The following is a 112991-nucleotide window of genomic DNA, read 5'->3' as shown; positions in this document are numbered from 1 at the left end:
AGAATCACACCGTTGAGCGTCAAGAACACGGCCGCCACCAGCGGGGTGGCGAACAGCGTGCGCAGCGGATGCTCGAAGGCCAGCCCGAGCAACCCGGTCGGGATGGTCGCGAGGACCAGCAGCCAGGCCAGCCGCTGCGCGGACGTCTCGATCCTGCGGGTCCGCACCGAGGTCACGAACGCGCCGATGATGCGCACCCAGTCCCGCCGGTAGAACACCAGCAGGGCCAGTGCCGTCGCGACGTGCAGCCCGACCACAAAGGCCAGGTAAGGGGTGTGGCCGTGGGAATTGCCCTGCGTCACAAGCTGACTCCAGGACCCGCCGAGCCAGGCCGGGACAAGCACCGAATGGCCCAGGCTGGAGATCGGGAACAGTTCGGTGACACCCTGGAGCGCACCGATGACGACGGCCTGCAGATAGGTCAGCATGTACGCCTATTCGGTTGTCCGGCGGTGGAAGCGGTCACGCAGCTGCGGATCGGCCTCCCACCACAGTGCGGGTGGGGCCTGTTCATCGGACGCGTCGTCGGCCGCATCGAGTTCGGCGTCGAGCACGGCCGCGTGCGCCTTCTCGTCGGAAGACATCGCGCGCATCAGCACCATCAGGAACGGCACACCGAGCACGTCACCCAGAATCCACAGCACGCCCGCGCCGATCGACTGGTCCACCCGCATGCTGGGGCCCCAGGTGCGGTTCAGGGTCAGGTAGTAGTCGGTGGCGACCAGCGGTCCCAGCCACAACACGAGGCCCAGCAGACCGTCGCCCAGTGTCTCGGCGATGCTGATCGTGACCGAGATCATCTGCGGGTACCGCCGCGGCACCGGGTCGGCCTGGATGCGTGCATAGAAGTAGCAGAATCCGATCAGTACCAAGACTATTCGGGTGAGTGACTCGATGGCCGGGTTGGTCAGGGCCGCCACGTACCAGGGTGTCAGGTACAGCAGCCACGGCGTGGCCAACATGAGCACCGAGGTGGTGGCCGGATGGGTGAGCGCGCGGGCGACCTTGCCGGCGAGCACCTTGTCGACCAGTGCGGCGCCGCCCGCCTCGCGTAGCGCGGTCAGCGGGGTGCCCAGTGCCAACAACATCGGCACCACGAACAGCAGCAGCAGAACTTGGAGAGCGCGCACCCAGAACAACACCGGGGCGTACACGCCGATCATGCTCATGGTGGCCAGCGCCCAGACCGCGATGCCGCTCCAGAACCCGGCCCGTCTGGGGGCGGGCAGCGGCGCACCGGCAGCGTGGGCGCGCTGGCAGCACCACGCGTAGGCGCCGCCTGCCAGCACAAGCAGCGCCGTCGAAGCCGCATCGACGGTCCACGACGTCACCGCGGTGGACAGCGTCAGCGGTGCCACCGCCAAAGACATGGCGGCCAGTATGCGTGCGATTGCTGTGCACCACCTGCGCGTTCTCGGGCAGTACGATGACTGCCCGATATGAGGTGGACCTGGTGACGACCGAAGCTGCTGCGCCCGACTTCCGTCAGCGACTGCTCACGGCGTTCGAAGAGTCGATCGCCGAGACTGGCTATGCCAAGACGACGATCGCCGATATCGTGCGGCGGGCCCGGACGTCGCGTCGCACGTTCTATGAGCATTTCGCCAGCAAGGAGGAGTGCTTTGTGCGGTTGTTGGCCGAGGCCAACGCCGAACAGGTGCAGCAGATCGCCGCGGCCGTCGATCCCGGGGCGCCCTGGCAGCAGCAGGCCCGCCAGGCCATCGAAGCCTGGATCGCCTCGGCAGAATCCCGGCCCGGCCTGACGCTGAGTTGGATACGCGACGGCCCCTCGCTGGGGGTGGCGGGCCGTCAGCTCGTCCGTGACGCCATGGAGCAGTTCGTCGGCATGGTGAACCAGTTGGTGGACCGGTCCGAGTTCCGCGAGGCGGGGATCGGCCCGATCTCACGGCAGCGGCTGATCATGCTGCTGGGAGGGCTGCGCGAGCTCACCGCGGTCACGGTGGAGAACGGCGGCCGGATGAGCGATTTCACCGAGGAGGCGGTCGAGGCGACCATCGCGCTCATCACGCCGATGTCTTGACACGTTCTTGTGCACCCCGGTACTTGCACGTACCGTAGTCGGTACATCGCAGTACCAACTTGATGAGTGGGTGGACATGGCCGAAGCGACGACCGACCCGATCCGGCTGCCCCCCGGTCCGCGGCTGCCTCCACTGGTGCAGGGCCTGCTGTTCCTCGGTGCGCGGCAGCGGGTGCTCGACGCCGCGGCGCGGCGGTACGGCAGGGCCTTCACCGTGAAAGTGCCCATCTTCGGCACCGCCGTCGTCATCAGCGACCGCGCGCTGATCAAAGAGCTGTTCACCACCGGACCGGACCTGATCAGCAGGCCGGCGAATCTGGGCTCGGTGCTGGGCCCCGGATCCACCTTCAGCCTCAACGGTGACGAACACCGGGAACGACGCAAGTTGCTGGTGCCGCCGTTCCACGGCAAGCGGATGTCCTCCTATGAAGCCATCATCGAGGAAGAGGTGCGTCGGGAGACGGCGACGTGGCCCGAGGGGGTCGAGTTCGCGACGCTCGAGCCGATGATGCGCATCACGTTGAGTGCCATCCTGCGCACCGTCTTCGGCGCACAGGGCCCCGCGCTGGACGAGTTGCGCGACCTGTTGCCGCCGATGGTCCCGCTGGCATCGAAGATGGCGATCCTGCCGCGGGCGCTGCGGCGGGATCTCGGGCCGTGGAGTCCATGGGGCCGGGTGCAGCGGGCGCGGCACCGCTACAACGAGATCATCGCCGGGCTGATCGCCGAGGCCCGCGCCGATCCCCGGTTCGAAGACCGCGGTGACGTGCTGGCGCTGCTGTTGAGCGCACGCTACGAGGACGGTTCGCCGATCGCCGACGATCATGTCGCAGACGAACTGCTCACCCTGCTCGCGGCCGGACACGAGACCACCGCGACGACACTGTCGTGGGTGATCGAACGACTGCGCCGGCATCCTTCGGTGCTGCAGCGCCTCGAGCATGACGACGGCGAGTTACGCCAGGCCGTCATCTGGGAGGTGCAGCGCACGCGGCCGGTGGTGGAGTTCACCGCACGCATCGTCGGCACCCGAATCAGGTTGGGCGACTGGGTACTTCCCGAAGGTGCCGCCGTCATCGCGAGCTTCGGCCTGGCGCACCGCTGCGAGTCCAACTTCCGCGATGCCATGGCCTTCGACCCCGATCGGTTCCTCGGATCCAATCCCGACAACTACACCTGGATTCCCTACGGCGGTGGCATCCGGCGCTGTATCGGCGCGGCGTTCGCCAATATGGAGATGACGGTGACACTGCGTACCCTGTTGCGGGACTTCACTTTCGGCACCACCACCGCGGCTGGGGAGCCGCAGCATTCGCGCGGCGTCGCGATGGCCCCCGGCGCCGGCGGGCGCGCCGTGGTCTTCCGGCGTCGCACGCCGGCCGAGACACCACATGAGGAGCAACGTGAGCAAGTCCACGCGTAGGACCATCAGTGGCCGCACCGCGGTCATCAGCGGTGCCGCGTCCGGGATCGGGCGTGCACTGGCACAGCGGCTTTCGGCGCACAGCTGTCCGGTGGCGATCTCCGATATCGACGAGGCGGGACTCAAGGAGACCGAGGCCGCACTGTCCGGTCCGGTGCTGCGCAAGGTGCTCGACGTCGCTGACGCACAAGCTCAGCGCGACTTCGCGGCCGAGGTCGCCGAGTGGGCGCCGGCACCGATCGGCGCGGTGTTCAACAATGCCGGCGTGGCCGTCTCGTCCAGTGTGCTCGACGCGAACACCGACGATGACAACTGGTTGTGGGATATCAACTTCCACGGTGTGGTCAACGGCACGCGGGCCTTCCTGCCCATCCTGGTACAGCAGGATCGCGGGGTCATCGTCAACACCTCCAGCGTGTTCGGTCTGGCCGGCATGCCCAACCAGAGTGCTTATTGCGCTGCGAAATTCGCGGTGCGCGGTTTCACCGACGCGTTGCGCCAGGAGTTACGCGGCACCGGGGTGTCGGCGGTCAACGTGCATCCGGGTGGGATCAACACCAATATCGTGCGCAATGCGCGGGTCCGCAAAGACCCCGACGGCCGGGGGCGCACGCACGATCAGATGGTGGCGGAGTTCGCCGCGCTCACCATGACCGAACCCGACAAGGCGGCCGCGATCATCCACCGCGGCGTGGAGGCCGGGAAGGCTCGCGTCCTGGTGGGGCCCGACGCGTACGTGTTCGATGCGCTCACGCGGATCACGCCGACGTACTACTACGACGTCATGAGCCGGATGGAATCGGTGCTCCGCCGGCGTGCCCGTCGCTGACCCGGGTGGCCCCGGCCAGCATGTCAAACGGTCCGCTTTGTCAGCCTCGGGGTGTGACGTGGGCGCTGCGGTACGTTGAAATGATGGTCCGGCCAGCCCAAACGGCGCGAAGTGAGCGCACCCGCGAAGCGCTGCGGCAGGCGGCCATGGTGCGATTTCTCGCCCAGGGGGTGGAGGAGACCTCGGCCGAGCAGATCGCCGCCGATGCCGGGGTGTCGCTGCGGACGTTCTATCGCCACTTCTCCTCCAAGCACGATCTGCTCTTCGTCGACTACGACGCCGGCCTGGAGTGGTTCCGCGCGGCCCTGGCCGAACGGAACTCGGGCGAGTCGATCGTGGAGTCGGTGCACTCGGCGATCCTGGCGTCGCCGTACGACGTGGAGGCGGTGACCAAGATCGCCGCCCTGCGCGCCGAGGAACTGGAGCCCGGCCGGATCGTGCGCCACATCCGGCAGGTCGAGGCCGATTTCGCCGAAGTCGTCGAAGAACATCTGCGTCGCGATTACCCGCCCCGGCCTGGTACCGACGCCCGGCTGCGGGTGACGGTGGCGGCCCGGTGTATCGCCGCGGCGGTGTTCGGTGCCATGGAGGTGTGGATGCTCGGTGAGCGGTCGCTTCCCGAACTGGCCCGGCTGACCCGCAGCGCGCTGAACTCGCTGGAGACGGGCCTCCTCCCGTCCTAGTTTTGTCAATATTGACAAAACATTCCTCGGCTGCCAGCCTCGGTTGATGCCGGATTCCACGGATTTCGATGCCATCGTGATCGGCGCGGGCCACAACGGCCTGGCCGCCGCCGCCTTGCTGCAGCGCGCCGGACTGCACACCCTCTGTCTGGATTCCAAGCTCTATGCCGGTGGCATGGCCTCGACCGTCGAACTCTTCGACGGCTACAAATTCGAGATCGCGGGTTCACTGCAGTTCCCGACCTCCGCGGTGGTCAGCGCGGAACTCGGTCTCGACGAACTGCCATGTGTCGACGTCGACGTGATGTCGGTGTCACTGCGCGGCGTCGGCGACGAGCCGGTGATCTATTACACCGACCCGATGAAGCTGCTCACCCACCTCAACGAGGTGCACGGCGCCGAGGCGGTCAACGGTATGGCCGGCCTGATGGCCTGGAGCCAGGCGCCCACCCGCGCGCTCGGGCGCTTCGACGCCGGGAAACCGCCCCGCACACTGGACGAGATGTACGGCTGTGCCACAAACGAATTCGAGCGTGCGGCGATCAGCGACATGTTGTTCGGCTCGGTCACCGACGTGCTGGACCGCTATCTGCCCGACGGGGAGAAGCACGGCGCACTGCGCGGCATGTTGTCCTTCCTGGCCGTCAACACCACCTACCGCGGACCCGCCACCCCGGGCAGCGCCGCGGCGCTGGCGTTCGGGCTGGCGGTGCCCGACGAGAATGCCGTGCTGATGAAGAAGCTGCGCGGCGGCATCGGGACGCTGACCGATCACCTGGTGCGCCGGCTCACCGCGGCCGGCGGCGAAGTGCGCCTGCGAGCCAAGGTCGACGAGATCCTGGTCAACGGCGGGCGGGTCACCGGAGTGCGATTGGCCGACGGGACCGTGGTGAGTGCGCCGGTCGTCGTCTCCGGCATCGCACCCGATCTCACCGTCAACGGATTGATCGACCCCGGCGCCGTTCCCGCCGACATCCGGGAACGCTTCGCCCGCATCGATCACCGCGGCAGCTACCTGCAGATGCACTTCGCGCTGGACGGACTCCCCACCTTCGCCGAGCCCTACGGCATGCTCAACAACCCCGAGATGCAGGCGGCCATCGGGCTTTTCAGCACTCCCGAGGAACTGCAACAGCAGTGGGAGGACAGTCGGCGCGGCATCGTGCCCGCCGATCCCGCCGTCGCCATGCAGATGCCCTCCGTGCACGACCCCGACCTGGCGCCACCGGGCAAGCACGCGGTGTCGGCGTTCGCGCTGTGGTTTCCGATCGAAGCGGGTTCGGCGTCCTACGGGGAATCGAAGGCCGAGATGGGCCGCCGCGTCATCGAGAAGATCACCCGCATCGCACCGGATTTCGAGCAGCTCATCACCCGGCACACCACCTTCACCCCGCGGCATATGGGCACCATGTTCGGCGCGCCCGGGGGTGACTACTGCCACGGGCTGATCCACCCCGAGCAGATGGGCCCCAACCGGCCCGGCGCATGCGGCTATGTCGACCAACCGATTCCGATCGAGGGTCTGTACCTCGGCAGTGCCGGCTGCCACGGCGGGCCCGGCATCACGTTCATTCCGGGCTATAACGCCGCGCAGGCAGTGCTGGGTTAACCCCTGGCCTGGAGCTGGGCCATCCAGTCCCTGGGCACCCGCTCGCGCGGCCCCGGAACCGTCTGATCCAGCGGGTGGCATTGCGGCTCGGCCAGTTCCGGGCCGTCGTAATATTCGTTCGTGTCGTAGTTCCAGAACCAGTCCTCGTCCGGTTCGAAGCTGCGGATGACGGGATGCCCGGTGCTACGCCAATGCGCTTGCGCGTGGCGGGACAGCGAGTCGTCACAACAGCCGATATGCCCGCAGGCGGCGCAGCGGCGCAGGTGTACCCACCAGCCGCCCGCCGCATCGCATTCCAGGCAACCGGTACCGCTGGGTGTCGCGTTCGGGTCGACGTCCGGCTGGGCTTCCGGCTCGGCAGGTGTCATAGGACGAGCTTACTGCGCGGCAAGCGTTCGCATTGATGAGATGAGATCACGCTGAGCAGAACTATGCTCGTCGTGCTCCGATGGTGGGGATTACTCGGGCTTTTCGCGCCAGGCTCGCTCGAACGGCAGCCGCCAGGCGTTCGGCGCGATGAGCTGGTGGATGGCGTTCGGGCCCCACGTTCCGGGCTGGTAGACCTTGGCCGGGGGCGGGTCCTCCAGGAGCTGTGTCGAACGCTCCCACAGCGATTCGATACCTTCGGCGGTGGTGAACAGGGTGTGGTCGCCGCGCATGGCGTCCAGGATCAGCCGTTCATAGGCCTCCAGCACGTCGCCGTTCGTCGCGATCTCCGTCGTCGAGAACTGCATCGACATCTTGTCCAGTTTCATCCCGGGCCCCGGGCGCTTGCCGTAGAACGACAGTGACACCTTGGAGTTGTCCGCCAGATCGAAGGTCAAGTGGTCCGGTCCTTGTGAGCCGACACCGGAGCCGGCCGGGAACATCGTCCGCGGGGCTTCCTTGAAGGCGATCGAGATGATGCGCATACCTTCGGCCATCTTCTTGCCGGTGCGCAGGTAGATGGGCACACCGGCCCACCGCCAGTTGTCGATTCCGACCTTCAGTGCGATGAACGTCTCGGTGTCCGAATCCCTTGCCACACCGGTGAGTTCGCGGTAGCCGGCGAACTGACCGCGCACCACGTCGCTGCATTTGATCGGCAGCATGGAACGGAAGACCTTGTTCTTCTCCTCGCTGATCGCCCGGGGCTCCAGCGCGGTCGGAGGCTCCATAACCACGAAGGCCATCACCTGGAACAGGTGGGTGACCACCATGTCCTTGTACGCGCCGGTGCTCTCGTAGAAGTTGGCCCGCTCGTCCAGGCCGAGCATCTCCGGGATGTCGATCTGGATATGGTCGATGAAGTTGCGGTTCCAGATCGGTTCGAAGAGGCCGTTGGCGAACCGGAACGCCAGGATGTTCTGTGCCGCTTCCTTGCCCAGGAAGTGGTCGATGCGGAAGACCTGGCGTTCCTTGAAGGTTTCGTGCACGAAATCGTTGAGCGCGACCGCGCTCGCCAGGTCGGTGCCGAACGGCTTTTCCATCACCACCCGCGAGCGTTCCACCAGATTGGCCTCGCGCAACATGGTGATCACCGCACGCGCGGCCTTGGGCGGTACCGAAAGGTAGTGCAGCCGTTGAGCATTGCCGCCCAGCCTGGTCTCGGCGTCGGCGACCGCCGCGGCCAGTGCCTCCGGGCCCGCGCCTTGGGGCACATAGGTCACGATCTTGGCGAAGTTGGCCCACTGCTCATCGGTCAGCTTGTGCGTGCCGAACTTCTCGATGGCCTCTTTGGCCAGCGCGCGGAACTCGTCGTCGGTGAGGTCCTCCAGGGAGGTCCCGACCACCTGGATATTGGGCGCGAGCTCGGACTGATCGAGGTACGCCATCCCGGGGAGCAGCTTGCGCTTGGCGAGATCGCCGGTAGCCCCGAACAGGACGATGACGTGCGGCTCGAGCGGATCGCCGTCACGGCGATGCGGGCGGGCGCCCGGCGCGGGATAGGCGATGGTCTGCGGGTTGTCTGGCAAGGTGGCGGCCACTCGGCCGATGCTTCCATCAGATTGTGAACTCTGCACGACATCGAGGCGCTGATTTGTGACCGCCGGCCGGTGGCGGGTGGCTATGGTCACCCCATGGCAACCAGTGACTCCCGTGAAGTGGTCATCGAAGCGACACCCGAAGAGATCTTCGCCGTCGTCGCCGACGTCGAGTCGACCCCCACATGGTCACCGCAGTATCAGAAGGCGGAGGTCATCGACACCGACGACGAGGGCCGCCCCCGCGTGGTGAAGCAGACCATCAAGACGGTCGGCATCACCGACGTACTGACCGTCGAGTACACCTGGGAGCCGGACAAAGTCAGCTGGGAGCTGGTCAAGGCGAGCCAGCTGAAATCGCAGAAATGCAGTTACACCCTGGCCCCGCAGGGTCAGGCGACGAAGGTGCGGTTCGACATCACCGTCGAACTCGCCATCCCGCTGCCCGGCTTCATCCTCAAGAAGGTGATGAAGGGCGCCCTCGACGTCGCCACCGACGGGCTGCGCAAGGAAGTGCTGCGAAGGCAGAAGGCCGGATAAGTCATTTTGCATACTGTTTAGAAGGCTCAGACTGAGCGAGTGGCTCCTGAGCTGCTGTGAAACTCAAACGTCACTGTCTCTAACATGCCTGAAACGGCAAACGGTATACCGTCTTCGGTGTGAGCTTTCCTGTCGGTGAGACGGCGGTGACCCGCCAGACGCTGTTCACCGATGTCTACCTCTGGATCGGTGCCGGGCCGACTCGGGCACCCACCGATCTCCTCGTGGACGCGCCGCTCATCGCGGCGATCGGATCGGACGCTCGTGCACTCGCTGCGCCGGACGCACGCGTGGTTGCCGGCGCGGGCCGGCACCTGGTGATCCCGGGCCTGATCAACGCGCATTTCCACTCGCCGGCCAACCACCTCAAGGGCTCGCTGCCCAGCCTGCCGCTGGAGCTCTTCATGCTGTTCGAGTCGCCTGCCGACGAGGCGCTGCGACCCACGCCGCGTGAGATCTACCTGCGCACCATGCTGGGCGCCATCGAGATGCTGAACCACGGCACCACCTCGGTGCAGGACGACGCGTTCCTGATGCCGGGCCCGGAGCCGGACGCGATCGATGCCGTGCTCGCGGCATACGCCGACAGCGGGATCCGGGCGACGGTGGCTCTGGACCAACCCGAACTGCCCGACGCCGACAAACTGCCCTTTCTGGGCGAGATTGCGGCCGCCACATCGTGGCGTGACGCCGTGCACGCCCCCGCCCCGATGGCGGCCGCTGACCTGCTGAACTGCTACGAGTATCTGTTCAGCCGCTGGCACGGCGCGGCGGACGGGCGGCTGCGCGCCGCGGTGTCCATCTCGGCACCGCAGCGGGTTTCGGTGCCGTACTTCGAGGCCCTGGTCCAGTTGAGCCACCGGCACCACACCCCGTTGTTCGCGCACATGCTCGAGACCAAGACCCAACGGGTGCTGAGTCAGCACCAGGCCCGCTTCGCAGGTCGCTCATTGGTGCGCTACACCGCCGATCTCGGCCTGCTCGACGAGCACACCAATGTCATCCACGCCGTGTGGGTCGACGATGCCGATCTTGATCTCATTGCGGCGGCCGGGTCGACGGTGCTGCACAACCCGGTGAGCAATCTGCGGCTGGGCAGCGGGGTGATGCCGTTGCGCGCCATGCTCGATCGCGGTATTCCAGTCGGGCTGGGTGTTGATGAGGCGATCTGCAACGACGCCGTCGATATGTGGAGCGTCGTGCGGATGGCCGGCCTGATCCACAACATCACCGATCCTGACAGCGACCGCTGGCCCCGGGCCACCGAGGTGCTCGACTGTCTCTGGGCGGGCGGCGCCCAGGCGATGGGACTGCCGGACACCTTGGGCGCCATCGCGCCCGGCCGGCTCGCCGATCTCGCGATGCTGGACCTGCACACGCCTACCTTCACCCCGCGCAACGATGTCGCGGGCCAACTTGTGTACTGCGAGAACGGTTCCGATGTGGTCGCGACCATGGTCGACGGCGTGCTGGTGGCCGGGGCCGGCCGGCTCACAAGGGTCGATCAGGAGGCCCTCCTGGACGAGGCACGTGAACTGTTCGCGGCCCGCCGGCCGGACCTGATCGAGGCGCAGACCGCGGCCAGGGAGGTGCTGCCGCTCTACCGGGAGGTCGTCGATCGAGCCGCCGCCGCCGATGTCGGAATCAACAGATGGGTGAAGTGATGCGGGTGCAGGGGCGCTGGCCGGGAGGCGCGCCGCTGGCCGTCTATGTGGCAGTCGGTGTCGAGGACTACCGGCCTGACGAGGGCTACGCAGAGAATCTGCTGCCCGACATACCAGCCCCCGACGCGGTCAACCGGGCCTGGCGCGAGTACGGCAACAACGTGGGCGTGTACCGACTGCTGCAGCGACTCGGCGATCTCGGTATCCCGGCCACCACATTGCTGAACACCATGCTCTACGGCACGGTACCTGCGGTGCCCGACGCCCTGCGCGCTGCCGGCGCGGAATTCGTCGGACACGGGGTGTCGAACTCCGATTCGCTGCACGGACTGCAGGAGAACGAGGAACTGGCCTACCTGACCTCGGTTGCCCAGGCCATCGACAACCACGAGGGCGCACCGCCGGGCGGATGGTCCACACCCTGGCTGATCCATACCCCCAGTACGGTGGACAACCTGATCCGGGCCGGTTACCGGTATCTACTCGACTTGCGCCGCGATGATCAGCCGGAGTGGCTGACCTCGTCAGCTGGTGCGCTGCTGTCGATTCCGTACGCGCTGGAACTCAACGACTCGACCTCGATGATCGGCAGGCATGTCGGCGCCGCCGAGTTCGCCGACATGATCGTCGACGAGTTCGAAGAGCTACGGGAATCCGACGAGGGCAGACCAATCGTGATGAGCATCGTGCTCCACTCGTTCATCTCGGGCGCCCCATTTCGGCTGCGCCACATCACCCGTGCGCTGGACCATATTGCCGCACAGCGTGATTCAGTATGGATCGCCCAGCCTCGGCAGATCTACGAGGCGTTCGCCCGGATGTGCCCGCCGCCCGCGGTCCGGACATGACCGCGGTCACCGTGCAACGCCGACGGTTCTCCCCGTTGCCGATCGAGATGCCCGGCGTGCGCGGCAGGTGCAACCAGGCGATGGTGGCCGTACTCGTGGTCGTCACCGCGTCGGTGGTGGTCGTCCCATGGCTCGCGCCGTTCGACCCGGTGCAACCCGTCGGTGAGCTGAACCTGCCGCCGTTCACGCCGGCACATCTGCTCGGAACCGACGGGGTGGGTCGAGATGTGCTCAGCCGGACCCTGATCGGCATGCGTACCAGCTGGCTGTCGGCGCTCGTCATCGTCGCTGTCGGTCTGATCGTGGGCGGGACCATCGGACTCGTCGCCGGCGCGGCTGGGCGGTGGGTGGACGGCATCCTGATGCGGATCACCGACCTGTTCTTGTCCCTGCCCGGAACTCTGGTCGCCATCGCCATCGTGGCGGCCCGTGGACCCGGCCTGACCAACACGCTGATCGCCATCTCGATCGTGTGGTGGCCGTATTACGCCCGCGTGGTGCGCGGGGAGGTCCGCGCGCTGGCCGCCAGGCCGCACGTCGAAGCCGCGCGGCTGGCCGGGGCGGGTCGGCCGCGCCTGGTGTTGCGGCACCTGCTGCCCGGCGTGGTCCCCACCTCGGTGGTGGCGGCCAGCCTGGATATCGGCAACGCGGTCCTGCTGCTGGCCGGGCTGTCCTTTCTCGGACTGGGGCAACGTGAGCCCGCGCCCGAACTCGGCTCCGACACGGCGGCTGCGCTACCGCAACTGCTCAGCGAGTGGTGGGTGCCGGTGATCCCGGCGGTCACCATTCTGCTGCTCAGCCTGGTGGCCAACCTCGGTGGCGATGCCCTGGGCAAGGTACTGGGTGAGAACTCATGACCAGGTTCATCATTCGCCGCTCGTGCTGGGCCGTGTTGCTGCTGGCCGTGCTCTCCGCGGCGGTGTTCGTCCTCCAGATGATGAGCCCGGGTGATGGGGTCAAGGCCTATCTTGGCGCCAACGCCACACCGGATGCCGTCGCCGAGGCCCGCCACCGGCTGGGATTGGACCGCCCACTCACCGCGCAGTATCTCAGCTATGTGTGGCGCGCCCTGCACGGCGATTTCGGCATCTCGATGCGCAGCCGCGATCCGGTATGGGCCGATCTCGCGACGTTCGCGCCGGCCACCGGTGAACTGGTGCTGTGCGCGTTCGGCATCGCGCTGTGCCTGGCGGCGCTCTTCGCGCTGTCCGGGGCGATCCGGATTCCCGGCACCTCCTGGTACCGCGGGGCGCTGCTGATCGCCGGGTGCGCACCGCCGTTCCTGATTGCGATGGGCGCCCTGATCGTGTTCTACCGCAACCTGAACTGGCTGCCCGGAGGTGGGCGCGGGCCGACCACCGGACCCACCAATCTGGTTCTGCTGGACAGCATCCTGGGCGCCGACCCCGCGCAGTGGTGGACCGGATTGCAGCATCTCATCCTGCCGGCGGCCACCCTGGCGATCGCGCCTGCACTCGCCATCGGCCGGATACTGCGCTCCAGTCTGGAGTCGACGATGAAGGCCGACTACATACGCAGTGCGCAGATGAAAGGTCTGGGCGCGGGTGCGATGGTGGTGCGCCACGTCCTGCGTAACGCCATCAACCCGGCCCTGTCGATGGCCGGTCTGCAACTCGGTTTCATGTTCGCCAGTGTCGTTGTGGTGGAACAGATCTTCAACTGGCCGGGCATCGGGAACTATCTCGCCGCCAGCATCCCGGTCGATGACTTCCCCGCTATCGCGGGGGTCACCCTACTGCTGGGAGCCATGTACATCGTCGCCAACGCCGCCGTCGACATCCTGCAAGCCATGGCAGATCCCCGGATCGCACTGTGAAGCGCGGTCCGCGAGTGCCAATCGCCACCATCCCAAGGAGATTCGCGTGACATCAACGAACACCCGCGTCGCCAGCGCGGCATTCTGCGCGGCAACAGTCCTCGTCGCGGTGACCGCATGCGGCGGTAAGACCTCCTCTTCCGGCGGCGATGCCAAGCCGCCGACCGACGGTGTCCTGGTCCTGGGGCTCAACGGAGACATCGGCCAGCCGCCCGACCCCGACATCTACTACGCCAACAACGGTGTGGCGATCATTCAGAACGTGTACGAGGGCCTGGTGAAATACCAGGACGGCGTTGACCGGCCCGATATCGCCCCTGCGCTGGCCACCTCGTGGACCGTCAACCCGCAGAACACGGTCTTCACCTTCACCCTGCGTGACGGCGTCACATTCCACGACGGCACCCCGTTCGACTCGTCGGCGGTCAAGGCATCCTTCGACCGGCGCACGGCGGTCAACGGCGGTCCGGCGTACATGGTGGCAGGCGTGCAGGGCGTCGCCACACCGGACGCCCGCACCGCCGTCGTGACACTCAAAGAGCCGAACTCGGCCTTCCTGGACTATCTGGCGTCACCCTTCGGGCCCAAGATGGAATCGCCTGCGGGACTGGTGAAAAACGCCGGCGCCGACCATGCGCAGGATTTCCTGAGCAAGCACGACCTGGGTACCGGGCCGTACGAACTGAGCAAGGCCGAGACGGGCCGGGAATACGACCTGACCGCCTATCCCGGGTACTGGGGTCAGAAGTCGCCGTTCACGACAGTGCGGCTGACCGTGTACAACGACGTCTCCGCGCTGCAACTCGCCCTGGACAACGGTGACGTCGCCGGCGCGGTGAACGCGTTGCCGTCGTCCAACCTCAAGCGTTACCAGTCGCTTTCGTCGGTGACAAACCACTTCCTGCCGACCCTCGGGGCAGCCCTGCTCACGCTGAACCCCAGCAAGGACTTCTTCCGCACCCAACCGGCGCGGGCGGCTTTCCTGCAGATGATCGACCAGAAGAAGTTGGTCAGCGACGTGATGGGGGACACCTCCGAGGTGGCCACCACCATGTACGGCAAGGGCATGATCCCCGGCGGGGCCGACCAACAGCACATCACCTATGACCCCACGGTCATGGCGGCGTACGCCAAGACACTGCCCCCGAACACGGAGATGACGCTGGGCTACGCGACCGGTAACGAGAACGCCCAGAAGATGGCCAACATCGTTGTCGCGCAGCTCCAGACGATGGGTATCCGGGCATCGGCGCAGGCCTACCCGACAGCAACGGTATTCTCCTGGCCCAATGACCCCACCAAGGGGCCCGACGCGTTCGTCGACGGCAGCAACGGTCCCGACGGCGGTAACCCGTACATGTGGGGACACGTCTTCTGGGACAAGTCCGGCGGGATCAACTACTTCCTCTGTGACAGCCCGGCCGTGGACGGCATGCTCGACGACGCGGTCAAGACCGGTGACATCGCCACCTACGTGAAGGCCGGTGACGCCTACGGCGCCACCGGGTGCTACATGACCCTGGCCTACAACAAGGACTGGGTCGTCGCGCAGAAATGGCTCGGCAACGTCGAGAACGCGCACAACATCGGCTCTTTCGAGTTGAACTTCAACCAGCTCACCATCGACGCACCGAAGTGACGATCACGCTGCCATCCTCAGGAGGAGACGACATGGCCGACAACGCCGTTCCGAAGATCACCCCGAGCGCGGAGTACATGACCACCGCCCGCATCGGCGACGAAGCCAGCAGCGGTACCGTCGACGTCGACACCGTGGACCTGACGGGCTCGGTGGGCCCCGGTGCGACCGAAGCCCGTGCCGCCGAGGTTGCGGCGGAATTGGTGGCCTCCTTCCGGCACACCGGATTCGCGGTGGTGACCGGGCACGGCATCCCGCAGCGGGTGTTCGATGACTACTGCGCGACATCGCGGGAGTTCTTCGCGCTGCCGGTGGACGAGAAGATGGCGGTGTCGTTCCCATCCCCGGAGATCATCCGGGGATACGAGCCGCTGCCGGACATCACCGGCGCGGTCCGTGCGCCCAACGCCATGGAGTCGCTCTTGATCAATCGGCTCGACACCGTCGACGACTACCGGCCCGGCAGCCCACAGGCCCGGCTATGGCGCTGGCCGAACCTGTGGCCGGACCGCCCCGCCGATCTGCGGCCGGTGTGGGAACGCTACTACCGGGAGATGGAGTCGCTCGGGGACCGGCTGCTGGAGTTGATCGCGGTGGGTCTGGGGCTGCGGCAGGACTGGTTTGCCGACAAGTTCGATCGCCACTTCAACAACCTGGCGTCGAACTACTACCCGCCCCGCCACGACGTCGGCGACGGGTTCATGATCCCCAACGGCACGCACACCGACCACGGTGCCCTGACCCTGCTGTACCGGCCCAGCGAACCCGGCGGTCTGGAGGTCTTCGCTCAGGACAAGTGGTGGAACGTGCCCTACATCGAGGGCTCGCTGGTGCTCAATGTCGGTGATGTGCTCGAACATTGGACCGGCGGGATCCTCCCGGCGACACCGCACCGGGTGGTGTGGGCGCAGGGCCCGGCCGCGGCGCTGGGCAGGCAGTCCGTCGCCTACTTCCAGCAGCCCAACCCGGACGCCTCACTGGCCGCCGCGCCGGGGATGCCCGCCGGCGAGGCGCCCGGTACCGCCGCGGGGCCACACATCTCACGCAAGGAACTGGGCCAGGCCACCCTCGACATGCTGGGCATCTGATCATCGAGCCGGACTGTCGACGGGTAGCGTCACCAGTCGGCCCGCCGGCCGACCGCGGTGCGCCATGCCAGACAGGAGGGGCCATGTCGAGCGTGAACACGGACGGCGCGCGGTCGTTGTCGTCCCGGATGGTCTATGAATCGTTGCGGGAAGGCATCATTCGCGGCACCTATCCACAGGGCACGCGGTTGGCCGAACAACGGCTGGCCACCGAGTTCAACATCAGCCGGGTGCCGTTGCGCGAAGCCGTACCCCGGCTGGAGGTGGACGGGTTCGTGCGCACCCTGCCCCGGCGCAGCGCGGTGGTGAATTCGTGGACGGCCCAGACCGTACACGAGCTGTTCGACGTGCGGCTCTGCCTGGAGGTCGGTGCCGCGAGATACGCCGCGCGACAGGTCGCGGCAGGTGCTCGTACCGACCGCCTGCATCAGGCGCTGGACGACGCCACTCGCGGACTGCAGACCCGCGACGTCTACGTGGTGGCCGAGCAGAGCACGGAGTTCCATGAGGTGATCGCCGACCTGACCGGCAACGAGCTGATGCGTTCGATGATGCGGTCACTGGCAGGCCGGATGATGTGGCTGTTCTACATGACCTCCGACCTCGACAACGTCGCAGCACACCAGGATCACGCCGATATCGTCACCGCCATCGAGACCGGCAATGAACGCCTCGCTGAGAGCGTCGCCTACGCCCACATCGAACGGGACCGGCACGAGTCGGTGGAGGTGCTCAGGCGCCACGGCCTGTTGCTCGACTGACTCTGTCGATCTCAGCAACGGGTGCGGCACGGTCGGTGACGGCGCTGACGGGGTGTGCCTGCGGCGCGCGTGCACCGCACGCGAACCAGTCCGTGCGCGGGACGCGAAGATCGCCACCCCGATCGACCAGATCGATTGGGGACGATGTGTTTACGTCTGAGACAAAATTAGCCTTCAGAATCGTTGCGCGAGGCTGAATGGGTAATTACATTTGCCCATATGGCTGTCACGGCAACGCGGGAGATCGTCTTCGACGCCCTGCCCGAGGAGATACTGGACGCTATCGCCGATATCGACGCGGTGCCGTCGTGGTCGTCGCTGCACCGGGAGACCGAGGTGCTCGACCGTCATCCGGACGGTCGCCCGCATCACGTGCGGGCAACGCTCAAGATCATGGGATTCACCGACCGGGAACTGCTGGAATATCACTGGGGCGTGAACTGGGTGGTGTGGGACGCCGCCGACACCGGCACCCAGCGCGGCCAGCACGGTGAATACAACCTCACCCGTGAGGGTGACCGGACCCGGGTGCGTTTCGACCTCATCATCGACCTCGCCGCGCCGATCCCCGATTTCCTCGTCCGGCGGGCGAAGAAGCTGGTGCTCGACACCGCCGTGGACAGCCTGCATCGACAGGTGAGGGACAAGTACTCAGCCTGAGCAGAACGGAATTCCCGGTGCAGCGCTGCGGCGCTATCTCGACGCCGGAGCCACCGATGTCGTGCTGAGCCCGTTGGTCCGCACCGGTATTGCCTCGCTGGAGCCCATCTGGGAGGTGGGCGCCGCGCTGTAAGCGGCCTGAAACAGGGCTGCAACACCGGTGTCCTACTCTGCGGGCATGCGGCCTCAACGGCGATCGGCCCTGCTCGAACATCTGGTGGCCGATCATGCGGGCTCCTCGCAGCAGGCCGTGCTCGGCGAATTGCGTCGCGCCATCCTGGACGGCGGTGTGCCCCCCGGCACCCCCATCCCGCTCGCCGAGGTGGCCGAGGTGTTCGGTGTCAGTCAGATCCCGGTGCGGGAGGCACTGAAAACACTGGTCGGCGAGGGCCTGGTGGCGCAGCGGCGCAACGGCGGCTACAGCGTCGCGCAGTTGACCGCCGAGGAACTACGCGAGATGTACATCGTGCGTGAGACTTTGGAGTCCGCATCGCTGGCCGCCGCAGTCGCCAACGCCACCGAGGAGGACAGGCTCGCGGTGATCGCGGTCAACGATCTCCTGGAACAAGCGGTGCGGGACGGCGACGGCGTCGCCTACCACCGGGGCAGCCGGGAGTTCCACGCCGCTCTGACCCGGCCCTCACGCATGCACCGACTGCTGCACATGCTCGAGGCGGCGTGGAATGTCACCGAACCCGTGCAGTCGATGGTCCATGTCGGCCCCGAGGATCGCGCGCACCTGCACGCCGATCATCGCGAGATGCTGGAGGCGTTCCTGGCCGGTGACGCGCCGCGGCTGCTGGCCGCTTCCGACGTCCACGCAGCGCGGCTCAACGCCGTGATCGCGACGCTGCCGACCGACACCGGCCTACTTGCCTAGCTGGCAATATATTTTCTTCGCAATCAGTCCATAGTCGCGGTGAAACAGCAGGGAAACACCCGGTTTCTAGCGTCACCGACTATGACCGATACCGTCATCCCCAAGAACGACCTGCCTCCCGGCGCCGTCATCGGCGCCGGTGACATCGTGGAAGCGGCCGGTCACCCGGTCGGCGGTGGTGAGATCAAGCCGGGGTACGACCCGCGGCTGACCAACGAAGACCTGGCCCCGCTGCGCAACCAGACCTGGGGTTCCTACAACATCTTCGCGTTCTGGATGTCCGATGTGCACAGCGTCGGTGGCTATGTCACCGCGGGCAGCCTCTTCGCGCTCGGCCTGGCCAGCTGGCAGGTGCTGGTGGCGCTGCTGGTCGGCATCAGCATCGTCTACTTCCTGTGCAACCTGGTGGCCAAACCCAGTCAGCTGGCGGGTGTGCCGTACCCGGTCATCTGCCGCACCGTGTTCGGCGTGCTGGGCGCCAATATCCCGGCCATCATCCGGGGGTTGATCGCGGTGGCCTGGTACGGCATCCAGACCTTCCTGGCCTCGGCAGCCCTGGATATCGTGCTGGTCAAGCTCTTCCCGGGGCTGGCACCGTACGCGGTGGTGGACGACTACGGGTTCGCCGGGCTGTCGCTGCTGGGCTGGGGCAGCTTCCTGCTGCTGTGGGTTTTGCAGGCGTGCGTGTTCTGGCGCGGGATGGAATCGATCCGCAAGTTCATCGACTTCTGTGGGCCCGCGGTGTACGTCGTCATGTTCATCCTGTGTGGCTACCTGATCCACAAGGCCGGTTGGAGCGCCATCGATCTCAACCTCGGCGATGTCACCTACACGGGCTGGTCCTCGGTTCCGGTGATGCTCGGTGCCATTGCCCTGGTGGTGTCCTACTTCTCGGGCCCGATGCTCAACTTCGGCGACTTCTCCCGTTACGGCAAGTCGTTCGCGGCGGTGAAGAAGGGCAACTTCCTCGGTCTGCCGGTGAACTTCCTGGTGTTCTCGGTGCTGGTGGTGGTGACGGCGTCGCTGACGCTTCCGGTGTTCGGCGAGTTGATCACCGATCCGGTCACCACGGTGGCCAGGATCGACAGCACCTTCGCCATCGTGCTGGGCGCGTTGACCTTCACCATCGCCACGATCGGTATCAACATCGTCGCCAACTTCATCTCGCCGGCGTTCGACTTCTCCAATGTCAGCCCGCAGCGCATCAGCTGGCGTGCCGGCGGCATGATCGCGGCGGTCGGTTCGGTGCTCATCACCCCGTGGAACCTGTACAACAACCCCGAGGTCATCCACTACACGCTGGAAACCCTGGGCGCGTTCATCGGCCCGCTGTTCGGGGTGCTGCTGGCCGACTTCTACCTGATCCGCAAGCAGAAGGTGGTGGTGGACGACCTGTTCACCATGGAGGAGTCCGGAAAGTACTGGTACACCAAGGGTTACAACAAGTGCGCGGTGATCGCCACGGTGGTCGGGGCGGTGCTGGCCGTGCTCCCGGTATTGCTCGGCGGTAGCGTCTACGGCATGCACACCGCCGCCCAGTACAGCTGGTTCATCGGTTGCGGTGTGGCGCTGGGCCTGTACTACCTGCTGGCCAAGCGCGACACGCTGGTGGCAGCATCGGTGGCATGAGCCGAATCTGGGTGATCAACCCGAACACCACCCGGGCCATGACCTCGAGCATCGAGGCGTGCGCCCGGGCGGTGGCCGGTCCGGGAACCGAAATCGTCGGGGTCACCTCAGAATTCGGCCCACCCTCGATCGAGAGTCACTACGACGAGGCGATGAGCGTGCCCGGCTTGCTCGACGCCGTCACGCGTGGTGAGGCCCACGGCGTGGACGGCTACGTCATCGCCTGCTTCGGCGACCCCGGCTTGGACGCGGCCCGCGAGGTGGCCCGCGGACCGGTGATCGGCATCGCCGAGGCGGCCATGCACACCGCCAGTCATCTGGGCCGCGGCTTCAGCGTGGTCACCACCCTGGCACGCACCATGGGGCGGGCTGCCGATCTGGCCGAACACTATGGCATGCAACGGTTCTGCCGAGGAATACATGCGTGCGAGATCGCGGTGCTGGACCTGGAGACCGATCCCGATGCCCGCAAGATCATCACCGAGGCCTGCCGGGAGGCGCTGGAGACCGACGACTCCGATGCCATCGTGCTGGGTTGTGCGGGGATGGCCGATATGTGCGCCGCCATCTCGGCCGATCTCGGTGTGCCGGTGATCGACGGGGTGACAGCGGCGACGCTGACGGTGCAGTCGCTGGTCACCCTGGGGCTGCGGACATCCAAGCGGGGCGAGTTCGCGGCACCGCCGGAGAAGCAATACACCGCGCTCTGACACGTTCGGCGAATCAGGAGTGCGTGCGGGCCTTCAATGCGCGCAGGGTCGCGAGGTCCGCGCCCGGAGCCTGGGCCAGTACCTCGTCGACACCGAAGGCGCCGCAGTCGAGTCCACGCAGCACCACGGCGGCCAGCGCCTCGGCGGTGGCCGGCTCGTCGACCACCGCCCCGCCGCGCCGGTCCAGATAGGCCTGCAGACGCGGGGCCGCGGCGACCAGTGCAGTCCGGAAGAAGGTGAACGTCGCCAGCCAGCGCGTCACCAGGTGGCCCGGGTGCATATCCCAGCCCTGGTAGAAACCGCGTTCCAGGGAACGGGTCACCAGTCTGTGGTGTCGTCGGATCGCTTGTTCCACTTGGGTATCGGTGCCCACCGGATTCACCTGGGTGGAACCGTCGGCCACCCACACCCCGGTCTGGGCCGCCGCGGCCAGCATGACGGCCTTGGCGTGATCGGCCACCGGATGCTCCAGCGATTGGTTCTGCGGGGTGATGCCGCACGCGGCGCTGTAATCGTAGGTGCCGTAATGCAGTCCGGTGCAACGACCTTCGGCCATGTGCAGGGCCCGGGCCAAGGTGGCGGTGCCGTCGGCACCGAGTACCGCCTGCGGACTCTCGATCTGCAACTCGAACCGCAATGCGCGGGCGGGTAACCCATGCGCATGCTCGAGCGCCTCGCACAGCCATACTGTCGCGGTGATCTGCTCGGCCGCGCGCAGTTTCGGCACGGTGAACACGAAGCCCTCCGGTAGCCCGCCGTCGAGCACCAGTTCCAGGGTGCGTACCGCACGCGGGCGGTCGGCCAGGGTCAGCCCTTTGAAACGGATACCGCAGCTGCCCAGGCCGAGCGCGCGCAGGGTGTGTCCGGCGCGGACGGCGTCGTCATCTTCGACGGTATCGCCGCGCCGGCCGTAGCCGTCCTCGAAGTCCAGCCGCAGATCGGCGATCGGCGCGGTGGACAGCCGGCGCCGCACCAACTCCAGGACGGCGGGGTCGCCCAGTTCGAGCAGTACCGAGGCGTGCCGATCCAGCAGCTCGAGCGCCGCCGTCCCCCAGATCGCGGGGGTGTCCGCGGAGGCGTCGGCCGCGCTGACGTACACGGTGTGCGCCGGCTGCGCCTCGGGGCGGTCGCCTGGATAGTGCGCGGCCAGGTCGGCGTCGATATCTGCCAGCAGCGCATCGATACGGGCCAGCGTGGGTTCCGGGATGGCGTTCACCGCAGCACCTCCAATCGGCGGATCGCTTCGTCGAGGGTGTCATCGCGTTTGCAGAACGCGAAGCGCACCAGATGATTCCATGTGTTGTCGGGGCCCGCGCAGAACGCCGACATCGGGATGGCCGCCACACCTGCCTTGTGCGGCAACTCGGCACAGAACTGTGTGCTGTCGTGATATCCCAGGGGACGGGGGTCCGCGCACAGGAAATAGGTGCCCTGGCTGTCATGCACCTCGAAACCGAGGTCGGTCAGCGCCGCGGACAGCCGATCCCGTTTGCTTTCCAGACTGTCCCGCAGCTCCCGGACCCACACGTCCTCGTGGTCCAGTGCGTACGCCACCGCGGGCTGGAACGGCGCGCCCCCGACATAGGTCAGGAATTGTTTGGCCGCGCGCACACCGGCGATGAGTTCCGGTGCGCCGCAGGCCCATCCAATCTTCCAACCGGTCACGTTGAACATCTTGGCCGCACTGGAGATGGTCACGGTGCGTTCGGCCATGCCCGGGAAGCGGGCCAGGGGCAGGTGTCTGCGGTAGTCGGAGTCGGTGTACACCAGCGCCTCATAGACCTCGTCGGTGATGACCAGCAGATCCGCGGCCACCGCGAGATCGGCGATCGCGCTCAGCTCGGCATCGCTGAGCACCATCCCGGTCGGATTGTGCGGTGAGTTGATGATCATCGCCCGGGTCTGCGGCCCGACGGCGGCGCGCAGGGCCTCGATATCGAGGGCGAAACCGCGGCCGTCGGGAACCAGCGGCACGACCTTCCGCACGCACCCGGCCATGGCGATGACGGGGGAGTAGGAATCGTAGAACGGTTCGAGAACCAGGACTTCCGAGCCGGGCTCCACCAGTCCGATCACGGCGGCGGCGATGGCCTCGGTGGCGCCGACCGTCACCAGCACCTCGGAGTCGGGGTCGTAGTCGACGTCGTAGTGCCTGGCGCGCTGGGCGGCGATGGCTTGACGCAGTGCCGGGATACCCGGGCCGGGCGGGTACTGGTTGACGCCCTCGGCGATCGCGTCCTGGGCCACCTTGAGCATGCCGGCCGGGCCGTCCTCGTCGGGGAAGCCCTGACCGAGGTTCACCGCACCGATCCGGGCCGCCAGCGCGGACATCTCGGCGAAGATCGTCACCGCGTAGGGCTGGAGCCACGAAACCGTCATATACCGAGCGTAGTGACGGGCGAGCCTCAGGTCGCGAACAGCCGGGAGGTGCGTGTTTCGTGCCTCATGCCGGCGATGTCCAGCGCCGGTGCCGTGCTGGACAGGTCGGTCAGTGCGCGGGCGCAGGCCTCGTGCGCGAGGGTCACCAGTGCGGGCACCTGCCGCATCTGGATCCGTTGGTGGCCGCCGCGGGGTGAGTTGATCAGGCCTCCGTCCTGCGTGCCGAGTCGACCAGCGCCCTGATGGCCCAGTGTCTGACCTGGCGGGCGTCGCTAGCATCTAGTCGCAGAACATCTTTGGTGACCACCATCGATTCGGTGCCGATGATGAGCGACAGCGATTTGGCCAACGTGGACAGGGCTGCCGGGGTGAACTCCCCACGGGCGGGCTCCAGGGCCGCCTCGATGAGTGCGGTGCGGCGGTTCTGCCGCACGGGTATCTCCTGGTCGTCGTGATGGTCATCGCACGCCCGCTGCACGGTCTGGGACAGCATGAGCCGCAGTGCCGGTTCGTTGTCGGCGATCATGTCGTGCAGCGCGGTGTCCACCAACAGCAATCGCTCCACCGGATCGGTGGACGCCACGGTCTCGAAGAGGTCTGCCGGGCTCGGCGTAACCCCGTCGAGCGGTGCCTCGACCATGAGCGCCTCCACGCTGGAGAAGTACCGATAGGCGGTGGCTCGCGACACCATCGCGTCCGCGGCGACATCCTCGAGGGTGAACTTGTGGCCCGCCTTCATCAGCCGGGCCGCGGCACGCAGCAGATCCCTGCGGGTCCGCGAGGTCTGGTTGGGGCGTGCCATCAGTCCTGGGGCAACTGGTTGATGACGGCGGCCAGGTCGATCCACACGTTCTCGCGACCGATGGCACCGTCGGCGAATTGGATGACGTGCAGTAACCGGAACTCCAGCGGGCGGTTGCGGCCGTCCAGGCCGAACGGCCGGCCGGGTGCGCGTCCGCGCCACAGCGATTCGTCGACGACGAAATCGTCGCCGTACAGCCGGTGCACGGTCTCAACACTGCCCTCGGACAGATCTGCGAACAGAGTCTCGTAGAAGGCCCGCGCGCCGTCGCGCCCGTGGGCCACCCCGGTGGGCCAGCCGACCACGTCGTGTTCGACATCGAGGGTGAGGGTGGACAGCACGCCGTCGATATCATCGCGCGCCTCGAAACCGAAGTGCTCGTCGAGCAGGTCGTTCATCTGGGTGGGGGTCAGGGCCATGGCGCAGAACCGTAATGAGATTGCGGTCTCATGTCAAGAATGGCATCTCGTGTGCAACGCCGCACAGTGCGGAATGAATCGACTGCCAGGTGCGCTTACCAGCACATGGCTTTCACCCTCGCGCCCGACGCCACACTGCTCAAGCCGATCCGCGTCGGTGACACCGACGCGCGGAACCGGATCTTCATGGCACCACTGACCCGGTCCCGGGCGCAGGCCGACGGCACGCCGTCGGATCTGGCCGCGGAGTACTACTCACAGCGCGCGGGCGCGGGACTGATCATCACGGAGGCCACCGCCGTCTCCGAGGTGGCCAACGGCGCCTATATGAACACCCCCGGCAACTACACCGACCGGCATCAGGAGAAGTGGGCCGAGATCGCCGGTGCCGTGCACGACGCGGGCGGCCGAATCTTCATGCAGCTCTGGCACGTTGGCCGGATGGGTCATCCGGAGGTGAACGGCGGGATCGAGCCCGTCGCGCCGTCGGCGATCGCGGCGGACATGACCACCCACACCCCGTCGGGTAAGAAGGCGCTCGTGGTGCCGCGCGCGCTGCGTACCGACGAGATCCCCGGCATCATCGCCGATTTCCGGGCCGCCGCCCGGCGTGCCGTCGACGCCGGGCTGGACGGCGTCGAGATCCACGGCGCCAACGGCTATCTGCTGCACCAGTTCTCATCGGATGTGACCAACCAGCGGACCGACGCCTACGGCGGTTCGCCGGAGAATCGGGCCCGGCTGACCGCCGAGGTGGTCGAGGCCGTGGTGGACGAGATCGGCGCGGGGCGGGTCGGCCTGCGTATCTCGCCCGGGAACTCCGCCGGCGACATGCGCGAGGAGAACACCGTCGCCGTGTACGAGGCGCTGCTCAACCGCATCGCCCCGCTGGGACTGGCCTACCTGCACGTCCTGATCGACCCGAGCGCCCGGGAGTTCGGCGTGCTGCGCGCGGTGTGGTCGGGCACCTTGGTGCTCAACACCGGTAGGGAGACGGGCACCGACTTCTGCCAGCTGGAGAGCTACGCCGAATGGGGCGCCGCCAGCGCTGTCGCGGTGGGCCGGACGTTCCTGGCCAACCCCGACCTGATCGATCGCCTTTTGCTGGGCGCGGAACTGAACGAGCCGGATGTGGCCACCTTCTACGCCCCAGGCGCCGAGGGCTATATCGACTACCCGACCCTGGCTGAGCTGGAGGAACCACGCACGGCATGAGTGTGTAGTGGGTGTTCGGGGCGCTGAGCATACGCCCAACCAACAGGTTGGTTTGCGGTTTTGTTAGGCTTCGCGACCAGTGGACTCGCGTCCCGACCGACGATCCCGTCACCCACCCGAAAGGGAACTACACATGTCCGAAGAAGCCTTCATCTACGAGGCCATTCGCACGCCGCGCGGTAAGCAGCGCGGCGGAGCCCTCAACGAGGTCAAGCCCGTCAACCTGGTTGTGGGTCTGATCAACGAACTGCGTACCCGCTTCCCCGACCTCGACGAGAAGCTGATCAGCGACGTCATCCTGGGTGTCGTGTCCCCGGTCGGCGATCAGGGTGGCGATATCGCCCGTACCGCGGTCCTGGCCGCTGCCATGCCCGACACCACCGGTGGTTTCCAGCTCAACCGGTTCTGCGCCTCCGGCCTGGAGGCCGTCAACCTGGCCGCCCAGAAGGTGCGCTCGGGCTGGGACGACCTGGTGCTCGCCGGTGGCGTCGAGTCGATGAGCCGCGTCCCGATGGGCTCCGACGGCGGCGCCTGGGCGCTGGACCCGGAGACCAACTACCGCGTGGGCTTCGTGCCCCAGGGCATCGGTGCCGATCTGATCGCCACCATCGAAGGCTTCTCCCGCGAGGATGTGGACGCGTATGCGGCCCGCTCGCAGGAACTCGCGGCGGCGGCGTGGACGGGCGGCTACTTCGCCAAGTCCGTGGTGCCGGTCAAGGATCAGAACGGACTGGTCATCCTCGATCAGGACGAGCACATGCGCCCCGGTTCCACCGTGGAAAGCCTGGGCAAGCTCAAGACCGCGTTCGACGGTATCGGCGCGATGGGCGGCTTCGACGATGTGGCGCTGCAGAAGTACCACTTCGTCGAGAAGATCAACCACGTCCACACCGGCGGTAACAGCTCGGGCATCGTCGACGGTGCCGCGCTGGTCATGGTGGGCTCCGAGGCTGCGGGTGCCGCGCAGGGGCTGACCCCGCGTGCTCGCATCGTGGCCACCGCCACCAGCGGTGCCGATCCGGTGATCATGCTGACCGGCCCGACCCCGGCCACCAAGAAGGTGCTCGACCGGGCCGGCCTGACGGTCGACGATATCGACCTGTTCGAGATCAACGAGGCGTTCGCCTCGGTCGTCCTGAAGTTCCAGAAGGACCTGAACATCCCGGACGAGAAGCTCAACGTCAACGGTGGCGCCATCGCCATGGGCCACCCGCTGGGCGCGACCGGCGCCATGATCATCGGCACCATGGTCGACGAGCTGGAGCGCCGCGGCGCCCGGCGTGCCCTGCTGACGTTGTGTGTCGGCGGCGGCATGGGCGTGGCCACCATCATCGAGCGCGTCTAGGGAGATAGAAGAAGATGACCGAGAACACCATCCACTGGGACAAGGATGCCGACGGCATCGTCACCCTGACCCTGGACGACCCGACCGGCTCCGCCAACGTGATGAACGAGCACTACAAGGAGTCGATGCACCTCGCCGTGGAGCGGCTCTTCGCGGAGCAGGAGGAGATCACCGGTGTGGTGATCGCCAGTGCCAAGAAGACGTTCTTCGCCGGCGGTGACCTCAAGGCCATGATCAACATCGGCCCCGACAACGCCGCTGAGGCGTTCAACGAGGTCGAGACCATCAAGCGTGACCTGCGCACGCTGGAGACCTTCGGCAAGCCCGTCGTCGCGGCGATCAACGGCGCGGCGCTCGGCGGCGGCCTGGAGATCGCGCTGGCCACCCACCACCGCATCGCCGCCGACGTCAAGGGCGTGCAGATCGGTCTGCCCGAGGTCACCCTGGGCCTGCTGCCCGGCGGCGGCGGCGTGGCCCGCACCGTGCGGATGTTCGGTATCCAGAAGGCCTTCATGGAGATCCTGAGCCAGGGCACCCGGTTCACCGCGACCAAGGCCAAGGAGGTCGGCCTGGTCGACGAGCTCGTCGGCTCGGTCGAGGAACTGATCCCGGCCGCCAAGGCCTGGATCAAGGCGAACCCGGATGCCCATGTGCAGCCGTGGGATGTCAAGGGCTACAAGATCCCCGGCGGCACCCCGGCCACCCCGGCGCTCGCGGCCATCCTGCCGTCGTTCCCGGCGCTGCTGCGCAAGCAGCTCAAGGGCGCCCCGATGCCCGCACCGCGGGCCATCCTGGATGCCGCCGTCGAGGGTGCGCAGGTCGACTTCGACACCGCGGCGCGGATCGAGAGCCGGTACTTCACCCAGCTGGTGACCGGTCAGGTCGCCAAGAACATGATCCAGGCGTTCTTCCTGGACCTGCAGGCCATCAACGGCGGCGCCTCGCGGCCCGAGGGCATCGCACCGGTGCCGATCACCAAGATCGGTGTGCTGGGTGCGGGCATGATGGGCGCCGGTATCGCCTACGTGTCGGCCAAGGCCGGTTTCGACGTGGTGCTCAAGGACGTCACCATCGAGGCCGCCCAGAAGGGCAAGGCGTACTCGGAGGGGCTGGAGGCCAAGGCGCTCAAGCGTGGCAAGACCACCGAGGAGAAGTCCGCGGCGCTGCTGGCCAAGATCACCCCGACCGCTGACCCGGCGGACCTGGCGGGTGTCGACTTCGTGATCGAGGCCGTGTTCGAGAACCAGGAACTCAAGCACAAGGTGTTCCAGGAGATCGAGGACATCGTCGAGCCCAACGCGCTGCTCGGCTCCAACACCTCCACGCTGCCGATCACCGGTCTGGCGACCGGCGTGAAGCGCCAGGAGGACTTCGTCGGCATCCACTTCTTCTCGCCGGTCGACAAGATGCCGCTGGTGGAGATCATCCGCGGGGAGAAGACCTCCGACGAGGCGCTGGCCCGGGTGTTCGACTACACGCTGGCCATCAAGAAGACCCCGATCGTCGTCAACGACAGCCGCGGCTTCTTCACCTCGCGCGTGATCGGCACCTTCGTCAACGAGGCGCTGGCCATGCTGGGCGAGGGTGTCGAGCCCGCGTCGATCGAGCAGGCCGGGTCGCAGGCCGGTTACCCGGCGGCGCCGCTGCAGCTCTCCGACGAGCTGAACCTGGAGCTCATGCACAAGATCGCCGTCGCCTCCCGCAAGGGCGTCGAAGACGCCGGTGGCACCTACGTGGCGCATCCGGCCGAGGCCGTCGTCGAGAAGATGATCGAGATCGGCCGTCCCTCACGGCTGGCCGGTGCGGGCTTCTACGAGTACGCCGACGGCAAGCGGGTCGGGTTGTGGCCCGGACTGCGCGAGACGTTCACCGCCGCGGTTGATGGGCAGGGGTCGGCGCAGATCCCGCTGCAGGACGCCATCGACCGGATGCTGTTCGCCGAGGCGCTGGAAACCCAGAAGTGCATCGACGAGGGCGTGCTGACCTCCACCGCAGATGCCAACATCGGCTCCATCATGGGTATCGGCTTCCCGCCGTACACCGGTGGCTCGGCCCAGTTCATCGTCGGCTACGAGGGACCGCTCGGCGTCGGCAAGGCGGCCTTCGTGGCCCGCGCCAAGGAACTGGCCGCCCGCTACGGTGACCGCTTCCTGCCCCCGGCGTCGCTGGAGAGCTAGTCGTCTGACGCGAATCCCCCGGAACCACTGCGGTTCCGGGGGATTCGTGCGTTCAGGCCGGCAGCGGCATGGTGTCGTAAAGCCGCACACCCCTGCGATTGAACCGCGCCAGCGCCTGCGTCACACCCAGCGGGAGCACCGAGATCACGCGCCCCGCGGCGACGAGTGCGTCCACGCCGAGGCGACTTCCGGGCACTATCGTCTTCGCCGTGGTGGCCGCGAAGGCACGCGCGCCGACCACCGACGGCATCATGATCGCCTCGTACGCCGCGAACGCCGTGCTTATCTGCTCTTCGCGCAGGCGCTCATCGGAGGCCAAGATGTCCTTGGCCCGCGCGAGCTCACCGGCCAGCACGTAGGCGCCGTAGACGGCCAGGCTGGTGCTGCCGCCAACGGCCGGACCGGGACAGTAGCCGGCGTCCCCGACCAGGGTCACGCGGCCTTTCGACCAGGTGGTCATCTCCAGTTGGGTGATGGCGTCGAAGTAGAACGCCGGCGTGCGCCCCACCTCGGCCAGCCAGGTGTCGACCTCACCGGATACGCCGGTGAAGGCGTCGCACAGTTGCCTCTTCTGCCGGGATACGTCGCGGTGGTCGAATGCCAGCGGCGTCACCGGCCGGAAGACGAACACCGCGCGGGCGTCGTCCAGATGATCGGCGGTGTAGACCATCGCCACCCGGTTGGGCTCGTAGTAGCCGGTCATCTCACCTTCGCGGGCAAACGATTTCGGTACCGAAACCACCGACAGGTAGCCACCGAGGAAGCGTTCGGGCACGTCGCCGAACATGATCTGACGGACTCCCGAGTGCAACCCGTCGGCCCCCACCACCACGTCGAACCGCCGTGACCCGCCGTGCGCGAATGTCACCCGGCCGTCATCGGCGATCGCGGTGATCTGGTCGCCGAAGAGGTACTCGGCATCGTCACGGCTTGCGTCGTAGTAGATCTCGCTGAGATCGTCCCGCATGATCTCGACGTGCCGGTCGGACATGGTGCCGGCCAGCTTCACGTAGTCGATATGCGCCGGACGGGAAGCCCAGGGCCTGCGCACGTCGAGCAGTGTCGTCCCGGTGGCATGCGCCATGACCTGGGGGAGGACGCCCATCCGTTCGGAGATCTCCATCGCGGGCCGGAACAGGTCGATGGCGTGGCCCCCGGTCTTGCGCAGTGCGGGTGCGCGTTCCACGACGGTGACGTCGATCCCGTGCTGTGCCAGCCAATATGCCAGCACCGGCCCGGCGATGCTGGCGCCGGAGATGAGTACGTTCACGGCCCTCTCCTTACTTAACGATCGGTAAGCTTACGCCGACGAGCTTACCGATCGTTAAGTCAGCTATGGTGGCTACGTGCCCAGGCCCGCGTCGGATACCAAGAACCGCATCCAAGAGGTGGCCCGGGAGCTGTTCACCGAGAAGGGCGTGCAGCGCACCAGCCTGCAGGACATCGCCGACCGCCTGGGCATCACCAAACCCGCGCTGTACTACCACTTCAGTTCCCGTGAGGACCTGGTGCGCAGCATCCTCACGCCGTTGATGGACGAAGGCGAAGAGCTGGTCACCGGCTATGAGCGGCGGCGGGGCGCGGCCCGCGCCACCCCGCGGGAACTCCTGGAAGGCTGGTTCGACTTCCACTACCGGTACCGCGCCGACCTGGTACTCGTGGTCGCCGAACTCACGACGCTGGCCGACCTCGGCCTGATCGACACACTGCTGGCGTGGCGGGAGCGCTACACCCGACTGGTGTTCGGCGCCAGGGCATCGCTGGCGAAGTCGACGCGGGCCGTCATCGCGTTCGGCGGGCTGCAGGACTGTTGCCTGCAGTTCCCCGACGCCCCGCACGATGAACTGCGCACCGCCGCGGTCGACGGTGCGATGGCGGCGTTGGGACTCTGAGGCGTCCCGGCCGCCGGTGGCTAGTCTGCGACGTCGAACCCGGCGTGCACCTTGGTCGGCCGCACCCGCACCACCAGTTCGCCGGGGACGCCGTTGCGCTCGCCGAACTCCCGCGCGCGCTCAGCGCCCATGTACCGGCCACCGAGGCGGGTCGCCGTGTCGAGCAGTTCGGCGGGGTCCTCGCTGAGGGTGGCCACTCCCTGAACCTGGACGAAGGAGTACGGAGGCTGCGAATCATCAACGCACAGCACGGCTCTCGGATCGCGAAGCAACGCCTTTCCCTTGGCGGTGTCCTTGCCGGTGTTGAAGACCAACTCGTCGCCGTCGACGAAAAACCATACGGGTGCCGCCAGCGGCCGGCCGTCGGAGGCCACCCATCCGAATACGGCGGTGCGGGTGCCCTCCGAGAGGAAGGTGACGACCTTGTCGGAAAGCATGGTCACAGTGCACCCAGGTCCGAGGAGATCCAGTGCTGGGGCTTGAGGAACACCGCGACACTCTCCCCGTGCTCGCGGCGGGCGAACTCCAGGTACGGATCCACCTTTTCCGGTGCCAGATAGCGCTTGGTCATTTCGACCAGCTGATCGTCGGTACCCGGTTCGATGCGGTCGACCGCACCGTCCACCGCGACATACCGCACGGACGGTTCGAGGCGCTCGACCATGAGCGAGAGGTGACCGGCGGCCTCGATCAGCGTGTGCTTGCGGGAGCCTTTCCCGGTGAGCAGCCAGGGCTGTCCGCCGGGGGAGTACTGGTACCAGATCGGCACCGTGAGGGGTCCGCGGTGGTCGCCCGCATAGACCGACAGTGCGGCGATATGCGGCTCGGCGAGGAACTGTTCGCGTTCTTCCTTGGAAAGGGCCATGCCGCCAGCCTAACCACTGCTCTGAACTTATTGGTGGGCAGTCGTTTTCAGGCGGCGATGGTCTGATCCTGCGGGGCCTCATTGGCCGCCGGGTTCGCCGCCAGCGCACCGAGCACTGCGTCCCAGGTCGGCGCGGCGAAGACGATGCCCAGGTGTCCGGCGTTGAAGTTGGGGTAGCGGTCTTGCAGGATGATGTTGGTGACGTTGGGCCCGTCCAGCGCCTGATTGGTGTAGGGCGTGACGATCCAGTCGTCCTTCGTGGTGATGGTCGTGTACAGCACGCCGGGGCGGGTGTCGCCGTTGCCGTAGATCTCGTCCAGCAACGGAGAGCCGATGGCCTGCTGCAGCCAAGCCGGGCCCAGCAGGTTCATCAGGTTGAAGATCGGGCGGCCGATCACCGGGATGTTCTGGATGTAGGCCAGCCCGCTCAGATCGGCGCCGTGATTGCCCGGCGCGATCCCGATGAACTGCGACACCTTGGCCGCCCCGTCGAGATTGTTCAGGTAGTACTCCGGAGTCATTCCGCCGCCCTGCGAGTGCCCGATCAGGATGACCTTGTCCGCACCGGTCTCGGCGAGCACCCGGTCCACCTCGTCGGCGAGTTCCTGCGCGGATTCGCGGATATCGCCAGTGCCGCGCACCGGCCATTTCGGATTGTTCGTGACGTTGCCGTAGTTGAAGGTGAACACCTTGTAGCCGGCGTTGGCCAGCACCGGTGCACCGACGCTCCAGTTGAAGGGCGCGTTGGCGGCGGTCCCGGCGATCAGGATGATCGGCAGCGGATGCTGCTCAGTGAGCTTGATCGACGGATCGTTGGCGCCGGCCGGCGGCTTGTCCGCGTTGAAGTAGTTCAGTAGGTCACCTACCCCGTAGGTGACCTTGAACGGCCCCTTGGCGGTGGAGTCGGCGTTCAGCGGTGTCCCGGTCAGCAGCTTGCCCGCGGTGGCCGCCGTTCCGGCGATGGCACTGGCCACGTGGTAGGGCACCCCGAAGAACGGTTTCGGGCCGATGGTGGCGGCCGCCGCGGCGGCGAGGTTGTTCACCACGGTGACGGCGAGCAGGCCGATGTCGTTGGCCAGTCCCGTCATCTGCCGGACGAATTGGACCGCGTGCGCGATCGGGTTGGGCGCCTTGACGGTGGTCGACGGCAGGACCGCCGGGGAGGCCAGCTTCAGGGCTGCGGCGGCAGTGGCGGCAGCGGCGCCGTCAGCGGGCGCGGCCGTCGCGGTGGTGCCCGACTTCTTCGCGGTGGTGGTGAGTGGCGTGGTATCCGGTTCCGGCGCGGCCTTGGTTTTCGGCTTGATCCCGGCCTTCGCGTCGGAATCAGACCCGCGCTTGGCGTCCGGCTTGGCCTCCGGTGTGGTCTCGGTGGCCTGCTTGGCGGTGCCGTGCTTACGCGCGCCGCGCGGCTTGCCGATCCGCGTGGGGGTGTCGGTCTTCTCCTCCGACGCAGTCGGTTTGGCTGCAGAAGCAGTCGTTTTGTCTGCCGACGCGGCGCTCTGGTCACCCGATTGGGAGGTGCCCGGCGTCGAATCGTGCGACGTGGTGCCATCGGCATACGCCACGCCGCCGGCCAGCCAGAGCGCGGCGAACAACCAGGCGATCACCACGAGCCCGGCCGGAAAGCGGCAGGTGCGCATGCGGACACGACTCGACGACACTGTGGCCTCCCCCGACCCCCATGGGCAATACCCTTGGGTATGGGTATAGCCGACGGTCCGGTGTACGCGAGCGACTTTCGGCCATCTCGTGGCCGCTGATGTCAATTTTTCGGCCGTCGGGTCAGGCTGCGAGCGCCGTCGTGGGCGCGACGTTCGCCGCCGGGTTCGCGGCCAATGCACCCAACACGGCGGTCCACGTCGGGGCGGAGAACACGATGCCCAGGTGCCCGGCGTTGTAGTTGGGGTACAGATCCTGAAGCACGATGTTGGTGACGTTCGGGCCGGCGGCCAGCGCCTGCTGCGTATACGGCGTCACCACCCAGTCGAACTTCGACGCGATCGTCGTGTACAGCACGCCCGGCCGGGTGTCACCGGCGCCGTAGGTTTCCTGCTGCAGCGGCGAACCGACGACCTGCTGGGTCCAGGCGGCACCGAACAGATCGACGATGCGGTAGATCAGCGGCGCGAGTGCCGGCCCCAGGATGGGGATGTTCTTCAGATCGACGAGCCCGTCCACATTGGTGCCGTGATTGCTCGGCGCGATCCCGATGAACTGCGAGACCTTCTCGTCCCCGTGCAGATTGTTGATGTAGTACGACGGCATGATGCCGCCGCCCTGTGAGTGACCGATCAGGATGACCTTGTCCGCACCGGTCTCGTTGAGTACCCGGTCCACCTCGTCGGAGAGTTCCTGCGCGGACTTGCGGATATCGGTGGTGGCCTGCACCGGGAAGTACGGATTGGTCGTGGTGTTGCCGTAGTTGAAGGTGTAGACCGTGTAGCCGGCGTTGGCCAGCGCCGGGGCGCCCACGCTCCAGTTCACCCCCTGGGTGGCGCTGGTGCCGTTGAGCAGGATGATCGGCAGCGGATGGTCGGCTGACATCCCGGTGAACGGAAGATTGGCTCCCGCAGGTGATTTCACCGGATTGAGCCAGGCCAGCAGATCGGGCACACCGTAGTTCACCTTGTACGGTCCCTCGCTGACGGCATCCAAAGGCGTGCCGTCCAGCAGTTTGGCCGCGATCGCGGTGGTGCCGGCGACGGTCTTGGCGATGTTGTACGGCAGGCCGAAGAACGGTTTGGGGCCGATGGTGCTGGCCGCCGCCGCGGCCAGGTTGTTCACCAGCGACACCGCGATCAAGGCCAGGTCATTGGCCAGCCCGGTCATCTGGCGGGCGAACTGGGCGATCTGCTTGATCGGATTGGGCACCGATGCGGTGGCCGACGGTGTGACCGATGCGGTGGCGACCTTCGCGGCCGTGGGTGCCGCCGCGAGAGTGGCTGCCGCGGCACTGACCGTGACGGTCTTGGCCTTCGTCGTCCTCGGCGCCGCGTCGCCATCGGCCGGCGTTGTCGCGGCCGGTGTGGCATCCGCCTTGGTGTCGGGCTTGGTGTCGGACTTGGGACTTGACGTGGTGTCCGTCGTCGCCGCCGCGGTCTTGGGTTTACCCGCCGGGCGTGAGGTGCCGTGCTTGTGGGTGCCGCGGGTTGTGGGCGGATCGGTGGCGGTGGCTTTCCCGGTGTCGGAATTCTCGGTGCCGGATTTCTCGGTGTCGGATTTCTCGGTGTTGGACTTTTCGGTGTTGGACTTCTGGGTGTTCGATTCCCCGGTGGCGGCGCCCTCCCCGGCGGCCGTGGGATCGGCCGTCGGCTTGTCGTGCTTGGCAGGCTTCGGCGTGGACGAACCACCCTCCGACGCGCTGCTGTGTGTGGAGTCCTTCGTCGATGTCCCGTCGGCGTGGGCGACGCCGCCCGCCATCCACATGGTCGCCAACGCCCACAACACCGCACACAACATCGCGACCGACCGCCGCACCCGTGTGCCGCCATGGTTCATCGACATCAGACCCCCCAACCCGATAGGTGATACCAGCGGTCCTGTGTATACCGAACGTGTCGGTGTCGGCGTGGGGTTTTCGCGGGACCGCTACCGTGGCCATGTGACCGAAAGCTTTACCGAAACCTTTGCGGCAAGGGTGACCGGCTACGCTGACCGGCCCTGTATCGAATTCGGCGGGCACTGGTACACCGGCACCGAAGTCACCGCCATGGCCGCCGCGGTCGAGGCCGCGCTGGGCTCTGCCGGTGTGTCGGCCGGTGCGCCGATCGGGCTGGTGGTGCGCAACCGCTGGCCGCATGCCGCCGCGATCATCGGCCTGCTGGCGGCGCGCCGCTGGGTGTCGATGATCTACTCGTTCCAATCCCCGGCCGCCATCGCCGCCGATATCGCGAAACTCCGGTTGCCCGCGGTGCTGGCCGACGACGAGGACTGGACCGCGCCGGTGGTGGCCGCCGCGGCGGCAGCAGGCAGCGCCGGCGTGCGGATCTCGGTGAGCGGCGCGCAGCTCGTGGAAGGCGTGGCGCGCAGTCACGTCGACACCGTTGCGGGCCGCAGCGGCGTGCACGTCCTCACCAGCGGCACCACCGGGCCGCCCACGCGGCAGGCCATTGCGGCCCGTGTGCTGGAACGCGCGGTGTACAGCGTGACCGGCGGGCAGGCCAGAGCCGACGATCCGCCTGAGCTGGTGTACTGGCCGCTGGGTGGGATCGGCGGGGTGTGCCAATTGGTCACCGGCGCCTATATCGGCAAGCGCATGGTGCTGCTGGAGAAATTCAGTGTCCAGGAGTGGGTGCGGGTGGTGAAAACCTATCGGCTGCAACGGGCCGGGGTGCAACCCACCGTGGTGCGGATGCTGCTGGACGCCGACCTCGACCCCGCGGATCTGGCCTCGTTGCAGTTCATCGTCAGCGCTTCCGGTCCGCTGGATCCGCAGGTGCGCGATGCATTCGAGGGGCGCTACCGCATTCCGGTGCTGTTGGCCTACGGTGCAACGGAATTCGCCGGATCGGTGTGCGCGTGGACGCCCGAGCTGTATCGGGAGTTCGGTGCCGCCAAACGATTGAGTTCAGGAAAAGCGTTGCCCGACACAGAAGTACGGATCATAGACGCGGATACCGGAGAACAACTGCAGGCGGGGCGCCAGGGCCTGCTGGAAGCGCGGATCGCGTCGATCAACCCGGACTGGATCCGCACCACCGATATCGCATCCATGGACTCCGACGGTTTCATCACCCTGCACGGCCGCGCCGACGGTGCGATCAACCGCGGGGGATTCAAGATCCTGCCCGAGACGGTGCGCCGGGTGCTGGTGGACCATCCCGGTGTGCGCGACGCCTGCGTGGTCGGGGTCCCCGATGCCCGGCTGGGCCAGGTGCCGTTCGCCGCCGTGGAAGTCATCCCGGGTGCCCCCGCGCCGGATCCGGCGGCGCTGCTGGACCTGGTGCGTGAGACGCTGCCGCACCACAGTGTCCCGGTGCGGGTGGTGGTCGTCGACGCGCTGCCCCGCAATCCGGCGCTCAAGGTCAGTCTGCGCGACGTCGCCGCCCTGTACCGACCGTGAAAAGACGACTGGCCGGAAACCCTGAGGTTTCCGGCCAGTCGAAAAGAGTGTGGGATCAGATGCAGGGCCGGAAGAACACGAACTTCACCGGCAGGCAGGCCGAGAACAGCTTCGGCATCCCGATCTTGGGCAGCCCCACCTTGGGCAGGCCGACCTTGGGCAGCCCGATCTTCGGGGACGGCAGCGCCTGCGCGGCGTCGGCGATGGCGCCCATCGCGCTGACCGGAGCGGCTGCGCTCTTGGCAGTGGCCCCGAGCAGGTTGCCCGCCCCGCCGCCGATCTGGCTGAACAGCAAACCGGTGTACGCGAGATCGTTCACGCCGCCGATGACGCTGGTCGGTACGTCGATCGCGGAGTTCACCACGCTGAACACGTCCTTGGTGGCCTTGACACCCGACGGCAGGACGTTGGCTTGCTGTGCCACGTGGTAGGCGTTGTTCCACTGTTCGGGGCTGACCTGCGCGACCTGGCGGGGCTGGGCCTTACCGAGTGCCGCCGAGAGGGCGCTGCGGCATTCACCGGTGCCGGAGTCGCGGACCTCGGTCTTCTTGCAGTTCGACGAGACACAGTTGCCGTTGAACTCGGACTGATCGGCCCCGCACTCGGCGGAGCTCGGTGCGGCAGTGATCACGGAAACGACAGCCAGTGGTGCGAAGGCCGCCGCCACGGCCGCCGCGTAGCGGCGCGTCGAGTTGGTCATGGCCAGTCCTCACCCATTGATGTAGCGAACAATTTCCCTAGAGTGTAGACGAGATAACAAAGCGGTGGGCCTACAGTTTCTATGCATGCGCTTCGGACTCTTCATTCCGCAAGGTTGGCGGCTCGATCTCGTCGACATCCCCACCGCACAACACTGGCCGCTGATGAGCGAATTGGCTGCTCATGCCGATGCGAGCTGCTGGGATTCGGTGTGGGTGTACGACCATTTCCACACCGTCCCGGTGCCCACCGACGAGGCCACCCATGAGGCGTGGTCGTTGATGGCGGCGCTGGCCGCGACCACCAGCCGGGTCAAGCTCGGCCAGATGTGCACCGCCATGAGCTACCGCAACCCTGCCTACCTGGCAAAAGTTGCGGCCACCGTCGACGTGATCTCCGGCGGGCGCACCCAGATGGGTATCGGCGGCGGCTGGTACGAGCATGAGTGGCGGGCCTACGGTTACGGTTTCCCGTCCGCAGGCGAACGGCTGGGCCGGCTCGACGAGGGCGTGCAGATCATGCGGGACGCCTGGCGTGACGGCCGCGCCACCCTGGACGGCAAGTACTACCAGGTGAACGACGCCATCGTGGCGCCGAAGCCGCTGCAGGACGGTGGTCCGCCGCTGTGGATCGCCGGCGGCGGCGAGAAGGTCACGTTGAAGATCGCGGCCAAGTACGCGCGGTACACCAACTTCAGCTCGGCCCCTGAGGAGTTCGCCCGCAAATCCCAGATCATGGCCGACCACTGCCGCGATGTCGGCACCGACTACGGCGCCATCGTGCGCTCGGCCAATTTCAACGCCGTGATCGGGCAGTCCGAAGCCGAGGTCAAGGACCGGCTGGCCCGGATCCGGGCCCGTCAGGTCAGCAAGGCCGATGCGACCGCCGTCGACGCGATGCTGGCCAATGTCGCCTCACCCGACTCGGCGACCGGCACCCCCGAACAGGTCATCGAGCGGCTCACGCGGTTGCGCGACCTCGGGTGCGAGTACGCCATCCTCTACTTCCCCGAGGCCGCGTATGACCGGTCCGGTATCGAGTTGTTCGAGCGCGAGGTCATCCCGGCGCTCGGCTAAGCGGGTACGGCGCTGACCTGATACTGCGCGATCCGCCAGTCGCCCCCGTCGCGCGTGAGTGCCACCCCCAGCATCAGGGCCAGCACGGTGCCGTCGGGGCGGGTGAAATCGGCGTGCCCGTAGCCGAGCTTGCGGTAGCCGGCGACCAGTGCCTCTCCGATGCCCTGGGAGGCGCCGGTGACGATCGCTACGCGGGTGGTGGGAGTGTTCATGATCCTGCCTTTCTGAGCGGGTCTGTCACCGAGCTCAACGCGAGGATCGCGCCCACGATGCCGTCTCGGCAGGACGGCAATCCTCCCTGGTGCAAGGTGGTGCCTACTAGGCTTTCTCCGGTGGAGCTGCGCCAATTGCGGTACTTCGTCACCGTGGCCGAGGAGCTGAATTTCGGCCGCGCCGCCGAACGGCTGCGCATCGCGGGTCCGTCGTTGTCGCAGCAGATCAAGGTGCTCGAACGTGAGCTCAAGATCCAGTTGTTCGACCGGGATCGGCGTTCGGTTGCGCTCACCGCGGCAGGGGCCGCGCTGTTGCCCGGTGCGCGGGCACTGATCGAGCAGGCTGACGAATTACGCAGGAGTGCAGCGGGATTGGTGGTCTCCGATCCCGTGCGCATCGGCTACGTCAACTGGTGCCCGGTCGACTGGGCCGAACGGGCCGCGGGGGTGGCGCGGCTTCGGGTGGACACCTGGGTGATGCCGTCGCACACCCAGGCGGCCCGGGTGGCCGAAGGTAGCCTGGATCTGGCGATCTGCTGGGTGCAGGGCGCCGACCTGGATGCGCTGGCGCTGGAGGCCAGACTGGTGGGCGTCGATCGGCTCTACGCCCTGTGTCCGGGCAGCGATGAATCGCCGGTAGCGGCCAAGGAGACCGTCGCGCTGGTCGATACGGACACCGCGAGTTGGTCGTCCTGGAACCGCTACGCCGAGCAGTTCGCCGCCGATACGGGGGCCCGGGTGATGCGCACCGATGACGGCGGAGTCACCGGGCCGACGTTCTTCGAGCATGTGCGCAACCTGGGCAGGCCCGTGCTGAACAATCCCAAAGGGCAGAACGACGTGCTGCCGCGCGATCTGGTGCGCCGGCCGGTGGTGGGACCCACCCCGGTGTGGACGTGGTCACTGGTGTGGCGCCGGGGTGAATCCAATCCGATCGTCCATGCCGTCATCGACGAATTCACACGTGATACAGGCGATTTGGGAGTGCTCGACGCTGATGCGTGGCTTCCGGCCGATGATCCATACCGCAGCGGTCGCCAGCCCGGCCAGTGACACGATGAGCGCCGATGCAAACAGTGCGGGCCGGTAGCCGCCGTCGAGCAGCGGGGCCACCAGCAGCGGCCCCAGGATTTGACCGACGGAGTAGCCGACGGTCAGGACGGCCACCGCGCCGCGGACGCCGAGCAACCTGCCTTCGGCCATCGCCAGTGTGCTCACCCCGATGAAGGTGCCCCCGAACAGCAGAGCGCCGGTCAGACTGGCGGCCACGCTGCCCTGACCGGCCAGCGCGATCCCGGCGGCCTGCAGCCCCAGTGCCACGCTGAGCATGGCCGGCTGCCCGTGCCGCTTGCCGAGCCGCGCCCACAGGGCGGCCGACGGGATGACGGCCAGCCCCACCACCAGCCAGACACTGTTACCCAGGGCGCCGGGGGAGTGCTGTGCCACCGCCGCCACCAGGAAGGTGCCGGCAATGATGTAGCCGATGCCTTCCAGGGCGTAGCCGGTGAACAGGAGCAGGAAGCGAGTACTGCCGGCCCTGCTGGTGGGCAGCAGCGAAGCGACCGGGGAGTCGGCGGAGCCCCGATGCGTCCGCGCCCGCGCGGTGGCGGCCGTCGTGGTCACTGGTTGCGGGTGGACCAGCACGCCGAGCGCACCGAGTATCGCGGCCAGCGCGGCCGCCGACCACCACGCCGTACGCCAGCCCGTGTGCGCGGGTAGGGCGAGCACCAGCACCGCCGACAGCGCGATCCCCGCGCCCACCCCGCCGAACCCCCAGCCGGCTTTCTCCGGGAGCCGTTCCAGCAGGGTGTTGACCGCGATGACGAACACCACCGCACTGGCGAAGCCGGCCAGGGTGCGCAGGGTCAGCCAAGCAAAAAGGTTGAGCGTCAACGGCATTGCTGTCATGCTTGCGACGATCGCCACCAGTGCGGCCCGGCACGCCGGCCCGGAACGGGCCAACCGCGGGGACAACATCGTCGCGACGGCCCCACCCAGGTAGCCGAGGTAGTTGGCGGTCGCCAGATGCCCGCCGGAGTGGGCGGTCAGCCCGGTCTGGGCGGTCATCATCGGCAGGATCGGGGTGTAGACGAACCGGCCGACCCCCATGGCCGCCGCCAGGGCCGCGGCGGTGGGCAGTACCGACGTGTGCAGATGTCGTCGCATGGTTTCATCCTCGGCACGGAGCATGCCCCCGGCCAGGATCGGTGTGCTCGCAGCTGGAAGGCGATTCCTCACAACGGTCAGGTACCGAACCCGGCGGTGCGGGCGTTGTGCGCGCTATGACTGAGAAGATCACGGCGCTGGTCACCGGCGCCAACCGCGGGCTCGGTAAACAGCTCGCCATCGAACTGGTCGCACGAGGCGCGAAGGTGTACGCCGCGGCGCGGCGGCCCGAGACCGTCGACCTGCCCGGCGTCATCCCGATCCAGCTGGATATCACCGACCCGGCGTCGGTACGCCGAGCCGCCCGGATAGCCGCCGATGTCACGGTGCTGGTGAACAACGCCGGGGTGTCCACCCGGGCCAATCTGCTCATCGGGCCGATCGAGGATGTGCGGCTGGAAATGGAGACGCACTATTTCGGCACGCTCAACGTGATCCGTGCGTTCGCTCCGATCATCGAAGGCAACGGCGGTGGCGCCATCTTGAATGTGTTGTCGGTGCTGTCCTGGCTGCACCCGCACACCTCGGGTGCCTACGCCTCGGCGAAGGCGGCGGCCTGGGCGCTCACCGACGCGGTACGCGAAGAGCTGGCCCCGCGCGGGGTGAGCGTGTCGGCCCTGCACGTCGGCTATATGGACACCGATATGGTCACCTACATCCCGGCCGACCAGAAGACCGATCCCGCGGTGGTCGCCCGGCTGGCCGTGGACGGAGTGCTCGACGGGGCACCGGAGATCATCGCCGACGACATCTCGCGCCACGCCAAAGCGGCGCTGTCCGACACGAGAGGCGGCGAAGGCGCGGCACCGTCATCTCGCGCCTGAGTTCGGTCCAACTGCGGCTTCTCGGATTGCGGAGGCCCCGGAAGTGGAAGCATCGGGTCTCATGGAGAAGATCTCATTGACGGCCCTTGCCCGCCAAGAACTGGCCTCAGCCCGCTCCGCCGGCAGCGGTCGCAGTGCACACACCGTCTACGGCGGCCACGAGCACGCCCTGCGGCAGACCCTCATCGCGCTGATCGAGGGGCACGGTCTCGATGAGCACGAGAGCCCGGGGGAGGCCACCCTGCACGTGATCGAAGGCCGGGTCCGGCTCAGTAATGCCGAGGCGAGCTGGGAGGGGTCGCCCGGCGATCACCTCGTCATCCCGCGGACCCGGCACCGCCTGGACGCGCTGGCGGACTCGGCGGTGCTGCTGACCGTCGTCAAGCCCGTCGGGCCGCACGTCTGAGAATCAGAACGGACTTGAGTTGGACTGCCACTTCGCCGATTCGGGACGGGGGCCGAAGCGGCGGGCGTAGTCCTCGTGCAGGCGGGCGTTGCGCTCGCGGTTGGCCAAGTCGACCAGGTTGGGGTCGAGGCCGTGCTGAGCGAGGCGGTGTCTGCGCCAGATCTTGTTGAGTACGAATGCCATCACCACGGCCCAGAAATAGATGGGCACCGTCATCTCCAGATGCACATACAGCGACGCCGGCAGCAGCCACAGGGGGGCCAGGATGAACAGCGGCGGAATCGAGTACCGGATCATGTGCCGCCGGATCGCACCCGGGCCGGCCAGGTCGTTGGCCACCCACTCACGCATCGAGTCGGGCAGGCGCCGTCCATAGGCGTACGCGAGGTACTGCAACGTGGTGGGCTGGGACGCGGTCATGGTGGCTCCTACGGTCGGTGCCGGGTTCTACTTAGATAGTACACTAATGGTTAGTGTACTAATCAAGTAGTACACTGTGGCCATGCCCACCACGACCCAAGATGTCGATCCCCTCGCCCTGGAGCGTCAGGTGTGCTTCGCGCTGGCGGTGACCAACCGTGCCGTGCTCGCGGTCTACCGTCCCCTGCTCGAACCGCTCGGCCTCACCCATCCCCAGTACCTGGTGATGCTGGCGCTCTGGGACAACGCCAACGCCGACGGAGTTCCCTTGTCGGTCAAGCAGGTCGCCGCTCTTCTGCAGCTGGAACCGGCCACCATCTCACCCATGCTCAAGCGGCTCGAGGCGCTGGGGCTGATTACCCGCACCCGCAGCAGTGCCGATGAGCGCACCACCCACGTCGAGCTCACGGCGGAGGGCCGTGCGTTACGGCGCCGGGCGCTGGACATCCCGCCCGCCGTGGTCGCCCGCCTCGGTGTCGATCTCGCCGAACTGGAGCACCTGCACAAGGTGCTCACCCGGATCAATGCGGCAGCGGTGGCCGCGGGTGCGCTGGACGCCTAGATCGCCGGTCCCAACAGGTCGTCGGCGTCCTTGATGATGTAGCCGTAGCCCTGCTCGGCCAGGAAGCGCTGCCGGTGCGCGGCGTACTCGGCATCCAGGCTGTCGCGGGAGACCACCGAGTAGAACACCGCGCCGCCGCCGTCGGCCTTCGGCCGCAGCAACCGGCCCAGTCGCTGCGCCTCCTCCTGTCGGGACCCGAAGGTGCCCGAAACCTGAACGGCCACAGATGCTTCCGGTAGATCGATGGAGAAGTTCGCCACCTTGCTGACCACCAATGTCCGTATCTCGCCCCGGCGGAACTGGTCGAACAATGCCTCGCGCTCGGCGTTCTTGGTCGAACCCTGGATCACCGGGGCGTTCAGTTCCGCACCGAGCTCGTCGAGCTGGTCCAGGTAGGCGCCGATGACCAGGGTGGGTTCTTTCGGGTGGCGTTCCAGGATCGACTTCACGACGGCGATCTTGGTGTGCGCCGTGGAACAGAGTTTGTACCGCTCCTCGGGTTCGGCCGTCGCATAGAGCATCCGCTCGTTGTCGGTCATGGTGACCCGCACCTCGATGCACTCCGCGGGCGCGATCCAGCCCTGGGCCTCGATATCCTTCCACGGTGCGTCATAACGTTTCGGGCCGATCAGGCTGAACACATCGCCCTCGCGGCCGTCCTCGCGAATCAGCGTGGCGGTCAGTCCCAGTCGGCGGCGCGACTGCAGGTCCGCGGTCATCCGGAAGACCGGCGCGGGCAGCAGGTGCACCTCGTCGTAGATGATCAAGCCCCAGTCACGGCTGTCGAACAGCTCGAGGTGCTTGTACTCGCCCTTGGTGCGGCGGGTGATCACCTGATACGTCGCGATGGTGACCGGCCGGATCTCCTTGCGTTCGCCCGAGTATTCGCCGATCTCGTTCTCTGTCAACGAGGTTCGTGCGATCAGCTCGCGCTTCCACTGCCGCCCGGCGACGGTGTTGGTGACCAGGATCAACGTCGTCGCCCCGGCCTTGGCCATCGCCGCGGCACCCACCAGCGTCTTACCGGCACCACATGGCAACACCACCACACCGGAGCCGCCGGCCCAGAACGAGTCCGCGGCCATCTCCTGATAGTCGCGCAGCTCCCAGCCGTCCTGCTCCAGGGTGATGGGGTGCGCCTCGCCGTCGACGTAACCAGCGAGATCCTCGGCCGGCCAACCGATCTTGAGCAGCATCTGCTTGACCCGGCCGCGTTCGCTGCCGTGCACGACGACGGTGTCGTCATCGAGGCGTGCGCCCAGCATCGGGGCGATCTTCTTGTGCCGCAGTACCTCTTCGAGCACTGCGCGGTCGAAACTGACCAGGGTCAGGCCGTGCGCCGGATGCTTGACCAGCTGCAGCCGGCCGTACCGGGCCATGGTGTCGACGATGTCCACCAACAGTGGTTGCGGTACGGCGTACCGGGAGAAGCTCACCAGCGCGTCGACCACCTGCTCGGCGTCATGTCCGGCCGCGCGCGCATTCCACAGCGCGAGCGGGGTGATGCGGTAGGTGTGGATGTGTTCAGGGGCACGTTCGAGCTCGGCGAACGGCGCGATGGCCGCGCGGGCGGCGCCGGCGAGCTCGTGGTCGACTTCGAGCAGCACCGTTTTGTCGGACTGCACGATCAAGGGGCCGTCAGTCATGAGCGGCCTTCATGCGCGGAGATCATCCCGTCCATTATCCAGGGTCCGCCGACACCACGGACGTCACGCGATGGATCGCGAACTCGCGGACCCGTCCGGCGGCCGGATCGAAGGCGGTCAGCTGGCCGCCGCGGATGTTGATCGGCTCGACCACCCGCTGGGTCGCCACCCCGGCCGGGTCGACGTAACCCATCACCACCGGCTGCTGGTTGAGTGCGGCCTGCTGCAGCTGCGCGATCAACCCGGCGGGGTCCAGACGCTGCCCTGCGGCAGGCGCGGTGGACACCTTGCGCAGCACGGCGACGATCGCGGCGAGTGTCTGCGCCGCGGGTGCGCTCAGCGGTCGGTACGTCCGGCGCCGGCCCTGCACGGGCACCCTGGCCCCGCGGACGCTGATATCGACGACGGCACCGGAGGAATCCTCGGCCGCCGGGACGAAGCCGGCGGCGCGCAGGACCGCCAGCACATCGCCGATCTGTGCCTGCGAGACCGCCACCGTCGGTGCCAGCACACGCAGTTCCAGTGACTCGGTGGCCGGGCTGGCCACCGCCTGGGCCAGCAGGGCGGGATCCTCACACCGCACGAAGGATGCGGCCATCCCGACCCGAAGCTGACCGTGCCGGCGGGCCACATCGTCGATCAGGTAGGTCAACCCCTGGGGCACAGGCGTTTTCGAATGTCGTTCGAAGAACGCGTGCAGCTCGCTGGCGGTACGCCCGGAGTCCAGGGCGTGCCGGATGGACGCCTCGCTGATCCGGTAGACCATCGCCGCGCCCGCCGATTCGACGGTGGCCACCGCGCCCAGTTGTTCGGCCAGGTCCCGTTGCAACGGGCCGGGCACCACCACCGTGAGATCAGCCTGCAGCAGGAAATGGTCGAGCGGTGCGGGCAACGCCTTGTCCATCGCGGCGACGACCTCGTCGTCGGTACCGCCGGCGAGCAGCACCCGCGCCGGGGTGGCGATGGCACCGCGCCCCACCACGCCCACCGCGTGCGCCTCGCGCAGCAGGTCGGTGACCGGCTCGAGCTGCAGCCGGGCACCCCAGCGCGGACGGTGCCAGATCATGGCGCCGGCCGCCGAGGCGGCGTCCACCCCGGCTCCCGGCTTCAACTCGGCCAGGGTGGCCAGGAGCAGCCGTCGATCCAGCGGTGCCGCGGTGGAGTACAAGGCATCGGAGAGCGCACCGTAGGGTTTGCCGTCCGGACCGCGGGTGCCCACCAGTCCCGGCCGCGACGGCAGGTCCAGCCAGGTGGCGGCGATCAACTGCCAGCGGGCGGCGGTGGTGGCCTCCACGAAGCGGTCGGCGGCCACCGTCGGGGCCCAGTACGGGGCGCTGCCGTCCGGCGGAAGTGGATCGGGGACACCGGAGGCGATCAGGCCCGCCCCGGCCGCGATGTCGAGGATCAGCCCCAGTCGCTGTTCGTCGATACCCGTCAGCTTGGTCAGCCGTTTGACGTCGCGCACCCCGAGGCCGCCGGCCCGCAGTTCGGAAATCGGTGTGGCCGAGAGCGTTTCGAGTACCAGGTCGATCTCGCGGAGCAGATCGATCGCCGCGCCGGCGGCCACCGAGTCGGCGTCGGCCTGCTTGGTCTTGTGCACGGTGGGATCCGGGCGGTGCAGCCCGACCGGACCTGGCAGTTCGCCGCGCAGCACCTGGGCGACCAGCCGCGGCAGGATCACCGTGTCGGTGTCGATGCGGTGCAGCAGCCCGGCGGTGAGTAACCGCTGCACCGGCCGGTCGGCGGGCGTGCCGGGCGCCGCGTCGCGGGTGCGCCCCACCGGCGAGCCCTCCGACAACCGGACCAGCAGCTCGCGCTGGGGTTCGTCGATACCGGCCAGCAGTGCCGTGATCGTCGCCGGATCCAGATCGGGCTCGGCCTGGCTGGCCTGTCCGGGAAACCACGGCAGACCGGAGGCCACCTCGGGTGTGACGCGCAGGGCGTCCGTGCCCCACACCAGCGCGCGGTCCGTGAGGTCGGTCAGCGCAGCCTGCACCTCGTTGGCGTTGGCCCGGGAGCCGAGGAACTCCACGACCGCCTCGGGTCGGATCGGTCCGGTGTCGGCCTGCAGTGCGAGCATCGCGTCGAGCACCGCCAGATGCAGGAAATCCAGCGCATCGGTGGCGGCTTTCACCGACTGGCGTGCCTGGGCGCGGGCCGCGAGCGCCGCGATCGTGCCCGGTGGCGGCTGGGTGAGGTCGGGTCGCAACTCCAGCAGACGAATCAGACGGTCGTCGGGAAGGTCGGCCAACCAGACACCCAGGGGCACGGTCGGCATCGATCCCCCGGTCGCTCCGTGTTGGCTCATCGCTGACCAGCGTAAAGCAGCTTCCTGCGGGGCAGAGCGGTGAGACGGCCACCGGTCTCGCTCCGGCGCGCAGTACCTGCCACAATGGCAGTCGTGGCTGACAAGAAGAACCAGTACGTCGACAATGGCTGGCCCGAGGTGGCCGACGGTGAGCACGCCGTCAGTGAGCTCGCCACCGACCGCGCGGGTGCCCTCTCGCCGTTCGGCGATGTGACCTTCCCGCTGCCGGCAGAGGATCTGCCGTTCTTGCACGCGGTCACCGTCATCAACAAGTAGTCAGGTGAGCGGGCTCTCGCACCTCGACGAGTCGGGCGCCGCCCACATGGTCGACGTCACGGCCAAGGATGCGACGAAGCGCACCGCCGTAGCGGTCGGCACGGTGCAGACCCGTGCCGATGTCGTCGAACTCATCGCCGGCGGCGGGCTGCCCAAGGGCGATGCCCTGGCCACGGCCCGGGTCGCCGGCATTCTCGCGGCCAAACGCACCAGTGACCTGATCCCGCTGTGCCACCAGCTTGCCCTCACCGGTGTGGACGTCGACTTCACCATCGGCAGCACCGAGGTGAGCATCACCGTCACCGTCCGCACCACCGACCGCACCGGCGTCGAGATGGAAGCGCTGACCGCGGTGAGCGTGGCCGCGCTGACCCTGTACGACATGATCAAGGCCGTCGACCGGGCCGCCCGCATCGACGGGATTCAGGTGGTGCACAAAGAGGGCGGCAAGACGGGTACCTGGACCCGATGAGAACGGCTCAGGTCATCGTCGCGTCCACCCGCGCGTCCGCCGGTGTCTACGAGGACCGCAGTGGACCGGTGATCGTGGACTGGCTCACCGCCCGCGGATTCGAGGTCGCGCCGCCCGTGGTGGTCGCCGACGGGGTCGCGGTCAGTCGAGCCCTGTTCGCCGCGGTCGAGGCGCGCGTCGATGTGGTGCTCACCTCCGGGGGCACCGGCATCTCGCCGACCGACCGCACCGCAGATGCCACGGCGAACATCGTCGACTACCAGATCCCCGGCCTGGCCGATGCCATCCGCCGGTCCGGACTGCCGCACGTGCCGACTTCGGTGCTCTCGCGGGGTGTGTGCGGTGTGCGCGACGGGGTCCTGATCGTCAACCTGCCAGGTTCCACCGGCGGCGTGAAGGACGGTCTCGGCGTGCTCGACGGCGTTCTGGAGCACGCGCTGGACCAACTGCGCGGCGGGGACCACGCCCAGTGAGCGCCGTCGTCGTCCGGGTCGCGCTCACCGAGGATCTGATCTCACTGCCCGAACACGAGGCGCTGGTCGCCCATGAGGCGGCCGGGGCGGTGGTCGGCTTCTCCGGTGTGGTGCGCGATCACGACGGCGGCCGCTCGGTCACCCGGCTGGAGTATTCCGCGCATCCGTCGGCCCTGCAGACGCTGACCGCGGTGGTCGAAGAGGTGGCGGGCGAGGCCCAAGGGGTGCGGGCGGTCGCGGTGAGCCATCGCATCGGTGTGCTGCACATCGGCGATGCGGCGTTGACCGTCGCCGTCGCCGCCGACCATCGGGGCGCCGCGTTCCAGACGTGTGCGCAGCTGGTGGACCGCGTGAAGGCCCGGCTGCCGGTGTGGAAGCACCAGTTCTTCGGCGACGGCACCGACGAGTGGGTCAACTCGGCCTGAGCCCGCAACGACGAATGGCTGTATTCCTGCGCGGAATACAGCCATTGTCGTGGAAGCGTCGTCAGGGCGTCGGCAGGACCGCCGGCGCCGGATCGGCCGGGGCGGGTGCCGCCGGCGCCGGAGCGTTCGGCGGGGCCGGGATCTCGGCCGGGATCGGGCTGTTCATCGACCGCTGGGTGGTGATCGCGATCAGTGCGTCCTTACCGGTGATGTCCTGGTTCTGCACGGCGTGCCACAGCTGCCGCAGGTAGCTGACATTCGGGCTCTCGTTGCCGTCGGCATTGGGATCCATGGTCGATCCCGGCGGCAGGTTGTCCGGGCTGATCAGGTGCGGCACACCCTCGGCCGGCGTCGGAAGCTGGCCCGAGATCGCCTGGTTGGCGACGTCATAGGCCGGCTGCGGGACATTGACGGCACCGAGCGGGGCCAGCGGATCGGGCGCGGCGACCGGCGCGGGCGCCGGGGCGGGGGTCGGGGCCGGCAGGACCGGGTCGAGCGGCATCGGGGCGCCGTGCAGCGCCCACACCTGAGGCTGATCGGCAGGTGCCGGTGCGGCATCCCAGCTGGCGGCCTGGATCGCCGGCTGCGCGGCAGGATCGACCGGTGCCGGGTCGGGAACCACATTGTCGACGTTGACGATGTCGGCCGGAGCCGGAGCCGGGGCCGGCACGTCCAGCGGTGCGGCGTCGACGGGTGCAGGTGCCGGCGCGTCGAGCGGTGCGGCGTCGACGGGTGCAGGTGCCGGCGCGTCGAGCGGTGCAGGCGGCAGATCGGCCGGCGCGGGGGTCACCGCATCGACGGGGACGGCGGGGATGACATCGGGGGCCGGCGGCAGCGGTTCGGGTGCGGGCGGCGGAGGAGGAGCGTCGGGCAGCGGCGCGGAGAGCGCGTCGAAGGGGGCCGGCTCAGGCGCGGGCGGGGGCGGCAGCTCACCGTTGACGAGAGGGTTGTCCAGCGCCTGCGGGGGAGCGGGCTCGGCGAGCACGTTGCGCGGCGTCGCGGCGGACAGGCCGCGCCCGCAGACGGGCCAGGCACCCTTGCCCTGGGTGGCGAGCACGCGCTCGGCGACCGCGATCTGCTCGTCCTTGGAGGCCATATGAGCGGCCGGAGCGTACTCACCGCCGCCGTGGCCAGACCAGGTGCCCGGCGAGAACTGCAGGCCGCCCTGGTAGCCGTTGCCGGTGTTGATGGCCCAGTTGCCGCCGGATTCGCAGCGCGCGACCTGGTCCCATTCGCCGTCGGTGGCGGCACCGGCGTGGCCGGCAAGGGCAAGGCTTCCGCCACCGAGAACAGCGCCGGTGACGGCGATCTTGGCAACGCTAACTGAGGTTGACGTGGGCTTACGGTGCCGTCCACTCATGCGTAAAGACAGTCCTCTCGTGAACGCCTGCGAGGTCAGCTGTCGGGTTCGGACTGGAGAGGTTGTCCGGCCTGCGTCGTTTCCGACGCCGGCTTCACCCCAAGGGCTCGGGAGCCCTGGTCTGCTTTCGGCGGACCGGTGGGTCCCCCGCCTCCATCCAAGGTTTGGTTCGTTGGTGGCAGTGCCCGGTGGATGGAGCTCGGCGTAGTGGGCACAGCGGGCCACTCGATATAGGTCAAATGGCTTGGGACAAGACGGTATCGGTTCGCCGGGCATGCGTCACTTCGATGCGTTTTCGGCGTTTTCACAGGCAGCAAATCTTATGAGGACTTTAAAGGTGCAGGCCGCTCGGGCGTTTTCGCAGGTGTTCTCGGCGCAGAACCTCGGGTTGGCCTCGTTGTGACCGTTTCGTTATGTGACGCAAATCACGACTATCCGCCCGCGAACGGGGGTAACACATCGACCGTTTGGTTTGTTTTGAGCGGCCGGTCGAGATCGCGCACGGCGACCTCGTCGCACAGGAAAGAGCAGCGTGCCAGCACTTTGGCCAACTCCGGACCCCGGGCCGAGAGTTGCTGTACGAGAGCTGCGAGCGTCAATTCTTTTTGCAGCTGCAACGTTTCGGTCTCGATTCCGGCAGCGGCCCGTGCGGCGGCGAAATATCGCACGGTGACCGTCATCGGTGTGCCGGCAGCGGTCGGTGTCACCGCTAGCCGCCGATCGCGCTCATCGGCCGGGACGGCTGGACGAAACTGGGGTCGTTGATACCGTGCCCGGCCGCCTTGGCCCACATCGCCTGCCGCCACGCGGTCTCGATCTCGTCGTCACCGGCACCTCCGCGGAGCAGTCCGCGCAGATCGGTCTCGGCGGTGGAGAACAGGCAGTTGCGGATCTGACCGTCGGCGGTCAGCCGGGTCCGGTCGCAGGCCCCGCAGAAAGCCTCCGAGACCGACGCGATGATCCCGACGGTGGCCGCACTGCCGTCGACGCGCCACAGAGCGGCCGGCGCCGAACCTCGCGGGGCCGGATCCGGCCGGAGGTCGAAGTACCGGCGCAACGTGTCCAGCACCGCGTCGGCGCCGATCGCCCGGTCCCGGCTCCACTCGTGGCCCGCGTCCAGCGGCATCTGCTCGATGATCCGCAGCTGGTACTCGTGCTCCAGGCAGAAGCGCAGTAGCGGCACCACATCGTCGAGACCGGTCCGCGGGTCCAGCACGGCATTGACCTTGACCGGGGCCAGCCCGGCTGCCGCGGCGCCGGCCAGCCCGGCCAGCACGTCATCGAGCCGGTCGCGGCGGGTGATCTGGGCGAAGTGCGTCGCGTCGACGGTGTCCAGGGAGACGTTGACCCGGTCCAGGCCGGCCTGCTTGAGCCCGGCAGCCCGGGCGGCCAGTCCGATGCCGTTCGTCGTCATCGCGATCTGGGGGCGGGGCCGCAGGGCCGCAGCCGCCGCGATGATCTCTTCCAGATTTCGTGAGACCAGCGGCTCGCCTCCGGTGAACCGGACGTTGGTGATGCCCAGCCGGGTGATGCCGATCCGCAGCAGACGGCTCAGTTCGGCGGCGCTGAGCAGCTGACTGCCCGGCAGCCAGTCCAGCCCCTCGGCCGGCATGCAATAGGTACAGCGCAGATTGCAGCGGTCGGTCAGCGATACGCGCAGGTCGGTGGCGATGCGGCCGAAGGTGTCGATCAGTGGGCCCGCGGTGGGCGCCGGGCGGCTGATGCGGAGGGCGGGCACGCCGAGATCGGTCAGGGTCATCCGGTCACCCGTCGTGCTTCGTCGACCGGCACGATCTCCTTGCCCAGTGGCATCAGCGACACGGGAATCATCTTGAGATTGGCCAGTGCCAGCGGGATGCCGATGATCGTGATGGCCATGGCGACGGCGCTCACCAGATGCCCGATGGCCAACCAGATTCCGGCCACGATGATCCAGATGACGTTGCCGATCAGGGCGCCGGGGCGCACGCCCGGTTTGTCGACGACGGTGTACCCGAACGGCCACAGCGCGTACAGCGCGATACGCAGCGACGCGAACCCGAACGGGATCGTGATGATGAGGACGAAACAGATGATGGCGGCCAGTAGGTAGCCCAAGGCCAGCCACAACCCACCGAAGATCAACCAGACGATATTCAGGATCAGGCGCATCTTTCCTCCAGCGGTCACCACAGACTACCGATCCCGTTGGGTGGGAGCGCAGCGATCGGGTGAGGGGAGATAAGATCGGCTGCGTTGCGTCCTGCGCAGGCGGGACGCATTACTTATGTGATCTAGAGACGAGCGGGTGAACAGCGGTGCCGACGGGCAAGGTTAAGTGGTACGACGCCGAGAAGGGCTTCGGCTTCCTGTCCCAGGAGGACGGCGAGGACGTCTACGTCCGCTCTTCGGCGCTGCCTGCGGGTGTCGAGGGTCTCAAGGCCGGGCAGAAGGTCGAGTTCGGTCTTGCTGCCGGTCGCCGAGGCCCGCAGGCGCTGCAGGTCAAGCTGATCGACCCGCCGCCGAGCCTGGCCAAGACGCGCCGCGAGGCGGTCACCGTCGAGCACAAGCACACCCCCGACGAGCTGCACGGCATGGTCGGTGACCTCATCACCCTGCTGGAGAGCACTATCCAGCCCGAGCTGCGCAAGGGTAAGTACCCCGACCGTAAGGTCGCCCGCCGGGTGTCCGAGGTCGTCAAGGCCGTCGCCCGCGAACTCGACGCGTAGTTCTCTTCCCTGAGCGTCGAGTTTTCGTCGCTCGACAGGGAACACTGGGGCCATGGCCTACGTCAGCCCGCAGGGGGAGTTCAACCGCGACACCAACTACATCACCACCCGCATCACCGCGGACGGCCGCGACGGTTTCCCGGTGGAGCCGGGACGTTACCGGCTGATCGTGGCGCGGGCGTGCCCGTGGGCCAACCGCGCCATCATCGTGCGGCGCCTGCTGGGGCTGGAGGACGCCTTGTCCATCGGCTACTGCGGGCCCACCCACGATGCGCGCAGCTGGACCTTCGATCTGGATCCCGGCGGAGTCGACCCGGTACTGCAGATCCCACGCCTGCAGGACGCGTACTTCAAGCGTGACCCGAACTACCCCAAGGGCATCACGGTGCCGGCGATCGTGGACGTGCCGACCGGCGCCGTCGTGACCAACGATTTCGCCCAGATCACCCTGGACTTCTCCACCGAATGGACCGCCTACCACCGCGCCGGGGCGCCGCAACTGTATCCGGAACCGTTGCGCGACGAGATCGACGACGTCGCGAGGCGCATCTATACCGAGATCAACAACGGCGTGTACCGGTGCGGCTTCGCCGGCTCCCAGCAGGCGTACGACGCCGCCTATGACCGGCTGTTCACCGCCTTGGACTGGGTATCCGAAAGGTTAAGCGCACAAAGGTATCTGGTCGGTGACACCATCACCGAGGCGGACGTCCGGTTGTTCACCACGCTGGCCCGCTTCGATCCCGTCTACCACGGGCATTTCAAGTGCAACAGGTCCAAGCTGACCGAGATGCCGGTGCTGTGGGCGTACGCCCGCGACCTGTTCCAGACGCCCGGTTTCGGCGACACCATCGACTTCGATCAGATCAAGAAGCACTACTACGTCGTGCACAAGGACATCAACCCCACCCAGATCGTGCCGAAGGGGCCCGACCTGTCCGGCTGGAACACGCCGCACGGTCGGGAAGTTCTGGGCGGCAGACCTTTTGGCGACGGGACCCCGCCGGTCTAGTTCCAGACGGTGCGCACCGACCACTCGGCGTGCGGCAGCGGGAACTCGTTGCCCGCCTCATCGCGCACCAGGGTGGGCACCTGGACCGCGATCCCGGTGAGCTTGCCGAATCGCGCGTCGACGGTGGGGATGGTGACCGCCAAGGTGGTGCCCGGCCGGAACTCCGAGACGACTGGCGACGGCGCGTCTTCGTAGGCGCGGATCAGCCACCAGGGTGCCCGTGCGATCGACGACGGCACCGACAGCTGCAACGGGTTGCGCGAATTCACCGCCAAAGCACCTGTGGTCTGCGGAATTTCGCAGTTGTCGAGATCGAGCACCTGGCAATACCGGTAGGGGCCGACGCGCACCGACTCACCGTGCGAGTAGGCGCTGATCTCCGGAAGCCTGGTGCCGTCGTGCCGGCTCAGCTGCCACACCAGCAATCCGGTGCCCGCCGACGCCAACAGCGCCACCGCCAACAGGGCAGCCAGTACGCGCTTCATCGGCGTCCCGACGAAGCGGCCACCGGGCCGCCTTCGGTTGCGGCGAGCACCGGGCGATTGCCGCCGAAGCCGGGTATCAGGGATCCGCCGTTGTAGCTCACCAGTGTCTGGGCCAAACCGATAATCAGCACGGCGGTGATCGTAGTGAACCCGATCCACAGCTGCGGATAGATGAGCACCCCGGTCGCCCCGCCGAGCACCCAGGCCAGCTGCAACAGTGATTCCGAGCGGCCGAACGCCGATGCCCGCGACTTCTCCGGCAGATCGTCCTGCAGGGACGCATCCAGCGATGCCTTCGCGATCGCGCTGGCGCCCGAGGTCACCAGGGTGGCCAGGGCGGCCACCAACAGATTCCCGAACACGGCGGCGGCCAGGGCCATCACGGTGACCGCGATGGCGGCCCGGGTCACCAGAAGCGAGGGCCTGCCGAGTTTGAGCCGGGCCGCGGTGAAGTTCCCGACGAAGTTACCGATTCCGGCCGCCGCGCCGATCAGCCCGAGGATGCGCAGCTGCTCCCAACCACCGTCGCCGTGCGATTTCGCCACGAACGCCGGATAGAGGAACAGGAACCCGACCATCGCCTTGATGGTGCAGTTGCCCCACAGCGAGGTGATGATGTTGCGGCCCAAGGGTTGCCGTTGCGTCGCCGGCCGGCGCAACACCTCGGTGCCGCCGCCGTGGTAGCTCAGGGTGGTCGGCACCTCACCGGCGGTCACCTCGACCCATTTGGGAATCCGCATGGACAGCACCGCGCCGGCCACGGTGACCGCGACCAGCACGTACAGCGCGCCGGGCAGTTCGGCCATGTTGAGCAGGTATTCGGCGCCGGCGGCGATCGCTCCGCCTGCCATCGTCCCGCCCAGCAGGCTGAACATGGTGAGCCGGGAGTTCACCCGCACCAGATCGATCGTCGGTGGCAGCACCCGCGGGGTCACCGCACTGCGCAGCACCGAGAAACTCTTGGACAGCACCATCATTCCCAGCGCACACGGATACAGCACCCAGGAGGGATAGCTGCCGGTGGCGCCGTCGTAGTTGGCGATCAACACCACCGCGAGCACGGTGCGCAGCGCGAACGACATGGCCAGTGCCACCCGGCGACCGTGCTGCAGGCGGTCCAGCGCAGGACCGATCAGCGGGGCGATCACCGCGAACGGGGCGATGGTGATGAGCAGATACAGCGCCACCTTGCCCTTGCTCTCGCCGGAGGCCGCCGCGAAGAACAGCGTGTTGGCCAGTGCCACCGCCATCGCGGCGTCCACTGCCGAGCTGGCCACCACCGGCCAGGTCAGTGCCGTCAGCCCGGACTTGTCGGCGCCGTCGGCGGTGGCGGCCCGGTGCACCAGGTCGTACATCTTGTTGCCCATTTCCCGGCTGCGCTGGGCCGCGGCGCGGGTGACGGTCACTTTCTCGCCTGCCGACGAACCGACGCCCGAACGGGTCCGGGGCGGCGGATCGGTGTGGCGCCGGGGGGTGTCCTCGTCCAGCGGCGGCAGCCACCTGTTGGCGCTCGGCCCGGACGGCGGGTGCTGCCGCCGGCCGTTGGAACCTGCGCCACCGTCGCTCGGATAGTTCGCCATGCCGGGGTGCTCGCCGTCCGACGGCGGCCGCGGTGGGTGGTATCGGGGGTCCCGGGAAGGCACGACTTAGATTGTCCCTTACCGCGACGGCTGCCGTGGGAAGGCGACCGGTGTGGCTCTGGTGGGCATGGTCAGGCAATAATTGCGATCGATGGACACAGGAACGGACACGGTCGCCGAAGTCACCGAACAGGTCGAGCCACAGGCGGAACGGTCACCTGCGCTCGAAGCCTTGCTGCTCGGTGCGGGCGACGCCGCACGCGCGGCGATCGAGGAGTTCAGCGGCGCCGACGCCGTGGGCGAGTATCTGGGCTCGGCGTTCGAGGACCCGGCCGCCGCGACGCACCGCTTCCTCGCCGTGCTGACCGGCTACCAGGGCTGGCAGTGGGCGGTCGTGGTGGCCGGGTATCCCGGCGCCGACCACGTCACCATCAGCGAAGTGGTGCTGGTGCCCGGTCCCACCGCGCTGCTGGCGCCCCAGTGGGTGCCGTGGGAGGAGCGCGTCCGCCCGGGCGACCTGAGCCCCGGTGACCTGCTGGCCCCACCGGCCGACGATCCGCGACTGGTGCCCGGCTATCTGTCCAGCGGCGACGAGGAGCTCGACGAACTGGCCGGTGAGGTCGGCCTGGGCCGCCGCCAGGTGCTCAGCCTGGAGGGCAGGCTCGACGCGGCGCAGCGCTGGCACGACGGCGAGTTCGGCCCCGACTCGGCGATGGCCCGCGCCACCCGGCGGGTGTGCCGTGAATGCGGGTTCTATCTGCCGCTGGCCGGTTCGCTGGGCACCGTGTTCGGCGTCTGTGGGAACGAGATGTCCGCCGACGGCCGGGTGGTCGACGGCGAGTACGGCTGCGGCGCGCACTCGGACACCCCGGTTCCCGCCGGCACCGGCTCGCCACTGTTCGATCCGTACGACGACGGCGTGCTGGACGTCGCCAACCGTCCCGCGGACGGGTCCTAACGTTCCGCGGCGGTCTTGATCCGCCGCAGCGATTCGTTCATCCCGGCGACGAGTTCCTGCTCGAAGCTGGGCACCCCGCCCATCATCTTGTCGACCAGCAGGGTGGGGACCGTCTTGAAGCCCTCGGGTGCCCGGCGGCTCTCCACCACCCGGGTGCCGCCCTCGATCGGTTCGAGCTCATAGCTCCACACCATGGCGTTGAGGTCGACCCGGAAGGCCAGTTTGCGCTGCGGGACGATCTCGGTGACGGTGCACGTCGTCGGCCAGAACATCTTGTTGCGGCGGTTGAGGTTGATCGCCTTGGCGCCGACGCGCGTGCGTCCGAGCACCAACATCGCGCGGCACTGCGGGCTCCACTGCGGCATCCGGCGCAGATCCGAGATCAGCGCCCACACCTGCGGCACCGGGGCGTGGATGTCGATCTGAGCCTGCAGTAGCGGCGATCCCATGACGTTCCTTCGATTCAGTTCACCAGGCCGCGCTGCGCGCCGCGGTCGCCGCGACGGGCGGAGCGCAGCTGCCACAGGAAGATCGAGGTACCGAGCACTCCGACGCCGAGCCCGGCGAGGGTGATCGGCCGCCAGGTGTGCAGGGCGGGCACGGTGAAGGCCAGCAGCACGGCGATCAGCCAGCAGGCCGCGATCGCGACGATGACCGGAACCGGTTCGAGGAGCCTGGCCGGCAGCGCGGGCGGTTCGATCGGGTCGGCCGTGTTTTCCGTCATCGCCTCACAACCTAGCCTCCCGACGTAGCCTCCCGACTTCCCGGATGGCCTCTGGGTATTGTCTTGCCCTGTGACGGACGTCGACTCAAGGTTGTCGAGCGATCTGTCGCTGGCCGTGATCAGGTTGGCCCGGCAGTTGCGGTTCCGCCGGCCGGACTCACCGGTGTCGCTGTCACAGCTCTCGGCGCTGGCCACGGTGGCCAAGGAAGGGCCGATGACCCCCGGCGCTCTGGCCATCCGCGAGCGTGTCCGCCCGCCGTCGATGACCCGGGTGATCGCGTCGCTGGTCGATCTCGGCTTCGTGGACCGCACCGCGCATCCCGCCGACCGCCGGCAGGTCCTGGTGTCCATCTCGCGGTCCGGCACCGACCTGATCGAGGCCGAGCGCAAGGCCAGCCGGGAATGGCTGCAACAGCGGCTGGATGCGCTGACCCCCGAACAGCGCAAGACGCTCCTGGAGGCCGCTGACCTGATGCTGGCCATCGTCGACGAAGGTTCGGCGACCTGACCGACATCATCGACATCGTGGATCCGGCCGATCCGCGGCTGGACGATTTTCGCGATCTCAACAGTGTCGACCGCAGGCCGGATCTGCCCAGCGGTAAGGGACTGGTGATCGCCGAGGGCGTGCTGGTGGTGCAGCGCATGCTCGCCTCCCGGTTCACCCCGCGGGCCCTGCTGGGCACCGATCGCAGGCTGGGGGAACTGGCGGCCGATCTGGCGGATGTGGACGTGCCCTACTACCGGGCGGGTGCCGAGGTGATGGCCCAGGCGATCGGCTTCCATCTCAACCGTGGTGTGCTCGCGGCGGCCCCGCGCCCGCCCGAACTGTCGGTGGCCGAGGTGCTCGACGGCGCCCGCACCGTCGCGGTGCTGGAAGGCGTGAACGACCACGAGAACCTGGGGTCGATCTTCCGCAACGCGGCGGGCCTCGATGTGGATGCGGTGCTGTTCGGCACCGGCTGTGCCGATCCGCTCTACCGGCGCGCGGTGCGCGTGTCGATGGGGCACGCGCTGCTGGTGCCCTACGCCTGGGCGCCGTCCTGGCCTCGCGAGCTGGACACCTTGCGGGACAACGGTTTCCGGGTGCTGGCGATGACCCCGAATCCGGCTGCCGACACGCTGGCCGCAGCCATGAGCGGCTTGGTGGGCGACAAGGTGGCGATCCTGGTCGGTGCCGAAGGGCCCGGCCTGGCCGAGCACACGATGCGGGCCGCCGACGTCCGGGTGCGCATCCCGATGGCGCGCGGCACCGACTCGCTCAACGTCGCCACGGCTGCCGCGTTGGCCTTCTATGAGCGGGCTAGGCTGGCGTGATGTCGGGTGACACGATGCGATCGCATGCGCGGGGAGCGGGTGTGCCCTGGGGTACCGGTCTGACCGTCGCCGGGTTCGTCGCGGCCCTGACCGCCGCGGCCATCATCGTGCTGAGCGTGGGGTTGACGCGGGTGCACCCGCTGCTCACCGTCGGGTTGAACCTGGTGGCTGTCGGTGGTCTGGCTCCCACGGTGTGGGGCTGGCGTACCCGCCCGGTATGGCGCTGGTTCGTGCTGGGTTCCGCGGTGGGCGTGGCCGCCGGTTGGGTGACCCTGCTCGCGCTGCTTGCCGGCAGGTGAGCGCGAACGCCCCTTCGGCCTAACCGCCCTGACCGCCCTGACCGGCGGGAACCGGGTCAGCGCTGCGTGCCGGAGCGCACGCCGAGCAGTACGTCCTCCCACGCCGGGACCGTGGCGCGGGCTTTGCGGTTACGCGCGGGCTTGGCTGCGGGCGCCGCCGGCGCAGGTTCGGGTGTCGGCTCCGCCATCGTCGCGGGCGTGGGCGCCGCCACCGGCTCCGGAGCGGTCACCGGGGCAGGCGCGGGAGCCGGCACCGCGTCGAATTCCAGCTGAGCCACCGGCGCGACCGTGCGCAGCTGGCGGGTGAAGTTCGGCTCGATCAGCTCGGCGGCCCGCTCGTCGAAGGCCGTCACAGTGCCGCCGTGCGAGCCCGGGGTGAACCGGAAGTGCGCGGTGTTGTCCGACAGGCCGGCCGTCCAGGCCAGCTGCACGGTCCAGCGACCGTCCTCGTTGCGCCAGGCGTCCCAGGTGGTGGCATCGGGATCCAGGCCGCGCGAGATCAGGGCGGAGGTGACCGTCTCCAGCAGGGTCAGCACCGCCGGACCGTCGGCCAGGATCGGATGCGCCGCGGTGGCCAGCTCCGCCGCGCGGGCCCGCTCCAGGAGCACGGGGTGGGCGAACCGCTGCACGCGCTCGATATCGGCGCCGGTGATGGCCGCGACCTGCTCGACGGAGGCGCCCGCACGGATGCGCGACTGAATCTCCTTGGGACGCAACGTCGTCGACACCTCGACCTCGATCTGAGTTTGGTTGGAGGTGGCCTTGTCCCCACGGACGGCGGCGCGCAACCGGTTGTCGACCTTGATGACGAACTTGTCGCTCGCGTCGGCGCCCTCGCAGATCAGCCTCTTGCCGTCCACGTCGAGCCCGACGACCTTGAGTTCACGCATACTGACCTCCTCCCGCGCACCCTACAGCGTTATCTGTCCGTTACCGCGCGGACACGCAGGCCGGTCAGAGCTTTTCGACAACCCAGTCCACGCACGCGGTCAGGGCGCTGATGTCGTCGGGCTCCACGGCGGGGAACATCGCCACCCGCAGCTGGTTGCGGCCCAGTTTGCGGTAGGGCTCGGTGTCGACGATGCCGTTGGCGCGCAGCACCTTGGCCACGGCCGCGGCGTCGACCGAATCCGAGAAGTCGATGGTGCCCACCACCTGCGACCGTAGCGCCGGGTCGGCCACGAACGGGGTGGCGAACGCCGACGATTCGGCCCACGAATACAGCCGCTGCGACGAATCGGCGGTGCGCTTGACCGCCCAATCCAGCCCACCGTTACCCAGCAGCCAGTCGATCTGCTCGGCGAGCAGGATCAGCGTGCCGATGGCCGGGGTGTTGTAGGTCTGGTTCTTGAGGCTGTTCTCCACCGCGATGGGCAGGGACAGGAAATCGGGCACCCAGCGGTCGGTCGCCGCGATGGCCTCGATGCGCGCCAGCGCGGCGGGCGAGAGCACCGCGATCCACAGGCCACCGTCACCGGCGAAGTTCTTCTGCGGGGCGAAGTAGTAGGCGTCGGTGTCGGCGATGTCGACGGGCAGCCCGCCGGCCGCCGAGGTGGCATCGATGACCACCAGCGCCTCACCGGCGGGACGCTGCACCGGCACCGCGACGCCGGTCGAGGTTTCGTTGTGCGCCCAGGCGACGACGTCGACCGACGGGTCCGACGTCGGCTCCGGGGCGGTGCCCGCCTCGGTCTTGATGATGATGGGGTCGCCGACGAACGGATTCTTGGCCACGCAGGAGGCGAACTTCGAGCTGAACTCGCCGTAGGTCAGGTGCAGCGATTTCTTGTCGACCAGGCCGAAGGCCGCGGCATCCCAGAATGCGGTGGATCCGCCGTTGCCGAGGATGACCTCATATCCCTCGGGCAGCGCGAACAGCTGGCGCAGACCGTCCCGAACCCGTCCCACCAGGTTCTTGACCGGGGCCTGCCGGTGCGAGGTGCCGAACAGGTCACCGGCGGCGGCCAGCGCGGCCAATTGTTCGGGGCGCACCTTGGACGGCCCGCACCCGAAGCGTCCGTCTTTCGGCTTGATATCGGCGGGGATCGTCAGTTCTGCCATGGCGTCCAGATTATCGGCCTGCGCCAGCCGTTAAGACGCCGGTGCGGTTCAGGGCGCCTGGGGCACCACATAGGTGGGCTGGAAGGGGTTTTGCCCGTTCTCGATGGCGATAGCCCTCAGGTAGGCGTCCACGTCCGGGTAGCCGGCGATCTCGGCCTGCTTCTGAAGTGCACGCTGACGGGCCAGCTCGGTCTGCGCCTGTGCGGCCGCCTTGTCCGCCTCGGCTTTGGCCTTGGCCGCGTTGGCGTCCGCCACTCCCTTGGCCTCGGCGGCCCGGGCGTCGGCGATCGCCTTCTGCTCGGCGATGATCGCGTCCTTGAGACCCGACTCCACCGGATCCGGTTTCATCACGGTCACCTGGAAGTTGGTGAAGAACTCCCGCCCGTCGGTGCGGGCCCGCGACGCGCCGGGCAGGGCGTCGCGCAGCGCGTTCTGGAATTCGATCCGGACCTTCTCGTCATTCCAGATCTCCCGCCAGGTGTACTTCTGGGCGACGCTGATGAGCACCTGTTCGGCGGGCTGGCCGATGACGTAGCGCAACAGGTTCACCCAACCGGGGGTGACCAGGCCGTCGTTGTCCAGCCAGCCCTGGTATTTGGTGCCGAAGTCGCGGTGGAAGTCCATCAGCATGCTGCAGTCGGTGGTCAGATCGAAGGTGATCACGACGGGTACGCGAAGCTCGGCGGGGGCGGTCGCGTTGGACACCACGATGGTGGCCTCCGCCTCGGAATCGGGCCCGCCGGTCGCATCCCAGCTGATCTGCCGGGACGGATAGCGATACGCCTTGAAACCACCGGGTGGGTTGAACTCCGAGGTCTCCGGATTGATGCAACCCTCCACTTTGGGATCGGTGGGGATCAAGACGTAGTCGTCCACCTTGACCGCCGTCTGCCCCGGCCCCACCTGGGTGGCGCAACTCGACAGCACCGCTCCCGAGATCAGGACGCCGACGACGAGCACGGCGCCGATCACCACACCTTTGACGTTGCGAATGACGGCCATCTGCATCCTTCGTCGGTGCTGTGAGTCAGCTGGGAGTGTAGCGAGGTGAGGAGAATTTGCGCGCCTTTGACGCTGGGTGCGCGGCCGCGGCATGGGTGGAGGAACGCGGGTATCCGCCGTCGTCCCTCGGACGGCCCCGGTTTCGGTATCGGCGTGGTGTCTCTTCCCGGGGTGGCGCAGCAAGGTTTGTGCGGTCGGCGCAGGTGGTAATTCCGCGGTGACGCAGTCACCCGAAGGCGTGGTCAGACGGTCGTGCGCGGCGTGATCCCGCACTCCGCGAGGCCGGGTTGGCATGGCATGTAGCAAACATCGTGATCGGTGAATTTCGGATTGTTTACAGGACTTTCTCCAGGTGGGCCGAGAATGCCAGCAAATGGCGAGCCGGGAGTGTGGACTTTTACTCGATACCTGCGGTACCGTCTAGACAAGAGGCCGTTCGATGTAAACCTCATGGAGGGATTCAAGTGGCTAGGACCAAGATGATCCGGCGTTGGCGCAAGAACATGGACGTCAGCGAGGACACGCAGTACGTCGAGATGCTCACCACGCTGTCCGAGGGTTCGGTGCGGCGCAATTTCAATCCGTACCAAGACATCGAGTGGGATTCGCCGGAGTTTGCCGTGATCCCCAACGACCCGCGGTGGGTGCTTCCGGCCACCGACCCGATCGGCCGGCATCCCTGGTACCAGGCCCAGCCTCTGGAGCGTCAGATCGAGATCGGCATGTGGCGCCAGGCCAATGTCGCCAAGGTCGGCCTGCACTTCGAGTCGATCCTCATCCGCGGCCTGATGGAGTACGCCTTCTGGACCCCCAACGGGTCCCCGGAATACCGGTACTGCCTGCACGAGGCGGTCGAGGAGTGCAACCACACCCTGATGTTCCAGGAGATGGTCAACCGCATCGGCGCTGACGTGCCGGGCATGCCGCGGCTGCTGAAGTGGATTCAGCCCGGCATCCCGCTGGTGGCCGGCCCGCTGCCGATCCCGTTCTGGTTCGGCATCCTCGCCGGCGAGGAGCCCATCGACCACACCCAGAAGAACGTGCTGCGCGAGGGCAAGGCCCTGCACCCGATCATGGAGCGGGTGATGGCGATCCACGTCGCCGAGGAGGCCCGGCACATCTCGTTCGCGCACGAGTACCTGCGCAAGCGGGTTCCCGACTTGTCGTGGCGTAAGCGGTTCGTGCTGTCGATCTACGTCCCGATCGTGATGCGCATCCTGTGCTCGGCGATCATCGTGCCGCCGCGCACGTTCTGGAAGAAGTTCGACATCCCGCGCTCGGTGCGCAAGGACATCTTCTTCAAATCGCCGCAGTCACGGCTTATGCTGCGCGACATGTTCGGTGACGTGCGGATGCTGGCCCATGACAGTGGTCTGATGAACCCGCTGGCGAAGCTGGTGTGGCGCATCTGCCGGATCAACGGCAGCCCCAGCCGCTACCGCAGCGAGCCGCAGCGCCAGCACCTGGTCTCGGTCGCCTGACGGCTGCCCGATGCCTCATGTGATCACCCAGTCGTGTTGCAGCGACGGGTCCTGTGTCTACGCCTGCCCGGTGAACTGCATCCACCCGTCGCCGGACGAGCCGGGTTTCGCCACCGCCGAGATGCTCTACATCGATCCCGATGCCTGTGTGGACTGCGGCGCGTGCGTCAGCGCATGCCCGGTCGGTGCGATCGGGCCCGATACCCGGCTCACCGAGAACCAGTTGCCGTTCATCGAATTGAACGCGGCGTTCTATCCCAAACGGGAGGGCAAGCTGCCGCCGACGTCCAAGCTGGCGCCAGTACTGGAGGCGCCGAAGGTGAATCCGCGCGCCGGTGATCCGCTGACCGTGGCGATCGTCGGTTCCGGTCCGGCGGCGATGTACGCGGCCGACGAATTGCTCACCCAGCGAGGGGTCCGGGTGAACGTCTTCGAGAAGCTGCCCACGCCATACGGATTGGTCCGCGCCGGAGTGGCGCCGGACCACCAGAGCACCAAGCGCATCACCCGGCTGTTCGATCGGATGACGCGGCAGACGGGCTTCACCTTCTTCCTCAACGTCGAGGTGGGCAAGCACCTCACCCATGCGGAGTTGTTGGAACACCACCACGCCGTGCTCTATGCGGTCGGGGCGCCCAACGACCGGCGTCTCGACATCGACGGGATGGACCTGGCCAACACCGCCACCGCCACCGAGGTGGTCGCCTGGTTCAACGGGCACCCCGACTTCGTGGGTCTGCCGGTGGACCTCAGTCATGAGCGGGTGGTCATCGTCGGTAACGGCAATGTCGCGCTCGACGTGGCCCGCATCCTGACCGCCGACCCGGATACGTTGGCGCGCACCGATATCGCCGACCATGCCCTTGCCGCACTGCGGCGCTCGAAGGTGCAGGAAGTCGTGATCGCGGCCCGGCGCGGCCCCGCGCAGTCGGCCTTCACCCTGCCCGAGTTGATCGGGCTGACCTCGGCCTGCGATGTGGTGCTCGACGCGGCCGACCACGACCTGGTGATCCGCGACCTGGCCCACGAGTCGGACCCGCTGACCCGCAACAAGCTGGAGATCCTGTCCAAACTCCCTACCGTGTCCGCGACGAGCGCGCCTCATACCCGCCCGCGGATCCGGCTGGCCTACCAGCTCACCCCGCGGCGGATCGTGGGGCAGGGCCGCGTCGCCGGCATCGAGTTCGGCGTCACCGGTACCGATGAGCACCGCACCGTGGCCGCCGGGATGGTGCTGACCTCGATCGGCTACCGCGGCAAGGCGATTCCCGCGCTGCCGTTCGACGAGGACGCCGCCGTGGTGCCGAACGCCGGTGGCCGCGTGCTCGACAACGGTGTGCCGGTGCCCGGCGCCTACGTGGCCGGCTGGATCAAGCGTGGTCCCACCGGTTTCATCGGCACCAACAAGTCGTGTGCCGCCGAGACGGTGCACAATCTGGTGGAGGACTACAACCGAGGGCAGCTCGGCGACCGGGTGCACAAGCCCGGGGCGCTGGACAAGCTGGTCCGAGGCCGCCGGCCCGCGGTCGTTGACGCCGCGGGCTGGCGTGCCATCGACGCCGCGGAGATTGCGCGCGGTGGCGAGGATCGCCCGCGGGACAAGTTCACCCGAGTCGACGATATGTTGGCGGCCGCCGCAACGGCGCCCAAACCGACTGTCGGACAACGACTGTTGTCGGCACTGGGACGCTGACTCAGGGCCGCCCGTCCGGTGCGGTGAAGCCGAATCCGGGGCCACTCGGTACGGCGATGAGGTCGGCGCACTCCTGTGGTCGATAACGTTCGATGAACACCAGTTCCTGGGCGGCCCAGCGGTCCCAGTGTGGCCGGTACATGTCGCCGTCGCGGCTCAGCGCTCGGTGTTTGCGTTCGGCATCCTCGGCATGTACCCAGATGCCCAGGTCGGCCAGGGCCCGCGAGGCCGGAGTCAGGGACCCGATCCCCTCGACGACGAGCCGCTGCTGCGGCCCGACGGTGTGCCAGCCGGCCGGGGCGTTGCGGGTCCAGTCCCAGCCACGCCAGCGTCCGGGCCGGCCTGCCGCGCGCGGCTCCAGAAGTTCGTGTCGCAGATGGTCGGCGGCCCAGAGCAAGCCGTCCCATCCCGGGTAGATGTCGTCGAGACGGACCACCACACTCGCGGGCCACGCGGTGTGCAGCTGCGCGGCTAGCGTCGTCTTCCCGGAACCCGAACGGCCATCGATGAGCACCGTCGTCGCCCGGTCCGCCGCCAGCCGGGTCGCGAGGTCATCGATGGCCAATGAAGTTCCAGCTTCCGGTGGTCACCGCGACGGTGATGGCGGTGGCGGCGATCGCGAATCCGGCGGCGATGAGCGCGAATTCGCGTCCGCCGAACGACGACGGACGGGCCCACGTCCTCGTGCGGTGGGCACCGAAGCCGCGGGCCTCCATGGCGGTGGCCAGTTTTGAGCCGCGCCGCACGGCGAAGACGAGCAGCGCAAACGCCTGACCGGCGAGCCGGCGCAGTGGCGCGTGGTCGGCGACACCGCGGGCCCGGCGGGCGTAGCCCAGGTAACGCCAGTCCTCGGCGAGCAGGTTGACCAGCCGCAGCCCGGCCAGTGCACCGAGCACGAACCGGGCCGGCAGCCGCAGCACCTGCCCGAGGCCGTCGGCCAGTTCGGTCGGTTCGACATCGGCGAACAGGATCACCGACGGCAGTGCGATCGCGAGCACCCGCAGGAAGGTGGCCAGCGCCAGGCCGATCGAACCGTCGCTCACGGTGATCAGCAGGAAATGCCAATGCACTAAGCCACTGGACTGGCCGTACAACAGGATCGTCAGCGCGGTCAACGCCGCCGCCACCGCCAGCAGCGCGCTGCGAATCAGCACCGGTCGCGGTCGGGCGCCGATCGCGAAGAACAGCCCGATCTCCAGGACCAGCGCGGTCAGGGCGGAAACCCAGTCCAGCGACAACACCAGCCCGGCCGCGATGATCGCGGCGGCCAGGAGCCGGGCGACGGGGTTGATCGTCCGGGTGCCGAGCGCGCCCGTCATGACACGGTGTCCCAGGCGGGCAGCTCGAGGTGGGCGTCGGCCAGCAGTGCGGTGAAGTCGAGATCATGCGTGACGGCGACGACGGCGGTGCCCTCATCGGCGATGTCGGCCAGTAGCTGGATGAGTTCCGCCCAGGTGCGCCGGTCCTGACCGAAGGTGGGCTCGTCCAGCACGATCACCTGCGGACCGGTGGCCAGCACGGTGGCCACCGACAGCCGGCGCTTCTCGCCGCCGGAGAGGGTGTACGGATTGGCCCCGGCCAGATGACTCAGGTGCAGACGCTCCAGCAGCGCGTCGGCGGTGGACTCGGCGGCGGCGCGTGTGAGGGCTTTGGGGCCGAGGGCCAGTTCGGCGCGCACGGTGCCGGTGAGGAACTGATGCTCGGGATCCTGGAAGACGCTGCCGATCCGGGTCAGGAGTTCGCGCGACTTCCATCTGATCGGGTCGCGCCGGGTGGGCCGCGGCGCGAAGTCGGCTTCGGCCTGCACACGTCCCGCGGGCGGGGGGAGCAGACCGCCGAGTGTCAGTGCCAGGGTGGATTTGCCCGCGCCGTTGGGGCCGGTGATCACCGAGATCTGGCCCCGGTCGATCGAGAAGTTCAACCCGGCGTGCAGCCGGGCACCGCCGCGGTGCCCCAGCGAGAGGTCCGTCGCCGACAGCAAGGTGCCGGTGTCGGTGTGCCTGTGCCGGGTGAGTACGGGCGGTGGCGCGTGCGGTACCCACACGCCCGCGGATATCAGGTGGTCGTGTTCGCGCCGGATCGTGTGTTCCGGTGTGCCGTCGGCGATCACCGCACCATCGGCGCCCAGCACGATCACCCGGTCGATGACCGGCAGCCACACTTCGGTGCGGTGCTCGATGACGATCAACGTGGCGCCGGTGCGCTGCGCGGATTCGGCGATCGCGTCGCGGACCTCGACCACCCCCTCGGGGTCCAGGTTCGCGGTCGGTTCGTCGAGCAGGATCAAGCCGGGGTTCATCGCGATCACACCGGCCAGCGCGAGCCGCTGTTTCTGGCCGCCGGACAGCTCCGAAGTACTGTGCGCCAGTGGCAGGTTCAGCCCGACGGCGTCCAGCGACTCGCGCACCCGGGGCCATATCTGTTCGCGCGCGACGCCGAAGTTCTCCATCCCGAAGGCCACATCGTCGCCCACCCGGGACAAGATCACCTGTGCGTCGGGATCTTGGAGCACCATGCCGATCCGGGACCGCCGGGCGGCCGGTGCGTCGCCGTCGACGAGCAGACGGCCGGCCTGCTGTCCTTCCTCGGCACCACCGAGCAGTCCCGCGATACCGTGCAGCAGCGTCGTTTTCCCGGCGCCGGACGGTCCGAGCAGCAACACCCGCTGGCCGGGTTCGATCGAGAGATCGACATCACGCACCGCCCACTGGGTGCGGCCCGCATGCCGCCAGCCCCAACCGTGCGCCGTGACGGCGGCACCCGTTCCTGCCGGACAGCTCATCGAGTGCGCGGATCCGGCTCCATCCGGCCCGACGCGAAGCGGCTCAGCGCTCCCGTCTTGGCGAGGCTGCGCACCACGAACCAGGACAACAACCCGGCGACCAGCGCCCCCGAGATGATCGCCGACACCGTGTAGATGGTGACGAACGCGGTCGCCGAACCCGGGTACCACAGGATCAGGTCGTTGACCGCCAGGGCCAGGCCGGCCACCGCACCCGCCAGCACGGCCGTCGGCAAACCCCAACGGCGGTAGAGGAATACGGCGAAGACGAGCTCCGCGCCCAGACCCTGTACCAGGCCGGACTCCAGGGTGAGGACGCCCCACTGGTTGCCGACCAGGGCCGACACCGTGGCCGCGACGAGCTCGCCGTACAGGGCCGCGCCGGGCTTGCGGATCACCAGAGCGGTGAGCACACCGGCGAACAGCCAGCCGCCACCCAGAAGTGCCTGCAGGCCGGGCAGGGTCGCGCTCAACGGTGTGCTGATCGGGTTGGATGCGACATTCCACAGCACGAAGACCAGGCCGGCAGCCGTCGCGAGCACGCTCGCGACGACGATGTCGACGACGCGCCAGCGCAGGGCGCGGCCGGTGTCGGCCGGCATCGTGTCGGTGGACTGGGTGCTCATGGGTCTCCTTCGGGCCGAACGCGAAGGCACCAGTATGGACCGGCAGGGTCCCCGCTACTGCGCCTGCATCGCCTCGGCGATCTCCTCCGGGCTGACTTCGCGCACCGGCTGCCCCAGTGACCACTGGTGGCCGAACGGATCCCGCACCAGCCCGTACCGGTCACCCCAGAATTGGTCCTCCAGCGGCATCACCACCTCGGCGCCGGCCTCGACGGCCCGGGCGAACTTGGCCTCGACGTCGGTCACGGTCAGATGGATGGTGACCGGCGATCCGCCCAGGGCCTTCGGTGTCTGCGACTTGCCGTCGTTGTACTCGGGGAAGTCATCGTTGAGCATCACGGTGGCGCCGTTGATGGTGAGGGCGGCGTGCACCAGCCGACCGTCCGGACCCGGCACCCGGCCCAGTTCGGTGGCGCCGAACGCCTTGACGTAGAAATCGATGGCGGCAGCCGCGTCGTCGACGACGAGGTGCGGGCTGACGGCGGGAATGATCTCGATGGCCATGGTCTCTCCTACGAGCGGGATGGGTGGACGACGGTACAGACCGGCCGGGTCTGCGGATCTCATCGCGGATGGGGCGGGTGCGGCAGTACGTCGAGTAGGCAAAGACAAGTAGTCGACTACGCTAGGGCACCCGCGCCACCCCTACCAGGCTGAACGTATGAGCAACTTCTCGGTCGAGAGCCTGCCGCAGCCACCGCTCAACCCGTTGCCCTACCGGGAGAAGCTGCGCGCGTTGCGTAGCTTCCACACGGGGTTCGAGGTGCTGCGCGACGCCGGCGGTCCGGTGACCCGATTGAAGCTGGCCCCCCGGTGGTTGATGCCCGAGGTGGTGTTGGTCACTTCGCCCCGGGGCGGGCGCGACATTCTCGGGCGCAGCAGCGAGTACGTCGAAAAGGCGACCGCGCATCGCGAGATGCAGCATGTGCTGGGTGAGAACCTGTTCGACCTGATGCACGATGAGTGGCTGCCCCGCCGGCGCGCGGTGCAGCCGGTGTTCACCAAGAAGCAGGTGCAGATCTTCGCCGGGGATATGGCGGCGGCCGCGCAGTCGGTGGTCGACGGCTGGTCGGAGGGCTCCCGCATCGATCTGGATCAGGAGTGCCGCCGGCTGTCCATGCGTGCGCTGGGCCGGGCGGTGCTGGGGCTGGACCTGGACCAGCGTGCGGACGAGATCGATGAGCCGCTGCGCACGGTTCTGGCCTATATCGCCGACCGCGCGGTATCCCCGCTGCGGCTGCCCAGGTGGGTGCCCACCCCGAGGCGCAACCGGGCCCGGGCCGCGGCCGCGACGTTGCGCAGGCTTGCCGAAGACGTGCTGCAGGCCTGCCGCGACGATCCCGACCTCGACGCACCCCTGGTCCGCGCATTGATGGCGGCCGTCGATCCGGAGACCGGTCAGGGACTGACCGACGCCGAGATCCGCGATGAGCTCATCGTGTTCATCGCTGCCGGCCACGACACCACCGCGACCGCGTTGACCTACGCGTTGTGGCAGCTCGGCCGGTATCCGGAGATGCAGGAGAACGTCCGCGCGGAGGCTGCCGAACTGGGAGACCGCGCGCTGGGACCCGAGGACATCGGTCGCCTGGGTTACACCGTGCAGGTGCTGCGGGAAGCGCTGCGTTTGTGCCCGCCCGCACCCGGGGCAGCCCGCACCGCGGTGCGCGATATCGAGGTGGACGGCTACCGCGTGCGGGCCGGGACGCTGCTGGTGTTCGGCACGTACGCCGTGCAACGTGATCCGACACTGTGGGAGTGGCCGCAGCTCTTCGATCCTCAGCGGTTCCGACCGGAGGCGGTCAAGACCATGGATCGGTGGCAGTACTTGCCGTTCGGGGCGGGTGCGAGGTCATGCATCGGCGAACACTTCGCCATGTTGGAAGCCACTCTGGCACTGGCGACCATCGTGCGCGGCACCGAGATTCGGTCCAGTGACGACGATTTCCCGTTGGCGACGCCGTTCACCATGGTCGCCGGGGCGCCCATCTGGGCCAGGGTGGCTTGGCGGCGCAGCTTCGCCGACGGGGGCGGCGCAGGGGTGCGGGTCGGCGCCTACGAGCCGGAACCCAGTCGCTGACGCGGCGAGGCCGAAGTCGTTGCCGCCGTGTCGAAGACACTCACGACGTGCGGACGTGCTCCCAGCCTGGCACCGCTTCCGGGGACCGTGGTTCGGGTCCGACGTAGATGGCTGCCGGGCGCACCAGCTTGCCCAGGCGCTTCTGCTCGAGGATGTGTGCGCACCAGCCGGCGGTCCGTCCACAGGTGAACATGGCGGGCATCATCCGGGCCGGTACCTGAGCGAAATCCAGGATCACCGCGGCCCAGAACTCCACGTTGGTCTCGATGGCGCGGTCGGGCCGGCGCTCCCGCAGCTCGGCCAGCGCAGCCTGTTCCAGCGCCGCAGCTGCTTCGAACCGCGGCGCGTTCAGCCGCTGTGCCGTCGCCCGCAGCACCCGGGCCCGGGGGTCTTCGGCGCGGTAGACGCGGTGCCCGAAGCCCATCAGCTTGTCTTTGCGATCCAGGACGCCGCGCACCACCGCGCGCGCATCACCGGTCTGTTCGGCTTCCTCGATCATCGGCAGCACCCGAGCCGGGGCACCGCCGTGCAACGGCCCGCTCATCGCGCCGACCGCACCCGAGAGCGCCGCGGCCACATCGGCGCCGGTGGAGGCGATCACCCTGGCCGTGAAAGTCGACGCGTTCATGCCGTGCTCGGCGGCGCTCACCCAGTACGCGTCGATGGCCTCAATATGACGCGGATCCGGATCGCCCTGCCAGCGGGTCATGAAACGTGCTGTGACGGTGTCGCATTCGTCGATGGTGCGCTGTGGCACCGCCGGGCGGCCGATACCCCGGGCGGACTGCGCGACATAGGACAACGCCATCACCGAGGCGCGGGCCAGCTGGTCGCGGGCGGTCTGGTCGTCGATGTCCAGCAGCGGCGCATAGCCCCAGATGGGCGCCAGCATGGCCAGCCCGGCCTGCACGTCGACCCGGACGTCACCGGAGTGGATGGGTAGCGGGAACGGCTCGGCCGGGGACAGGCCGCGCCCGAACTCTCCGTCGACCAGCAGGCCCCACACGTCGCCGAAGGTGACGTGCTTGGTCACCAGATCCTCGATGTCGACGCCGCGGTAGCGCAGTGCGCCGCCGTCTTTGTCCGGTTCGGCGATCTCGGTGGTGAAGGCCACGACGCCTTCCAGCCCGGCAACGAAGTTTTCCGGAACAGTCATGTGCGGAATTGTCGCACCCGCATCGGCGACGACCGTGTGCGGTGGCCATCGGCTGGCGTAGCGTTGGCGCGTGAGCAGCAGCGCCGACAATCAGGACCTGGCCGCGATGCGGGTCGAGTACGGATCGGTCGAGAAGGACGGCAGCGTCGACCTCGATGCCGACTGGCTGGGTCCGGACCCCGCGACCGGCTGGCTGACGCTGTTGCGCGCATGGCTCTCCGACGCCGGCGCGGCCGGATTGGCCGAGCCCAACGCCATGGTGGTGGCCACCGTCGACCAGCGGGGAAGGCCCGTGACGCGGACGGTGTTGTGCAAGAGCGTGGACGAATCCGGGATCAGCTTCTACACGAATTACGACTCCGCCAAGGGCGAGCAGCTCGCCGCGACCGCGTACGCGTCGGCGACCTTCCCGTGGTACGGGCTGGGGCGTCAGGTACACCTGCGTGGTCCGGTGACCAAGGTGTCCGCGGAGGCCACGGCCGACTATTGGAGCAAGCGCCCGCGCGGCTCGCAGCTCGGTGCGTGGGCCTCGCACCAGTCGCAGCCGATCGCCTCGCGCCGCGCGCTGCTCGATCAGCTGGACGAGGTGACGGCCCGGTTCGCCGACCAGGAGACCGTCCCGGTGCCACCGCACTGGGGTGGGTATCTGATCGCCCCTGAGGTCGTCGAGTTCTGGCAGGGCCGGGAGAACCGGGTGCACAACAGGATTCGGGTGACGCAGGGTCGTGCCGGAGCCGCTCCGGCGGCGACCTTCACCGTCGAGCGGCTGCAGCCGTGACATACCCCGTCGCTTCGCTCGCCTGGACGACATACCCCGTCACTTCGCTCGCCTGGACGACATACCCCGTCACTTCGCTCGCCTGGACGACATACCCCGTCGCTTCGCTCGCCCCACGGTGAGAGGGCTGTTCGCCGACACCACACCGCTGAGAACCCCGGACTTTCGGCGGTTGTGGCTGGCCGGCATCGTCACCGTCATCGGCGGGAACCTCACCATCTTCGCGGTCCCCGTTCAGCTCTACGCGCTCACCCAGAGCTCGGCCTACGTCGGGTTGTCCGGTCTGTTCGCGCTGGTCCCGCTGATCGTGTTCGGCCTGTGGGGCGGGGCCTGGGCCGACGCCATGGATCGCCGGCTGCTGCTGATCATCACCGCCGTCGGGCTCGCGGCCTCGTCGGTGCTGCTGTGGCTGCAGGCCGCGCTCGCCCTGAACAACGTCTGGGCGGTGCTGTGGCTGCTGTCGCTGCAGCAGGTCTTCTACGCCGTCAACTCGCCCACCCGGGCGGCGGCGATCCCGCGCATGCTGCCGCTCGAGCAGCTGCCCGCGGCCAACTCGCTGAACATGACGGTGATGCAGTTCGGTGCCATCGTCGGCCCGCTACTGGCCGGGATGCTGCTGCATTTCGTCGATCTGTCGACGCTGTATCTGATCGACGCCGTCACGTGTGTCGTCCCGATCTGGGCGACGGTCCGGCTGGCGAAGATGCCGCCCACCGGCGCTGGCGATGGGACGGGCCAGTTCGGTTTCCGCGCGGTGCTGGAGGGCTTCCGTTACCTGGCCGGCAACCAGGTGGTGCTGATGTCGTTCGTCGTCGACCTGATCGCGATGATCTTCGGGATGCCCCGGGCGCTGTTCCCGCAGATGGCCCACGAGAGCTTCGGCGGACCGGTGGAGGGCGGCACCACGATGGCGCTGCTGGCCGCGGCCATGTCGGTGGGGGCGGTGGCCGGCGGCGTGTTCTCCGGCTGGTTGCCCAGGGTCCGAAGACAGGGCTTGACGGTGCTGGTCTCCATCGTGGTGTGGGGGTTGGCGATGTTCGGGTTCGGGTTGGCGGCCGGAGCCGCGCACGGCACGGCGGGCGTGATGTTGTGGCTGGCGCTGGCGTTCCTGGCCTTGGGCGGCGCCGCGGATATGGTGTCGGCGGCGTTCCGGTCGACCATTCTTCAGGAGGCGGCGTCCGACGATCTGCGTGGTCGTCTACAGGGGGTGTTCACCGTGGTGGTGGCCGGCGGCCCGCGGATCGCCGATGTGGCCCACGGTGCCACGGCCGCGGTGGTGGGAACGACGGCGGCCGCCGCCGGCGGTGGGCTGCTGGTGGTGATCGGTGTGACGGTGGCTGCGTTGGCCGGTCCGGCGTTCGCGCGTTACCGAGTGCACGCATATAGCCGGGACGATGCGTGAGCGGGAGTTACCATCCACCAATGGCTGATGCCGGGGGCACCGATCTCGGCTTGCGTGAACGCAAGAAGCAACGAACCCGCACCACACTGATCGACGCCGCGCTGGACTTGTGTTTGCGCCAGGGTTACGAGCGCACCACGGTCGACCAGATCGCCGCGCAGGCGGATGTCTCGGCGCGCACGTTCAGTCGCTACTTCGCGACCAAAGAGGCCGTGTTCCTCACGCTCATCGAGGATCTCGCGGAGGAGATCGCCGCGGAGATCACCCGTCTGCCGCGGCACCTGGGGCCACTGGAAGCGCTGCGCGCCGCGCACGTGGAGGTGCTGACCCGCGTCGACGGGCACACCGTCGGCCGGCTCACCAAAGGCCGCATCGTGCTGATGTTGCGCATCATCAACGGGTCGGACGTGTTGCGTCAGGCCGCCTTCGAGTTCAGGCACCCGAGAGTGCTTGCGGTTCTTGCCGATCGGATGGGCGTGCCGACCGATGACCGCCGGCTGCTGCTGGGGGTGACGGTGTTCTCGTCGATCATCGTCGCGGCGTGTGGTGATCTCGTCGGCGACACCGAGGGTGGCCGGCTCGGGCCGTTGCTCATGGTCGAGCGGCTGAACCAGGCCTGTGTGCAGACTGGGGAGTTCGTCGCGGACCTCGACGTGGCGGCGAATGTCTGATCAGGTCGGCGCGGGACTGCGGGAACGTAAGAAGCTCAAGACCCGCGCGACGCTGGTGGCCGTCGCGGCCGAGTTGTGTCAGCGGCAGGGGTTCGACAACACCACGGTCGAGCAGATCGCGGTCGCCGCCGACGTGTCCCCGCGCACCTTCAGCCGGTACTTCCCGACCAAGGCCGATGTCGTCGCCGCGCTGGCCGAGGACATGGACGGCTACGTCGCCGAGGCGCTGCGCCGCCAGCCCGGGGGGATCACCGCGCATGAGGCCCTACTGCGGGCGCACCTGGAGATCTTCGCTCCGCGCCGGGGCCACGAGTCGCCGGCCTTCACCCGGATGGCGGTGCTGATCTCCATCGTGAACGGCGCCACCTCGATGTCCATCTCGCCGTTCACGTTCAAACAGCGGCACGCCGGCGCCTCGGTGGAGGTCCTGGCCGAACGGTTGGGCGTCCGCGCGGGCGACCCCGCGGTGGGACTCGTCGCCGATATCTGGACCTTGCTGTTCTCCTCGTCATTCGCCGGGCTCGGATTGCCCGGGCATCCGCCGATCAACTCGGGGATCCTGTGCGAACGCCTGTCGGCGACCTTCGAGAGGTTCCGCCGATCATGGGAGCCGACACCGCAAGCAACGCAGCATCCGGCACGTGACGTGGCACCCCACGCAAGCGGGCCGCAACGTTAGCGACTACCGTCCAGTAGTAACGCTTAGCTCACGACCACAGAAGGGGTTCCCGTGGCCGAAAACTCCAGCCCTGACCAAGTAGCGACCCTGTCGTATCCGGGTGGCTCGTTGGACCTGGACATCGTGCGCGCCACCGAGGGTTCCGACGGCATCGCGCTGGGTTCGTTGCTCGCCAAGACGGGCTACACGACTTTCGACGGCGGGTTCGTCAACACCTCGTCCACCAAATCCGCGATCACCTATATCGACGGTGACGCCGGCATCTTGCGGTACCGCGGGTACCCGATCGAGCAGCTGGCCGAGAAGTCCACTTTCATCGAGGTCAGCTACCTGCTCATTTACGGTGAGCTGCCCACCACCGAGCAGCTGGAGAAGTTCACCACCCAGATCCAGCGGCACACCATGCTGCACGAGGATCTGAAGCGGTTCTTCGACGGTTTCCCGCGCAACGCGCACCCGATGCCGGTGCTGTCGTCGGCGGCCAACGCGTTGAGCGCCTACTACCAGGATTCGCTGGATCCGCTGGACAAGGAGCAGGTGGAGCTGTCCACCATCCGGCTGCTGGCCAAGCTGCCGACCATCGCGGCCTACGCCTACAAGAAGTCGGTCGGCCAGCCGTTCCTGTACCCGGACAACTCGCTGACCCTGGTCGAGAACTTCCTGCGGATGACGTTCGGCTTCCCGGCCGAGCCCTACGAGGTCGATCCCGAGATCGTCCGTGCGCTGGACATGCTGTTCATCCTGCACGCCGACCATGAGCAGAACTGCTCGACCTCGACGGTGCGCCTCGTCGGGTCGTCGCAGGCCAACCTGTTCACCTCGATTTCCGGCGGCATCAACGCGCTGTGGGGCCCGCTGCACGGCGGCGCCAACCAGGCGGTGCTGGAGATGCTGGAGAAGATCCGGTCCGGCGGCGACGATGTGCAGACCTTCGTCAAGAAGGTCAAGAACCGCGAAGAGGGTGTCAAGCTCATGGGCTTCGGGCACCGGGTCTACAAGAACTACGACCCGCGGGCGCGCATCGTCAAGGAGCAGGCCGACAAGATCCTGGGCAAGCTCGGGGTCGAGGACGAGTTGCTGGACATCGCCAAGCAGCTCGAGGAGATCGCGCTCACCGACGACTTCTTCATCGAGCGCAAGCTCTACCCGAACGTCGACTACTACACCGGCGTGATCTACCGGGCCATGGGCTTCCCCACCCGGATGTTCACCGTGCTGTTCGCCTTGGGCCGGTTGCCGGGTTGGATCGCGCACTGGCGCGAGATGCATTCCGAGCCCGGCAAGATCGGCCGGCCGCGGCAGATCTACACCGGCTACACCGAGCGCGATTACGCGGGGATCGATACCCGCAGCTGAGACCGCGCAGGTATGCCCCCGAGAGCTCCGGCTTTCGGGGGCATACCCGTGTGTGGGCTGACAGCGTTTGCAAAGGTAACGATTGTAGTTTCACAATGGTTGTATGAATGAAACTGTGCAGGATGGTCGTCGGCGGCCCGACGCCATCAGCAACCTGACCCCGCGGCGTAAAGCCGTCGTCCTGGTGTCGTGTTGCCTCAGCCTGCTGATCGTGTCGATGGACGCCACCATCGTCAACGTCGCCATTCCGTCCATCCGCACCGACCTCGGGGCCAGCCCCGCGCAGCTGCAGTGGGTGGTCGACGTCTACACCCTGGTGCTCGCCTCGCTGCTGATGCTCTCCGGCGCGATGGGTGACCGGTTCGGCCGCCGGCGGATCTTCCAGATCGGGCTCACGGTGTTCGCCGTCGGCTCCCTGCTGTGCAGCCTGGCTCCTGGTATCGACACCTTGATCGCCGCGCGGTTGCTGCAGGGTATCGGTGGTTCGATGCTCAACCCCGTTGCGCTGTCCATCATTTCGCAGGTCTTCACCGGGAAGGTGGAACGCGCCCGCGCACTCGGCTTCTGGGGCGCGGTGGTCGGCATCTCGATGGCGCTGGGGCCGACGGTGGGTGGCCTGCTGATCGAGTACGTGGGCTGGCGCGCGGTGTTCTGGATCAACCTGCCGATCTGTGCGGCCGCGGTCATCCTCACGGCGATCTTCGTGCCCGAGACGAAATCGGCGACCATGCGCAATGTCGACCCCGTCGGGCAGGGTCTGGCGGTGGTGTTCCTGTTCGGTGTCGTGTTCGCGTTGATCGAGGGGCCCGGGATGGGCTGGACCAACCCGCGGGTCATCGCGGTGGCAGTGCTGGCCGCGGTCGCGTTCGCCGCGTTCCTGCGGTTCGAGTCGCGCCGCCATGACCCGTTCATCGACCTGCGCTTCTTCCGCAGCGTCCCGTTCGCCTCGGCGACCGTGATCGCCATCAGCGCGTTCGCCACCTGGGGTGCGTTCCTGTTCATGATGTCGCTGTATCTGCAGGCCGAGCGCGGGTTCTCGGCCATGCACACCGGTTTGATCTACCTGCCGATCGCCATCGGCGCACTGTTGTTCTCACCGTTGTCGGGCCGGCTGGTCGGTCGCTACGGGGCGCGGCCGTCACTTCTGGCGGCCGGTGTGCTCATCACCACGGCCGCGTACTTGTTGACGTTCCTGACGGCGACGACGCCGGTGTGGGCGCTGCTGGTGGTGTTCACGGTGTTCGGTATGGGCTTCTCGATGGTCAACGCCCCCATCACCAACGCGGCGGTCAGCGGGATGCCGCTGGATCGGGCCGGGGCGGCCTCGGCGGTGACCAGCACCAGCCGCCAGATCGGGGTGAGTATCGGTGTGGCGCTGTGTGGTTCGGTGACGGGCACGACACTGCTGTCCTCGGGGGTCGACTTCATCGCCGCGGCCCGTCCGCTGTGGTTCGTCTGTGTCGCGCTCGGAGTCGTGATCATCGTGTTGGGCTTCGTGTCCACCGCGCCGCGTGCCCTGGCCTCGGCGCAGCGGCTGGTCCCGCTGATCGAAGGGAAGGCGGCGGTCCATGTCGGATGACCTGATTGCCGACGAGGTATGGCAACGGATGTCCGCGCTCGTGCATGAGAACCGCGGTGACTGGAAGCGCGCGGTGATCGACCGGTCCGGTCTGCCGTTCAGCCGGATTCGGGTGTTGCGCAGGCTGGCCCGCACCCCGATGACGGTCAAAGAGCTGGCCGAGGCGGCCACCATGGACGCCCCCGCGGCGACGGTGGCCGTCAATGACCTGGAGGAGCGCGGCCTGGTGTTGCGCCAGACGAATCCGGCGAACCGGCGCTGCAAGGTGGTGTCGCTCACCGAGGAGGGGCAGGCCGTGGCCGCCGCCGTCGAGGCGGTGCAGGACCCGGCTCCGGCCGCGCTGGCCGCCCTGAGCGACGCTGATCTGCTTGCGCTGCAGACGATTCTGCGGAAGCTAACTCTCTAGCACGGCCATCGCAGCATTGTGCCCGCCGATCCCGGACACCGCACCGCCGCGCCTGGAGCCTGATCCGCACAACAGGATTCGTGGATGTGCCGTCGCCACGCCCCAGCGCCGTGCCGGGGTGTCCAGCGGCTCGCCGTCCTCGGCGAACGGCCAGCCCAAGGCCCCGTGGAAGATATTGCCCGCGGTCATGCCCAGGATGGAGTCCAGATCGGCGGTGGTCTTGGCCTCGATGCACAGTCGGCCGGCGGCGTCTTCGGCAATCACGTCCTGAATCGGTTCGGCCAGAACGGAGTTCAGCGAGTCCAGGGCAGCGGAGGTCAACCGGGTCCTGGCCCGATCCGGGTCGGTGCCGGCGGACAGGCTGTGCGGGGTGTGCAGCCCGAACACCGTCAGGGTCTGCGCCCCGGCCGCGCGCAGGCTCGGGGACAGGATGCTGGGGTCGGTCAGCGAATGGCAGTAGATCTCACACGGGAGAGGTTCGGGCACCTGGCCGCGGGACGCCGCGGTGTAAGCGCCCTCCAGTTGGGTCAGCGTCTCGTTGATGTGAAAGGTGCCGCCGAACGCCTGCTCGGGGGTCACCGAGGTGTCGCGTAGGCGCGGCAGCCGGCGCAGCATCAGGTTGACCTTGATCTGGGCCCCCGGCGCGGACACGGGTGCGGGCTCGTCCAGCAACCCGGCCAGCACCGTGGGCGTCACGCCGGCCAGCACGTGCGTGCCGGACACCGTGTGATCCTGGCCGCCGGCCCGATAGCGCACCTCGCCGTCCGGGCTTATCCCGAAAACCTCTGCACCGGTGGTGATTTCAGCGCCGAAGCCGCTGGCCGCCGCGCTCAGGGCGCCGGTGACCGCGCCCATCCCGCCGATCGGCACATCCCAGTCACCGGTACCGCCGCCGATCAGGTGGTACAGGAAGCACACGTTCTGGAGCAGAGCGGGATCCTCGACGGAGGCGAAGGTGCCGATCAGGGCGTCGGTGGCGATCACCCCGCGCACCAGATCGTGGCGCACCGCCGCGGTGATCGCGCGCCCGATCGGCTCTTCGACGATCTCGCGCCACGCGGTGGCCGCGTCGTCCCCGCCGGCCAGCACCCGGCGCCGCGCCGCCGACCGGGTCTCCAGTGGTTGTAGCAGCGTCGGCCAGAGTGCCTTGGTGAGCAGCCCGGTGCGCCGGTAGAACTCCGCGAAACCGGTGGCATCGGGCCGGGCGCCGATGACGTCGAAGGTGTCGTGCGCCCCGAGCAGCAGTCCGGTGGTCCCACCGGAAGCCGGGTCCGGGGTGTACGAGGAATGCCGCCGCCGGGCCAGCCTGATCCGCGCGCCCAGCTCGTCGATGATGCGCCGCGGCAGCAGGCTCACCAGATAGGAGTACCGCGACAGCCGGGCGTCGACACCGTCGAAGGCATGCGCGGACACGGCCGCGCCGCCCACGTGATCGAGCCGCTCCAACAGCCGGACTCGGCGCCCGGCACGTGCCAGATACGCGGCGGCGACCAGACCGTTGTGTCCGCCCCCGACGATGACGACGTCGTACTGCGCGTGTGCCACCCGGTGTCAGCCCAGGTAGCCCTCGACCTCTTCGGCGGGACGGGCCGCGGCGTCATCGGGATCGCCGCCGGACTCCCGAAGCGCCCGCCGCTGCCGCAGCAGGTCCCAGCACTGGTCGAGCTGCACCTCGATGGAGCGCAGGCGCTGGTGTTCGGTCGATTCGTCGATCTCGCGGTGCTGCAGTGCAGTGCGCAGCTCCTTCTCCTCTGCGACGAGCTTGTTGACTTCGGCGAGGATGTCCGCATCAGTGGCCATGAAGCCAGTGTGCCCGACTACGGTGGACAATCGTGGCAACAAAACCTGAAATCGAATTTCCGGACGGCCCGGCACCCACCGAGCTGGTCATCGAAGACCTCATCGTCGGCGAAGGCGAGGAAGCGGTACCCGGCGGCTCCGTGGAGGTGCACTACCTCGGCGTGGAGTACGACACCGGCGAAGAGTTCGACAGCTCGTGGAACCGCGGCGAGTCGATCACCTTCCCGCTGCGCGGCCTCATCCAGGGCTGGCAGGACGGTATCCCCGGGATGCGCGTGGGCGGTCGGCGCAAGCTGACCATCCCGCCGGAGCAGGCCTACGGTCCGGCCGGTGGCGGCCATCGGCTGTCGGGCAAGACGCTCATATTCGTCATCGACCTGCTGGCCACCCGCTAGCTAGTACCAACAGAACCGCCGTCGTTCCGGTCCAATGTGGGCCGTAGCGACGGCGGTTCTTTGTCTTGTGCGGGTCCGGGGCGTGGGGCAGATCACCCTCGGGCGGCGTTCGGATCGACGCATGTTTCGCGACTACACCTTGCAAGAGGCCCCGGAATGCGGGCTTTCGGTGTCCACGTGAAAAAAGGATCGACAGATATGACCAACCCGCAAACCACCGCCCAGCCCGCTCCGGCCAAGACACGGTGGTGGCGCACCAAGAAGGTCCGGTTGGCCTTCACCATCATCGGTGTCTCACTGATTCTGCTCGCCAAGTTCAGCTTGGCCGAGAAGCGCGAAGTGCAGCAGGCGACCACGGCTGCGAAGCAGGAGATCACGAGTTACCTTGTCGGCGACTGTGTTGCACTCGGGGCCGACGGACAAGACGTGCACCGCACCGACTGCGGCACCGACCCCAGCTTCACGGTGGGTGCGGTGCTCGACAGCGACCGGTCGTGCGCCAACGCCAACTACATCAGCTATGACTGGACTCTCGACCACCACGCGGTCGGCCGGCTCTGCCTCGTCGAGAACCTCACCGCCGGGCACTGCTATCACCCCACCGCCAGCGGCAAGAACCTCGAGCAAACCGACTGCGCCATCAGTGATGACAAGGCCTACAAGGTGGTGCAGCGATTCGACTCCGCGGCCGCCCAGTGCCCGGCCGACACCACCACCTACAGCTATCCCGCCCCGGTGCGCGCCTACTGCTTGGCGCCGACCGCCGGCTCGGATTAGGCGGGCCCGGGCAACCGCAGCAGCAACCGCACGCCGCCGAGCGGGCTGGCCTCCAATGAGGCTGTGCCGCCATGCAATTCGGCCTGCTGGGCGACCAGTGCCAAGCCCAGGCCCGACCCGGAATGCGAGGCCGTCGACCCGCGGGAGAACCGCTCGAACACCCGGGTGCGTTCCTCTTCGGGCAGCCCGACACCGTCATCGTCGACGGCGATCTCCACCCCGGCCCGTGAGGCCACCGCGGACAGCTGCACCCGGGTCGCGTTCCCGTGCTTGACCGCGTTGGCGATCGCGTTGTCCACCGCCAACCGCAACCCGGCGGGCAGCCCGAGGATCAGCACCGTCGGCGCGGGCACCAGGGACACATCCAGGTCGGGATACACGCGCATGGCGTCGTGCGCGGCGCGGTCGAGCAGTTCGGTGATGTCCACCGGGACATGGTCGTCGGAGGTGGTCAGCTCGCCCTGCGCCAGACGCTCCAGCGCGGTCAGGGTGGCCTCGATCCGGGACTGGGTGCGGATCACGTCGCCGAGCACTTCCTTGCGCTGCTCGTCGGGCATCTCCAGGGTGTCGAGCACCTCGAGATTGGTGCGCATGGCGGTCAGCGGGGTGCGCAGTTCGTGCGAGGCGACGGCGGCGAAATCGCGCGCCGACTCCAGGGCCGCTTTGGTCCGCTGCTGCTCGTCGCCGATGCGGGCCAGCATGCCCTCGACGGCCTCGCCGATCTCGGTGGCCTCCCACACGCCGCGCACCTGAACCTCTTCGGGCTTGGACTGCGAGTTGATGGCCCGGGCCTGCTGGGCGAGCCGCCGAAACGGGGTGATCATGATGGCCGAGATGATCCAGCCGACGATGGCGGTGCCGCCGATGACACCGCCGCAGATCAGCAACACCCGGCGGTGCTGGGCGTCGATCTGGTGCTCGGTCTCGGCGGTCGGCGCGCCCAGGGCGACCGAGGCCTGGCCGGCGCTGAACGTACGCACCCGATACTTGACGCCGTTGATCGTGGTGGTCGCGAAACCGTCCGGGAATTCGGGCAGCACGATGTCATCGGGCGCCGACACGGTGGACCCGGCGATGCGGGCGGTGCGCACCAGACCGCCATTGGCAGCGGGTTCGTCGGTGTGATCGTTGAGGGCGCTGCTGAGCAGGGTGGTGACATCGCCGAGGCTGCTGATCGAGTCGAGGCGTCGGTCCAGCTGGCTGTACTGCTCGTTGGTGATGCCGATCCACACCCAGGTGCCGATGGTGATGACGGTGGCGATCACCGAGAACGACGCCACCAGCACGATCGAGCGCAGCGACAGCGCCCGCTTGGGTAGTCCGAGAATTCGGTACAGCCGGTCGTTGAGATCCATGCGAACCTACTGCTGCCGCAGCACGAACCCCACGCCGCGGACCGTGTGCAGCAGCCGGGGCGCACCACCGGCCTCCAGCTTGCGGCGCAGGTAGCCGATGAACACGTCCACCACGTTGGTGTCGGCGGCGAAGTCATAGCCCCACACCAGCTCCAGCAGCTGGGCGCGGGAGAGCACCGCGGTCTTGTGCTCGGCGAGCACTGCCAACAGGTCGAATTCGCGCTTGGTCAGGTCGACGTCGGTGCCGTTGACCCGGGCCCGGCGACCGGGGATGTCGACCTCGAGCGGGCCGACCGAGATGGTCTCCGAGGAGAAGGTGGCGGTCGAGCCGCGCCGGCGCAACAACGCCTTGACCCGGGCCACCAACTCCTGCAGCACGAACGGCTTCACCAGGTAGTCGTCGGCGCCGGCTTCCAGCCCGGCCACCCGATCGTCCACCGAGCTGCGGGCCGACAGCACACAGACCGGTACGTCGTTGTCCATGGCGCGCAGCGCGGTGACGACGCTGACGCCGTCGAGCACGGGCATGTTGATATCGAGCACGATCGCGTCCGGCCGGGTCTCGGTGGCGCTGCGCAGGGCTTCGGCTCCGTCGACCGCCGTGGCGACCTCGAATCCGGACAGCCGGAGGCCTCGTTCCAGGGACGCGAGGACGTCGGGATCGTCGTCGACGACGAGAACCCGGGGTGACGCTGCTCCACTGTCCATAAGGCCCATCTTGCCCGATGAATCACCGCTATTGCGGCAGGCACGTCCCGGACACCATTGGGTGCTAGCATCCGGCATTTATGCAGGCATTTACGCCGCGGGTAATCGTGCAGCCCGATGACGGCGTCGAACCTGTACGGCAATTCGTCGCGTCGGCCGAGAAATCGTTACTCCTCAAACAATTCACCTTCACCGAGGAATCGTTGCTGGAAACGGTGATCGAGCGGCACAACGCGGGTGTCGACGTGCGGGTGATGCTGAACCCGGCTCGTTCCGGCGGGGACCGCGCCAACGACGATTCGTTCACCCGGTTGCAGGGCGCCGGCGTGAACGTGGCGTGGACCAATCCGAAGTTCTATGTCACGCATGAGAAGTCGATCGTCGTCGACGGGCAGGCCGCGCTGGTGGCCACGTTCAACCTCTGCGAGAAGTACTTCACCCTCACCCGCGACTACGGCGTCGTCACCACGGTGCCGCAACACGTGGCGCAGATCGTCGACGCGTTCGACGCGGACTGGGAGCACCGCGACGATTGGCATCCGGCGGTGTTCGAGGGGCTGTTGTGGAGCAATTCGAATTCGCGATATCACATGGCGCAATTCATCGACGCCGCCGCGCACCGGCTCGATATTCAGCATCCGAAATACGTGGACGCGGTGATTCTGGACCACATTGCGGCCGCGGCCGGGCGCGGCGTGAAGGTGCGCGTGCTGTGCGGCGGACGGCACGGCATCAGCGAGTGGGACATCCTGGACACCTTCGCCTCGCTGCGCACCCTGCGCCGGTTCGGTGTGAAGGTGCACAAGCAGAAGAACCTGCGGGTGCACGCGAAACTGCTCATCGCCGATGACGCGCACGCGCTGGTCGGGTCGATGAACATCGACCGCAGTGCCTTCGACCTGCGCCGCGAGCTCGGTGTCATCGTCGAGGATCCCGAGGCCGTCGCCCGGCTGGGCGCGATCTTCGCCTTCGACTGGGAGTCCTCGCATCAGTACGAGCCGCCGGATCCACTGCGACCCGGGGACCATGGCGAGGACGATTTCCCACACGATCCGGACTTGATGCATGAGTGAGCTCGGGGACCCGGGTTCAGACGGAGCGCGTGAGGTGTCCTTGGTGGAACTGGCGCTCACGTTCAACCACATCGCCCTGGCGTCGTTCGGCGGGGGACTCTCGGCCTGGTCGCGGGAAGTGCTGGTGGTCGAGAAGGAGTGGCTGGGCGAGGCGGAGTTCCTGTCGGCGATGACGATGTGCCGGATCCTGCCCGGCGCCAATCAGGTCAACATGGCCGTCTTCGCCGGCACCAAGATGCGCGGCCTGGCCGGGGCGGTCGCGGCCGTCGTCGGCCTGTGCCTCATGCCGCTGGTGATCATCCTGGTGCTGTCGTTCGTCTACTTCCGTTTCAAGGAAGTGCCCGCCGTCAAAGGAGTGCTGCACGGCGCGTCGGCCGCGGCGGTGGCGCTCACGCTGACGATGGTGATCAAGACCGGCCAGAAATGTCTCACCGGGTTGGTGCCGGTGCTGCTGTTCGGCGGGGCGTTCCTGCTCAACGGGGTACTGCGCTGGCCGCTGCTGGGGACGTTGGCGATCCTGGCGCCGCTGAGCCTGATCTGGGCCTGGCCACGGGGGCGTGCGCAGGTGAAGTCGTGAGCACCTACCTGCAGATCGCCGGCCTGTTCGGGATGCTCTCGCTGCTGTCCATCGGCGGCGGCAACGTGGTGCTGCCGGAGATGCACATGCAGGCGGTCAACCACCGGCACTGGCTCTCCAACAGCCAGTTCGCCGACCTATTCTCCATCTCGCAGACCGCTCCGGGACCCAGCATCCTGATCGTGTCGATGGTGGGCTACGGCGCGGGTCTGCACGTCGGGGGTGTGCCCGCGGCGATCCTGGGTGGGTTGATCGCGATGGTGGCGATGGTGCTGCCCGCGGCGTCGTTCGTCTACGTGGTGACGCTGTTCTGGCAGCGCGCCGAGAAGTCGAAACTGCGTATCGCCGTGGAGAAGGGTTTCGCGCCGCTGACCGTCGGGCTCATCCTGGCCACCTCGCTGGTGATGAGCCGGGCCGCCGATCACGACTGGCGGGCCTACACCGTCACCGCTGTGTGCACCGGGATCTTCCTGGTCAGCAAGATCAATCCGCTGTTCATCGTGGCGGGTGCCGGCGTGATCGGGTATCTCGGCTTCATCTGAGGTGGGGAATTCAATTGACCTCAATCTTTGTTGAGGTTTTAGCGTGGTGTCGTGTCGGGTTATTCGCTTGTCCGGCATGGCAGCATTGATGCCGGGGGATGGGCTTCGCGACGCTCCGTGCGTCGGAAGATCGCGATTGGTCACGACGTAGATGTCGGAGTCTTGAGTTAGACAGTCTTAGTGGGTGGGGTCATGGATACGGACGGAAGTGCGCTGCGCGGGGCACCGGCCATTGCGCCGCCACCGCGCCGTATCCGCGCGTCCTCGGACATCCTGCGCCTGCTGCCGTACCTGAAGCCTTACCGCGTGCGCTGGGCCGTCATGGTGCTGGCCGCGTTCGTCAGCCTGGGCGCCACGGTGTCCATCCCGCTGATCACCAAGGCGGTCATCGACGGCCCGATCCGCCACCAGGACGAGCGCGGACTGTGGATCCTGGGCTCGGCCGCCACCGCCGTCGGCGTGTCCGAGGCCGTGCTGTGGTTCATCCGCCGCTGGCTGGTGGCGCGCGCCACCATGGGCGTGGAAGCCGATATCCGCAAAGACCTCTATGCGCGGCTGCAGATCCTGCCGATGAACTTTCACGGCCGGTGGCAGTCCGGGCAGCTGCTGTCGCGGGTGATGAACGACTTGGGCACCATCCGGCAGTTCCTGTCCTTCGGGCTGCTGTTCCTGATGCTCAACTTCGTTCAGATCGTCGTCGTGACGTCGATCCTGCTGGCCATGTACTGGCCGCTCGGGGTCGTCGTGGTGGTGTCCATCGCGCCGATCACCGCGACGGTGCTGCACTTTCAGCGGCAGTTCACCCAGCTGTCCCGTCAGGCGCAGGACCAGTCCGGCAACGTCGCCACCCACGTCGAGGAGCAGGCCCTCGGGATGCGGGTGGTCAAGGCGTTCGGGCGGGAGGAGTACGCCTACGAGCGGTTCGACGAGCGAGCCTCCGACCTGTTCGACACCGAGGTCCGCAAGGTCGCGGTGTCGGCGAAATTCTGGACGCTGCTGGAGGTCATCCCGACGGTCACGCTGATCGTCGTCCTCGGCGTGGGCGCCTACGCGGCGGGCCACGGGCTGGTCACCATGGGCACCCTGGTCGCCTTCATCACCATGATGCTGTCGCTGGTGTGGCCGATCGCCTCGCTGGGCTTTCTGTTGTCGATGACGCAGGAGGCGATGACGGCGGCCAACCGGGTCACCGAGATCTTCGACGCACCACGCGAGATCACCGACGGGCCGGACGGTGCCACCCCGCGCGGCGGCCGGCTGGAACTGGTCGACGTCGGTTTCCGGTTTGCGGACAGCTCGGACTGGGCCTTACGGCACGTGAACCTGGCCGTCGAGCCGGGGGAGACCATCGCCCTGGTGGGTTCCACCGGGTCGGGTAAAACGGTGCTCGCCGCCTTGCTGTCCCGGCTCTACGACGTCACCGAGGGCCGGATCATGTTGGACGGCAAAGATATCCGCGACCTGTCACTGCCGGCGCTGCGTCACGCGGTGGCCACCGCGTTCGAGGATCCGACGCTGTTCTCCATGTCCGTGCGGGAGAACCTGCAGCTCGGCAACCCCGTCGCGAGTGACGAGCAGCTCGCCGAAGCGGTCCGGGTGGCGGCCGCCGAATTTGTCTACGATCTGCCGTTCGGTCTGGACACCCGTATCGGGGAACAGGGCATGAGCCTGTCCGGTGGCCAGCGGCAACGGCTTTCGCTGGCGCGCGCCATCCTGGCCCACCCGTCGGTGCTGGTGCTCGACGACACCTTGTCCGCGCTCGACGTCCACACCGAGGCCGTCGTCACCGAGGCGCTGGGCCGGGTGCTGCGCGAGGTCACCGGCATCGTGGTGGCACACCGCGCCTCGACGGTGTTGCTCGCCGACCGGGTCGCGCTGCTGGAGAGCGGCACCATCACGCATATCGGCACGCACGGCGAGCTACTGGCCGGGGTGCCCGAGTACCGCTATCTGCTGGCCGCCGACGACGAGCTCGACGACGGTGCCGAGCGCTCCTGTGACTGGGAGAACGACGAATGCCGTTCGCAGCTGGAGCATCTGCACCTGGAGGATGAAGCGCTGTCCAGCTGGGAGCGTCAGCGATGAGTACCACGGACTGGCGCGGTCAGGCGGTCGAGTCCGCCGACGATTCGGTGATCGACGAAACCGTGTCGCGGCGCGGCGAAGCGCGCGCGCTGCTGTTCTCGCTACTGCGGCCCTACCGCGCGGTGATTGCGGTGCTGGCGATCATCGTCGTGGTCGAGAACGCAGCCCGGCTGTCGGTGCCCATCCTGGTGCAGCGCGGGATCGACCATGGCATCCCGCCGATCCTGGCCGGCGGTTCGGCGCGCGAACTGGTGGTCATCCTGGCGGTGCTGTGCGGTGTGGTCATCCTGCAGGCCGGCAGCCGGATGGTGTTCCTGCGGCGATCCGGACGAATCGGCCAGCAGGTGCTGCTGGAATTGCGGCGCAGGCTGTTTCGTCATTTCCAGCGTCTCGATGTGGCCTTCCACGACCGCTACACGTCGGGCCGGGTGGTGGCCCGGTCCACCAATGACATCGAGGCCATCCAGGAGATGCTGTCGACGGGGTTCGACGGGCTGATCACCGCCGTGCTCACGATGTGCGGCACCGCGGTGCTCCTGTTGGTGCTGGACTGGCGGCTGGGCCTGATGTGCTTGTGCGCCTTCCCCATTCTGGTCGGGCTGGTGTGGTGGTTCCGCACCGAATCGTCGAAGACGTATTTGAAGGTGCGGGAGGCCGCGGCACTGGTCATCGTGCAGTTCGTCGAGACCATGACTGGTATCAAGGCCGTGCAGGCGTATCGCCGCGAGCCGCGTAACCAGGAGATCTTCGAAGACGTTGCCGACCATTACAAGTCGATCAACGAGCGTGCCTTCAAGCTGATGGCGATCTTCATGCCCAGCGTGCGGCTGGTCGGCAACATCGCCACCGGGGTGGTGCTGCTCTACGGTGGCTACCTGGTGCTCGAAGGCCGGATGACGCTCGGCACGCTCACCGCGTTCCTGCTGTACCTGCGCATCTTCTTCGAACCGATGCAGGAGATCTCGCAGTTCTTCAACACCTTCCAGTCGGCGTCGGCCGCGCTGGAGAAGATCTCCGGGGTGATGGCCACCGAGCCCGGGATCCGTGATCCGTCGGATCCGGTGCGGTTGGCAGCGGTGCGCGGGGAGGTCGACTTCCGCGATGTGCGCTTCGATTACGTGCCGGGCCGTGCGGTGCTGCCAGATCTGACGCTGCATCTGCCTGCCGGGCAGACGGTGGCGCTGGTCGGCACCACCGGTGCCGGTAAGACCACCATCGCCAAACTCATTGCGCGGTTCTACGATCCGGTCTCGGGTGTGGTCAGCCTGGACGGGGTCGACCTGCGCGATATCGAGCAGGCCGAACTGCGCCGGCACGTGGTGATGGTGACCCAGGAGAACTTCATGTTCGAGGGCACCGTCGCCGACAACATCCGCTTCGGCAGGCCGTCTGCGACCGACGCCGAGGTGCGCGCCGCCGCAGAGGCCGTCGGTGCGGACCGGTTCATCGACGCGTTGCCCGACGGGTACGCCACTGACGTCGCCAAACGCGGTGGCCGGCTCTCGGCGGGACAGCGTCAGCTCATCGCGTTCGCGCGGGCGTTCCTGGCCGATCCCGCGGTGCTGATCCTCGATGAGGCGACGTCGTCGTTGGACATCCCGAGCGAGCGCCTGGTGCAACGGGCTTTGGTGACGGTGCTGGCCGACCGCACCGCCGTGGTGATCGCGCACCGGCTGTCCACCGTGTTGAGTTCCGACCGGGTGCTGGTGCTGGAGCACGGGCGGATCGTCGAGGACGGCCCGCCCAGTGAATTGATCGATGCCGGTGGGCATTTCGCGGGGTTGTATCGGGCGTGGGAGGAGTCGCTGGCGTAGCGACGTACGCCGACTGTGGGCCCTGTGTACGCCAGGTCGATGTATCGCGTACACAAGGCCCACAGTCGGCGATGCCGGCCTAACTACTTGCCGCCGATCTTGTACAGCAGGGACTCGGCGTTGTTAATGCCTGCGGGCAGGCCGCTCTGCCGGTCGCTTTCGAGCACATCGAAGCCGCCGCGCGGATCCTTTACGACCAGGATCATCACGTGGGACATGTCGGTGCCCTTGGGCTGGGCGATGTCGTTGTGCACCTTCGCGAAGAAGTTCTGGTCCAACGAGCTTGTGTGCCAGGCCCGGTAACTGTTCGGGTTGGTGTTCTTCGTCATCGACTGGTCGTGTCCGGTGACCGGGATGACCGCGTTCACCCAGTTGCTCTCGTTGTCGGTGATATTGCCGGCCTTGGCTGCGGCGTCGATGTCGTGGCGTGCAGGGCGGTACAGCTCGGTCAGGTGGATGTGCATCTGTTCTTGGCCTCGGCTGTCAGCGGAGTTGATGGCCAGTGCCGAGTCGCTGACGCCCGTGAGGTGATGAGCTTTGTCGGCAGCGTGCTTGAAGTAGTGGGGTGAGAACAACTTCCCGCAGCCGAAAGCCTGGGTCTGTCCGCTGGTCGGCTTGCACGACAGGGGAATCCGTATTCCCCCGGTTGGGGGACGGCGGTGACGTACATGAAATGACGGACTGTGTGGGTTAAGCACTACCTGCAACCCGGGCAGCGGGCGAACTGAACGTCGGCCGCCGTCGTGCCGATTTTGCGGTGTCGAGGAACGCACTTCGACACTTGTCGGCCAGTAAAGCTCGTTCAGGATATGGGCAGCCGACCGCCGCCGTCGGAGCTAGAATCCGCCTGTGGGGGACACAAACCCTATGGGTGCTGACTCGCTGAACGTTGCCACGTGTGCCTGCGTAGGTGTCTACGCTCACGCACTCACCTACGGCAGCGCGTATCCGATCCTGGCCCATGACGTCGACAAGCGCCAAGTGAAGGTACGCGGCGACAACGCGAAGGCGCGGTGGTATCCGGATCACTGTTTCGACTTGAGTGGCCAGCGCGTCGTAAAGCTCGTGCACATGACCATTGACGGTCCAGTTGACGACGGTTGCAACACCGTAGACGTTGTCCTTGAATTTTCCGACGGCCAGCGACGATGGTGCTACTTCGTCACCCCTGAGTGTCTGTCACACCTCGGCGGGGCCGCGCAAGTCGGCGATGAACGTTTGCTGAGTTACCATTCTCCGCACATGATCGTGGTCAGTGCGATCAACGGCGAGATTATCGATCAGTCGCTCACCTACATCGAAAGCCAAGGGGAGTTGCTGGCCGCTTCGATGCCCATCTCCTGAACTACTGCAGTGCAACCAGTTGCGGCGCTCACGGAATCAACCGCCCCCGCCGGGCCCTCGACACCGCCTCATGCCGAGTCTTCGTCCCGAGTTTCGCTGCGGCACTGCGCAAATAGCTCTTCACCGTCTCCGGCTTCAACGAAAGCCGCCGAGCGGCTTCCGCATTGGTGCACCCGAGTGCGACTTGTGAAAGCACATCAATTTCGCGCTGAGTAAGCGGGGCCGCAGCAGGAGCACCGCCTGACAACGCCGCCCCCAGCTGGTCGGCCAGTACCCGCAGTTGTCCCTGCATCTCAGCCGGCGCGGAAGCCGCCAACCGGCGCAGGTCGGCGTGCACCTCCCGGATCTTCTCCGGGTCGGCCACCCGATCCGTGAAGCCGGCCAGGTGCGCCTCGCGCAGCCGCATCCGCCGGTCCACCTCGTCGCGCACCCGCAGCTCATGCGACAGCCGCCGCGCCGACCCCACCATCAGGTCCATCGCCCGGCCACCGATCGGGGCGGCGGAGCGGTACGCGCCATAGAGCATCGCCCGGGCCTGCCCGTCCACCAGCACCGGCACCGCAAGCACCGAGCGGATCCCTTCGCCCGACACGGGTGCGTCGTAGTCGTGGGTGATGTTGACGTCATTGCGGTAGTCGGCCACCGCCATCGGCCGGCCGGCCACCATGCTGGCCCCGCCCAGCCCGGACCGGGACCGCACCACCAGCCCCCGAAGCCCGCCGGTCCGGGTGCCGACGAACTCGGTGAGCAGCAGCGCGTCCCCGTGCACCTCCCCGCCGAACAGCACCGGCACCCCAGCCTCGGCGGCCACCCGCCGCAGCTCAGCGCGCACCGCATCGGTATCGCGAGGCCTTAACAGCGATTGCACAGAATTCCCCTCTTTCGGGGGTAGCGGACGGGCGAGTGTGACGTAGATCCTATCTGTATGTCGACCAACACCGACCTCTACCGCGATGCCCGCGACCATCTGGTCGACGTCATCGGCGACTACGACAAAGCCGTCGAGACGTTCCGGTGGCCGGAGATCACCGGCTCCTTCAACTGGGCGACCGACTGGTTCGACGTCATCGCGCACAACAACCAGCGCACCGCTCTGTGGATCGTCGAGCAGGACGGCAGCGAGCGCAAGGTCACCTTCGCCGAGATGGCGCAGGCCTCTGACCAGGTGGCGACGTGGCTGCGTGGGCTGGGGGTGAGCAAGGGTGACCGGGTCATCCTGATGCTCGGCAACCAGGTCGAACTGTGGGAGGCGATGCTCGCCGTCGCCAAGCTCGGAGCCGTCATCATGCCGACCACCGGTGCGCTCGGACCGGAGGATCTGGCCGACCGGATCACCCGCGGCGGCGCCCGGTTCGTCATCGCCAACGCCGCCGACGCACCCAAGTTCGAGCAGGTGCCGGGGGACTACGTGCGGATCGCGGTCGGTGACACGCCAAACTGGCACCGCTACGCCGACGCGTACGACGTCGCGCCCGACGCGCACGAGACCGTCACGACCGTCGAGGACCCACTGCTCGTCTACTTCACGTCAGGCACCACCAGCAAGCCGAAACTCGTCGAGCACTCCCAGATCTCCTACCCGGTCGGGCACATGTCGACGATGGCCTGGATCGGGGTGCGCCCCGGGGATGTGCACCTGGCCATCAGCTCGCCCGGCTGGGCCAAGCACGCCTGGAGCTGCTTCTTCGCGCCGTGGATCGCCGAAGCGACCATCTTCGTCTACAACTACAGCCGATTCGACGCCGCCGACCTCCTGGCGCAGCTCCACCGGGCCGGTGTCAGCACCTTCTGCGCACCGCCCACGGTGTGGCGGATGCTCATCCAGGCCGAGCTCGGGTCCAAACCCGAAGGGCTGCGCGAGATCCTGGGTGCGGGGGAGCCGCTGAACCCCGAAGTGATCGAAACCGTGCAGCGCGCTTGGGGTTTGACCATCCGGGACGGGTTCGGGCAGACCGAGACCACCCTGCAGGTCGGCAACACCCCGGGGCAACCCGTCAAGGCCGGCTCGATGGGGAGGCCCATGCCCGGTGTGCCGGTGGTCCTCATCGACCCGCTCACCGGCGAGTTGGCCGACGAAGGCGAGATCTGCCTGGACCTGTCGAAGGCGCCGCTGAACCTGATGACGGGCTATCTCGATGACGCACAACGCAATGCGGCGGTGATGCACGGCGGCCACTACCACACCGGTGATGTCGCCGCCCGCGACGCGGACGGATACATCACCTATATCGGGCGCACCGACGACGTGTTCAAGTCCAGCGATTACAAGGTCTCGCCGTTCGAGTTGGAGAGCGTGCTCATCGAGCACCCCGCCGTCGTGGAAGCCGCCGTCGTCCCCCAACCGCATGACACCCGGCTGGCCATCCCGAAAGCCTATGTGGCACTGGCCGAAGGGTGGTCGGCCGACGCCGACACCGCACGCGCGATCATGGAGTACGCCCGCGACCATCTGGCGCCGTATCTGAAGGTGCGCCGGGTCGAGTTCTTCGAACTGCCCAAGACCATTTCCGGCAAGATCCGGCGCGTCGAACTGCGGCGGCGCGAAGACGAAGCGCACGAGTCGGGGTCGCCGATTCCGACCGAGCACCGCTACGAGGATCTGGTGCAGTAATGGGGCGAGCGAAGCGACGGGAAATGGATATGCAGAGTTACGACGCCGGGCCGACGACCCTCCCGATTCTCGAGGAGACCATCGGCGCGAACTTCGAGCGCACCGCGGCAGCCCATCCCGATATCGAGGCGTTGGTCGACGCCGCGCAGGGAACCCGGTGGACCTACCGCGAACTCAACGACGAAATCGATCTGGTAGCAAGGGGACTCCTGGGCCGAGGGATCGCCAAGGGCGACCGGGTGGGCATGTGGTCGCCGAATCGGTCTGAGTGGACCATCGTGCAGTACGCGACCGCCAAGATCGGCGCGATCCTGGTCAACATCAACCCGGCCTACCGCACCCACGAACTGGGGTATGTGCTCAACCAGTCGGGTGTGCGAATGCTCATCTCGGCCACCGAGTTCAAGAGCTCGGACTACGTTGCGATGGTGGACGCCGTGCGCCCGGAAGCGCCCACGCTGACCGAGGTGATCTTCCTGGGCACGGCTGACTGGGACGCGTTGCGCGCGAGCGCGGTGGCACCCGAGGAACTAACAGCGCGGCAGAAGACGCTGAACAACACCGACCCGATCAACATCCAGTACACCTCGGGCACTACGGGTTTCCCGAAAGGGGCGACCCTGTCGCACCGCAACATCCTGAACAACGGGTTCTTCGTCACCGAGGGCATCAATCTGCGGCCGGGGGACCGGCTGTGTATCCCGGTGCCGTTCTATCACTGCTTCGGCATGGTGATGGGCAACCTGGGTTGCACCACCCACGGCGTGACGATGGTGATCCCGGCGCCCGGGTTTGATCCTGGCCTGACCTTGAAAGTCATTGAGCAGGAACGCTGCACCGGGGTGTACGGGGTGCCGACGATGTTCATCGCCATGCAGAACCATCCGTCGTTCCCGGAGGCCGATCTGTCGAGCCTGCGGACCGGCGTCATGGCCGGCGCGGTCTGCCCGATCGAGGTGATGAAGCGCTGCATCAACGAGATGAACATGGCCGAGGTGGCCATCGCCTACGGCATGACAGAGACCTCCCCGGTGTCGTGTCAGACGTTGCACGACGACGACCTGGACCGCCGTACCGCGACCATCGGCCGCGCGCATCCGCACGTCGAGGTCAAGATCGTCGACCCGGAGACCGGGGAGATCGTCGAACGAGGTCAGCCCGGGGAGTTCTGTACCAGGGGGTATTCGGTGATGCTCGGGTATTGGGAGAACCCGGAGAAGACCGCCGAGGCGATCGACGAGGACGGCTGGATGCACACCGGGGATCTGGCCGTCATGCGGGAGGACGGCTACTGCACCGTCGTCGGCCGGATCAAGGACATGGTGATCCGCGGCGGGGAGAACGTGTACCCGCGCGAGGTCGAGGAATTCCTCTACACCCACCCCGGCATCGAGGATGCCCAGGTGATCGGTGTCCCCGATGCGAAGTACGGCGAGGAGATCTGCGTCTGGATCAAGATGAAGCCGGGCGCGGACCCGTTGGACGTCCAGGCGATCCGGGCCTTCGCCGAAGGCCGGTTGGCGCACTACAAGATTCCGCGCTACGTGCACCTGGTCGAGGAGTTCCCGATGACCGTCACCGGGAAGATCCGCAAGGTGCAGATGCGCGAGGAGAGCGTGCAGATCCTCGGACTGTGAGCACCGAGTTCGACGAAATGGCGCGGGCTACTCGCACTTTCGCGCCCGTTTGATCAATTGGGCGAAACCAGTCAGGCGAGGAGGGGGCTCAGGCGCGCCGCGCACTCCCGCAACACGGGGACCTGGCGGATCAACAGCTGCTCCTGGTCGGCGCGTGCCGACATCGCGACCGCGGCCACCAAGGCCCCGGTGGCCGAGCGCACCGGCACCGCGACACAGGCGGAGTCCTCGGTGAGTTCGCCTACCTGGGTGGCCAGCTCCTGGTCGCGGATCTCGTGGAGCTGTTGGACCAGAACCGATCTGGAGGTGAGGGTGCGGCCGGTCAGGCTGTGCAGCGGGAACGTGAGCAGGGTGTCGATATCGCGCTTCTCGGCCAGCAGCAGCTTGCCGACAGCGCAGGCGTGCAGGTGGTGATTGAGCACCGATTCGTCGACCGGTGGCGGGTATTCGTCATCGGAGTCGGCCAACCGCACCGAGGTGTTGGTGAAATAGAACAGATGCACGCCGAAGCGCACCGACAGCCGCAGCTCGGCCAACACCTCCCGGGCCGCGGTGCACACCGTCGGTGACACCGCCGCATCGATCAGCACCCCCATCCGCGGACCCAGCGAGAATCCGGACAGATCCGGCAGTCGCACGATATAGCCGTCGGCGACAAGCAGATTCAACAGCCGGTAGGTGGTGGCCGACGGCATCCCGAGACGGTCCGCGATCTCCTTGGCGGTGACTCCCGTCCCCGCCAGCGCGACCGCCTCGAGCACCAGCAACGCACTCTGTACCGCCTTGGGTTGGCGACCCGACAGGGCGCCGTCAGCGCGCCCGATTCCCCGGTCGCTTCGCTCCAGCCCGCCGGGGCTCACCGGCGCACCTCCCACGGGTTGTAGTCGGCGAACACGTCACCGGCCACCGTCTCGTCGAACACCCCGACCCGCTCGGCCAGGTCGGGCACCCTGCGGCGGCGCAACCCGAACGCGGCGAAACCCGCGGCCAGCAGCGTGGCGTAGACCGCGGTGGCGATCCAGACCGGGGAGGCGACCGTCAGCGCGGCCCAGCAGATGATGGCGATCATCGCCGCGGCCGCGGCGATCCCGATCACCAACGGGCCGCTTGTCAGTTCGCCGATCCGACGCAGGAACGCCGGGGCGGCCAGGCACACCAGCAGATACGCCCCGATATAGCCGTGCGCGGACACCGCGAGCAGCCCGACCAGCACCTCGCGACTGGATCCGGCGAGGAACAGATAGCCGACCGGCACCGCCACGATGACCGGCATCACCGCGCTCAGCGCCACATGCGGGGTGCGGTACACCGGATGTGCCCGCCCGACCCGTGCCGGGAGCACGCCCTCGCGGCCCATCGCGAACAGCGTCCGGGACAGCGCGGTGGTGGATCCGATGACACAGGCGAACCACGATGCGGTGATCCCCAGCTCCATCACGACCGACAGTGCCGCGTTGTCGGGCAACGAGAGCACGATGGGCACGGAACCGATTCCGGCCCTGATGGTTCCGGTGGATTGCATGGCCGCGGCGAAGGTGTACAGCACGCCGAGCGCCAGCGGTGACCACCGGATCGCCCGGGTCACCGTGATGAACGGACGCTGCGCCTCGCGGGCCACGGTGCCCGCGCTCTCGAATCCCACGTACGACGTGATGGCCAGCAGTAGGGCGAAACCCAACGCCGAATGACTCTCGGGAACATCCACTTTGGGCGGGTCGTGGCCACCGGCGACCGATCGGGTGAACGCGATCACCAGCACCGCGGCGGCCACCGCGATGGCGAAGATCTCGATCGACAAAGAGATGCGGGCCGACAGCCGGATACCGCGGACCATCAACGCCCAGGCGACGACGCCGACGAGCACCGCCAGCACCGCGATCACCGGCCGCCCGTCGGGCACTCCCAGACGGCCCAGCAGTGCGGTGAGATAGCTTGCCGCGCCCAGGGTGCTGGCCATCGCCGCCGCCGCGTAGCCGATGACCACCGACCAGCCGGCCGCGATACCGGGCACCGGACCCAGTCCTTTGACCGTGTAGCTGTACAGCCCGCTGACCGCGACCATCCGGGTGGTGAACTGGGCGACGCAGTAGCCCACGGCGGCCATCAACAGCGCGGTGGCCACGAACACCGGCAGCGTCGCGTGCCCGGCCGCGGGAATGACCAGGGCGGGCAGGGTCACCATCACCGCCGAGGGTGCCACCGCCGACACCGACTGCCCCAGCACCTGGGCGAACGACAGCTGTGCCCGTCGCAACCCGGACACCGGTGAGCTGCTCCGCATCGCCCGTCTGCCACTCACTTCGGCAACGTAGCCGATCACCCACCCCAGCACAGCGCTGTCAGGTAAATCTTCGAAAACTTCAAATGAGAATCGAACCGGCCTCGTGCGTCACTTGTCCACCGCCGCATCCGTACGCTGCGAATTCCCGACGTCCGAATGAGAATGGCAACGACGTTCCAAATGAGAATGCAAAAGTGCGAAAAACCCATTAGGAATTAGTGGTGACGCAGACCACATCAGGGCGTAATTATGACCTACATGACAACCATGCTCAGCCCGGATCTGGACCCGCGGACCCTCGCCTTCGTGTCGGCGCCCCGGCAGATGTACATCGACGGCCGATGGGCCGACGCGCTCTCGGGACGGCGGTTCGACACCGTCGACCCGGCCACCGAGCAGGTGATCACCACCGTCCCGCACAGCGGCGTCGAGGACGTCGAACGCGCGGTCGCCGCCGCCCGGCGCGCCTTCGAGGAAGGCCCCTGGCCGGCGATGACCCCGGCGCAGCGGCAGCGGATGATCTGGCGGATCGCCGAGGGCATCACCGCCCGCGCCGACCAGTTCGCCGAGCTGGAGAGCATCGACAACGGCAAGTCGGTGGCCGTCGCCAAGGCCGTCGACGTCACCTGGGCCGCGGAGATCTTCTACTACTACGCCGGCTGGGCCACCAAGATCGAGGGCCGCACCGTGCCGGTGTCGGTGCCGTGGGCGCCCGGCAGCCGCTTCCACGCCTTCACGCTGCGCGAACCGATCGGGGTCTGCGCCCAGATCATCCCGTGGAACTTCCCGCTGGTGATGGCGGCGTTCAAGGTCGCGCCCGCGCTGGCCTGCGGCAACACCGTCATCCTCAAGCCGGCCGAGCAGACCCCGCTGACCGCGGTGCTGCTGGCCGAGGTGATCGCCGAGGCCGGTGTGCCCGACGGTGTGTTCAACCTGCTCACCGGCTTCGGCGATATCGGCGCCGCGCTGTCGGCGCATCCGGACGTCGACAAGGTCGCCTTCACCGGCTCCACCGAGGTCGGGAAGAAGATCGTCAACGCCGCCGCGGGCAACCTCAAGAAGGTCTCCCTGGAACTCGGCGGCAAGAGTCCGCAGGTGGTGTTCGCCGACGCCGACCTGGCCGCCGCCATCCCGGGCGTGGCCGGCGGATTCCTGTTCAACCACGGCCAGACCTGCACCGCGGGCACCCGCCTGCTGGTCGAGGACACCATCTTCGACGAGTTCACCGCCGGTGTCGCCGAGCATGCGGCGGGCCTGCGCATCGGCCCCGGTCTGGATCCCACCAACGACATCGGCCCGCTGGTGTCGCGGGAACAGCTCACCAAGGTGACCGGATACCTCGACGCCGGCATCGAGCAGGGCGCCCGCGCGCTGGCGGGCGGCGGCCGGCACGGCGACACCGGTTTCTACGTGCAGCCGACGCTGCTGGTCGACGTGCGCGACGACTTCAGCGTCTACCGCGAGGAGATCTTCGGGCCGGTGGCGGTCGCGGTGCCGTTCAACCGGGAACGTGGGGTCCGCGCCGCCGCGAATGACACCCCGTACGGGCTGGCGGCCAGTGTGTGGACCCGCGATGTGTCCACCGCTCACGAGGTGGCCGCCCAGATCAAGGCCGGCACGGTCTGGGTCAACTGCCATAACGCGTTCGACAGCGCGCTGCCGTTCGGTGGCTACAAACAATCCGGCTGGGGCCGCGAACTGGGTGAGGGCGCCATCGCCGAATACACCCAGACGAAGGCCGTCAATATCGCTCTCTGAATTTCACCCGTCAAATGGGAATTGCCACATCGAGCCATTCTCATTTGAACTCACCGAAGCCTTACCGCACGGCAACCAATTCACATTCAATTCCGTCGAAGGTAGACCCATGACAACTGACGCAGTCCTGGACGCCGGCCCCGCGGCCGGTGGCCAGGCTCACCGATTGGCCGGCAAACTCGGCCCCACCGCCATCGTCTTCATGGTCGTCGCCGCGGCCGCCCCCCTGACCGTCGTGGCGGGCACCTTCCCGATCGGCATCGCCGCGGGCAACGGCGCGGCCTTCCCGGCCTCCTACGGTGTCTGCACCGCGGTGCTGCTGCTGTTCGCCGTCGGCTTCACCGCGATGACCCGCCACATCCGCGGCGCCGGGGCTTTCTACACCTACATCGCCCACGGCTTCGGCCGTCACATCGGATTGGGTGCGGCGTTCCTGGCGCTGCTGTCCTACACGGCGGTACAGGGCGGCGTGTACGGCTACGTCGGGGCGGCGCTGAACGAACTGGTCACCAGCCACGGCGGTCCGGCGGTGCCGTGGTACCTGTACGCGCTGGCGATGCTCGCGGTCGTCGGCACCCTCGGCTATCGGCACATCGAACTGTCCGGCAAGGTACTCGGCGTCCTGCTGATCTGCGAAGTCGGCATCGTCCTGGTCATCAACGCCGCGGTCATCACCAAGGGCGGCGCCGAAGGGCTGTCGACCGCCGTACTGCATCCGGGCAATTTCTTCAGTGGCGCACCGGGTATCGCACTGATCTTCGCCCTGGCCGGCTACATCGGTTTCGAGGCGACCGCGGTCTTCCGCGACGAAGCCCGCGACCCGGCCCGCACCATCCCGCGGGCCACCTACGTGGCGCTGCTGCTCATCGGCGGGTTCTACGCGCTGTCGAGCTGGGTCATGGTCAGCGCCTGGGGCGACACCGGTGCGGTGGCCGCGGCCACCGACACACCGGCCACCATGCTCACCGACACCGCCAACCGCTACCTCGGTTCGGTGGCCGGTGACCTGGTCCAGATCTTCCTCATCACCAGCCTTTTCGCGGCACTGCTGTCCTTCCACAACGTCCTGGCCCGCTACATCTTCTCGCTCGGCAACACCCGCGCACTGCCGGAACGCTGCGGCCGCTCACACCTGCGCCACGATTCCCCGCATATCGCCTCTGTGGTGCAGACCGTCTCAGCCCTGGTCTTGATCGGGGTGGCGGTGCTGGCCAACCTCGACCCGGTCACCCAGGTGTTCACCTGGTTCGTCGGCGCCGCCTCGGTCGGTATCGCCGTGCTGATGACCCTCACCTCGGCGGCGGTCGTCGTCTACTTCCGCCGCACCCGATTCGACACCCGGTTGTGGCACACCGTGATCGCGCCCGGGCTGGGCTTCCTCGGCCTGGCCGTGCTCTCGGTGATGACCGCCGTCAACCTGCCGTTGCTCGTCGGTGGGTCAGCCACCCTGGCCGGTGTCATCGGGGTGCTGCTCGCCGGCGCCTTCCTCGGCGGCGCCGCGGTCGCAGTGCTGCGGCCGCACGCCGGCCACCAAGAGATCGAAACCGTTAAGGAGATTGCACGATGAGCACCGCGTTCCTCGAAACCCCCACCACCACCGGCAGTTCCGAGCACCCGCTCAACCCGCTGAGCGCGGAGGAGATCCGCGCGGCCCGGCGCATCGTCGACGAGAACGGCCTGCTGTCGGACTCGGTGCGCTTCGTCTTCGTCGCACTGGAGGAGCCGCACAAGTCGGTCGTGCAGGCCTACGCCCCCGGCGACCCGATCGACCGGCAGGCCCGGGTGCTACTGCTCGACCGCGCCACCGGCCAGGGTAGTGACCTGGTCGTCTCCGTGACCCAGCAGAAGGTGGTGTCGCTGGAGCACGTCGACGCCGCCGTCGACGGCCACGTGCCGATCCTGGACCAGGAATTCGAGGACATCGAGGCGTTCCTGCTGGACTGCCCGGAATGGCTGGCCGCGATGGACAAGCGCGGGCTCACCCACGCCGACGTGCGCGCGGTGCCGTTGTCGGCGGGCGTCTTCGGACATGAGGACGAGGTGGGCAAGCGCATCGTCCGGGTGCTGGCCTTCTATCAGTACGACGCCGCCGACCTGCCGTGGGCGCACCCCATTGACGGGGTGGTGGCCTATGTGGACCTCACCGAGCGCCGAGTCACCAAGGTGATCGACGAGATCGAACTACCGCTGCCCGCCGAGCGCGGCCAGTGGGACGCCGAACCGCATGCGGTGCCGCCGCGCACGGACCTCAAACCCATCGAGATCATCCAGCCCGAGGGGGCCAGCTTCACCGTCGACGGCAACCAGATCAGCTGGGCGGACTGGAAGTTCCGGTTCGGGTTCGACGTCCGCGAGGGCCTGACCCTGCACCAGCTGTCCATCGCGGGCCGGCCCGTGGTGTACCGCGCGTCCATCGCCGAGATGGTGGTGCCCTACGCCGACCCGTCGCCGGTGCGGTACTGGCAGAACTACTTCGACCAGGGTGAGTACCTGTTCGGCCGGTACACCAATTCCCTTGAGCTGGGCTGCGATTGCCTGGGCGAGATCACGTACTTCGACGTCACCATCGCCGACGAGGACGGTAACCCGAAGGTGATGAAGAACGCGATCTGCCTGCACGAGGAGGACTACGGCGTGCTGTGGAAGCACACCGACATGTTCAACGGGATGGCCGAGGTGCGGCGGTCGAGACGACTCGTCATCTCGTTCTTCCTGACCATCGGCAACTACGACTACGGGTTCTACTGGTACCTGTACCTGGACGGCACCATCCAGCTGGAGGCCAAGGCCACCGGCATCGTGTTCGCCTCGGCCTACCGCGGGCCCGACGGGTTCTCCACCGAGATGGCGCCCGGGCTGGGCGCACCGTTCCACCAGCACCTGTTCTCGGCCCGGCTGGACATGGAGGTGGACGGCCAGTGCAACGTCGTCGAAGAGGTCGACGCCGTGGCCGTCCCGATGGGCCCGGAGAACCCGTGGGGTAACGCCTTCCGGCCGCAACGCACCCGGCTGACCCGGGAGTCGGAGGCCATGCGCACCGCCGACAACCTCAAGGCGCGGGTATGGCACATCACCAACCCGGAGAAGACCAACCGGCTGGGCCAGCACGTCGGCTACGCGCTGCATCCCGAAGGTCAGCCGGCGCTGCTGGCCCACCCGACCAGCTCGATCGCCCAGCGCGCGGCGTTCGCCACCAAGCACCTGTGGGTGACGAAATACGACCCGGCCGAACGGTATCCGGCCGGCCGGTTCGTCAACCAGAACCCGGGCAATGCCGGGTTGCCGGCCTACGTGGCCCAGGACCGCGATATCGACGGCCAGGACATCGTGGTGTGGCACACCTTCGGGCTGACGCACTTCCCGCGCCCGGAGGACTGGCCGGTGATGCCGGTGGACTACGCGGGCTTCAAACTCAAGCCGGTGTCGTTCTTCGACCGCAACCCCGCGTTGAACGTTCCCGCTGCGCCGAAGTCGCACTGCTGCGAGAGTTAGTACATGTCCACCGTCAGCAGCACGTCCGCCGTTCTCGGACGGCGGACGTGCGCTGTGGTCGCAGCCGGGTCGGCCGCGCTGCACGCCACGATGATCGGCCACGCCCGCACCCCGGTGGTCGCGGTGCTCATCGTGGCCATGGCCGCCGCCTGCCTGATGTGCGCCTACGAACTGTGGCGCGGCTGCGGCGTGCGGACCTGGTGTGTGGTCGCGGTGATGAACCTCGCGATGATCGCCGTGCACTGGTCGATGCCCACCCATCACCACGGTGCCGCGGCGCCCGAGCAGGTGAGCGGACTGATGACAGTCGCGACGACGGTGTCGTTGATCGAGGCCGGTGTCGCCACCGCGGTGCTCTATGTCCTGACGAGGCGCCGCGCGCCATCGGCCATCATGTAGGGCATGACCTACCCACCGCCGCAGATGCCACCGCCACCGCAGGCGACCACCTGCTACCGGCATCCCGGCCGGCCGGCGTTCGTACAGTGCACCCGCTGCCAGCGCTTCATCTGCGGCGACTGCATGCGCGACGCCGCCGTGGGGCACCAGTGCCCGGATTGTGTGACGGCGGGTGCGGCCACCGTGCGCCGGGTCGAAGGCCACTTCGGGGGCAGGCCGGCGGGTGAGACCCCGTACGTCACCTACACGCTGATCGCGATCAACGTCCTGATGTTCGTGCTGCAGATGACCTCGCGCGAACTGGAGAGCCACCTGACGTTGTGGCCACCCGCGGTCGCCGACGGCCAGTACTACCGCCTGGTCACCTCGGCGTTCCTGCACTACGGCATCGCGCACATCCTGTTCAACATGTGGGCGCTGTACGTCATCGGCCCACCGCTGGAGCGGCTGCTGGGCCGAGTTCGGTTCGGGGCGCTCTACGGGTTGTCCGCGCTCGGCGGGTCGGTGCTGGTATTCCTGGTCGCCCCGCTGAACACCGCGACCGCCGGTGCCTCGGGCGCGGTGTTCGGGTTGTTCGGCGCCACGTTCGTGGTGGCGCGCAAGCTGCGCCTCGACGTCAAGTGGGTCGTCGGGCTCATCGTGCTGAACCTCGCGTTCACCTTCGTCGGCCCGTTGTTCGGGTCGGGCGCCATCAGCTGGCAGGGCCACGTGGGCGGGCTGGTGACCGGATGTGTGGTGGCCGCCGGCCTGGTGTATCCGCCACGCGCACAACGCAACCTGGTCCAGACCGCGTTGGTGGTGGGGTTGCTGGTGTTGTTCCTGGCGTTGATCTGGTGGCGCAGTGTGCAGTTGCTCAGCATGTTCGGTGGCTATCTGCACCTCGGCTAGGGCTCGCCGGTGCGCCGTTTTCTGCACCAGGGCCGTGATCGCCCAGGTTTCACGACCCTCACGTAGAAAACCACGCCCGGTCAGCCCGATGTGTTGAGATAATTCAGTGGCAGAACCAGAGCCGGCAGTCACGGCCCGCGGAATCAGAATGACCGGGCCCTGGGGCCCGGTGTACGGCCCCATCGATCTGGACGTGGAGGCCGGCGGGGTGAGCGTGCTGGTCTATCCGACCGGCACCGGCCGCACCGCCCTGCTGATGACGCTCGCCGGCCGGATGAAACCCGTCGAAGGACAGATCACGGTGTTCGGCCACAGCCGGGCCCGCGATATCTTCGCCCACTCCGCGCTGGCCTGCATCGACGAACTGGACAAGATCGCCGAATCGGTGACGGTCCGCGATCTGATCACCGAGCAGAAGCGCTGGGATGCAGCCTGGTATCGCTTCATCGGCGCGGCCGACCAGGACGACCTGGCCAAGGTGTGCGCACCCGTGTTCGGTGAGGTGGCGCTGCCGTCGCTCACCGCGTACTTCGACGAACTGTCCGAACTCGAGCAGACGCTGCTGCGCATCGCGCTGGCCAATACGGCGACACCACCGCTGCTGGTGGTCGCCAACCTCGATCACCTCACCGACGACCGAAACCGCGACATCGTGCTGAAGCGGCTCATCGCGCTCGGTGAGCAGCAGACCGTCATCACCGCAACCGTCAACGGTGTCACCGACACGGGTGTGCGTGCCCAGCTGACCGTGGGGAGTGAGTAGCCATGCTTGCCGGAATGTCTCTGGGTACCGACCTGAAGCGTTTCTCCCGGGGCGCGCTGCCCCGCATCGCGCTGGTCACGGTCATCCTCATGCCGCTGCTGTACGGCGCCATGTATCTGTGGGCGTTCTGGAATCCGTTCGCCGAGGTGAACAAGATCCCGGTGGCCCTGGTCAACGAGGACACCGGCACCGTCGTGGACGGTCAGCAGGTTCGCGCCGGGGCGGAAGTGGCTGACGCACTGGTCGATTCGGGCCAGCTGCAATTGCACCGGGTGTCGTCGACCGAGGCCGCGGCGGGGGTGTCCAGCGGCAAGTACTACTTCTCGGTGACACTGCCCGAGAACTTCAGCGCCGACGTCGCCTCCCCATCCGGCGGCTCGCCCGAGCAGGCGCAGATCCAGTTCAAGTTCAACGACGCCAACAACTATCTGGGTTCGATCATCGGGCAGAACGCCGCCCGCGAAGTCATCAACCAGGTCAACGCGAGCATCGGGCAGCGCACCTTGGGCACCGTGCTGACCGGATTGACCGACGCCGGTGCCGGACTGGTCCAGGCCGCCGACGGGGCGGGCCAGTTGGCCACGGGCACCGCGGCCGCCGACGACGGCGCGCACAAACTCGCCGACGGTGCCGGTGCGTTGTCGGCCGGATTGGTGACCGCACGCGACGGCTCGGCGCAGCTGGCCGCCGGGACACGTCAGCTGTCCGCTTCCGTGGACACCGCGACGGGCCCGTTGGTCACCATGCTGGACCGAGTCGGTGATTTGGGGCTGGATCCCGACGAGGTCGGGTTCGTCGCATCCCGGTTGTCCGGGGCGGTGCGCTCGACCACCGATCGGATCGCCGCGCTCAACATCGACCAGGCCCAGGCGGCGACGCTGGTGGATCAGGCCGTGGGCATGCTGCAGGCCAACCCCGATCCGGCGGTCCGCGATGCCGGTGACGTGCTGGCCGGCGCGCAGCGACTGCTGCGAGCCAAGGGAATCGATCCCACCACCGACGACGGACTGAACAAATTGCGTGACAGCGCAACACAGCTGGAGAACGAACTCGGCGACCCGAACAGCAAGCTGCGGGTGTTTCTCACCCGCGCACTCAACGGCGGGCTGCGCGCCGACGTGGTGAAGCTGCGCGACGGTGTGCGCCAACTCGACAGCGGTGCACACAAGCTCAACAGCGGACTGATGCAGCTGGCCGCCGGTGGAGGCCAACTCTCTTCGGGAGCAACGCAACTCGCGGCCGGCACCAGCAAGCTGCGCGCGGGTAGCCAGGAGTTGGCCGCTAAACTCAAGGAAGGTTCCACCCAAGTCCCGTCCTGGACGCCGGAGCAGCGGACCGCGGTCGCCAAGACCCTGGCCGCGCCGGTGACTCTGGACATCCAGACCGACAATGCCGCCGCCACCTTCGGGACGGGGTTCGCACCGTTCTTCCTGCCGCTGGCGCTTTTCATCGGTGCGCTGATCATCTGGATGCTGCTCAAACCGGTGCAGTCCCGGCCCATCATCAACGGGCTCGGCGCGCTGCGGGTGGTGCTGGCGTCGTACTGGCCCGCGCTGCTCATCACGGTCTGCCAGGTCGGGGTGATGTATCTGGTGGTGCATTTCGGCGTCGGCCTGCAGGCCCGTCATCCGATCGCCACGGTGGGTTTCCTGCTGCTGATCGTGGCGACCTTCCTGGCCCTGATCCAGGCATTCAACGCCCTGTTCGGGGTGTCGGTCGGGCGGGTCGTGACGCTGGCTTTCCTGATGCTGCAATTGGTTTCGGCCGGCGGTATTTATCCGGTGGAGACCACGGCCACACCGTTCCAGATTCTGCACCCGGTGGACCCGATGACGTATGCGGTCAACGGCTTGCGGCAGTTGATCGCCGGCGGAATCGATTCGCGGTTGTGGATCGCGATCGCCGTCCTGACCGGGGTGCTGCTGGTGTCACTGGCCGCCAGTTCGTTCGCCGCCCGGCGGGACAGGCAGTACACGATGGAACGGCTCAAACCGCCTATCGAGGTGTGAGCCCGATCCGGCGATAACGGTGCAGCCGCAGGCCGAGCCGTTCGGTGTCGGGCATGGTCCGTAGCTCGTACAGCGCGGCGGCAATCGTCATCGACAGTCGCGTGGTGAACTCCAGCGGCTCGTCGGCGGCGTCGGGACGCTCGTCGACGATGGTGTCCACGATCCCGTTGAGCAACAGGTCGGCCGACCGGATGCCTTGTGCGGCAGATAGTTCCGGCGCGTGATCGGTGTCGCGGAAGACGATGGCGCTGGCGCCCTCCGGGGGGAGCGGGGCCAGCCAGCCGTGCTGGGCGGCCAGCACGCGGTCGGCGGGCACCATCGCCAGGGCCGGGCCGCCACTGCCCTGACCCAGCAGCACCGACACAGTCGGGGTGTCCAGGGTGACCAATTCGGCCAGGCAGCGGGCGATCTCGCCGGCCAGCCCACCCTGTTCGGCCTCCACCGAGAGCGCCGGGCCGCGGGTGTCGATGAGCGAGACGAGCGGTAGCCGCAGGCTCACCGCCAGCGCCATGCCACGGCGGGCTTCACGCAGCGCGGCCGGGCCCAGCGTGCCGATGCGCTGCTGCCCCAGGACGACGGCCGGCTGGTCGCCGAAGCGGGCCAGCGCCAGCAGCATCTGACTGGTGTCCCCACCGGTCCCCGACAACGGCACCGGTTTCGTGGTCCCGTGCGCCAGCACGTACTCCGCACCCGGGCGGTCGGCGCGACGGGACGCCGTCACCGAATCCCAGGCGGGGATGTCGGGGATCGACTGGGCCGACGGCGCCGGTGGCGGGGTCCCGGGCGCGTCGACCAGCACCGCCAGCGTGCGGTCCAGGACGGACCGCAGCGCCTCGACCGGGACCACGCCGTCGATAACGCCGTGCCGGAACAGGTTCTCCGCGGTCTGGACGCCTTCCGGGAACTGCTCGCCGTAGAGGTGTTCGTAGACCCGTGGACCGAGGAAACCGATCAGCGCGCCCGGTTCGGCGGCCGTGACATGCCCGAGTGAGCCCCAGGACGCGAAGACGCCGCCGGTGGTGGGGTGCCGCAGATAGACGATGTAGGGCAGGTGTGCCCGTTTGTGCAGTTCGACCGCGGCGGCGATCTTCACCATCTGCAGGAAGGCGACGGTGCCCTCCTGCATCCGGGTGCCGCCCGAACTGGGGGAGGCCAGCAGCGGCAGCCGCTCGGCGGTGGCGCGCTGGATCGCTTCGGTGATGCGTTCCGCCGCGGCCACCCCGATGGATCCGGCCAGAAAGTCGAACTCGCAGGCCAGCACGGCCACCCGGCGGCCGAACACGGTGCCCTCGCCGGTGATCACCGACTCGTCCAGCCCGGACTTGGCTTGCGCCGCGTCGAGCTCTCTGCGATAAGCCTCCGAGGTGGGCACCTGCACCGGCGGACTGTCCCAGCTGAGGAACGATCCGGGGTCGAGGACGGCATCTCGGACGGCGAGGGCTGGGGTCCGGCTCACGGGATGAGGTTATGCGACGGGCTCTCAGGTGGGTCTCTTCTGAACTGTGTCAGCGATTGTTGACACAGTTCAGAAGAGAACCACCTGAGAGCGGCGATGTTGTCGGTGCGCAGCGGGACCCTCAAGCCATGGACGACGTGTGGGGCGATGAGGACGACCATGAGGACGACGATGACCAGGCCGACTGGCGGGACGATCCGACCCTGACCGACACGGCTCGCCAGGCACTGGAAGCCCTCGAGCGGGCCGGGCAAGGACCCCCGCCGCCCGATCACGACCCCGTCTTCCAGGAGTTCTGCAGCGGGGCGATCGCGCGAAAGCTCGCGATGGTGCGCGACGAGAGGGAGCGAATCCTCGCCGAGTACGACGCCACCGTGTTCAAGGCCCGACAGGCCGGGATGTCCTGGGGAGAGATCGGCAGGCGGCTGGGAGTATCCCGGCAGCAACTGCACCGCAGCTACGCCGGAAGGTGCGCGCCCGAGGAACCTCTATAGGCTGGCGACCATGATTGGAGTGACCCGGGACGGGAATGTCCTGACTCTGGAAATGCAGCGGGCCGAGCGGCGCAATGCGCTCAACGGTGCACTTGTCGATGGATTGCGTGAAGAGATCGAAAAGGCGTCGGGATCTGACGTGCGAGCCATCGTGCTGACGGGCCAGGGCACGGTGTTCAGCGCCGGTGCCGACCTGTCCGACGCCGAGGGCGTGGCCAAGGATCTCCCGGACAAGGCGTTGGCCCTGAACCTGGCGATCGATGCCAGCCCGGTGCCGATCATCGCCGCACTCAACGGCCCGGCGATCGGAGCCGGTGTCATCTTGGCGATGATCTGCGATCTGCGGATGGCCGCCCCCGGCGCCTACTTCCAGTTCCCCATCGCCAAATACGGTTTGGCACTGGATAACTGGAGCATCCGCCGGCTGACGTCCCTGGTCGGGCATGGCCGGGCCCGGGGCATGCTGATCGCCGCCGAACGCCTCGACCTGGACACCGCACTGCTGACCGGGATGGTCAACCGCACCGGCACGCTGGCCGACGCACAGACCTGGGCCGCCGAGATCGCCGGTTTCGCGCCTCTGTCGGTCGCGCATTCCAAGCGGGTGCTCAACGACGACGGCGCCTATGACACCGTCCGCGGCGACCACACCCGGATGTTCAACAAGGCGTGGGCCAGCCCGGATGTCATCGAAGCCCAGGTGGCACGCATCGAGAAGCGGCCGCCGAACTTTACGGGGGCCTGAGCAGCGATGATCGCGGAAGCGGCCCGGGTGGTCGGTGGCACCGCAGCGCTGGTGGCCGGCGGCTGGGCGTTGCGTGCCCTGCGCGGCGCCCCCGAGTCGCTGGGCGCCGCCGATATCGGTGCCGCGGCGAAGGCCTCCCAGAACTACCGCGACGGGGTGTTCGTCAACCGCGAGCCCGCCTCCGAGGTGCAACTGACCAGGCAGCAGCAGTGGTCGCTGATCCGCGAGTTGTTCACCGGCGACCAGCAGCGGCCGGGCGGTGAGATTCCGCTGGTAAGCCCGATGGCGACCGCCCCGGCCGCCGATCTGGCGGTCACCTGGTTCGGTCATTCGTCGGCGGTCATCGAGGTCGACGGTTATCGCGTGCTGGCCGATCCGGTGTGGAGTGAGCGCTGCTCCCCGTCCCGCGCCGTGGGGCCCCAGCGGCTGCATCCCGTGCCGGTGGAACTCGACGCCTTACCCGCGATCGACGCGGTGATCATCAGCCACGACCACTACGACCACCTCGACATCGACACCATCAAAGGCCTGGCCAGGGCACAGCGGGCCAAGTTCTACGTTCCGCTGGGCATCGGGTCCCACCTGCGTATCTGGGGTGTCCCACCGGACCGGATCGTCGAACTCGACTGGGACGAGAGCGCCACCCTGGGCGACCTCAGGCTGGTGTGCACACCGGCGCGGCATTTCTCGGGCCGGTTCCTCACCCGGAACACCACCTTGTGGTCATCGTGGACGGTGATCGGTCCCCGGCACCGCGCCTTCTTCGGCGGCGACACCGGGTACACCAATGGCTTCGGCCGGATCGGGTCCGAGTACGGCCCCTTCGACCTGACCTTGATGCCGATCGGCGCCTACCACCCGGGTTGGCCCGACATCCACATGAACCCCGAGGACGCCGTCCGAGCCCACCGCGATGTCACCGACGCCGGTCTGCTGGTACCGATCCACTGGGCCACCTTCCGGCTGGCGCCGCACCCGTGGTCCGAACCCGTCGAGCGACTGCTCACCGCCGCCTCGGCGGAAGGGGTGACCGTGGCGACGCCCAAACCCGGGCAGCGGGTCGACGGCGCAGCCACGGCGCGGCCGATAGACGCATGGTGGCGGCTCTGAGCGGCTAGCGTTCTTGTCTGTGAGACGGATATTGTGCATCGCGGCTGTCGCGCTGCTGGCCGGTTGCACGACGCCGGAGACCGGTCCGGCGAGGATTCTGTCCGATCAACCGCCCCCGCTCGTCCCGGCAATGCCGTTCCCCGACAACGCGGTCGAGAACGCGGTCGGCAAACTCGACGGAATCGCCGACGAACTCATGCGCAAATCGGGGATCCCGGGTCTGGCGGTCGCGGTGGTGCACGGTGGAAAAACCGTTTACGCCAAAGGATTCGGTGTCAAGGACAACCGGGCCGGGGCCGCCGATACCAACAAGGTCGGCCCGGACACCGTCTTCCAGCTGGCCTCGGTGTCCAAACCGCTGAGTGCCACCGTGGTGGCACACCAGGTCGGCGAAAAGGCGATCGGCTGGGACACTCCGGTCACCAGCAAGCTGCCGTGGTTCGCGCTGTCAGATCCCGCCGTCACCCGGATGGTGACCATCGGTGACCTGTTCTCCCATCGCTCCGGCCTGCCCGACCATGCCGGTGATCTGCTGGAGGATATCGGCTACGACCGCCGGCAGGTGCTGGAACGGCTGCGCCAGCTCCCGCTGGATCCGTTCCGGATCTCCTACGCCTATACCAACTACGGATTGACGGCCGGTGCCGAGGCGGTCGCCGCGGCGGCGGGTACGTCGTGGGATCAGCTGGGCCGGGACGTGCTGTTCAGCCCCCTTGGAATGTCCTCGACCAGTTACCGTTTCGCGGACTACGAAGGCCGTAAAGACCGGGCGGTGGGGCATATCCGTATCGACGGCGGATACCAGCCCGAGTTCGTCCGCGACGCCGACCAGCAGGCTCCGGCCGGCGGGGTCAGTTCGTCGGTCAACGATATGACGCACTGGCTGGAAATGGTGCTGGCCAACGGCAGCTACCAGGGCCGCCAGCTCATCGACCCGAAGGCCTTGCTGCCCGCGCTCACCCCCCAGGTGGTGTCCAGCCCACCGTCGGAACCTGCGATGCGCTCGGGCTCCTACGGTTTCGGGTTCAACGTGGGCGTCACCTCGGCGGCTCGCACCCAGCTGAGTCACTCCGGCGCGTTCGAGCTCGGTGCCGGCACCAATGTCCTGTTCCTGCCGTCGGCCGACGTGGCGATCGTGGCGCTGACCAACGCCACCCCGTCCGGTGTGCCCGAGGCGCTGACGGCCGAATTCGCCGACCTTGTCCAATTCGGCTCGGTGCGGGAGGACTGGTACAAGCTGTACACCGGGGCGATGCTCCCGATGGGCGATCCGGTCGGCTCGCTGGTCGGCGCGAAACGACCGGCCAATCCCGCACCGGCGCAACCATTGCCGAGCTATGTCGGCACCTACCGCAATGACTACTGGGGGCCGGCCGTCATCGCGGAGAAGAACGGCAAGCTGGCGCTCACTCTCGGTCCGCGCGGGGACACCGTCGAGCTCACCCATTGGGACGGCAACACCTTCACGTTTTCGTTCATCAGCGAGAACTCCCCACCCGGAAGCATTTCCAAGGCCGCCTTCGACGGCGGCAAGCTCACCCTGGAGTACTACGACGAGGCGGTATTCACCAAGTGACGACGATCATTTCGGGACTCAGCGATACCGAGGTCGCCCAACGGATTGCCGATGGGCAGACCAACGATGTCCCGACCAGGGCCGCGCGCAGTGTGTCCGAGATCGTGCGGGCCAACGTGTTCACCCGCATCAACGCGATTCTCGGCGTGCTGTTCGCGATCGTGCTGGCCACCGGGTCGGT

Annotated in this window: 113 protein-coding genes, 3 pseudogenes and 1 riboswitch (2 of these 117 only partly in view); of the genes and pseudogenes, 70 read left to right on the top strand and 46 right to left on the bottom strand. The window is 67.7% G+C overall.

The window, feature by feature from the left end:
• Both FHU31_RS30790 and FHU31_RS30785 read right to left on the bottom strand, forming a co-directional pair.
• Positions 1–428, bottom strand: partial view of an undecaprenyl-diphosphate phosphatase gene (locus FHU31_RS30790; RefSeq protein WP_167165108.1) — the 5' portion only. 424 nt of this gene lie to the left of the window's left edge; only the first 428 of its 852 coding nucleotides appear in the window; it begins with the start codon at positions 426–428; its stop codon lies beyond the left edge, outside the window.
• 6 nt (positions 429–434) lie between these two features.
• A complete protein-coding gene (locus FHU31_RS30785) occupies positions 435–1370 on the bottom strand; it encodes a cytochrome c oxidase assembly protein (RefSeq protein ID WP_167165107.1) in 936 nt (311 codons plus the stop codon).
• An 83-nt stretch (positions 1371–1453) separates the two neighbouring features.
• On the opposite strand from FHU31_RS30785, the gene FHU31_RS30780 reads away from it, so the two are divergent.
• From FHU31_RS30780 to FHU31_RS30760, 5 genes are all read left to right on the top strand, one after another.
• Positions 1454–2041 (top strand): TetR/AcrR family transcriptional regulator, encoded by a 588-nt coding sequence (locus FHU31_RS30780; protein ID WP_263987966.1) that lies wholly within the window; start codon positions 1454–1456, stop codon positions 2039–2041.
• Positions 2042–2117: 76 nt separating this feature from the next.
• The gene (locus FHU31_RS30775) at positions 2118–3464 is read left to right on the top strand and encodes a cytochrome P450 (RefSeq protein WP_167165105.1); all 1347 of its coding nucleotides are present in this window, start codon (positions 2118–2120) and stop codon (positions 3462–3464) included.
• On the top strand, positions 3445–4293 hold the full coding sequence (locus FHU31_RS30770) for an SDR family NAD(P)-dependent oxidoreductase (protein ID WP_167165104.1): 849 nt from the start codon (positions 3445–3447) through the stop codon (positions 4291–4293). The genes FHU31_RS30775 and FHU31_RS30770 overlap by 20 nt, the downstream gene beginning before the upstream one ends.
• An 83-nt stretch (positions 4294–4376) precedes the next feature.
• Positions 4377–4976, top strand: coding sequence for a TetR/AcrR family transcriptional regulator (locus tag FHU31_RS30765; RefSeq protein WP_167165228.1), 600 nt, complete (start codon positions 4377–4379; stop codon positions 4974–4976).
• A 46-nt stretch (positions 4977–5022) separates the two neighbouring features.
• The gene (locus FHU31_RS30760) at positions 5023–6585 is read left to right on the top strand and encodes a phytoene desaturase family protein (RefSeq protein WP_167165103.1); all 1563 of its coding nucleotides are present in this window, start codon (positions 5023–5025) and stop codon (positions 6583–6585) included.
• On the opposite strand, the gene FHU31_RS30755 is transcribed toward FHU31_RS30760, so the two are convergent.
• Both FHU31_RS30755 and zwf read right to left on the bottom strand, forming a co-directional pair.
• Complete coding sequence (locus FHU31_RS30755; protein ID WP_167165102.1) at positions 6582–6953, bottom strand: UBP-type zinc finger domain-containing protein; 372 nt, start codon at positions 6951–6953, stop codon at positions 6582–6584. The genes FHU31_RS30760 and FHU31_RS30755 overlap by 4 nt on opposite strands.
• Positions 6954–7043: 90 nt before the next feature.
• A complete protein-coding gene (gene zwf, locus FHU31_RS30750; RefSeq protein WP_263987967.1) occupies positions 7044–8552 on the bottom strand; it encodes a glucose-6-phosphate dehydrogenase in 1509 nt (502 codons plus the stop codon).
• 93 nt (positions 8553–8645) lie between these two features.
• On the opposite strand from zwf, the gene FHU31_RS30745 reads away from it, so the two are divergent.
• From FHU31_RS30745 to FHU31_RS30690, 13 genes and pseudogenes are all read left to right on the top strand, one after another.
• A complete protein-coding gene (locus FHU31_RS30745) occupies positions 8646–9089 on the top strand; it encodes an SRPBCC family protein (RefSeq protein ID WP_167165101.1) in 444 nt (147 codons plus the stop codon).
• Positions 9090–9208: 119 nt separating this feature from the next.
• Entirely contained in the window at positions 9209–10753 is a 1545-nt protein-coding gene (locus FHU31_RS30740) for an amidohydrolase family protein (protein WP_208411601.1), read from the top strand.
• Positions 10741–11601: a polysaccharide deacetylase family protein gene (locus FHU31_RS30735; RefSeq protein ID WP_167165099.1), complete on the top strand. Its 861-nt coding sequence runs from the start codon at positions 10741–10743 to the stop codon at positions 11599–11601. The genes FHU31_RS30740 and FHU31_RS30735 overlap by 13 nt, the downstream gene beginning before the upstream one ends.
• On the top strand, positions 11598–12458 hold the full coding sequence (locus tag FHU31_RS30730; protein WP_167165097.1) for an ABC transporter permease: 861 nt from the start codon (positions 11598–11600) through the stop codon (positions 12456–12458). Before FHU31_RS30735 ends, FHU31_RS30730 begins: the two co-directional genes overlap by 4 nt.
• Positions 12455–13438: an ABC transporter permease gene (locus FHU31_RS30725; RefSeq protein WP_167165095.1), complete on the top strand. Its 984-nt coding sequence runs from the start codon at positions 12455–12457 to the stop codon at positions 13436–13438. The genes FHU31_RS30730 and FHU31_RS30725 overlap by 4 nt, the downstream gene beginning before the upstream one ends.
• Before the next feature lie 46 nt (positions 13439–13484).
• On the top strand, positions 13485–15077 hold the full coding sequence (locus FHU31_RS30720; RefSeq protein ID WP_208411600.1) for an ABC transporter substrate-binding protein: 1593 nt from the start codon (positions 13485–13487) through the stop codon (positions 15075–15077).
• 32 nt (positions 15078–15109) lie between these two features.
• Positions 15110–16165 carry an isopenicillin N synthase family dioxygenase gene (locus tag FHU31_RS30715; protein ID WP_167165090.1) on the top strand — a complete coding sequence of 352 codons (1056 nt, stop codon included), beginning with the start codon at positions 15110–15112 and terminating at the stop codon, positions 16163–16165.
• Positions 16166–16248: 83 nt separating this feature from the next.
• Positions 16249–16926: a GntR family transcriptional regulator gene (locus FHU31_RS30710; protein ID WP_167165088.1), complete on the top strand. Its 678-nt coding sequence runs from the start codon at positions 16249–16251 to the stop codon at positions 16924–16926.
• Between the two features lie 219 nt (positions 16927–17145).
• The gene (locus FHU31_RS30705; protein WP_167165086.1) at positions 17146–17586 is read left to right on the top strand and encodes an SRPBCC family protein; all 441 of its coding nucleotides are present in this window, start codon (positions 17146–17148) and stop codon (positions 17584–17586) included.
• A gap of 25 nt (positions 17587–17611) precedes the next feature.
• Positions 17612–17719 (top strand): annotated as a pseudogene (locus tag FHU31_RS32265) (LLM class F420-dependent oxidoreductase); the annotation flags it as partial.
• A 45-nt stretch (positions 17720–17764) separates the two neighbouring features.
• Positions 17765–18466, top strand: a complete 702-nt coding sequence (locus FHU31_RS30700) for a GntR family transcriptional regulator (protein WP_167165084.1) — start codon at positions 17765–17767, stop codon at positions 18464–18466.
• Positions 18467–18547: 81 nt separating this feature from the next.
• The gene (locus FHU31_RS30695; RefSeq protein ID WP_208411599.1) at positions 18548–20095 is read left to right on the top strand and encodes an NCS1 family nucleobase:cation symporter-1; all 1548 of its coding nucleotides are present in this window, start codon (positions 18548–18550) and stop codon (positions 20093–20095) included.
• On the top strand, positions 20092–20805 hold the full coding sequence (locus tag FHU31_RS30690) for an aspartate/glutamate racemase family protein (RefSeq protein ID WP_167165082.1): 714 nt from the start codon (positions 20092–20094) through the stop codon (positions 20803–20805). Before FHU31_RS30695 ends, FHU31_RS30690 begins: the two co-directional genes overlap by 4 nt.
• A 13-nt stretch (positions 20806–20818) precedes the next feature.
• On the opposite strand, the gene FHU31_RS30685 is transcribed toward FHU31_RS30690, so the two are convergent.
• Genes FHU31_RS30685 through FHU31_RS30670 form a run of 5 tightly spaced genes read right to left on the bottom strand, consistent with a single transcriptional unit; the run spans position 20819 to position 24405 of the window.
• On the bottom strand, positions 20819–22021 hold the full coding sequence (locus FHU31_RS30685; protein ID WP_167165079.1) for a DUF6986 family protein: 1203 nt from the start codon (positions 22019–22021) through the stop codon (positions 20819–20821).
• A complete protein-coding gene (locus FHU31_RS30680) occupies positions 22018–23184 on the bottom strand; it encodes a pyridoxal phosphate-dependent aminotransferase (RefSeq protein WP_167165077.1) in 1167 nt (388 codons plus the stop codon). Before FHU31_RS30680 ends, FHU31_RS30685 begins: the two co-directional genes overlap by 4 nt.
• A 26-nt stretch (positions 23185–23210) precedes the next feature.
• Positions 23211–23342: a hypothetical protein gene (locus FHU31_RS31970; protein ID WP_263987968.1), complete on the bottom strand. Its 132-nt coding sequence runs from the start codon at positions 23340–23342 to the stop codon at positions 23211–23213.
• Between the two features lie 44 nt (positions 23343–23386).
• Positions 23387–23986: a TetR/AcrR family transcriptional regulator gene (locus FHU31_RS30675; protein WP_167165075.1), complete on the bottom strand. Its 600-nt coding sequence runs from the start codon at positions 23984–23986 to the stop codon at positions 23387–23389.
• The gene (locus tag FHU31_RS30670; protein WP_167165073.1) at positions 23986–24405 is read right to left on the bottom strand and encodes an ester cyclase; all 420 of its coding nucleotides are present in this window, start codon (positions 24403–24405) and stop codon (positions 23986–23988) included. Before FHU31_RS30670 ends, FHU31_RS30675 begins: the two co-directional genes overlap by 1 nt.
• 105 nt (positions 24406–24510) lie before the next feature.
• Here FHU31_RS30670 and FHU31_RS30665 point away from each other — a divergent pair, with 105 nt between their 5' ends.
• From FHU31_RS30665 to FHU31_RS30655, 3 genes are all read left to right on the top strand, one after another.
• Positions 24511–25620, top strand: a complete 1110-nt coding sequence (locus tag FHU31_RS30665) for an alkene reductase (protein ID WP_167165071.1) — start codon at positions 24511–24513, stop codon at positions 25618–25620.
• Between the two features lie 133 nt (positions 25621–25753).
• A complete protein-coding gene (locus FHU31_RS30660; RefSeq protein WP_167165069.1) occupies positions 25754–26965 on the top strand; it encodes an acetyl-CoA C-acetyltransferase in 1212 nt (403 codons plus the stop codon).
• Positions 26966–26979: 14 nt separating this feature from the next.
• Positions 26980–29142, top strand: coding sequence for a 3-hydroxyacyl-CoA dehydrogenase NAD-binding domain-containing protein (locus FHU31_RS30655; protein WP_167165067.1), 2163 nt, complete (start codon positions 26980–26982; stop codon positions 29140–29142).
• Between the two features lie 52 nt (positions 29143–29194).
• Here FHU31_RS30655 and FHU31_RS30650 read toward each other — a convergent pair whose 3' ends face one another.
• Positions 29195–30412: an FAD-dependent monooxygenase gene (locus FHU31_RS30650; RefSeq protein WP_167165065.1), complete on the bottom strand. Its 1218-nt coding sequence runs from the start codon at positions 30410–30412 to the stop codon at positions 29195–29197.
• Positions 30413–30488: 76 nt separating this feature from the next.
• Between FHU31_RS30650 and FHU31_RS30645 the strand changes: the two genes are divergently transcribed.
• Positions 30489–31034: a TetR/AcrR family transcriptional regulator gene (locus FHU31_RS30645; RefSeq protein WP_167165063.1), complete on the top strand. Its 546-nt coding sequence runs from the start codon at positions 30489–30491 to the stop codon at positions 31032–31034.
• A gap of 20 nt (positions 31035–31054) precedes the next feature.
• Here the strand turns inward: FHU31_RS30645 and FHU31_RS30640 are convergent, their stop codons facing one another.
• The 4 genes from FHU31_RS30640 to FHU31_RS30625 all read right to left on the bottom strand — a co-directional run bounded on the left by FHU31_RS30640 (position 31055) and on the right by FHU31_RS30625 (position 35403).
• Positions 31055–31477 carry a PPOX class F420-dependent oxidoreductase gene (locus FHU31_RS30640; protein ID WP_167165061.1) on the bottom strand — a complete coding sequence of 141 codons (423 nt, stop codon included), beginning with the start codon at positions 31475–31477 and terminating at the stop codon, positions 31055–31057.
• On the bottom strand, positions 31474–31899 hold the full coding sequence (locus FHU31_RS30635) for a pyridoxamine 5'-phosphate oxidase family protein (RefSeq protein WP_167165059.1): 426 nt from the start codon (positions 31897–31899) through the stop codon (positions 31474–31476). Before FHU31_RS30635 ends, FHU31_RS30640 begins: the two co-directional genes overlap by 4 nt.
• 47 nt (positions 31900–31946) lie before the next feature.
• Positions 31947–33560, bottom strand: a complete 1614-nt coding sequence (locus FHU31_RS32110) for a lipase family alpha/beta hydrolase (RefSeq protein ID WP_167165057.1) — start codon at positions 33558–33560, stop codon at positions 31947–31949.
• A gap of 121 nt (positions 33561–33681) precedes the next feature.
• Positions 33682–35403 (bottom strand): alpha/beta fold hydrolase, encoded by a 1722-nt coding sequence (locus FHU31_RS30625; RefSeq protein WP_234901755.1) that lies wholly within the window; start codon positions 35401–35403, stop codon positions 33682–33684.
• 97 nt (positions 35404–35500) lie between these two features.
• Here FHU31_RS30625 and FHU31_RS30620 point away from each other — a divergent pair, with 97 nt between their 5' ends.
• Positions 35501–36961 (top strand): ANL family adenylate-forming protein, encoded by a 1461-nt coding sequence (locus tag FHU31_RS30620; RefSeq protein WP_263987969.1) that lies wholly within the window; start codon positions 35501–35503, stop codon positions 36959–36961.
• 55 nt (positions 36962–37016) lie between these two features.
• On the opposite strand, the gene FHU31_RS30615 is transcribed toward FHU31_RS30620, so the two are convergent.
• Positions 37017–37661: a hypothetical protein gene (locus FHU31_RS30615; RefSeq protein ID WP_167165053.1), complete on the bottom strand. Its 645-nt coding sequence runs from the start codon at positions 37659–37661 to the stop codon at positions 37017–37019.
• 85 nt (positions 37662–37746) lie between these two features.
• Here FHU31_RS30615 and FHU31_RS30610 point away from each other — a divergent pair, with 85 nt between their 5' ends.
• Complete coding sequence (locus FHU31_RS30610) at positions 37747–38736, top strand: LLM class F420-dependent oxidoreductase (protein WP_167165051.1); 990 nt, start codon at positions 37747–37749, stop codon at positions 38734–38736.
• Positions 38737–38855: 119 nt separating this feature from the next.
• Here FHU31_RS30610 and FHU31_RS32105 read toward each other — a convergent pair.
• Positions 38856–38948: pseudogene (locus FHU31_RS32105) on the bottom strand (3-oxoacyl-ACP reductase); the annotation flags it as partial.
• 120 nt (positions 38949–39068) lie between these two features.
• On the opposite strand from FHU31_RS32105, the gene FHU31_RS31325 reads away from it, so the two are divergent.
• Positions 39069–40001 (top strand): LysR family transcriptional regulator, encoded by a 933-nt coding sequence (locus tag FHU31_RS31325; RefSeq protein WP_263987970.1) that lies wholly within the window; start codon positions 39069–39071, stop codon positions 39999–40001.
• Between the two features lie 42 nt (positions 40002–40043).
• Here FHU31_RS31325 and FHU31_RS30595 read toward each other — a convergent pair.
• Positions 40044–41015 (bottom strand): annotated as a pseudogene (locus tag FHU31_RS30595) (YbfB/YjiJ family MFS transporter); the annotation flags it as partial.
• Between the two features lie 215 nt (positions 41016–41230).
• Between FHU31_RS30595 and FHU31_RS30590 the strand changes: the two are divergent.
• Positions 41231–41938: an SDR family oxidoreductase gene (locus FHU31_RS30590; protein WP_167165047.1), complete on the top strand. Its 708-nt coding sequence runs from the start codon at positions 41231–41233 to the stop codon at positions 41936–41938.
• Positions 41939–41999: 61 nt separating this feature from the next.
• Positions 42000–42344, top strand: coding sequence for a cupin domain-containing protein (locus FHU31_RS30585; protein WP_167165045.1), 345 nt, complete (start codon positions 42000–42002; stop codon positions 42342–42344).
• Between the two features lie 3 nt (positions 42345–42347).
• On the opposite strand, the gene FHU31_RS30580 is transcribed toward FHU31_RS30585, so the two are convergent.
• A complete protein-coding gene (locus FHU31_RS30580) occupies positions 42348–42764 on the bottom strand; it encodes a DUF5313 domain-containing protein (protein ID WP_167165043.1) in 417 nt (138 codons plus the stop codon).
• An 82-nt stretch (positions 42765–42846) separates the two neighbouring features.
• Here FHU31_RS30580 and FHU31_RS30575 point away from each other — a divergent pair, with 82 nt between their 5' ends.
• Positions 42847–43326 carry a MarR family winged helix-turn-helix transcriptional regulator gene (locus tag FHU31_RS30575; RefSeq protein ID WP_167165041.1) on the top strand — a complete coding sequence of 160 codons (480 nt, stop codon included), beginning with the start codon at positions 42847–42849 and terminating at the stop codon, positions 43324–43326.
• Here the strand turns inward: FHU31_RS30575 and FHU31_RS30570 are convergent.
• Both FHU31_RS30570 and FHU31_RS30565 read right to left on the bottom strand, forming a co-directional pair.
• The gene (locus FHU31_RS30570; RefSeq protein ID WP_167165039.1) at positions 43323–44972 is read right to left on the bottom strand and encodes a DNA repair helicase XPB; all 1650 of its coding nucleotides are present in this window, start codon (positions 44970–44972) and stop codon (positions 43323–43325) included. The two genes, FHU31_RS30575 and FHU31_RS30570, sit on opposite strands and share 4 nt — an antisense overlap.
• Positions 44973–45006: 34 nt before the next feature.
• Entirely contained in the window at positions 45007–47280 is a 2274-nt protein-coding gene (locus FHU31_RS30565) for a helicase-associated domain-containing protein (RefSeq protein WP_234901753.1), read from the bottom strand.
• 84 nt (positions 47281–47364) lie between these two features.
• Here FHU31_RS30565 and FHU31_RS30560 point away from each other — a divergent pair, with 84 nt between their 5' ends.
• The 4 genes from FHU31_RS30560 to FHU31_RS30545 are packed head-to-tail and all read left to right on the top strand — an operon-like array spanning position 47365 to position 48926.
• A complete protein-coding gene (locus FHU31_RS30560) occupies positions 47365–47556 on the top strand; it encodes a hypothetical protein (protein WP_167165037.1) in 192 nt (63 codons plus the stop codon).
• A 46-nt stretch (positions 47557–47602) separates the two neighbouring features.
• On the top strand, positions 47603–48028 hold the full coding sequence (gene moaC / locus FHU31_RS30555; RefSeq protein WP_208411654.1) for a cyclic pyranopterin monophosphate synthase MoaC: 426 nt from the start codon (positions 47603–47605) through the stop codon (positions 48026–48028).
• Positions 48025–48501: a MogA/MoaB family molybdenum cofactor biosynthesis protein gene (locus FHU31_RS30550; protein WP_167165033.1), complete on the top strand. Its 477-nt coding sequence runs from the start codon at positions 48025–48027 to the stop codon at positions 48499–48501. Before moaC ends, FHU31_RS30550 begins: the two co-directional genes overlap by 4 nt.
• On the top strand, positions 48498–48926 hold the full coding sequence (locus FHU31_RS30545; RefSeq protein WP_167165031.1) for a molybdenum cofactor biosynthesis protein MoaE: 429 nt from the start codon (positions 48498–48500) through the stop codon (positions 48924–48926). Before FHU31_RS30550 ends, FHU31_RS30545 begins: the two co-directional genes overlap by 4 nt.
• A gap of 61 nt (positions 48927–48987) precedes the next feature.
• Here the strand turns inward: FHU31_RS30545 and FHU31_RS30540 are convergent, their stop codons facing one another.
• The 4 genes from FHU31_RS30540 to FHU31_RS30525 all read right to left on the bottom strand — a co-directional run bounded on the left by FHU31_RS30540 (position 48988) and on the right by FHU31_RS30525 (position 52437).
• On the bottom strand, positions 48988–50286 hold the full coding sequence (locus FHU31_RS30540; RefSeq protein WP_167165029.1) for a transglycosylase family protein: 1299 nt from the start codon (positions 50284–50286) through the stop codon (positions 48988–48990).
• A 9-nt stretch (positions 50287–50295) separates the two neighbouring features.
• A riboswitch (cyclic di-AMP (ydaO/yuaA leader) is annotated at positions 50296–50466 on the bottom strand.
• 251 nt (positions 50467–50717) lie between these two features.
• Positions 50718–50966 carry a MoaD/ThiS family protein gene (locus tag FHU31_RS30535; RefSeq protein ID WP_167165027.1) on the bottom strand — a complete coding sequence of 83 codons (249 nt, stop codon included), beginning with the start codon at positions 50964–50966 and terminating at the stop codon, positions 50718–50720.
• A gap of 29 nt (positions 50967–50995) precedes the next feature.
• Positions 50996–52045, bottom strand: a complete 1050-nt coding sequence (gene moaA / locus FHU31_RS30530) for a GTP 3',8-cyclase MoaA (protein WP_167165025.1) — start codon at positions 52043–52045, stop codon at positions 50996–50998.
• Complete coding sequence (locus FHU31_RS30525; protein ID WP_167165023.1) at positions 52042–52437, bottom strand: YccF domain-containing protein; 396 nt, start codon at positions 52435–52437, stop codon at positions 52042–52044. The genes moaA and FHU31_RS30525 overlap by 4 nt, the downstream gene beginning before the upstream one ends.
• A 146-nt stretch (positions 52438–52583) precedes the next feature.
• Here FHU31_RS30525 and FHU31_RS30520 point away from each other — a divergent pair, with 146 nt between their 5' ends.
• Together FHU31_RS30520 and FHU31_RS30515 are read left to right on the top strand one after the other, a co-directional pair.
• Entirely contained in the window at positions 52584–52994 is a 411-nt protein-coding gene (locus FHU31_RS30520) for a cold-shock protein (protein ID WP_090354612.1), read from the top strand.
• A 52-nt stretch (positions 52995–53046) separates the two neighbouring features.
• The gene (locus FHU31_RS30515; protein WP_167165021.1) at positions 53047–54006 is read left to right on the top strand and encodes a glutathione S-transferase family protein; all 960 of its coding nucleotides are present in this window, start codon (positions 53047–53049) and stop codon (positions 54004–54006) included.
• Here the strand turns inward: FHU31_RS30515 and FHU31_RS30510 are convergent.
• The gene (locus FHU31_RS30510) at positions 54003–54491 is read right to left on the bottom strand and encodes a DUF2771 domain-containing protein (protein ID WP_167165019.1); all 489 of its coding nucleotides are present in this window, start codon (positions 54489–54491) and stop codon (positions 54003–54005) included. The two genes, FHU31_RS30515 and FHU31_RS30510, sit on opposite strands and share 4 nt — an antisense overlap.
• The gene (locus tag FHU31_RS30505; protein ID WP_167165017.1) at positions 54488–56071 is read right to left on the bottom strand and encodes an MFS transporter; all 1584 of its coding nucleotides are present in this window, start codon (positions 56069–56071) and stop codon (positions 54488–54490) included. Before FHU31_RS30505 ends, FHU31_RS30510 begins: the two co-directional genes overlap by 4 nt.
• 151 nt (positions 56072–56222) lie before the next feature.
• On the opposite strand from FHU31_RS30505, the gene FHU31_RS30500 reads away from it, so the two are divergent.
• Positions 56223–57029, top strand: coding sequence for a DUF3027 domain-containing protein (locus FHU31_RS30500; protein ID WP_167165015.1), 807 nt, complete (start codon positions 56223–56225; stop codon positions 57027–57029).
• Here the strand turns inward: FHU31_RS30500 and FHU31_RS30495 are convergent.
• Together FHU31_RS30495 and FHU31_RS30490 are read right to left on the bottom strand one after the other, a co-directional pair.
• Positions 57026–57478 (bottom strand): SRPBCC family protein, encoded by a 453-nt coding sequence (locus FHU31_RS30495; RefSeq protein ID WP_167165014.1) that lies wholly within the window; start codon positions 57476–57478, stop codon positions 57026–57028. The two genes, FHU31_RS30500 and FHU31_RS30495, sit on opposite strands and share 4 nt — an antisense overlap.
• 14 nt (positions 57479–57492) lie before the next feature.
• Positions 57493–57753 (bottom strand): DUF2530 domain-containing protein, encoded by a 261-nt coding sequence (locus tag FHU31_RS30490; protein ID WP_167165012.1) that lies wholly within the window; start codon positions 57751–57753, stop codon positions 57493–57495.
• A 70-nt stretch (positions 57754–57823) separates the two neighbouring features.
• On the opposite strand from FHU31_RS30490, the gene FHU31_RS30485 reads away from it, so the two are divergent.
• From FHU31_RS30485 to FHU31_RS30475, 3 genes are read left to right on the top strand one after another with little or no spacing between them, the layout of a single operon-like run.
• Positions 57824–58261: an Rv0880 family HTH-type transcriptional regulator gene (locus FHU31_RS30485; protein ID WP_167165010.1), complete on the top strand. Its 438-nt coding sequence runs from the start codon at positions 57824–57826 to the stop codon at positions 58259–58261.
• Positions 58258–59070 carry a TrmH family RNA methyltransferase gene (locus FHU31_RS30480; RefSeq protein WP_167165214.1) on the top strand — a complete coding sequence of 271 codons (813 nt, stop codon included), beginning with the start codon at positions 58258–58260 and terminating at the stop codon, positions 59068–59070. Before FHU31_RS30485 ends, FHU31_RS30480 begins: the two co-directional genes overlap by 4 nt.
• Positions 59070–59369 carry a DUF2537 domain-containing protein gene (locus FHU31_RS30475; protein WP_234901752.1) on the top strand — a complete coding sequence of 100 codons (300 nt, stop codon included), beginning with the start codon at positions 59070–59072 and terminating at the stop codon, positions 59367–59369. Before FHU31_RS30480 ends, FHU31_RS30475 begins: the two co-directional genes overlap by 1 nt.
• Before the next feature lie 56 nt (positions 59370–59425).
• Here FHU31_RS30475 and sepH read toward each other — a convergent pair whose 3' ends face one another.
• The 3 genes from sepH to FHU31_RS30460 all read right to left on the bottom strand — a co-directional run bounded on the left by sepH (position 59426) and on the right by FHU31_RS30460 (position 62432).
• Positions 59426–60259 carry a septation protein SepH gene (gene sepH, locus FHU31_RS30470; protein ID WP_167165008.1) on the bottom strand — a complete coding sequence of 278 codons (834 nt, stop codon included), beginning with the start codon at positions 60257–60259 and terminating at the stop codon, positions 59426–59428.
• A 64-nt stretch (positions 60260–60323) separates the two neighbouring features.
• Positions 60324–61430 carry a phosphoserine transaminase gene (gene serC / locus FHU31_RS30465; protein WP_167165006.1) on the bottom strand — a complete coding sequence of 369 codons (1107 nt, stop codon included), beginning with the start codon at positions 61428–61430 and terminating at the stop codon, positions 60324–60326.
• Between the two features lie 48 nt (positions 61431–61478).
• Positions 61479–62432 carry a membrane protease subunit, stomatin/prohibitin gene (locus tag FHU31_RS30460; RefSeq protein ID WP_234901751.1) on the bottom strand — a complete coding sequence of 318 codons (954 nt, stop codon included), beginning with the start codon at positions 62430–62432 and terminating at the stop codon, positions 61479–61481.
• A 464-nt stretch (positions 62433–62896) separates the two neighbouring features.
• On the opposite strand from FHU31_RS30460, the gene FHU31_RS30455 reads away from it, so the two are divergent.
• Together FHU31_RS30455 and FHU31_RS30450 are read left to right on the top strand one after the other, a co-directional pair.
• Positions 62897–63913 carry an AurF N-oxygenase family protein gene (locus FHU31_RS30455; protein WP_167165004.1) on the top strand — a complete coding sequence of 339 codons (1017 nt, stop codon included), beginning with the start codon at positions 62897–62899 and terminating at the stop codon, positions 63911–63913.
• A gap of 10 nt (positions 63914–63923) precedes the next feature.
• Positions 63924–65606 (top strand): FAD-dependent oxidoreductase, encoded by a 1683-nt coding sequence (locus FHU31_RS30450; protein WP_167165002.1) that lies wholly within the window; start codon positions 63924–63926, stop codon positions 65604–65606.
• Between the two features lies 1 nt (position 65607).
• Here FHU31_RS30450 and FHU31_RS30445 read toward each other — a convergent pair whose 3' ends face one another.
• Genes FHU31_RS30445 through FHU31_RS30425 form a run of 5 tightly spaced genes read right to left on the bottom strand, consistent with a single transcriptional unit; the run spans position 65608 to position 69518 of the window.
• Positions 65608–66171, bottom strand: a complete 564-nt coding sequence (locus FHU31_RS30445) for a nucleoside/nucleotide kinase family protein (protein WP_167165000.1) — start codon at positions 66169–66171, stop codon at positions 65608–65610.
• The gene (locus tag FHU31_RS30440) at positions 66158–66925 is read right to left on the bottom strand and encodes an energy-coupling factor transporter transmembrane component T family protein (RefSeq protein WP_167164998.1); all 768 of its coding nucleotides are present in this window, start codon (positions 66923–66925) and stop codon (positions 66158–66160) included. The genes FHU31_RS30445 and FHU31_RS30440 overlap by 14 nt, the downstream gene beginning before the upstream one ends.
• Complete coding sequence (locus tag FHU31_RS30435) at positions 66922–68388, bottom strand: ABC transporter ATP-binding protein (RefSeq protein WP_167164996.1); 1467 nt, start codon at positions 68386–68388, stop codon at positions 66922–66924. Before FHU31_RS30435 ends, FHU31_RS30440 begins: the two co-directional genes overlap by 4 nt.
• Positions 68385–69014 carry an ECF transporter S component gene (locus tag FHU31_RS30430; RefSeq protein ID WP_167164994.1) on the bottom strand — a complete coding sequence of 210 codons (630 nt, stop codon included), beginning with the start codon at positions 69012–69014 and terminating at the stop codon, positions 68385–68387. Before FHU31_RS30430 ends, FHU31_RS30435 begins: the two co-directional genes overlap by 4 nt.
• 54 nt (positions 69015–69068) lie before the next feature.
• Positions 69069–69518 (bottom strand): VOC family protein, encoded by a 450-nt coding sequence (locus FHU31_RS30425; RefSeq protein ID WP_090354641.1) that lies wholly within the window; start codon positions 69516–69518, stop codon positions 69069–69071.
• A gap of 157 nt (positions 69519–69675) precedes the next feature.
• Here FHU31_RS30425 and FHU31_RS30420 point away from each other — a divergent pair, with 157 nt between their 5' ends.
• A complete protein-coding gene (locus FHU31_RS30420; RefSeq protein WP_167164992.1) occupies positions 69676–71094 on the top strand; it encodes a cytochrome P450 in 1419 nt (472 codons plus the stop codon).
• A 40-nt stretch (positions 71095–71134) separates the two neighbouring features.
• Here the strand turns inward: FHU31_RS30420 and FHU31_RS30415 are convergent, their stop codons facing one another.
• Positions 71135–72250, bottom strand: coding sequence for a citrate synthase 2 (locus FHU31_RS30415; protein ID WP_167164990.1), 1116 nt, complete (start codon positions 72248–72250; stop codon positions 71135–71137).
• 70 nt (positions 72251–72320) lie between these two features.
• Between FHU31_RS30415 and pdxH the strand changes: the two genes are divergently transcribed.
• The 7 genes from pdxH to FHU31_RS30380 all read left to right on the top strand — a co-directional run bounded on the left by pdxH (position 72321) and on the right by FHU31_RS30380 (position 79121).
• Entirely contained in the window at positions 72321–73028 is a 708-nt protein-coding gene (gene pdxH, locus FHU31_RS30410) for a pyridoxamine 5'-phosphate oxidase (protein WP_263987972.1), read from the top strand.
• A gap of 118 nt (positions 73029–73146) precedes the next feature.
• Entirely contained in the window at positions 73147–74430 is a 1284-nt protein-coding gene (locus tag FHU31_RS30405; RefSeq protein WP_167164988.1) for an MFS transporter, read from the top strand.
• Between the two features lie 20 nt (positions 74431–74450).
• Positions 74451–75101, top strand: a complete 651-nt coding sequence (locus FHU31_RS30400) for a TetR/AcrR family transcriptional regulator (RefSeq protein WP_167164986.1) — start codon at positions 74451–74453, stop codon at positions 75099–75101.
• Entirely contained in the window at positions 75094–75780 is a 687-nt protein-coding gene (locus FHU31_RS30395) for a TetR family transcriptional regulator (RefSeq protein ID WP_167164984.1), read from the top strand. Before FHU31_RS30400 ends, FHU31_RS30395 begins: the two co-directional genes overlap by 8 nt.
• A 51-nt stretch (positions 75781–75831) precedes the next feature.
• Positions 75832–77136 carry a citrate synthase gene (locus tag FHU31_RS30390; RefSeq protein ID WP_090354646.1) on the top strand — a complete coding sequence of 435 codons (1305 nt, stop codon included), beginning with the start codon at positions 75832–75834 and terminating at the stop codon, positions 77134–77136.
• A 103-nt stretch (positions 77137–77239) separates the two neighbouring features.
• Positions 77240–78715 (top strand): MFS transporter, encoded by a 1476-nt coding sequence (locus FHU31_RS30385; protein ID WP_208411596.1) that lies wholly within the window; start codon positions 77240–77242, stop codon positions 78713–78715.
• A complete protein-coding gene (locus FHU31_RS30380) occupies positions 78705–79121 on the top strand; it encodes a MarR family winged helix-turn-helix transcriptional regulator (RefSeq protein WP_167164982.1) in 417 nt (138 codons plus the stop codon). The genes FHU31_RS30385 and FHU31_RS30380 overlap by 11 nt, the downstream gene beginning before the upstream one ends.
• On the opposite strand, the gene FHU31_RS30375 is transcribed toward FHU31_RS30380, so the two are convergent.
• Positions 79110–80666 carry a phytoene desaturase family protein gene (locus FHU31_RS30375; protein WP_167164980.1) on the bottom strand — a complete coding sequence of 519 codons (1557 nt, stop codon included), beginning with the start codon at positions 80664–80666 and terminating at the stop codon, positions 79110–79112. The genes FHU31_RS30380 and FHU31_RS30375 overlap by 12 nt on opposite strands.
• A 6-nt stretch (positions 80667–80672) precedes the next feature.
• On the bottom strand, positions 80673–80921 hold the full coding sequence (locus FHU31_RS30370; RefSeq protein WP_167164978.1) for a DUF2630 family protein: 249 nt from the start codon (positions 80919–80921) through the stop codon (positions 80673–80675).
• A 32-nt stretch (positions 80922–80953) separates the two neighbouring features.
• On the opposite strand from FHU31_RS30370, the gene FHU31_RS30365 reads away from it, so the two are divergent.
• Together FHU31_RS30365 and FHU31_RS30360 are read left to right on the top strand one after the other, a co-directional pair.
• Positions 80954–81316, top strand: a complete 363-nt coding sequence (locus FHU31_RS30365; RefSeq protein ID WP_167164976.1) for an FKBP-type peptidyl-prolyl cis-trans isomerase — start codon at positions 80954–80956, stop codon at positions 81314–81316.
• A gap of 198 nt (positions 81317–81514) precedes the next feature.
• Positions 81515–82093, top strand: coding sequence for an LppU/SCO3897 family protein (locus FHU31_RS30360; RefSeq protein ID WP_167164974.1), 579 nt, complete (start codon positions 81515–81517; stop codon positions 82091–82093).
• On the opposite strand, the gene FHU31_RS30355 is transcribed toward FHU31_RS30360, so the two are convergent.
• Positions 82090–83448: a sensor histidine kinase gene (locus FHU31_RS30355; protein WP_167164972.1), complete on the bottom strand. Its 1359-nt coding sequence runs from the start codon at positions 83446–83448 to the stop codon at positions 82090–82092. The genes FHU31_RS30360 and FHU31_RS30355 overlap by 4 nt on opposite strands.
• A gap of 6 nt (positions 83449–83454) precedes the next feature.
• Positions 83455–84165, bottom strand: a complete 711-nt coding sequence (gene prrA, locus FHU31_RS30350; protein WP_090354654.1) for a two-component system response regulator PrrA — start codon at positions 84163–84165, stop codon at positions 83455–83457.
• Between the two features lie 71 nt (positions 84166–84236).
• Between prrA and FHU31_RS30345 the strand changes: the two genes are divergently transcribed.
• From FHU31_RS30345 to FHU31_RS30325, 5 genes are all read left to right on the top strand, one after another.
• The gene (locus FHU31_RS30345; protein WP_167164970.1) at positions 84237–85229 is read left to right on the top strand and encodes a phospholipase D-like domain-containing protein; all 993 of its coding nucleotides are present in this window, start codon (positions 84237–84239) and stop codon (positions 85227–85229) included.
• Positions 85222–85806, top strand: coding sequence for a chromate transporter (locus FHU31_RS30340; protein WP_167164968.1), 585 nt, complete (start codon positions 85222–85224; stop codon positions 85804–85806). Before FHU31_RS30345 ends, FHU31_RS30340 begins: the two co-directional genes overlap by 8 nt.
• Positions 85803–86348 (top strand): chromate transporter, encoded by a 546-nt coding sequence (locus FHU31_RS30335; RefSeq protein ID WP_167164966.1) that lies wholly within the window; start codon positions 85803–85805, stop codon positions 86346–86348. Before FHU31_RS30340 ends, FHU31_RS30335 begins: the two co-directional genes overlap by 4 nt.
• 192 nt (positions 86349–86540) lie before the next feature.
• A complete protein-coding gene (locus FHU31_RS30330; protein WP_167164965.1) occupies positions 86541–88433 on the top strand; it encodes an ABC transporter ATP-binding protein in 1893 nt (630 codons plus the stop codon).
• Positions 88430–90247 (top strand): ABC transporter ATP-binding protein, encoded by a 1818-nt coding sequence (locus FHU31_RS30325; RefSeq protein WP_167164963.1) that lies wholly within the window; start codon positions 88430–88432, stop codon positions 90245–90247. Before FHU31_RS30330 ends, FHU31_RS30325 begins: the two co-directional genes overlap by 4 nt.
• 83 nt (positions 90248–90330) lie before the next feature.
• On the opposite strand, the gene FHU31_RS30320 is transcribed toward FHU31_RS30325, so the two are convergent.
• Positions 90331–90822: a CDP-diacylglycerol diphosphatase gene (locus FHU31_RS30320; RefSeq protein ID WP_167164961.1), complete on the bottom strand. Its 492-nt coding sequence runs from the start codon at positions 90820–90822 to the stop codon at positions 90331–90333.
• 274 nt (positions 90823–91096) lie between these two features.
• Here FHU31_RS30320 and FHU31_RS30315 point away from each other — a divergent pair, with 274 nt between their 5' ends.
• Entirely contained in the window at positions 91097–91591 is a 495-nt protein-coding gene (locus FHU31_RS30315) for a hypothetical protein (RefSeq protein ID WP_167164959.1), read from the top strand.
• Positions 91592–91619: 28 nt separating this feature from the next.
• Here the strand turns inward: FHU31_RS30315 and FHU31_RS30310 are convergent, their stop codons facing one another.
• Complete coding sequence (locus FHU31_RS30310) at positions 91620–92459, bottom strand: response regulator transcription factor (protein ID WP_263987973.1); 840 nt, start codon at positions 92457–92459, stop codon at positions 91620–91622.
• Positions 92460–92516: 57 nt separating this feature from the next.
• Between FHU31_RS30310 and FHU31_RS30305 the strand changes: the two genes are divergently transcribed.
• Together FHU31_RS30305 and FHU31_RS30300 are read left to right on the top strand one after the other, a co-directional pair.
• On the top strand, positions 92517–94202 hold the full coding sequence (locus FHU31_RS30305) for an AMP-binding protein (RefSeq protein WP_167164954.1): 1686 nt from the start codon (positions 92517–92519) through the stop codon (positions 94200–94202).
• 29 nt (positions 94203–94231) lie between these two features.
• On the top strand, positions 94232–95839 hold the full coding sequence (locus FHU31_RS30300; protein WP_167165203.1) for an AMP-binding protein: 1608 nt from the start codon (positions 94232–94234) through the stop codon (positions 95837–95839).
• A gap of 71 nt (positions 95840–95910) precedes the next feature.
• Here the strand turns inward: FHU31_RS30300 and FHU31_RS30295 are convergent, their stop codons facing one another.
• Together FHU31_RS30295 and FHU31_RS30290 are read right to left on the bottom strand one after the other, a co-directional pair.
• Entirely contained in the window at positions 95911–96663 is a 753-nt protein-coding gene (locus FHU31_RS30295; protein ID WP_167165201.1) for an IclR family transcriptional regulator, read from the bottom strand.
• A 32-nt stretch (positions 96664–96695) separates the two neighbouring features.
• Complete coding sequence (locus tag FHU31_RS30290) at positions 96696–98138, bottom strand: APC family permease (RefSeq protein ID WP_409371215.1); 1443 nt, start codon at positions 98136–98138, stop codon at positions 96696–96698.
• A gap of 240 nt (positions 98139–98378) precedes the next feature.
• On the opposite strand from FHU31_RS30290, the gene FHU31_RS30285 reads away from it, so the two are divergent.
• The 7 genes from FHU31_RS30285 (at position 98379) to FHU31_RS30255 (ending at position 107429) form a co-directional block, all read left to right on the top strand.
• Positions 98379–99878 (top strand): aldehyde dehydrogenase family protein, encoded by a 1500-nt coding sequence (locus FHU31_RS30285; RefSeq protein WP_208411643.1) that lies wholly within the window; start codon positions 98379–98381, stop codon positions 99876–99878.
• 109 nt (positions 99879–99987) lie between these two features.
• Positions 99988–101445 (top strand): APC family permease, encoded by a 1458-nt coding sequence (locus tag FHU31_RS30280; RefSeq protein ID WP_167164952.1) that lies wholly within the window; start codon positions 99988–99990, stop codon positions 101443–101445.
• Entirely contained in the window at positions 101442–103370 is a 1929-nt protein-coding gene (locus FHU31_RS30275; RefSeq protein ID WP_167164950.1) for a primary-amine oxidase, read from the top strand. Before FHU31_RS30280 ends, FHU31_RS30275 begins: the two co-directional genes overlap by 4 nt.
• Before the next feature lie 3 nt (positions 103371–103373).
• Positions 103374–103769 (top strand): hypothetical protein, encoded by a 396-nt coding sequence (locus tag FHU31_RS30270; RefSeq protein ID WP_167164948.1) that lies wholly within the window; start codon positions 103374–103376, stop codon positions 103767–103769.
• A 3-nt stretch (positions 103770–103772) separates the two neighbouring features.
• Positions 103773–104657 carry a rhomboid family intramembrane serine protease gene (locus tag FHU31_RS30265; RefSeq protein ID WP_167164946.1) on the top strand — a complete coding sequence of 295 codons (885 nt, stop codon included), beginning with the start codon at positions 103773–103775 and terminating at the stop codon, positions 104655–104657.
• Between the two features lie 148 nt (positions 104658–104805).
• Positions 104806–105420, top strand: a complete 615-nt coding sequence (locus FHU31_RS30260) for an ATP-binding cassette domain-containing protein (protein WP_167164944.1) — start codon at positions 104806–104808, stop codon at positions 105418–105420.
• Between the two features lie 2 nt (positions 105421–105422).
• Entirely contained in the window at positions 105423–107429 is a 2007-nt protein-coding gene (locus FHU31_RS30255) for a YhgE/Pip family protein (RefSeq protein ID WP_167164942.1), read from the top strand.
• Here FHU31_RS30255 and FHU31_RS30250 read toward each other — a convergent pair.
• Complete coding sequence (locus tag FHU31_RS30250; RefSeq protein WP_167164940.1) at positions 107416–108885, bottom strand: acetyl-coenzyme A carboxylase carboxyl transferase subunits beta/alpha; 1470 nt, start codon at positions 108883–108885, stop codon at positions 107416–107418. The genes FHU31_RS30255 and FHU31_RS30250 overlap by 14 nt on opposite strands.
• A 128-nt stretch (positions 108886–109013) precedes the next feature.
• Between FHU31_RS30250 and FHU31_RS30245 the strand changes: the two genes are divergently transcribed.
• The 5 genes in view from FHU31_RS30245 to FHU31_RS30225 are tightly spaced (at most 19 nt apart) and all read left to right on the top strand, a layout consistent with a single transcriptional unit that may run on beyond the window.
• A complete protein-coding gene (locus FHU31_RS30245; RefSeq protein WP_167164938.1) occupies positions 109014–109379 on the top strand; it encodes a hypothetical protein in 366 nt (121 codons plus the stop codon).
• Positions 109380–109389: 10 nt separating this feature from the next.
• Positions 109390–110124 carry an enoyl-CoA hydratase gene (locus FHU31_RS30240; RefSeq protein WP_167164936.1) on the top strand — a complete coding sequence of 245 codons (735 nt, stop codon included), beginning with the start codon at positions 109390–109392 and terminating at the stop codon, positions 110122–110124.
• A 6-nt stretch (positions 110125–110130) separates the two neighbouring features.
• The gene (locus tag FHU31_RS30235) at positions 110131–111234 is read left to right on the top strand and encodes an MBL fold metallo-hydrolase (RefSeq protein WP_167164934.1); all 1104 of its coding nucleotides are present in this window, start codon (positions 110131–110133) and stop codon (positions 111232–111234) included.
• 19 nt (positions 111235–111253) lie between these two features.
• The gene (locus tag FHU31_RS30230; protein ID WP_409371216.1) at positions 111254–112810 is read left to right on the top strand and encodes a serine hydrolase; all 1557 of its coding nucleotides are present in this window, start codon (positions 111254–111256) and stop codon (positions 112808–112810) included.
• Positions 112807–112991: the 5' end (the start) of a cation-translocating P-type ATPase gene (locus tag FHU31_RS30225; protein WP_167164932.1), read on the top strand. The gene runs 2197 nt beyond the window's last position; the window shows 185 of its 2382 coding nt (coding positions 1–185); it begins with the start codon at positions 112807–112809; its stop codon lies beyond the right edge, outside the window. Before FHU31_RS30230 ends, FHU31_RS30225 begins: the two co-directional genes overlap by 4 nt.

Source organism: Mycolicibacterium fluoranthenivorans (assembly GCF_011758805.1).
Taxonomy (GTDB): Bacteria; Actinomycetota; Actinomycetes; order Mycobacteriales; family Mycobacteriaceae; genus Mycobacterium; species Mycobacterium fluoranthenivorans.
This window is presented reverse-complemented; position numbering and strand designations above follow the sequence as displayed.

Coding starts and splice junctions, on each gene's coding strand:
- FHU31_RS30760 (WP_167165103.1), top strand. CDS start 5,023: ATGCCGGATTCCACGGATTTCGATGCCATCGTGATCGGCGCGGGCCAC.
- FHU31_RS30655 (WP_167165067.1), top strand. CDS start 26,980: ATGACCGAGAACACCATCCACTGGGACAAGGATGCCGACGGCATCGTC.
- FHU31_RS30635 (WP_167165059.1), bottom strand. CDS start 31,899: ATGGCCCTTTCCAAGGAAGAACGCGAACAGTTCCTCGCCGAGCCGCAT.
- FHU31_RS30245 (WP_167164938.1), top strand. CDS start 109,014: ATGGACGACGTGTGGGGCGATGAGGACGACCATGAGGACGACGATGAC.
- FHU31_RS30730 (WP_167165097.1), top strand. CDS start 11,598: ATGACCGCGGTCACCGTGCAACGCCGACGGTTCTCCCCGTTGCCGATC.
- FHU31_RS30240 (WP_167164936.1), top strand. CDS start 109,390: ATGATTGGAGTGACCCGGGACGGGAATGTCCTGACTCTGGAAATGCAG.
- FHU31_RS30625 (WP_234901755.1), bottom strand. CDS start 35,403: ATGTCGATGAACCATGGCGGCACACGGGTGCGGCGGTCGGTCGCGATG.
- FHU31_RS30370 (WP_167164978.1), bottom strand. CDS start 80,921: ATGGCCACTGATGCGGACATCCTCGCCGAAGTCAACAAGCTCGTCGCA.
- FHU31_RS30490 (WP_167165012.1), bottom strand. CDS start 57,753: ATGACGGAAAACACGGCCGACCCGATCGAACCGCCCGCGCTGCCGGCC.
- FHU31_RS30330 (WP_167164965.1), top strand. CDS start 86,541: ATGGATACGGACGGAAGTGCGCTGCGCGGGGCACCGGCCATTGCGCCG.
- FHU31_RS30505 (WP_167165017.1), bottom strand. CDS start 56,071: ATGGCGAACTATCCGAGCGACGGTGGCGCAGGTTCCAACGGCCGGCGG.
- FHU31_RS30700 (WP_167165084.1), top strand. CDS start 17,765: ATGCGGCCTCAACGGCGATCGGCCCTGCTCGAACATCTGGTGGCCGAT.
- FHU31_RS30275 (WP_167164950.1), top strand. CDS start 101,442: ATGAGCACCGCGTTCCTCGAAACCCCCACCACCACCGGCAGTTCCGAG.
- FHU31_RS30710 (WP_167165088.1), top strand. CDS start 16,249: ATGTCGAGCGTGAACACGGACGGCGCGCGGTCGTTGTCGTCCCGGATG.
- FHU31_RS30435 (WP_167164996.1), bottom strand. CDS start 68,388: ATGAGCTGTCCGGCAGGAACGGGTGCCGCCGTCACGGCGCACGGTTGG.
- FHU31_RS30540 (WP_167165029.1), bottom strand. CDS start 50,286: ATGAGTGGACGGCACCGTAAGCCCACGTCAACCTCAGTTAGCGTTGCC.
- FHU31_RS30570 (WP_167165039.1), bottom strand. CDS start 44,972: ATGACTGACGGCCCCTTGATCGTGCAGTCCGACAAAACGGTGCTGCTC.
- FHU31_RS30565 (WP_234901753.1), bottom strand. CDS start 47,280: ATGAGCCAACACGGAGCGACCGGGGGATCGATGCCGACCGTGCCCCTG.
- FHU31_RS30705 (WP_167165086.1), top strand. CDS start 17,146: ATGGCTGTCACGGCAACGCGGGAGATCGTCTTCGACGCCCTGCCCGAG.
- FHU31_RS30285 (WP_208411643.1), top strand. CDS start 98,379: ATGACAACCATGCTCAGCCCGGATCTGGACCCGCGGACCCTCGCCTTC.
- FHU31_RS30550 (WP_167165033.1), top strand. CDS start 48,025: ATGAGAACGGCTCAGGTCATCGTCGCGTCCACCCGCGCGTCCGCCGGT.
- prrA (WP_090354654.1), bottom strand. CDS start 84,165: ATGGGCCTTATGGACAGTGGAGCAGCGTCACCCCGGGTTCTCGTCGTC.
- FHU31_RS30260 (WP_167164944.1), top strand. CDS start 104,806: ATGACCGGGCCCTGGGGCCCGGTGTACGGCCCCATCGATCTGGACGTG.
- FHU31_RS30400 (WP_167164986.1), top strand. CDS start 74,451: ATGGCTGATGCCGGGGGCACCGATCTCGGCTTGCGTGAACGCAAGAAG.
- FHU31_RS30420 (WP_167164992.1), top strand. CDS start 69,676: ATGAGCAACTTCTCGGTCGAGAGCCTGCCGCAGCCACCGCTCAACCCG.
- FHU31_RS30765 (WP_167165228.1), top strand. CDS start 4,377: ATGGTCCGGCCAGCCCAAACGGCGCGAAGTGAGCGCACCCGCGAAGCG.
- FHU31_RS30525 (WP_167165023.1), bottom strand. CDS start 52,437: ATGCGCCTGATCCTGAATATCGTCTGGTTGATCTTCGGTGGGTTGTGG.
- FHU31_RS30265 (WP_167164946.1), top strand. CDS start 103,773: ATGACCTACCCACCGCCGCAGATGCCACCGCCACCGCAGGCGACCACC.
- FHU31_RS30415 (WP_167164990.1), bottom strand. CDS start 72,250: ATGACTGTTCCGGAAAACTTCGTTGCCGGGCTGGAAGGCGTCGTGGCC.
- FHU31_RS30355 (WP_167164972.1), bottom strand. CDS start 83,448: ATGGATCTCAACGACCGGCTGTACCGAATTCTCGGACTACCCAAGCGG.
- FHU31_RS30425 (WP_090354641.1), bottom strand. CDS start 69,518: ATGGCCATCGAGATCATTCCCGCCGTCAGCCCGCACCTCGTCGTCGAC.
- FHU31_RS30440 (WP_167164998.1), bottom strand. CDS start 66,925: ATGACGGGCGCGCTCGGCACCCGGACGATCAACCCCGTCGCCCGGCTC.
- FHU31_RS30500 (WP_167165015.1), top strand. CDS start 56,223: ATGGACACAGGAACGGACACGGTCGCCGAAGTCACCGAACAGGTCGAG.
- FHU31_RS30510 (WP_167165019.1), bottom strand. CDS start 54,491: ATGAAGCGCGTACTGGCTGCCCTGTTGGCGGTGGCGCTGTTGGCGTCG.
- FHU31_RS30280 (WP_167164952.1), top strand. CDS start 99,988: ATGACAACTGACGCAGTCCTGGACGCCGGCCCCGCGGCCGGTGGCCAG.
- FHU31_RS30675 (WP_167165075.1), bottom strand. CDS start 23,986: ATGGCACGCCCCAACCAGACCTCGCGGACCCGCAGGGATCTGCTGCGT.
- FHU31_RS30430 (WP_167164994.1), bottom strand. CDS start 69,014: ATGAGCACCCAGTCCACCGACACGATGCCGGCCGACACCGGCCGCGCC.
- FHU31_RS30775 (WP_167165105.1), top strand. CDS start 2,118: ATGGCCGAAGCGACGACCGACCCGATCCGGCTGCCCCCCGGTCCGCGG.
- FHU31_RS30680 (WP_167165077.1), bottom strand. CDS start 23,184: ATGACGGTTTCGTGGCTCCAGCCCTACGCGGTGACGATCTTCGCCGAG.
- FHU31_RS30785 (WP_167165107.1), bottom strand. CDS start 1,370: ATGTCTTTGGCGGTGGCACCGCTGACGCTGTCCACCGCGGTGACGTCG.
- FHU31_RS30690 (WP_167165082.1), top strand. CDS start 20,092: ATGAGCCGAATCTGGGTGATCAACCCGAACACCACCCGGGCCATGACC.
- FHU31_RS30300 (WP_167165203.1), top strand. CDS start 94,232: ATGCAGAGTTACGACGCCGGGCCGACGACCCTCCCGATTCTCGAGGAG.
- FHU31_RS30255 (WP_167164942.1), top strand. CDS start 105,423: ATGCTTGCCGGAATGTCTCTGGGTACCGACCTGAAGCGTTTCTCCCGG.
- FHU31_RS30590 (WP_167165047.1), top strand. CDS start 41,231: ATGACTGAGAAGATCACGGCGCTGGTCACCGGCGCCAACCGCGGGCTC.
- FHU31_RS30515 (WP_167165021.1), top strand. CDS start 53,047: ATGGCCTACGTCAGCCCGCAGGGGGAGTTCAACCGCGACACCAACTAC.
- sepH (WP_167165008.1), bottom strand. CDS start 60,259: ATGCGTGAACTCAAGGTCGTCGGGCTCGACGTGGACGGCAAGAGGCTG.
- FHU31_RS30380 (WP_167164982.1), top strand. CDS start 78,705: ATGTCGGATGACCTGATTGCCGACGAGGTATGGCAACGGATGTCCGCG.
- FHU31_RS30670 (WP_167165073.1), bottom strand. CDS start 24,405: ATGGCCCTGACCCCCACCCAGATGAACGACCTGCTCGACGAGCACTTC.
- moaA (WP_167165025.1), bottom strand. CDS start 52,045: ATGACCCTGACCGATCTCGGCGTGCCCGCCCTCCGCATCAGCCGCCCG.
- FHU31_RS30450 (WP_167165002.1), top strand. CDS start 63,924: ATGCCTCATGTGATCACCCAGTCGTGTTGCAGCGACGGGTCCTGTGTC.
- moaC (WP_208411654.1), top strand. CDS start 47,603: ATGGTCGACGTCACGGCCAAGGATGCGACGAAGCGCACCGCCGTAGCG.
- FHU31_RS30725 (WP_167165095.1), top strand. CDS start 12,455: ATGACCAGGTTCATCATTCGCCGCTCGTGCTGGGCCGTGTTGCTGCTG.
- FHU31_RS30610 (WP_167165051.1), top strand. CDS start 37,747: ATGCGCTTCGGACTCTTCATTCCGCAAGGTTGGCGGCTCGATCTCGTC.
- FHU31_RS30745 (WP_167165101.1), top strand. CDS start 8,646: ATGGCAACCAGTGACTCCCGTGAAGTGGTCATCGAAGCGACACCCGAA.
- FHU31_RS30585 (WP_167165045.1), top strand. CDS start 42,000: ATGGAGAAGATCTCATTGACGGCCCTTGCCCGCCAAGAACTGGCCTCA.
- FHU31_RS30385 (WP_208411596.1), top strand. CDS start 77,240: ATGAATGAAACTGTGCAGGATGGTCGTCGGCGGCCCGACGCCATCAGC.
- FHU31_RS30460 (WP_234901751.1), bottom strand. CDS start 62,432: ATGGCCGTCATTCGCAACGTCAAAGGTGTGGTGATCGGCGCCGTGCTC.
- FHU31_RS30615 (WP_167165053.1), bottom strand. CDS start 37,661: ATGACCAACTCGACGCGCCGCTACGCGGCGGCCGTGGCGGCGGCCTTC.
- FHU31_RS30475 (WP_234901752.1), top strand. CDS start 59,070: ATGTCGGGTGACACGATGCGATCGCATGCGCGGGGAGCGGGTGTGCCC.
- FHU31_RS30695 (WP_208411599.1), top strand. CDS start 18,548: ATGACCGATACCGTCATCCCCAAGAACGACCTGCCTCCCGGCGCCGTC.
- FHU31_RS30340 (WP_167164968.1), top strand. CDS start 85,222: ATGAGTGAGCTCGGGGACCCGGGTTCAGACGGAGCGCGTGAGGTGTCC.
- FHU31_RS30305 (WP_167164954.1), top strand. CDS start 92,517: ATGTCGACCAACACCGACCTCTACCGCGATGCCCGCGACCATCTGGTC.
- FHU31_RS30360 (WP_167164974.1), top strand. CDS start 81,515: ATGACCAACCCGCAAACCACCGCCCAGCCCGCTCCGGCCAAGACACGG.
- FHU31_RS30495 (WP_167165014.1), bottom strand. CDS start 57,478: ATGGGATCGCCGCTACTGCAGGCTCAGATCGACATCCACGCCCCGGTG.
- FHU31_RS30580 (WP_167165043.1), bottom strand. CDS start 42,764: ATGACCGCGTCCCAGCCCACCACGTTGCAGTACCTCGCGTACGCCTAT.
- FHU31_RS30325 (WP_167164963.1), top strand. CDS start 88,430: ATGAGTACCACGGACTGGCGCGGTCAGGCGGTCGAGTCCGCCGACGAT.
- serC (WP_167165006.1), bottom strand. CDS start 61,430: ATGGCAGAACTGACGATCCCCGCCGATATCAAGCCGAAAGACGGACGC.
- FHU31_RS30395 (WP_167164984.1), top strand. CDS start 75,094: ATGTCTGATCAGGTCGGCGCGGGACTGCGGGAACGTAAGAAGCTCAAG.
- FHU31_RS30735 (WP_167165099.1), top strand. CDS start 10,741: ATGGGTGAAGTGATGCGGGTGCAGGGGCGCTGGCCGGGAGGCGCGCCG.
- FHU31_RS30535 (WP_167165027.1), bottom strand. CDS start 50,966: ATGACGGTCACCGTGCGATATTTCGCCGCCGCACGGGCCGCTGCCGGA.
- FHU31_RS30575 (WP_167165041.1), top strand. CDS start 42,847: ATGCCCACCACGACCCAAGATGTCGATCCCCTCGCCCTGGAGCGTCAG.
- FHU31_RS30755 (WP_167165102.1), bottom strand. CDS start 6,953: ATGACACCTGCCGAGCCGGAAGCCCAGCCGGACGTCGACCCGAACGCG.
- FHU31_RS30660 (WP_167165069.1), top strand. CDS start 25,754: ATGTCCGAAGAAGCCTTCATCTACGAGGCCATTCGCACGCCGCGCGGT.
- FHU31_RS30345 (WP_167164970.1), top strand. CDS start 84,237: ATGCAGGCATTTACGCCGCGGGTAATCGTGCAGCCCGATGACGGCGTC.
- FHU31_RS30560 (WP_167165037.1), top strand. CDS start 47,365: ATGGCAGTCGTGGCTGACAAGAAGAACCAGTACGTCGACAATGGCTGG.
- FHU31_RS30665 (WP_167165071.1), top strand. CDS start 24,511: ATGGCTTTCACCCTCGCGCCCGACGCCACACTGCTCAAGCCGATCCGC.
- FHU31_RS30715 (WP_167165090.1), top strand. CDS start 15,110: ATGGCCGACAACGCCGTTCCGAAGATCACCCCGAGCGCGGAGTACATG.
- FHU31_RS30235 (WP_167164934.1), top strand. CDS start 110,131: ATGATCGCGGAAGCGGCCCGGGTGGTCGGTGGCACCGCAGCGCTGGTG.
- FHU31_RS30270 (WP_167164948.1), top strand. CDS start 103,374: ATGTCCACCGTCAGCAGCACGTCCGCCGTTCTCGGACGGCGGACGTGC.